We start from the raw sequence: 111979 nt of genomic DNA on the forward strand, positions 1-111979 counted from the left end.
TTGAAGCGTTTATTGCTTTAGCTAACGCGGTGATCATTGTGCGTCGGCTCATCAAGCAGGCCTGGAGCACCTACCGCTGGGAGACCCGTCCTGACCGCCGGCCATGACCCCTATCCGCGCGATCTCTTAATGCACGGCTTTAACTAAACTCGATGTGTTCATCTGTCCGCAATCGGAAGGACTACCCATGGGCGAAAAAGGCTCATACACCTCCCGCCGGGTCAGGAGCGCACTGCAGAAGGCGACCTCCGGCGAGCGGTCCATCCACCCGGCGCTGGTACCCGGCATCAGCGTCGATGACACCCGGAGAACATTCCCCACCACGAAACTCGTCTTCGCCGCGGCACTCGTGTTCTCCGTCGCGGTCTTCATCTGGGCACTGGTGTCCCCGGAGGGGATCAACGACGTCGGTGTCACCCTGCAGACCTGGGTGTCGACCAATTTCGGCTGGTTCTTCACCACTCTGATCGTGGTGATCATGCTGTTCATGATCGTGATCGGGTTCGGGCCGACCGGACAGATCCGGCTCGGTGCCGACGACAGCCAACCCGACTACTCCACCACCTCGTGGATCTCGATGCTCTTCGCCGCCGGCTTGGGCATCGGACTGATCTTCTACGGCCCGATGGAACCGTTGATCCACTTCCTCACCCCGCCCCCCAGCCAGCGCCGCGGAGGCCGAGAGCGTCGACCTGATCCTGCACGCCCTGTCCCAGGCAATTCTCCACCAGGCGTCCATGTCCTGGGGCGTCTATGCCCTGGTGGGCGGGGCCATCGCCTACGCGGCCTACCGCCGGGGCCGCCTGCCGCTGATCTCATCGCTCTTCGAGCCCGTCTTCCCCGGGGGCAACAACCGGGTGCTCGGCAAGATCATCGACATCTTCGCCGTGCTGGTCACCCTCTTCGGCACCGCCACCTCACTGGGCATCGGTGCCCTGCAGATCCAGACCGGCACTTCCATCGTCACCGGGCGGGACCTCAGCGGCGACACCTTCCTGATCGTGGCCATCACGGTGCTGACGATCATCTTCATCATCTCTGCGGTCACCGGTGTGAAGAAGGGCATCCGGATGCTCTCGAACGCCAACATGATCCTGGTGATCGCACTGAGCGTGTTCGCCCTGGTGGCCGGCCCGACGGTCTTCCTGCTCGACCTGATGCCCACCACCGTGCTGACCTTCTTCGCCGGCCTGCCGGACATGTTTACGGTCTACCCCAGCGAGGGAGCGACCGAGCAGAAGTTCCTGCAGACCTGGACCACCATGCTGTGGGCCTGGTGGATCTCCTGGTCCCCCTTCGTCGGCATGTTCATCGCCAAGATCTCCCGCGGGCGGACCCTGCGCCAGTTCGTCACCGTGGTGGTCCTGGTGCCCTCCGGGATCTCCATAGTCTGGTACATCATCTTCGGTGGCTCCGCCATCTGGCAGCGGATGACCGGCCAGGGCCTCGAGATCATCGGGTCCGGCGAGAACGTGATGTTCGATCTCATGGCCAACCTGCCCTTCAGCGGCATCACCTCCATCGTGGTCCTGATCGCCATCGTGATCTTCTTCATCACCGCGGCGGACTCCGCCACCAACGTGATGGGCTCGATGTCACAGTCCGGCCGGACGGTGCCCTCGAAGCCGGTCACCATCATCTGGGGTGCCGCCCTGGGTCTGGTCGCCATGTCCCTGTTGCTCGCCGGCGGCGAGAACGCCCTGTCGGGCCTGCAGTCCATCATGGTCACCACCGCCCTGCCGTTCGCCATCGTCCTGGTCGGCGTGATGATCTGCTGGGCGATCGACCTGAAGAACGATCCCCTGATGATCCGGCGCTCCTATGCGCAGCAGGCGATCCGCAAGGGCGTGGTCCGGGGCATCGACCGTCATGGTGACGACTTCATCTTCGGTGTCACCCAGGCTTCCGGTGTGGAGGGCGCCGGCGCCGAGTTCGAGAGCGACGACCCGGCTTATACCGAGTGGTTCACCGGCGCCCTGCCCGAGGACGACGGGGAGCCCGAGACCGTCGTCAAGCGGAAGCCGCTGTAGCTCCGCCCACGCTCACCGGGCGTGGATCGGCCCGCGGGTCATCGTCAGGGGCAGGTTGGAGCCGCCCTGCCGGGCGGAGATGATCTCCGCCAACACGGACACCGCGGTCTCCACGGGGCTCCCGGCCCCCAGGTCCAGCCCGAGGGGCGCCCGTAACCGGCCGAGCTCCGGTTCGCTGACCCCCCGTTCCCGCAGCCGCTCCCGACGTTCCTCACTCGTGCGCCGCGAACCCATCGCCCCGATGAACTGGGCCGGCAACCGCAACGCGTCCGCCAGCAACGGATCATCGAATTTCGGGTCGTGCGTCATGGCGCAGAGCACGGTGCGGTGATCCACCGTCAGCTCAGTCAGGTACCGGTCCGGCGGGCGCACCACGATCTCATCCGCGGCCGGGAAGCGCTCCCGGGTGGCGAACGTCGCCCGGGCGTCACACACGGTGACGCGGTACCCCACCGTCTTGGCCAGGCGGCACAGGGCGGCAGCGAACGCATTGGACCCGAAGATCACCAGGTGATCCGGCCCCGCGAAACTCCGGACGAAATACCCGCCCACCATCCCGGATCTCCCCTGCCGCAGCAGCTCCCGCGCCGCCGTCTCCACCGGCGCCCCCGGGGAATCATCCGCCACCACCAGGTGGCGCTCCCCCAGCTGCGGCCCGTCCAGCGCGGTGACGCAGGCGACGGGCGAGCCTTTCCGCACCAGTTCCGCCAGGTCCCGGAAGAAACCGAGATCCTGCGGCGCGACCCGCTCCAGGTGCACCCGGATCGAACCACCACAGGTCAGGCCGACCGCGAAGGCCGTGGCGTCGCTGTAGCCGTAGTCCTGGTTCACGGGCTCCCCCGTGGCGGCCACCTCCTCCGCCCGCGCGAGCACATCCGCTTCGATGCAGCCGCCGGAGAGGCTGCCGATCACCCGGCCGTCATCGAGCACGGCCATCTGGGTGCCGGCCGGGCGCGGTGCGCTCGCTGACGTCGCCACCACGGTGGCCAGGACGAAGCCGCGGTCCTCGGACAGTACCGCCGACATCGCCGGCCAGAGGTCATCCTGCTGGGTCATGCTGTGCTCCTGTCTCCTGCCACCACTGCAGATCAGCCGGGGTGTCGACGTCGCGACCGGTGGCCAGGTGGCCGACGTCAACCAGGTCGATCAGCTCCAGATGCTCCCGTAACCAACCCCGGGCGCCAGCGTCCCCCGCCGCGGTGGCGGCCGCCTCTTCCGCCATCCGGAGGGGGAAGATGACCGGATGCCCCCGCACCAGCTTTCCGGTGGCGTCCGGGTAGCCGGCGGCGGTGACCCGGTGCGGCGACGCCTTCCGCCGGAGCTGGTCGACGACTCCGGCGTCCACATCCGGTTGGTCCACCAGAGTCACCATCACCAGTCCTTCCGGATATGCAGCGGCAGCGTCGATCCCCACCCGGAAGGAGGACGCCATGCCGGTCTCCCAGGCGGGGTTGACCACGAGCTGGTGGCGGCCGGCCCCCAGGGCCTGCCGCACCCGCACGGCGTCGGCACCCGCCACCACCACCACCTCGGCGCAGCCGCCGCACCACAGGGCGTCGACCATCCGGACCACCTGGGGTTCACCCTCGCGGAACGGCACCAGTGCCTTCGCTCCCCTGCCGAGCCGGCGGCCGCCTCCCGCGGCGAGCAGCACGCCGACCGTGGTTTCCCCGTCCAAGGTCTAGAGGAATTTCTCGGGGGTGGCGGGCAGGTCGCGGACCCGGATCCCGGTGGCGTGGTAGGCGGCGTTGACGATGGCCGCGGAGGTACCGACGATGCCGATCTCACCGATCCCCCGTGAGCCCATGGGGGTCGCCCGTTCGTCCACGTCATCGAGCCACTCCACCTGCAGGTCCCCGACGTCGGCGTGGGTGGCCACGTGGTAGGTGGCCAGATCCTGGGTGACGAAGTGGCCGTAACGGGGGTCCCGGACCGCTTCCTCGGTAAGCGCGGCGGACAGGCCCATGGTGAGTCCACCGAGGAACTGCGAGCGGGCGGTGACCGGGTTGATCACCCGGCCGACCGAGTAGACGCCCAGCATCCGCGGCACGCGGATCTCACCGGTCAGGCGGTGGATCCGGGCCTCGGCGAACACGGCGCCGAAGGAATGCATCGCCAGATTCGCCAGGTCCGGGTACTCCTTCGAGGTCGAGGTGGTCTCGGCCCCCGGTTCCGGGTGCTCACCGTGCTCCTCCCGGAACTGCTGTGCGGTCTGGACGATGGCCGTGCCCCAGGAGCCGGTCCCCGACGACCCACCGGCCACGGTCGCCTTCGGCAGGTCCGTGTCACCGATGGCCAGGTCCACCGCGGTGACCGGGACCTCCAGGGCGTCTGCCGCGATCTGCAGCAATGCGGTCCGGGAGCCGGTGCCGATGTCCACGGCGCCGATGGCGACGGCGTAGCGGTCCTCCCCTAGCGCGCTGACCCGGGCGGCGTTGCCCGGGAAGAAGTTCGCGGGATAGGTCGCCGACGCGATGCCGGTGCCCACCCACCAGTCGCCGTCGAGGGTGGACCGTGGCGCCGCTGGGCGGTCCGCCCAGCCGAAGAGTTCTGCGCCGCGGTGGAGACAATCCACCAGGCGGCGGTTGCTGAAGGGTTTGCCGGTGTCCGGGTCCACCTCCGGTTCATTGCGCACCCGCAGCTCGACGGGATCGATCCCGGTCGCCACCGCCAGGTCATCCATCGCGACCTCGAGGGCGTAGGTTCCGGGCATCTCGCCGGGGGCCCGGAGCCAGGAGGGAATGGCGACGTCGAGTTCCGCCACGTGGTGACTGGTGCGCCGGTTCCGGCCGGCGTACATCATTCTGGCGGGGACGGCGGCGTGTTCGACGAACTCCTTGACCGTCGAGGACTGCACCGTGACTTCATGGTCGAGCGCGGTGATGCGGCCGTCGGATTCGGCGCCGAGGCGGATGCGGGACCTGGTCTCGGTGCGGTAGCCGGTCAGCGAGTACACCTGCTGCCGGGTGACCGCGAGTTTCACCGGCCGCCCCTCGGCCCAGCGCGCCGCCAACGCCACCGCCATCTCCGGCGGGTGCGGCACGCCCTTGCTGCCGAAACCGCCGCCGACGTACGGGGCCCGGACGCGTACCCGGTCCTGCCCGATCCCCAGCATCGGGGCCAGGGCCTTGGCGACGTTGTGCACGCCCTGCGTCGAGTTCCACATCGTCAGGGCGCCGTCCCGCCACACCGCCGTGGCGGCGTGCGGTTCCATGGCGTTGTTCTGTTCATGGGGGGTGGAATAGAGGTGGTCCGTGGTCACCGGCGCGCTGGCGAGAGCGGCATCCACGTCGCCGTCGTCGGTCTCGGGTGCGGAGCCGACGGCCTGCTCCGTGGGCACGTAGGTGGGCACCTCCTCCAGGTTGACCGCCGCCGGTTCCACCTGCTGCTCAACGTGGACCAGCCGGGCCCCTTCGCGCGCGGCCTCCGGGGTCTCGGCCAGGACCAGGGCCACGATCTGTCCCCGGTAGCTGATCCGGTCATCCTGCAGCACGGCCAGTTCGCGGTTGTCGGTGTCGGCCAGTCGCGGGGCGGTGACGTGGTCGAGCACAGCGACCACACCCGGGTGCTCGAGCGCGGACGCGGCGTCGACCTGCAGCACCCGGCCCTTCGCCGTCGTCGAGGTCACCAGCCAGCAGTGCAGCGGCGCCTGATCGAGCTCGTGGTCGTTCTCGACGGCGTAGGTCGCGCGTCCGGTGACCTTCTCACGGCCGTCGACGCGTTCCAGGGCGGTGCCCATTGAGGTGGCGGAGACTGGTGTGGCGGTCATCGCAGGTCCTCCTGGTTCAACTGGTTCAGGGCGGTGATGGTCGCCCCTCGCAGTAGCGGGCGCTTGTATTCGGTGTCGGGGCTGAAGCTGGCGTCCCGCAGTTCCTTGTCCACCGCCGCGGCGACGGTCTCTTCCGTGAGCCGCTCCCCCCGCAGCGCCTGTTCCGCCCGGCTGGCCCGCCAGGGTTTGTGCGCCACCCCGCCCCACGCGAGGGCGACGTCGGTGACCACCCCCTCATCGACGGTGACGCCGGCCGCGACGGAGACCAGGGCGAAGGCGAAGGACGCGCGGTCGCGGGTCTTGACGTAGGTGGAGTGTCGGGCCAGCTCCGTCGCCGGCAGTTCGATGGCGGTGATCAGCTCCCCGTGGGCCAGCGTGGTCTCCACCTCCGGGGTGCTGCCGGGCAGGGTGTGCAGCTCTGACATCGGCACCCGCCGCTCCCCGTCCGGGCCGAGCACCACGACGGTGGCGTCCAGGGCGGTGAGCGCGACGGCGAGGTCCGAGGGGTGGGTGGCTACGCAGGCGCCACTGGCCCCGAGCACGGCGTTGTGGTGGGAGTAGCCGCCGATCGCCGAGCAGCCGCTGCCCGGTTCCCGCTTGTTGCACGGGGTGGTCACATCCTGGAAGTACACGCACCGGGTGCGCTGCAGCAGGTTGCCACCGGTGGTGGCCATGTTGCGGATCTGAGCGCTGGCACCGGCCAGCAGTGCCCGGCTCACGCCCGGCCAGCCGTTGCGCAGCGCGGGGTGCGCAGCCAGATCACTGTTGCGGACATTGGTTCCGATCCGGAGTCCCGCCTCCGTCTCCTCTACCGCGTCAAGGGGCAGTTTCCCGATGTCCACCAGTCGTTGCGGGGTGCTGACCCCGAGCTTGAGGTGGTCCACCAGGTTGGTGCCACCACCCAGGAAGCGGGCGGTGGCGTCGCCGCTGACGGTGGCCACTGCCGCCGCCGGAGTGGCCGGAATTTCATAGGTCAGCTGTCTCATCGCCCGGTCACCTCCTTCACCGCATCGAGAATGCCCACGTAGGCGCCACAGCGGCACAGGTTTCCGCTCAACCGCTCGCGGATCTCCGCGTCACTGAGCTCGGTCTCGGCGCCGAGGTCTTCCGTGACGTGGCTGGGGTGGCCGTCTTCCGCCTCCGCCAGCATCCCGACCACGGAGCACACCTGGCCCGGGGTGCAGTAGCCGCACTGGAAACCGTCGTGGGTGATGAACGCCTGTTGGACCGGGTGGAGGTCCCCGTCGCCGAGTCCGGCTGCGGTGACAATCTCGGCGCCGTCGTGGGCCACCGCCAACGCCAGGCAGCTCAACTGGCGGCGACCGTCCAGGAGCACGGTGCACGAACCGCACTGGCCGTGGTCGCACCCCTTCTTGGGCGAGGTGTTGCCGATGCGTTCCCGCAGGGCGTCGAGCAGGGTGGTGCGCGTGTCAACGGTCACTTCGTGCTCGGCGCCGTCGACTCTGATGGTGATGGAACGTTCCATGATCCCTCCCGGGGCTGACGGGGTAGGTCTGCTGGGTGATGTGACAGCCCAGCATAACCACCTGCCCGGAACCGCGCCATGAATCTTCCCGGAATGCAGAAGATCCCGGACCTTCCGGTCCGGGATCTTCTGTTTCTGAAGAAGTTGGTAGCGGGGGCAGGATTCGAACCTACGACCTCTGGGTTATGAGCCCAGCGAGCTACCGAGCTGCTCCACCCCGCGTCGGGTGTTTCTTCATTCACCTCGCCGTTCCCTGGAGTTCAACTCCCTGTCCCGGCGACATGAAGAAACTATACCGACCCTTGCGAACTAAGCCAAATCCTCAGCTCAGCGGCTGATTCACTGCCCCTCGACGGACTGGAAGTCCTCGACTGCCGCGTCCAGCTCATCGAGCGCCCGACCATACTCCTCGTGGCTGCCGTCGCGGGCCGCCTCGAGGTCCGCCAGGGCGTCGTTGATGCGCTGGACCGCCTCGCCGGCGCTACCACTGCCGCCGGCGGGAGCGCTCGGCCCCTCCGCCGCCTCGTCCTCGGCAGCTGCCTCATCGCCTCCGGCCGCACCGTTGGTCTCCGGGTCAGTGGCGCCCTCCGGCGCCTCCTCCAGGTCCTGGGCGGCACGCGGGTCGATGCCCACCTGAGCCAGTGCCTCGGAGATGGTCGGGGCGTAGCCGACCTGACCCTTGTAGGAGACGAGCACGCGCAGCAGCTTGGGGAAGGCCGATTCCTGGTCCTTGCGCTGCGAGTAGATCGGTTCGACGTAGAGCACCTCGCCACCGCCGACCGGCAGGGTCAGCAGGTTTCCGTTGTGCAGGTCGTTGGTGCCTTCCCAGAGCGTGCGGTCGCGGGCGATCTGGTCGGAGGACATCATGACATCCTGCGCCTGACGCGGGCCCTGGGTCTGGGTGTTGGTCGGCAGGACCCGGACAGTGATCTGGCCGTAGTTGTCCGGATCCGACGTGACTGTCATGTGGGCGGCCAGGAACTGCCGCTGCAGACCACGGAAGGGGGTGATCAGCTGGTAGGTGGCGTCGTTCTCCGGCGTCGCCGGATCATCGGCCACGATGTAGTACGGCGGCTGAGCCAGCGCCTGATCGCCCTCGGGGGCGGTCGGGTCATCCGGGACGGACCAGAACGCGTCGTTGGTGAAGAACACACCCGGATCGTCGACGTGGTACTCGGTCATCAGTTCACGCTGGACCTTGAACAGGTCCTCCGGGTAGCGCAGGTGCTCGCGCAGTTCAGACGGAATCTCCGATTCCGGGGTCACGGTTTCCGGGAAGATGCCCTCCCAGGCGTTGAGGACCGGGTCCTCGGTGTCGAACTCGTAGAGCTCGACGGAACCATCGTAGGCGTCGACGGTCGCCTTCACCGAGTTGCGGATGTAGGAGACCTCGTCGGAGATCAGGCTCTGCGTGCCATCCGGGTTGAGGGTGTCCTGGGTCGCCTCCGTCAACGACGTGCGCTCCGAGTAGGGCAGGCTGTCCAGGGTGGTGTAACCGTCCACGATCCACTTGACGCGGCCGTCGATGACGGCCGGGTAGGTCTTGGAGTCCGTGGTCAACCAGGGGGCGACCTTCTCGACGCGCTCCCGCGGATCACGGTCGTAGAGGATCTTCGAGTTCTCGCCGACCCGGTCCGACAGGATCAGGTTCATCTCCTGGTACTTCAGGGCATAGGCCGCCCGGTTGAAGATGTTGCCGAGGTCCACCCCGCCGTCACCGCTGTAGGTGTAGGTGGAGGTCTCCGTGTCGTATTCGACCGGTCCGGTGCCGTTGTCGCCGACGACGGCGTAATCGGCGCCGTCGTCCGCCGAGGCGATGACCGGGCCGTAGTAGATCCGCGGCTGGTCCACGGCCAGGCCGACGTCCTCGGCGGCTGCCCGCAGCTCGTCGTTGTTCATGGTCGACAGGTCAGAGACCGTGTAGTCCGGGTAGCCGCCACGGGTGGACCCGACGTCGCGGGCGACCTCATCCACCCGGTTGGCGGGCGCCGCGACAATGCCGTTGCCGTGGGTGTAGACGGTGTGGCGGTTGATCCAGTTCTGCTGGTTCTGCTGCAGGGCGTTCGGATCAATCTCGCGGGCGGCGATGACGAAGTCACGGACCTCGCCGTCCACCTCGTAGCGGTCCATCGCGAGGGTGTCCGGGAAGCCGTAGAAGTTGCGCAGCTGCTGCTGCTGGGTGAAGGTCGGCGAGAGGATCTCCGGATCCAGCAAGCGGATATTGGACACCGTCGCCTCGTCACCGGCCACCTCGTCATCGGAGGCGCCTTCGGCGCCCCAGTTCTCAATGTAGGTGACGTCCTCATCCGTCAAGCCGTAGGCGTAACGCGTGGACTCGATGTTGCGCGCGATGTACTCGGCCTCCATCGACGCCCGGTTCGGCGTGACGGAGAAGCGCTCGAGCAGCATCGGCCAGGCGGTGCCGATGACCAGGGCACTGACGATGAGCAGCACGGTGGCCAACGCCGGGATCCGCAGGTCCTTGATGACCACGGCGGCGAAGAAGGACACGGCCACCACGGCGGCGATGACCATCAGGATGATCTTGGCGGGCAGGACCGCGTTGATGTCGGTGTAGGAGGCACCCGTGAAGGTGTCGTTGCGGCTCTGCAGCAGGTCATAGCGCTCCAGCCAGTAACTGGCCACCCGCAGCAGCATCCACAGGCCGGCCGTCACGGCCAGCTGGATGCGCGCGGAGCGGGAGATGGAGCCACGCAGCCCGGCCGCCTGGTTGCCGATCTTGATGCCGCCGGTCAGGTAGTGGCCGACCAGCCCGATCAGGAAGGCGATGACGAGCAGCGTCGAGAAGGTGTCCACCAGCAGGCGCAGCGCGGGCAGCGTGAAGGCGTAGAAACCGAGGTCCATGCCGAACTGCGGATCCGTCTGTCCGAAGGAATCACCGTTGAGGAACATCAGGACGGTACGCCAGGTGCCCTGGCCCACGAAGCCGGCGAAGATGCCGACCAGCACCGGAAGCCCGATCAGCACGCCCTTGACGCTGCGCTCGATCATGGTGCGGTACTGGTAGATCGGTGAGTTCACGTCTTCCGTGGCGATGTCCTGCGGGCGGTTCCGCCACGTCAGCCACGCCGCGAGCCAGACAATCAGGCCGGCGATGATCGCGAACACGAAGAACAGCACGATCCGCGACACCATCACCTTGGTGAACACACCACGGAAGTCGACCGATCCGAACCATTGCCAGTCCGTGTAGATTCCTACGAAGAGCGGAGCGAGAATCACGATCAAGGCTATGACACCTATGATCCAGCTGATTATCCGCGTTGATCTTCTCATTGCGGGGGAAGGTTGGGAGAGGCCGGTCGCCACTTCAACTCCTTATAAATGGGGACACCGGGGTATTCTCTCCCACCTTACGGTTTAAAACCGCTCCATGACTAATGTGAACCAAGGATTATCAGGAAGGAAACATGTCTACGCCGGATCTCAGCCCCCAGGCCCTCAACAAGGCGATGCTTGAAGCAGTGGAGTTCATTCACGCTGAGGGGTGGGACGCCTCCCCCACTCTTTTTGCCCTCGTCCCCTCTTCACTGCTGGCCGATCAGCTGACGGACGCGGAAGATTCCCCGCTGACGCTGGTGGTCCAGGACAATCTGCCCCAGAACCTGGAGGCCGGCTCCGAGGCGCTGGCGGACTATGTCTCCCGCCTGGCCTGGCCGGCGGAGATCGCCGGCGTGGTACTGGCCCAGGAGATCACCTTCCGCGACACCACCGGTGACGCCCAGCCACAGCCGGCCCGGCTCTTTTCCGGGGTGCTGCGTTCCGAGGCGGAACTCACTCTGCTGCAGATCCGCCCCACGGACGAGGAACTCGCCGAACGCGGCCCCTTCGCCGAGGATGAGATCGAACTGCGCGGTGGCCCGACCGTGGCGCCCGGCGTGATCGCCGCCCTGCGCTACGGACTGGAGCAGGACCCCGCCGAATTCGACGTCGATTAGACTGACCGTTGTTCCCCTCGTCCCCTCACCGCCGACCCCAGGAGATCGCCACCGTGCACAGCGCCCGCCACCACCTGTCCCGCCTCGCGGCCACCGCGGCGGCAGCAACGATGCTGGGGCTGGGCCTGGTCGCCTGCGGCGGAGACGAGGAACCCACTCCGCCGCCCACGACGTCGGCAAGCTCCCCGGCTCCCAGCGAGACGCCGACGTCTCCGGAGCCGGAGGAACAGTCGGAGACCTCCTCCGCGACCACGACCACGGCGGAGACCTCCGAGGAGAAGACCGACCCTGCCGTGGCAGAGGTGGCCGAGGAGTTCGCTTCGCTGGCCCCGGCCTCGCTCTTCGAGCAGTTCGAGACCTGTGACCCCAGCGGACTCGAGGGTTCCTGGCAGTGCTCGGGCGCGGAAATCGGCCAGTTCCAGTTCTTCTCCGGCTCCGCGAAGGCCGCCTCCACCACCCAGCTGCTCACTGAGCTGCGCAGCTCCCGGGTTGTGGAGGACACCGGGGACCACGTGGTCGGCTGGTCCACGCTGGGCACCACAGCCGTGGTCACTGTCGTGGACAATGAGCGCGGCCTGGTGCTCCAGCAGATGATCAGCTCCGACCGGAAGGATCCGGAGGAGCTGATCTACGAGCTCGGGCTCGCGGTGCCGCCGGAGACCACGACCAGTAAGACCACGACCAGTAAGACCACCCCGGCCGAGGACGCCTAGCCGCAGGTGCGGTAGTCTCCGCCTTCTGCGTAGGCCGCCATCTGGTCGATGGCGTCACTCAGGGTGTCCACCGCCAGAATCGTCATCTCCCCGTGGTCCCGGCTGGTGGCCTCCGCGCAGTTGGCGCTGGGGGCCAGGAACACCTCCGCGTCAATCTCCCGGGCGGCCCGCACCTTGTGCACGATGCCGCCGATCGGCCCGACCGTGCCGTCTTCGGCGATGGTTCCCGTGCCGGCGACCACCTTGCCGCCGTTGAGCGCGCCAGGGCTGAGCTTGTCGACGACCGCGAGGGAGAACATCATGCCGGCGCTCGGGCCGCCGATGTCCTCCAGGTTGTAGTTGATCTCCACTCCGTCCGCGGCGTGGGAGGTCATGGTGACCCCCAGAAACGCCATGTCCGGGTCGTCCGGGTGCTCCCCCAGTTCCACGGTGACCGTCTCCGGTTCCCCGTTCCGCTCGACGAGCAGCTCCACGCTGTCGCCCGGCTGCTTGGCCAGCACCTGATCACGTACCTGACCGGGCTTTTCCACGACCGCGCCGTCGACCTCCCGGATGACGTCGCCGGCTTCGACAGTGCCCTGGGCGGCGGCGTCGTCAAGCACTCCGGCGACCTCGACCTGCACCGGCCGGCCCAGGTAGTTCATGGCCGCGACGGTGGCCGAGGCCTCGGAGCTGGTGAAGGCGATCTCGTTGAGTTCCTGCACCTCCTCCGGTGACTTGTCCTGCGGGAAGACCTGCTCCAACGGGACCAGGGTATCGTCCGTGGTCAGCCAGCGCCCCAGCACCTGCGGCAGCGTCATTCCGGAGCGCACCGACACGGTGGTCATGTTCAGATTTCCCGAGACCTCGTCGGTCTCCGCCCCCTCGACCTCCACGACCGGCTCCCCGTCGACCTCAGTGAGGGTGTTGAAGGTGGGGCCGGGGCCTTCCGCCGCATAGGGCACCGTCAGGGAAATATCCGTGAAGGGGATCTTGTCCACGGTGACCAATCCGGTGAGCAGGACGACGGGGATGGCCCCCAGCACGAGGGTTCGGGTTTGGCGTGACACGCAGATCAGGTTACCTGTGTTCGCTGACAGCGTTAGCAATCCCGTGGCTTTGGACGGGGACACCCCGGTAGATTGGAGGACATGAACTCCAACGGATTCGGCTTTACCTTCGGCAACAATGACGACGATGACGACGACCGTCGGCGTCGCGATAACCAGAACCCGTTCGGGGGATTTGGGTTTGACGGCTCCGGCGGGCTGGGCGACATGCTCAGCCAGTTCGGCCAGATGCTCTCCGGCATGGGCTCCTCAATGAACTCCCCCGACGCCGCGGGCCCCGTCAATTACGCCCTGGCCGAGCGCATCGCCCGGCAGCAGATCGGCAAGGTGGCCCCGGTACGCGAACAGGACACGAAGGCGGTCGACGATTCCGTCCGCCTGGCCGAGCTCTGGCTCAATGACGCGACAATCCTGCCCACCTCCGGCGGCAAGGTCGAGGCCTGGAACGCGGAAACCTATCTGACCGAGACTCTGCCGATGTGGAAGCGGCTCGTCAGCCCCGTCGCGGAGCACATGAACGAGGCTCAGCTGGAATCGCTGCCGGAGGAGGCCCGCGAGATGATGGGGCCGATGCTGCAGATGATGAACCAGATGTCCGGCATGAACTTCGGCATGCAGCTGGGCAACGCCCTGGGCGACCTCGCTTCCCAGTCCCTGACCGGCTCCGATTTCGGTCTCCCCGTCGCTCCGGCCGGCACCACCGCGGTGCTGCCCAAGGAGGTCGGCCGCATCGCCGGCGACCTCAACATCGGCTCCCAGGACGTGCTGGTCTACATCTGCGCCCGTGAGGCCGCCCGGCAGCGACTGTTCCAGCACGTGCCGTGGCTGGTGGAGCGCCTGGTCTCCTCCGTCGAGGAGTACGCCGCCGGGTTGGTCATCGACACCTCCCACATCGAGGAGGCCACCCGGTCGCTCAACCTGGAGTCCGGGGACCCGGCCGCCATCCAGGAGGCGATGTCCCAGCTGCAGAACATGGACCTGTCCCCGAAGATCAGCTCCCGCAACGCACGTGCCGTCGCGCGCCTGGAGACCCTGCTGGCCCTGGTCGAGGGCTGGGTGGAGTTCGTGGTGACCCGCGCCATGGGCGAACGGATCCCCTCCACCAACGCCCTCAATGAGGCGTGGCGACGCCGCCGAGCCACCGGCGGCTCCGCTGAACAGGCCTTCGCCAAGGTCGTCGGCATCGAGTTCGCCGCCCCCAAGGTCGCCGAGGCCATGGAACTGTGGCGCCGCGTGGACCAGGCCGTGGGTCAGGAGCGCCGTGACGCTGTCTGGGATCACCCGGACTTCCTCCCCTCCGCGCCTGACCTGGATAAGCCGGCCGAATTCATCGACGGGCTGCTCGCCGAGGGCGACGCCGACGGTTTCGACCCGATCGCGGAGATCAACCGGCTGGAGCAGATGCTCGCTGAACAGGGCAAGGACTCGGAGCCCAAGGACACCGAGGACAACAAGAACCAGCAGGAAGAAGACGGCGACAACGACGACGGGGACCAGAAGGACGGAAACTAGCTGAAACGCTGGTAGGCCTCCAGATAGCCCTTCGCCCGCTCGGCCTGGGGCACCCGGTCCGCCCACTCCCAGAACTCGGCGGAGTGACCGTCGCGGATGAAGGTGTGGGTCAGCTCGTGGACGATCACCGAGTCCAGGACGTAGTCGGGCACCCCCTGTAGCCGGTCGGAGATCCGGATGTCTCCGGTGGCCGTTGTGCACGACCCCCAGCGGGTGCTCTGGTTGCTCACAAACCGGATGGAACCGATCCGGGCGTTCCCGGCCAGCACCTGCCGGTTCAGCTGCTGCGCCCGGGCAAGCAGCTGTTCGTCGGAGGTACGGGTGCTGGTGGTCTTGGCCTTCAGCTTGGCCAGGATCTCAGCCACCGCCCTGTCCTCCTCCGCGGCCGACATCCGCGCCGGGATTCTCACCTGCACCTTCTCCCCCACCAGCCGCGCCTGCACCGTACGGGTGCGGCGGGCGGACCGGATGACTTCAACTTCGGGGGAGGATCGCATGACAGCACAGTCTAGCTGTGGTGCAATGGCTCCCGGGGACGATCATCGGGGGTGGGAAAGTGGATCAGGTCATGCTCGCGTCGGCGGCACACATCTTTCTCCGGGATGCCACCACGGTGCAGTTCGGGCTGGACGCCACGCGGGCGGGAGCCGTGGAGACCGAGCATGCCCCGGCCCTGGTCGCGGCGCTGCTGGCCGCCCGGTCCCCCATCGCCGAAACCGATCTGCTCTCCCGCTTGAGCCGCATCGGCTTCAGTACCGCCGCGGCGGGCAGCTTGTTCGCTGATCTGCGCAACTACCGCATCCTGGTGCCTGCCCCGGGTGGGGCGGTGATCATCCTGGGCCGTTCCCGTCTGGCCCGGGCCACCGCGGAAATCCTCCGGGCCGCCGGTCAGGTGGTGCGCGCTCCCCTGCTGGGTGAATCCGAGTACGCCTACCTCGCCGCCACGGATATCGACGTCCCCGTGCTCGTCATCGACCGGCTGGCGCATTCCCGGCTGATGGCTCCCCTGCTGGCCAGGCTGGCGGGATCCTGGGCGCCGGCCTCGATCATCGACGGCCGCGGCGTGATCGGCCCCCTGCGTATCGACGGCTCCGGCCCCTGCCCCATGTGTGTGGACCTGCACCGGGCCACCCGGGATCCGCAGTGGTACCGCACCGTCAGTCAGCTTCCGGGCGGACCGACGAGCCCGGATCCCCTGACCGTCGCGGCCACGGCCGCCCGGCTGGCTGCGGTGGCCCAACAGCTGCTCGGGCGGGACCTCGCCCCGCCCGGCGCACCACTGGAGCAGCTGACGCCGGGCATGATGCTGAAGGTCGATCCGCGGGGCGCCGGGGCACCGCCGACGACGTTGCGTCCGCACCCGCGCTGTCCGGTGTGCTGGTACTACTGAGAGCTCAGTGGAACCCCGCGATGGCCTGCAGGAGTCCGGAACCGTACTTCTTGGCCTTGACCGGACCGATCCCGGAGATGTCCAGCAACTCCTCCTCGGTTTCCGGCATGGCTTCGGCAACGGCCATGAGGGTGGCGTCGGAGAAGACGATGTAGGCCGGCACCTGCATCTCCTTCGCCACCTCACTGCGCCAGGCCCGCAGACCGTCGAAGACCCCGTCATCGGCGTCGGAGGGACAGTCTGAGCATCTGCCCAGGACCTTCTCGGAAGGGTCCTCGAGGGGGCGGCCGCACACCCGGCAGCGTTTGGGGCGGACGGTACGCGGCGGCACCTTCGCCAGGTCCGGCTCCGGTACCACGCCATCCAGGAACCGGGTCCGTTTGCGGGTTCTGCGCCCGCCCTCCTGCCTGGCCAGGGACCAGGAGCAGAACAGGTGCTCCCGGGCGCGCGTGATCCCGACGTAGAACAGCCGGCGTTCCTCCTCGATCTGGTGGTCGCCCGCCTTGATGGCGTGGTTGATCGGCAGCATGTTCTCCACCAGCCCGACCAGGAACACCGCATCCCATTCCAGGCCCTTCGCCGCGTGGAGACTGGCCAGCGTCACCCCCTCCACCGTCGGGGGGTGCTTGGCCTCGGCACGCTCGCGCAGCTGGCGCAGCAGCAGGTTCAGGTCCAGATCCGGGGTCGCCCGGCCGAGCTCCTCCACGAGCTCCACCAGCGCGTTGAGGGACTGCCAGCGTTCGCGGGCCCGAGCGCCCTGGGGCTCGGTCGGGGTCAGTCCCATTGGGGCCAGCACGGCGCGGACCAGGCGGTGCAACCCGGTGCCCACGGCGTCCTCGGGCAGATCCTGGCGCTGGGACACCCGCACCAGTTCGCTGATCGCCTGGCGCACCTCGGCGCGGTAGAAGAAGCCTTCTCCACCGCGGACCTGGTAGGTCACGCCGGCGTCTGCCAGCGCCTGTTCAAAGGCCGCGGATTGGGCGTTGATGCGGTAGAGCACCGCGATCTCGGAGGCCGGCACCCCCTGGTTGAGCAGGGTGAGGATCTGACCGGCGACCTCCCGGGCCTCGGTGGGCTCATCGTCATAGGCGTGGAACTGCGGTTGCGGGCCGGCCGGGCGCATGCCCTGCAGCTCCAGTCGGGAACCGGCCATCCGTCCGGCGGCCTGCCCGATCACGGTGTTGGCGAGGTCCGTGATCTGCGGGGTGGAACGGTAATCGCGCTGCAGCTTGACGACGGTCGCCTCCGGGTACCGCCGGGAGAATCCGAGCAGCTGGTCGGGGCTCGCGCCGGTGAAGGAGTAGATGGTCTGGTTGGCGTCGCCCACGACGGTGAGGTCATCGCGGTCGCCGAGCCAGGCGTCGAGGACCCGCTGCTGCAGGGGGGTGACGTCCTGGTACTCGTCGACCACGAAGGTGCGGTACTGCTGCCGGAACTCCTCCGCCACCGCGGGTGAGTTCTCCAGGGCACCGACGGTGTGGGTGAGCAGGTCGTCGAAGTCGAGCAGCATTCCCTCCTCGGAGGACTTCGCCCGTTCATAGCGGCGGTAGACCTCGGCGACCTTCTCCGGGGCCACCGGCGGGGTGCGGTCGGTGCCGGCGATCCGCTCGGGGTACTGGTCCGCGGAGATCATCGAGGCCTTCGCCCATTCGATCTCACTGAGCAGGTCCCGGATGTTCTCCGTCTCGCTGGCCACCCCGACGGAGCGGGCGGCCCGGCCGATCAGGGGGAACTTATTGTCCAGCAGCCGCCAGGGCAGGTCTCCGGCCACCTTGGGCCAGAAGTAGCTGAGCTGGCGGCGGGCGGCCGCGTGGAAGGTGCGGGCCTGTACCCCACCGATCCCCATCAGTCCCAGCCGGTGGCGCATCTCCCCGGCGGCCCGGGACGTGAAGGTGACGGCCAGCACCCGGTTGGGGTTGACGAATCCCTGCTCGATCAGATGGGCGATGCGGTAGGTGATGGTGCGGGTTTTACCGGTTCCCGCGCCGGCGAGAATGCACACCGGGCCGCGTGGCGCGGTGGCGGCGACACGCTGATCGGCGTCCAGGTCCTCGAGGTTGAGCATGGGGTCCTTTCTAGTGGTTGGCGAGCCAGTCGGAGATCATCTGGTGGGCGATGGAACCGCTGCGGGGCAGAGTCACCTCCCCGATGGTGTGGGCGTCCACCCACCGGGTCTCCGCCAGCTCACCGTCCGTTTCGGCGGTGGCGTCGATGTCGTCGGTGAAGGCGTGGAAGCCGATCATCAGGGAACCGCTCGGCGGCCAGGGTTGGCTGCCCCAGTACGTGATGTCGTGGACGCGGCGGCCGGTCTCCTCCAGCACCTCGCGGGCGAAGGCCTGCTCCAGGGTCTCACCGGGATCGACGTAGCCGGCGATGAGCGAGAAGAAGCCACGGCTCCGGAAAGCGTTGCGGCCCAACAGAATCTGGTTCCGCCCGGCCAGTTCGACGATGCCGATCACCGCCGGGTCGATGCGGGGGAAGATGGGTGAGTGCCGCTCACCATGCCCGATGATCCCGTCCTCGTCGAAGGTCAGGGGGCTGCCGTCGGAGGGGTCGAAGCGGAAGTTGTCGCGGTGGCGCAGCAGGGCGACCACGCGGGCGAGCTTCGGCTCGGTGAGAAACTCCAGGCCCGCGGCCACCTCGCCGCCGACGTCGCTGGCCTGCCGGTCCACGTACTCCTCCGGCACCCGCACCGCCCAGCTCTGCCCGTCGATCCGCACCGCCTCCCCGCCGTGGGGCCGCTGTCCCAGGTAGGGCCGGCCGTCCTTGACCACGAACCGGTCCCTCGGGTCGATGCACAGATAGTTGTTCACGGTTGTTCTCCTGTCACGTGGCGGACATACAGCAGTCGGTCACCGGGCTCGACGCTCTCCGCTTCCGGGGAGTCGATCCGGTAGAGCTCCCCGGAGCGCACCACACCGAGCACGATATCGGCCAGGTGCCGCGGGTTGGCGCCCACCTCATCCTCGCCCACCTGGCGCTCGGCGACGGAAAAACCCTCATCCGGGGACAGCAGGTCCTCCATCATCTCCACCACGGTGGGGGTGACGGTCGCCAGGCCCAGCAGGCGCCCGGCGGTCTCCGAGGAGATCACCACCGAATCCGCCCCGGACTGTTCCAACAGGTGCTGGTTCTCGGATTCGCGCACGCTCGCCACGATCATCGCCGAGGGCGCCAGTTCCCGGACCGAGAGGGTGACCAGCACAGCGGTATCGTCCAGGTTCGGGGCGACGACCACCGCCCGGGCCCGGTTGACGCCGGCGATCCGCAGGACGTCCGCCTTCGTCGCCGTGCCCTGGACGGTGACCAGGCCCTGGCTCTCGGCCAGTTTCAGGGCCTGCCGGTCCTCATCGATGACCACGATATTGGCCGGTGAGACTCCGTCTGCGAGCAGGGCGGCAACCGCCGAGCGGCCCTTGGTGCCGTAGCCGACGACGATGGTGTGGTTGCGCACTCGTTTCCTCCAGCGTTGAATCTGCCAGGATCGCCGTGATTCCTCGGTCAGCACCGCGAGGGTGGTGCCGACCAGCAGGATCACGAAGGCGATGCGGATGGGTGTGACGATGATCAGGTTGATGAGCCGAGCGGACTGCGTGACCGGGGTGATGTCGCCGTAACCGGTGGTCGACAGCGACACCGCCGAGTAGTACAGGGCGTCGATGAAGGTCAGGTCCTCCGAATAGCCCTCCCGGTCCACGTAGACGATCACCGCGACGAACAGCAGCAGGATCAAGGCGTAGCCCAGCCGCCGGAGAATCAGCCACCAGGGACCGACCGGCCGGGAACCAGGCATGTTGATGACCCCGAGCAAGGCATGGTGGGGCAGTTCGTCGAGTTCCCCGTCATTGCGGAACCGCTCCCGGATTCGCGAACGCATCGTCTTCGTCTCCTTGTCCACCGGTTCCGGCGATCCGCCCTAACTCTAGCGCTCCAATTCTAGTTCTCCTGCTCAAGCAGTTCCGCCAGTGCTACCCGATCCGGGATGACGGCAGGTTCGAAGGTGTGGTTGTGCCCGACGTAGTGGAAGGCCGCCCGTACCGGTCCGCTCTCCGGCATCAGTTCAGTCCAGGCCAGCCGGTAGACCGCGAGCTGGATGATCGCCGCGCGCATCTCCGACCCGCTCGGCGGCTGCCCGGTCTTCCAGTCCACGATCAGCCATCCATCGTCTTCGCGGAAGACGGCGTCCATCCGGCCCCGGACCACCCGCCTGCCGATGGAGACCTCGAAGGGCTGCTCGACGAACTCCGGGGTCCGGTCAGCCCACCGGCTGGCCAGGAACTGCTCCTTCAGGTGCACCAGCTCCCGGCTGGAGACCTCGTCCTCCCCCAACCCCGGCAACTGGTCCTCGTCCAACAGCGAGGTGGCGCCGAAGCGGTCCTCCAGCCACTGGTGGAAGGCGGTGCCCCGCTTGGCGTACGTGTTGGGTTTGAAGGGCACGGGCCGACGCAGGCGCCGGGCGAACTGCTCCGGGTTGTTCTGCAGCGCGACCAGGTCCGTGGCCGTGAGTTCCGGGGTCAACGGCACCTCGATCACCTCCGCCGAGAGCGCCTCCTGTTCCTCGATCAGGGCGGTGACCTCCCGTTCCCACAGGTCGAACAGCCCGTTGTCGGCGGAGTGGGCGGGAAGGTCGGCCTGTGCGGCACGGACCAGCTCCGCCCCGGCGAGGGTCTCCGGGTGGGCCGAAAGGTGCGGGAAGAGGCCCTCCGGCGGTGGCGGAAGCTCGGGTAGCTCGGCCTCGTCCGCAGTCTCGGAACCGTACCAGGTGCCCACGGCACCGGGAGCGGCCTGCCTGAGGACCTCGAGGTTCGCGTAGGGCTGGCACTCGGTGCCGTTGTCGTTCAGATGGGAGGCACTGACCAGCAGGGCGTGCTCCGTCCGGGTCACAGCCACGTAGAACAGCCGGGTGTTCTCCTCGTCCTGTGCGGCACGGATGTCCTTCTTGTAGTCCTCGCAGGCTGCCTCGAATTCCTTCCGGTCGTCGACAGCGGTGTCCAGTGCCGGGGCATCCTCGGCGTCGCCGCGCACTCCGGAGGGCAGCTCCGGGATGTTCGACAGGAAGGTCCGCGGCCGGGACTGGTAGGTGCGGTCATCGGCGTGCAGCACCGCCACCACGTTCCACTCCAGCCCCTTGGCCTTGTGGGCGGTGAGGATCTGCACCCGGTCGCTGCGCACGATCACCTCCCCGGGTTCCAGGCCGCCGTCGGTTTCCTTCGCCTGCTCGAAGTAGCCGAGCAGACCACGCAGCGTCGCCCCGGGAATGGCGGCGAACCCGGCCACCTCCTCAGCGAGACGGTCCAGGTGAGCCGCCCCCACGGCGCCGTCGGCGCCCGGGTTCTGACGGGCGAGCACCTCTGTGCGTACCCCGATGACGTCCTCGATATCGGAAAACAGGTCCGGCAGGGAGTGCGAGAGACTGTGGGTGCGCAGGTGGCGCAGTTCTGCGGCCAAGAGCCGTAGCCGCTGATAACCCGTCTCGCTGTAACGTTCCGGCTCCCCCAGGTCCGCGACCGCATCCGCGAGTCCCACGACCTCCTCCGGCGCGGCTGGCAGGGTGTCGGCGATGATCTGCTCGAGCCGTTCCAGCGGATCATCCGCCAGGATCGTCTGGTTGCGGTTACCGGTGGCCCGGGCCGCAAGGTTCGCCGCGCGCCCGGCCAGCGCGAGGAGGTCGGAAACCCCGAGACCGACGTGCGGGCCGGCCAGGATCCGGAGGGCCGCCGTGGTGTCCTGGGGCTTGACCAGCATGGTCGCCACTGCGATCACATCGGCCACTTCCGGTACATACAGCAGCCCGGACAACCCGACAATTTCATTGGGGATGCCGAGCTCGTCCAACTCCTCGGCGATGAGCGCGGAGTGGCGGTTCTTACGGACCAGCACCGCGCCGGTGAACTCCTCCCCCTTGTCCCGGCGGGCGTGAAAGTGCCCCGCCAGCCACCGGGCGGCCTCCATCCGCTCGGAGACGGCGGTGTCATGGAACGCCAGTTTCACCTCGCCGGTGTCGGCGCCCGGTCGGGCGGTCAACGGTTGGACGGTGCGGCCCGGGTGGTGCGCGGGCCCCAGCACCTCCCGGGAGACGGCGTTGGCCAGGTCCAGCACCTCCGGCGGATTCCGCCAGGAGGTGGTCAGTTCCCGCTTCGGCGCGGGCTGGCCGTCCACCAGCGGGAAGTCGGCGATGAAATTCTCCAGGTTCGCGGCCGTGGCCCCGCGCCACCCGTAGATCGACTGCATCGGGTCGCCGACGGCCGTCACGGTCAGTCCCTCGTCCCGGGTGCCGTAAAGGCTGCGCAGGAGCACTCGCTGGGAGTGGCTGGTGTCCTGGTACTCATCCAGCATGACCACCCGGAAGCGGCGGCGCTGCGAGGCTCCGACCTGCGGGAAACCTTCCGCGAGCTGGGCCGCCAGGGCCATCTGCTCGCCGAAGGTGATGACGTTGCGTGCCTTCAGCTCCTGTTTCAGCTCCGCGATCAGCGGGAGATACTCCAGCCGGGCACGTTGGGTGCCCAGGTAGCCCGCCATCTTGGCGGTCAATTCGCTGCGCTGCTTGGGCCCCTTGGGCAGGGACTCGAAGTTGTCGATGAAGGCGCCGGTCTCCTCGGTCAGGTCCGCCGCGGAGACCATGTGGTTGTCCAGTTCACCCGACAGCTCGAGGACATTGGAGATCACGGTGCTCAGGGCGTGGTCCGTGTCCAGCTCGCCGGTGTAGTCGCGGACGATCTCCGCGGCGATCTGGTGCAGCTCTGTCTGGCTGATCAACCGGGCCGAAGGCTCGACCTGGGCGAGCAGGCCGTACTCCCCGATCAGCCGTCCGGCGTAGGAGTCATAGGTGGATACCGTCGGGGTGATGGTTTCCAGTGCCTCGGCCAGTTGGCCGCTGGGGTCCAGCTCGCCCACCTTCGGGGTGCCGGCGAAGATCTCCAGTTGCCGCCGGATCTTCTGGTTCAGCTGTTGAGCTGCCTTGCGGGTGAAGGTGAGTCCGAGGATCTGGTCCGGGGTGGCGTAACCGTTGGCCACCAGCCACACCACCCGCGAGGCCATGGTGGTGGTCTTGCCGGCACCGGCACCGGCCACCACCAACAGGGGCCCCGGCGCGGCGCCGATCACGGCGGCCTGCTGCTCGGTGGGACCGAACTTCTCCCCCAGGGATTTCGAGAGCAGTTGTGGGGAAATCCTAGACATCGGTGGTCATTCTCCCTTCCGGCTGAACCGGGCAGATAGAGGTCAGGGGGCAGTGGGAACAGGCCGGGTTGATGCGCGCGCGCAGACTCGGGCCGCGGAGTTCGGCGGCGAGTGCCGGCAGGGACTGCGCCAGTTCCTCGAGCTCCTCCGCGGTCTTGGGGGCCTGCTGTCGTTCGGTGGCTTTGCCGTAGGTGATCTTGGCGGGAAAGACCAGCAGCGCCCCGCCGACGCGTTCCGGCTCCTGCTCCGGCTCAGGCGCGGTGACCCGGCCGGCGTTCAGGGCACCCCGGCTCAGGGCCAGCTGGTACACGGCCAGCTGGGCATGGTCGTCCATGTTCTTCTGCGTGGGCACGGACTTGCCCGTCTTCAGGTCCACGATGTGCAGTTCGCCGGCTCCGTCGCGCTCCAACCGGTCCATCCGCCCCCGGATCTTGACCTCCGGGGTGATCGGCACATCCACCTCAACCTCCACACCCACCTGCTCGAAGGTCGGCGCCCGGGAACCCAGCCACCTCGCGGTCTGCCCGATCAGCTGGCGCCAATTCTGCAATTCCGCCTCGCGCTGCCAGGCGGGGACCCGGATGAGGTTCTCATAGGCGTGGTCGAGCAACTCGGTGGCCCGTTCCTGGTTCGCCCCACGGGCCAGTGCCTCCGCGAAGGCGTGGACCAGGGTGCCTTTGAGCATCTGGATGGGGGTCTCCTCTTCTTCCTCCACCCGGGCGAGTACCGCGTTGAGCGGGCAGTTGGCCAGCGCCTCCACCCGCGAGGGTGAGAGACTGACCTGGGGGCGGTCGTCGAGCAGCTGCCGTTCGGAGACCTCCGTGGTGCTCCACCAGTCGGCCGGTTGGGCCCCGGGCACCCCCGCGGCCGCCAGCCGGGCCAGCTGTCGGGCGGCCTGTGCCTTGAAGTCCGCCCGTACCTCCGGCGAGTTGACGTAGCGGCGCAGTTCCGCGATCAGGGAGGGGGTGGACAGCACCCGCACGGTCGGCGCGATCTCATCGCCGTCGGTCGCCTCGGAGCCGAAGCTCATCTGCTGCACGGTGGCGCCGTCGAGTTCCGACAGAAAGCGCGAAGGCTCCAGTTCCTCATCGGTGTCGGTGGATTCCACCGCGGTGACCAGCAGCTTGTCGACGGCGCGGTGAGCCGCCATATGGAACAGCCGGCGCTCTTCCTTGAGCTTCGGGGCCGAGCGGGACACCAGGGTGCCCGGCGGAATGCCCTGATCGGCCAGGTCGATCAATTCCTCCTGGCCGAACAGGGTGCCGGTCTCCCCCAACGAAGGCCAGGTGCCCTCCTGCACCCCGGCCACCACGACGTGGCTCCATTCGGCGCCGTCGGTGCCGTGCGCGGTCAACAGGGTGACCGCATCCGGTTCCACCCCCCGGCGCTCACGCACGCCCGTGGGCAGCTCCTGTTCCGCGATGTGCCGGATGAAGGAGTCGATCCCGGCGGTGGGCCGGCGCTCGGCGTAGTCGCCCGCGGCGTCGAACAGCGTCATCATCGCGTCCAAGTCCCGGTCGGCCTGGGAGCCTGCCGCGCCACCCCGCAGGCTGGCCGCCATGAGGCGGTCCGCCAGGCCGGTGGTTTCCCAGAGGGCCCAGAGCACCTCCTCCACGCTGGCGTGGGCCTCCCGGGCCCGGTGTCCGGCGGCCAGGACATCGCGGATCCGCTCCAGGATGTCGAGCTCACGTTCCGTCAGTGTCTCGGTGAGCTCCTCCCGGTGGAACGGTCGTGCGGGATGGATCAGCTCACGCAGCACGTCGGTGGCACGGCGTTCGAAGTCCAGGCGGCGCAACCCGCGCAGCAGTCGGCGCAACGTCACCGGGTCTGCACCACCCATCGGCCCGAGCAGCAGTTCCTCCAGTTCCGAGGGCGACAGCTCCTCGGACAGGGCACGGACCCCGAGGATCATGCCCGCGACGATGGACTGCTCGGCCAGCACCACGTCGGTGGGATTCAGGTGCACCGGCACCCCGGCGTTGAGCAGGGCCCGCCGGACCGGAGCGATCATGCCGGTGGAGCGCACCACTACCGCAATGTCATTCCAGGGCACGCCATCGAGCAGGTGGGCGCGGCGGATCCGGTCGGCGATCAACGCGTACTGACTGGTGGTGGTGTCTGCCTTGATGACCCGGCGCTGTGGTTTCCGGAAGGACTCGCGCAACCGGATCTCATGGTTCACCGGGTACTTGAGGAGAAACTCCGGGGAGGCGCCGCGGAAGTGGAAGACGGCCTGCTCCGGATCACCGGCGATCACCGTCAGCTTCGTCTGCGGCATGAGCACCTGCAGTAGTTCGGCGGACTTCGGGTCCAGATGCTGGGCGTCATCGATGATGAGGGCATCCAGCTCCAGTTCCGGGGGGTTGACCCGGATCGCATCCAGTGCTGCGGTGACCAGTTCCGAGGCGCTGTAGGCCTGCGTGCCGGCCAGGGCCGTGGTCTGTTCGTACTCCCGCAGGAAATCTCCCGCGGCCGACCAGATGGGGCGGTCATAGCGGCGGCCCCACTCATCCAGGTCATCCGGTCCCAGGCCGCGTTCCACCGAACGCAGGAGGAAATCGCGGAGCTGCCGGGCGAAGCCGACGAGCCGCAGGGCCGGCCGGTGCTCGGCCGGCCAACTACCCCGCCCGGTTTCGGCGTGACCCTCCAGCAACTCCCGGATCACCGAATCCTGTTCCGCGCCGGTGATCAGCCGGGCGGGACGTGACTGCCGCAGCAGCGCAAAGGCCAACGAGTGCACCGAACGAACAAGAGTGCCGCTGGAGACGTAGGAGCCGGCGAGCTGCTCCACCAGCTCCCGGCGCAGCCGCGCGCCGGATTCCTTCGCCGGTGCGATGACCATGATGCGGGCGGGATCGGTGCCGCTCCGGATCAGTTCCACGACGGTGTCGAGCAGGAGACTGGAGACCCCGGAGCCGGCCGGCCCCGTCACCCGCCAGGTGCCGGTGGGGTCCGCCAGCAACTGCGCGGCCGGTTCCCCCCACTGCCGAGACTGCCGCTCCGTGTCACCGCTAACCAGCTTTACCTGCATTTTAGGGGGCGGAGCGAATCTCTCTGCGGGCGCGAAATCTGTCATGGTTCTACATTGTGGCAGACACCCTGGACATCAACGTCTCCGCGACCCGTTCCAGATCAGCCGCCATGGTCGGTATGGCGTCCTCATGGAACTGGTGGACCAGCACGCGGTAGCACAGGGCGCGCAGCAGCAGCTGGTCCAGGCCCGGCAGATGGTCGAAGCGGTCCAGCACACCGGTGTCGACCGCACCCGCCAGCAGACCATCGACCATGACCAGGGCTGCGGTGTACCCGTGTGGATGTGCGACGGCCACCAGATCCGTGACGGCCGGGGCCTGGTATCCGGAGAACAGCAACGTGGCCAGCAGGTCCGCGTGGCAGACCTGCTCCGCGGCGGCCAGCGGCTCCATCTGCGCGGTCAGCCTGGCCGCCAGTTCATTACCGCAGTCATTGCCGGAACGCGACGCGCGATCGGCCTTGGTGAAGGGGTCCTCGCCACCCTCGCGGGCGAAAGCGGGGATGTCGAGGGCGCTCAGGGCGTCGTCGAGCCGGAGGGCGGCGTGCACGGCTTCATCCACCCGGCGCGCGGGTTGGCCGTCGATGTGGTTTGAGGCCCGCCAGCCGGAGACCACGTAGCGGCCGTCGGTGGCACGGATCGGGCGGGCCACCCGCAGACCGGGGACCCGCAGCTTCTCCCGGGTCTTGGCGGACCAGGCGGCGGCGTCGGCGGACAGGGCCCGGGAGAACACCACCGTGCCCACCCGCCAACCGTGGTCCCAGGCGAGTCCGGCCGGTTCCGGGGTGCCTGGTTCGACATGGAAACCGGACTGGACGAAGTCGGGCAACTGTGGGTTTTCAGTCATGGCATCAGATTAGGGTATGGCCACGGGTTGTAGATGCAGGTTTGGCCGTCGATCCGGTAGACCTCGTTCGGATCCGTCTCCGCGAGGGCGTCGTTGTTCAGGCTCAGGGTCTGCTGCATCATGATCGGGGCGAGTTCCCCCTCGCCGCCGCACGGCTCATGCGCGTAGTAGCCGAGGCCGTGGCCGACCTCGTGGTTGATGAGGTACTGCCGGTAGGAGCCCAGGTCCCCCTCGAAGGGGGCGGCGCCCCGGACCCAGCGGGACTCATTGATGATCACACGCTCCCCGGCCGAGGTGTAACAGCTGGTCTCCATGGCCAGGTCATTGCCGCAGATCTCGTGGGTGGTGCCCACGGAAGTCAGTTGGATGCGCATCGTCGGGTCCTGGTCCGGGGCCACATGCTCGAACCGGAACCGGGGGTCCGCGGTCCAGCCCATCGGGTGGGAGAGCGTGGCGTCGATCATGGCGGACAGGGCGTCGTCACCGCCCATGCTGGCGGTGTCCACCCCCTCCTCGACCTCAATGACGTAGCGGATGACCTGCTCCGTTCCTTCTCCTGCCACCATTCCCGGGGTGCCGACGGTGCGGTAGGTGCCCGCACCCTGCTCGGCGAAGGGGGCCCCGGGTGGCAGCTCGGTGAAGGGAACCTCGACCGGTTCAGTGTCGGCGGGGTCCGGGCCCGCCATGGGCTGGGAGGTTTCCGTCTCCGCCGGGGTCGGTTCCGCGGCGCCGGTATCCGTTTCCGAGGCCGGGGAGGTGAACACGTCCACCAGTACCCAGACCGTGATGATGGCCAGCACCGGGATCGCGTATGCCCGCCACCCCCACTGTCGGGCGTAGCGGACCCACAAAGGTTCCTCGCTCATGTTCGGGTGATACTCAGGTGTTCCGGTCAGGCGCCGGCGAAGCCGACGGTGCGGGCGGTGGAGGTGCCGATCTCCAGGTGGGCGATCTCAGCCGGGTTGATGAAGAACTTCGCTCCCTTGGCGTCCTGCAGCTCGAGGACCTTTTCACTGGCGACGGCCTCACGCACCTTGGCGACGACGGCCTCCTGGGTCTCATCACTGTTGATGACCAGCTCGCGCGGCGAGTGGGAGAATCCGATCTTGATGTCCACGTGGGTTCCTCTTCCTATGGGTTGGTTACGGGGTGTGACCCCATCATAGTAGTGAGCGGTTACTATCGAAGTTGTGTCTGCTCAAAGCTCTGGTCCCACATTCGCTGAGCTGGGTGTCGCGGTGGAGATCACCGAGGCGCTCGCCGCCGCCGGTATCACCCGGACCTTCGCCATCCAGGAGCTCACGCTCCCCATCGCCCTGGACGGTGTGGACCTGATCGGACAGGCCCGCACCGGGATGGGCAAGACCCTGGGCTTCGGGGTGCCGCTGCTGGATCGGGTGTTCGACGCCGCGGACGTCGCCGAACTCGACGGCACCCCCCGCGCGCTGGTGGTCACCCCGACCCGGGAACTGGCGGTCCAGGTCGCCGAGGATCTGGCGGCCGCGGCCAAGCGGCTGCCCGTGCGGATCACCACCATTTACGGCGGCACGCCGTACGAGGATCAGATCAAGGCGCTGGAGTCCGGGACCGACGTGGTCGTCGGCACTCCGGGGCGGCTGATCGACCTGCACAACCGTGGCGTGCTCTCCCTGGACAAGGTGGCCATCCTGGTCCTCGATGAGGCGGACGAGATGCTGGACCTGGGCTTCCTGCCCGATATCGAGAAGCTCATGAAGGCGCTCACCCACCAGCACCAGACGATGTTGTTCTCCGCCACGATGCCCGGGCCGATCCTGACCCTCGCACGCAGCTTCCTGACCCGGCCGGTGCACATCCGGGCGGAGTCGGCCGATTCGGGCGCGACGCACGCCACCACCCGGCAGGTGGTCTTCCAGGCGCACCGCATGGACAAGTCCGCCATCACCGCCCGCATCCTGCAGGCGGCTGGCCGGGGCCGGACCATCATCTTCGCCCGCACCAAGCGCACCGCCGCCGACGTCGCCGATGACCTGGCCGGACGCGGCTTCGCGGTGGGCGCGGTCCACGGCGACATGGGCCAGCCCGCCCGGGAGTGTTCCCTGCAGGCCTTCCGGGAGGGGACGGTGGAGATCCTGGTCGCCACCGACGTCGCCGCCCGCGGCATTGACGTGGATGATGTCACCCACGTGATCAACTACCAGACCCCGGATGACCCGATGACCTACGTCCACCGCATCGGGCGCACGGGACGGGCCGGGCACACCGGCACCGCCGTGACGCTGGTGGGTTATGACGAGCTGCTGAAGTGGCAGGCGATCGACGCCGAGCTCGCCCTCGGGCAACCGGAACCACCACAGTGGTTCTCCACCTCCCCGGAGCTCTACGAGGCGCTCGCCATTCCGGACGGTGCGCAGGAGACCGTGGGCAAGCCCCGCAAGGTAGCCGGTAAGCCCCTGCCTTCCCGGTCCCCCCGGCCGCAGAGGAAACGTCGGTGAGTCGACCGCTGCGACGCACCCGCCGTGATCTGCTCGTCACGGGGGTGCTTGCCGCGCTCGCCGTGGCGGCGGTGACCGGAGTGGCGGTCACGGCCCCGACCAATGGGTCTCAACTACACCCCGCCACCTCCTCTGTGGCGACGGATCCGTTGGCGGCGCCGCCCACCGCGTTGACCGAGGCATTCACCCTGTCCGACGCGGAACTGCCGGGTCAGCACCGGCCACTGACGGTGGCCGGGCTGCTCATCACCACCGACGGCTTCACCGTCAGGGCCCATGATCCGGCCGGGGACGAGGCCTGGCGCTATGAGCGCGATCGGGAGATCTGCGCCGTGGGTACCGCCTGGCACCAGGTGACGATCGCCTACCGTGGCCCCGCGGGCTGCGGGGATGTGGTGGCCATCGACGCCCAGACCGGCCAGTACGATTCCACCCGCAGCGCCATCGCGGGGGAACAGGTGGTGCCGGTCGAATCCAATGACCGCTTCGGGATCCTCAGCCCGGAGCGGGTGGAGCTGTGGCGTTCAGACCTGGTGCGCACGGTCGAGTACGGCGCGGTGGAGGCGAAACAGGAACCGGCCAGCCAACCGAATGAGGACTGCACGCTGACCTCCGCGTTGACCCGCACAGAGTCGTTGGTCACCACCGAAGCCTGCCCGGACGGCACCTGGCTGCGCTTCCAGGCCACCACCCCGGAGGATTCCCGCACCCCGGAGTTGCTCGGCGAGATCGCTGTCGCGGACGAGAGCCGGCTGGTCGCGATCGGGCAGGAGGCCGCTGCGGTCTACTCTCCGGGGCCCGAACCACAGCTGCTGTCCTATGACCCGGACGGCACCCTGCTCGAAAGCCGTGACGTGGCCCCGGCCGCTGAGCCCTCCGGCCTCGACGCCCCGGCCACCGCGGACCTGCCGCACCACATGAGCTGGTTCGACGGGGAACGGCTCTATCTCCTCGGCCCCACCCGACTGCAGGTCAGCCAGGTCTTCGAGGATGCGATCGGCACCGGCGTGGCTGTGGGAGAGTCCTTCCTCTATCCCACCGCGGACGGCATCGCCGTGGCGGATCCGGACACGGGTGAGACGCACACGACCCTCCCCGTGACCCGTGGAACCGGCGCGGTGTCGCTGTCACTGGCGGGAGGGACGATCGTCGAGAAGCGGGGCGCTCAGGTGGTCGGACTGGTTCAGGCGCCGTAGCGGGCGGCCGCCCATTCCGCCGACCGCTGGTTGAATATCATCAGCAGCGCCAGAACCGCGGAGACGATGGTGGCGATAGCAAGCAGCCACGCACCGCCCTGGATCATCATGATGGCGATGGGCAGCAGCAGCATCTGCAGGATCGTCACCGGACCACGGCCCCAACGCCGTCCCGCGAGAATGGAGATCGCACCAGCCAGCACGGTGCCGAAGATCAGGATGAAAAAGACCGCGGTGCCGATGCCCACGAAATTCATGTTCTCCTGGGTGGTGACCACGGACTGATCCTCCACGCCCATGAGGTTACGCACGATCAGCAGAATGGCGTAGCCGATGCCCACTGCCGACTGGATGATCGCGATGATGCTGGCCCAGCGCATGGCGGCGGGCAGAAGCGGACTCTGGGGGATTTGGTTGCTGCTCACAACATCCCATCCTAACCGCTGCGCCAAGTTAACTTCCCTCAGGAAGCAGATTTGACGGCCAACACACTGTCACCCTCATCACATGGCCGGCGTCCCTGCAGGTCAGCAGCATCCAAGTTTGCGATGACCAAGGTGTCAAGGGGAATATTCCGCACCTCAGGAGGATTTAATTCTGTGATAGTAGGCACAATGTGACGTGTACCCCTAGCGAACTTCCTGAATACGTGTCATTATCTTCAGGTAGCAGAAACGACCAGCGCATGACCTGGTCGCGAACTCTGAAACACCAGAGAGTTAACGCCACGTGAACCGAGGTCCGGCCCACCAGGTGCCGCCCAGATCACTGACGTTCATGCACTTTCACCCCACAGCCAACACACGGCTGACTTTGGTGTGTCGACTCACGCTGTAGACGAAGGAGATGTTTTTATCATGGATTGGCGCGACGAAGCTGTTTGCCGTAGCGAAGACCCCGAGCTGTTCTTTCCGGTCGGCAACTCCGGCCCCGCCCTGGCCCAGATCGCCAAGGCCAAGGTCGTCTGCAACCGTTGCCCGGTGACCTCCACCTGCCTGAAGTGGGCCCTCGAATCCGGCCAGGACGCAGGCGTCTGGGGCGGCATGAGCGAGGATGAGCGCCGCGCCCTGAAGCGCCGCAAGAACCGCGGTCGGGGCCGCGCCCGCGTCACCGCCTGACCCCCTCCTGATTTCCCTCCCCGGAATCCCAGGCACTACAGTTGAATCACGTATTTAACTGTCCGCAACCAAGGAGACACCATGAGCAAGCGTGGCCGTAAGCGCAAGGACCGCCGCAAGAAGAAGGCAAACCACGGTGCCCGTCCGAACGCCTAGGTCTTCCTAGGTCAACGGGAGTCCGTACCGAAAGAGCCACCCAGCTGAGCTGGGTGGCTCTTTCGGCGTCTCCGCCGGAAGATCAACCCCGCCGCTCCACACGGATCGACAAGGTGATTTGCTCCCGGAGGGTCGGCGGCGCCTCCTGCTGTGTGCAGCACTTGCGCACCAGGGCGCGGATCTGCTCCTCCGCCAGCAGTCGGCCGTAGCACTCCGGGCAATCAGAGATGTGGGTGCGCAGCTCCGCACATTCGGCGGCGGTCAGCTCGTCGTCGAGTAGCGCGAACAGCGACTGGTACTTTTCACCGCACCCGCAGGTACAGGGTTCGTAGTTGTAGGTCATCGACGGTTCACCTTTTCGGCCTTATCCTTGTCAGAATTTTCCTTGCTGTCAGGGTGGTCCAATCCGATTCCCTGCTCATGTGCTACTTCCTTCAACATGGAACGCAGCTGTTTTCTTCCCCGGTGCAGCCGGGACATCACGGTGCCCAGCGGTGTCCCCATGATCTCGGCGATCTCCTTGTAGGCCAGCCCCTCCACATCGGCGTAGTAGACCACCATGCGGTAGTCCTCGCTGAGCTCGTTCATCGCGTCCGCGATCTTCCGGTTGGGCATCCGTTCCAGGGCCTGCACCTCGGCCGACTGCAGACCGGTCGAGTCGTGGGAGGAGGTGGTGTAGAGCTGCCGGTCCGTCACATCATCGGCGGAGGTCTGCGTGGGCCGCCGCTGCTTCTTCCGGTAGGAGTTGATGTATGTGTTGGTCATGATCCGGTACAGCCAGGCCTTCAGATTGGTCCCGGGTTTGAAGCTGCCGAAGGCCTGATAGGCCTTGACATAGGTTTCCTGTACCAGGTCCTCAGCGTCGGCGGGGTTGCGCGTCATGCGCAACGCACCACCGTAGAGCTGGTCGATCAGCGGCATCGCATCTTCCTCGAAGCGCTTCGTGAGATCATCTTCAGCCATTACGGCTCCAACCCTTTCTTCGGTGCCAGTCTCCTCATTGTAGGAGCACTGTTCGGTGATGGGACAATAGCCGCATGGCGAAGGCACCCACGAAGGCGGTTCAGGCGCTCCTTGACGTGCACGTCCCCCACCGGCTCGAGAAGTTCGATTCCGGCCGGGACCATTTCGGCGCGCACGCCGCCGCCGCGCTCGGGGTGGCCCCGGAGCTGATCCTCAAGACCCTGATCGTGGACACCGGCACCGGCCTGGCCGTCTGCTGCGTGCCGGTGAGCGGCCAGCTGGACCTGAAGGCCGCGGCAAAGGCGCTCGGTGTCCGCAAGGTGACGCTGGCCGATCCCGCTAAGGCGGAGAAGAGCACCGGATACGTCACCGGTGGAATCTCGCCGCTGGGCCAGAAGACGCCGCTGCCCACGCTTCTCGACGCCGCGGTGGAGCAGGTCCCGCTGGTCTATGTCTCCGGTGGGCGCCGCGGCCTGGACATCGAGCTCGCGCCGCAGGACCTGGCACAGGTTACAGCAGCTCGGTTTGTCCCCCTGGGGCGATGAGCCCGGCGTGGTCGTTGCGGACGTTACCCACCTCCCCCGCCACTTCCCGGGTGACAAAACGGTCCCGGAGTTCCGGCGGGGTGGGTTGCAGGAGGGATTCGGTGGTGTCCCCGGCCAGCCAGGGGCCGATCTCGTCGCGGGTGAGGAACCGCGGCATGCGGTCGTGCAGCCAGGCGATCGGTTCGGCGGAGTCGGTGGTGATCATCGCGGTGGAGAGCTGGTCCAGCCCCGTGGACCACAACCCGGCGGCCCACATCAGCTCGGTGTCGTCCCCACCGAGGGAGACGAAGTTCGGTTTCTTCTCGTGCCACTCGTAGTAGCCGTTCATCGGAATCAGACAGCGGCCGTGCCGGTAGGCATCGCGGAAGCTCGGTTTGGTGGCCACCGTCTCCGCGCGGGCATTGAACAGCGGCGGTCCGGAATCATCCTTCTTCCAGTGCGGGAACAGCCCCCAGCGGGCGGGCTCAAGGAGGGCCTCCGCCCCGTCGCTGCGCACCACCGGCACCACCTGGGTGGGTGCCAGGTTATAGCGCGGGCCCGGGGTGCCCTGCGGGGCGTGGACCGGCAGGTCACCGCCGAAGAGTTGCCCGGCGGCGTCGATAAGCGCCTCCGCGGTGGTGAATAGGACGAATCGACCGCACATGCCATCTAGTATGGCATGTGTGAATAACCCTGTGTCATCCTCCGCTCCTGCCTGGGCCGCACCGCGGGCCCGGGGTCCGATCAACTGGCGTCAGTCCGTGCCCGGTTCGAAGTCCATCACGAACCGGGCCTTCATCCTCGCCGCGATCGCCGATTATCCCTCCAGTGTCCATGGCGCGCTGCGCAGCCGGGACACCGATCTGATGGCCGATGCGCTGCGTTCGCTCGGTGTGACCATCACGGAGGTCGAGGACGGCCATCTGCGCATCGAACCCCGCCCCTTCCACGGCGGTCCGATCGACTGCGGTCTCGCCGGCACCATCATGCGGTTCGTCCCGCCGATCGCCACCCTGGCGCGCGGCACCGTCCTCTTCGACGGTGACCCGCAGGCCCGGCAGCGCCCGATGTCGACGATTCTCGACGCGCTGCGCACCCTCGGCGCCTCCATCGAGGGCGACCGGCTGCCCTTCACCGTCTACGGCCAGGGTGCCCCGGAGGGCGGAACCGTCGAGATCGACGCCTCCGGCTCCTCCCAGTTCGTCTCCGGTCTGCTGCTGGCCGGAGTCCGCTTCCGGCGGGGGCTGACGGTCCGGCACACCGGAGCGACCCTGCCCAGCCTGCCCCACATCGAGATGACCGTCGCGATGCTGCGTCAGGCGGGTGTCAAGGTCGATGCCGAGCAGAACGAGTGGCGGGTCTACCCCGGCGCGGTCCACGGCCGCCGCTGGACCATCGAACCCGACCTGTCGAACGCCACGCCCTTCCTGGCCGCCGCAGCGGTCACCGGCGGATGCGTGCGCATCCCGGACTGGCCGGTGAACACCACGCAGCCCGGTGACGTCATCCGGACCATCCTGGAGCAGATGGGGTGCTCGGTGGAGCTGGTCAGCACCGGTGCCGGCTATGACCTGGAGGTCACCGGTCCGGCCGCTCCGCTGCGCGGGATTCAGTTGGACATGTCCGACATCGGCGAGCTGACGCCGACGGTCGCGGCCCTGGCCGCCCTGGCCGGGTCCGACTCCTGGTTGACCGGCATCGCCCACCTGCGCGGCCACGAGACCGACCGGCTCAAGGCCCTGACCACGGAAATCAACCGGCTGGGCGGCGACTGCGAGGAGCTGCCTGACGGCCTGCACATCAAGCCGGCGACGCTGCACGGCGGACTGTGGCACTCCTACGCCGACCACCGCATGGCCACCGCCGGAGCCATCCTCGGCCTGGTGGTGGACGACGTTCAGGTGGAGGACATCCAGACCACCGCCAAGACCCTGCCCGGGTTCGAGGACATGTGGGAGGCGATGGTTTCCGACAATGGCTAGATCCTGGGATGAATCCGACATCCGAGTCCGCCCCGGCAAGGGCAGCCGCCCCCGCACCAAGGACCGCCCCGCGCACAACGACGCCGAGTTCGGCATGGTCGTGACCAAGGATCGCGGCCGCTGGGGAGTGGTGCTCGACGGCCGCGAGGACCCGGTGGTCACGATGCGCGCCCGCGAGCTCGGCCGCACCGCCATCGAGGTCGGTGACCGGGTGGGCGTCGTGGGCGACACCTCCGGGAGACCGGGCACGCTGGCACGCATCGTGAAGCTGGCGGATCGCACCTCCGTTCTCCGGCGCACCGCCGATGACACGGACCCCTATGAACGGATCGTGGTCGCCAACGCGGAGCAGCTGCTGATCGTCTCGGCCGTGGCCGATCCCCCGCCACGCTCCGGTTTCGTGGAGCGCTCGCTGATCGCCGCCTTCGTGGGGAACCTGCGCCCGGTGATCATCCTGACCAAGTCGGATCTGGCTGACCCGGCCGAGTTCGCCGCCGAGTTCGCCGACCTGGACGTGCCTGTGCTGGTCTGCGGTATCGACGACCCTGTCGGGCCGGTCCGCGACCTGGTCAGCGGTCACGTCTCCGCCTTGATCGGACACTCCGGAGTGGGTAAGTCCACGCTGGTCAACCGCCTGGTGCCCGAAGCTAACCGGGAGACGGGTGAGGTGTCCGGCGTAGGCAAGGGCCGACACACCTCCACGCAGTCGGTGGCCCTGCGGGTGCCGGACGGTTGGATCATCGACACCCCCGGTATCCGTTCCTTCGGGCTGGCCCACGTGGACGCCGACGCCGTGGTCGGCGTATTCGACGACCTGGCCCGGGCCGCCGAGGACTGCCCACGGGGTTGTACGCACCTGGGCCCGCCCGCTGACCCCGAGTGCGCCCTGGATGAACTGACCGGAGCCAGCGCCCGGCGGGCGGCCGCGGTGCGCAAGCTCCTAGTGGCATTGCGCCGCAACGAGGACTGGGAGTAATGCCGGAGAGGGTCAGCAAGGTCCCCCTGAACCGCCTGGCCGTGGTCGCCGCTCTCATCGGCGTGCTGACCGGACTCTTCGTCGCCGCCCTGAACTGGGCGGTGATCTGGGTGGAACGGCTGATCTACGGCGTGGACCACCTCGACAACATCGATCCCACCGCCCATGTCAGCCCGGTCCGGCTGGCGGTGACCCTGCTGGTGCTGGGATTGGTCACCTCCTGGGCGTGGTACCTGGTGCATCGCCTGGAACGCCGGGAGGTGTCCGTGGTCGGTGCCATGCGCGGTGAGAAGATGCCGATCGCGGGGACCGTCGCTTCATCCTTTCTACAGGTGACGACGGTCGCGGCTGGGGCGCCGGTGGGCCAGGAGAACGCCCCGCGCCTGGCCGGTAGCCTGGTGGCCGAACGCTTCAGTCGTTGGCTGGACCTGGACCGGGAGGCCAAGCAGGTACTGGTCGCCGCGGCGGCGGGCGGCGCCCTGGGGGCGAGTTTCCATCTTCCGCTGGCTGGCACGTTGTTCGCCCTGGAGATCCTGCTGGCGAAGATGTCGCCCCGCAACGTGGTGATCACGATGGTGACCACCGTGGCGGCGGTGGCCACCACCGGACTGTTCGTCGAGGTGCCCGCGGTCTTCGCCACGGTGCCGTTGACGGAGGGCCCCCTGATGTTGCTGGCTGCGGTACTGGTCGGCATCGTCGCGGGACTGGCCGGGCACTGGTTCAGCCAGTTGGCCAACCGGGCCGCCCGCTCTTCCCCGAGCGGACGTACGCTGCTCTGGCAGATGCCCCTGGGTTTCGGGGTGATCGCCCTGATCGCCTACCTGGTGCCGGGGGCGGTGGCCAATGCCCGCTGGGCCTCTGACACGCTGCTGGATGAGGGCATGGCGTTGCCGGCGCTGCTGCTGATCGGACTGCTGCGCCTTCTGGTCTTCCTCATCGCGTTCCGCGTGGGCACCGTCGGTGGCACGCTGATCCCGGCCTTCGCTCTCGGGGCGATGGTGGGCGGCGTCGTCGGGCACCTCCTGGAACCGGTACTCGGGGTGCCCGTGGCCGCCTGCGCCCTGCTCGGGGCGGCCGCCTTCCTGTCCACCACGATGGCCGCTCCCCTCTTCGGGCTCATCGCCGCGGTGGAGTTCACCGACATGGAGCCCCAGGGCTATCTGCCGGCCTTCCTCGCGGTGGCCTCCGCGGTGCTCACGGTCCGGGTGTGGGCCGTGCTCAGCGACCGCGAACAACGCACCTTCCCCGTCACCTACGCCAGCTGGACCGGAGAACTGCGCTAGAGTGTCCTGCTGCGAGTAACCTGAGACACATGGACGGTTTCGCAGCGGTCGATTTCGGCTTCGCCCGCGAGGTGCTCCAGCGCGGCATCGCGGTGCTCTATCTCGTGGCATTCGCCTCCACCCTGAATCAGTTCCGCCCCCTCCTCGGTGAGCGCGGTCTCCTGCCCGCGCCCCGGCTGCTGGCGGGAGCTCGGCGGCTCCGGCCGACGCTGTTCCGCCGGGTTGCGTACACCGACGGCCGGCTCGCGGCGTTGTGCTGGGCCGGCATCACCGTATCGGCGCTGCTCGCCGTGGGGGTGCCACAGCTCGGACCGCCGTGGCTACCGATGCTGTGCTTCCTCGCACTGTGGTTCGGCTACATGTCGATCACCAGTCTCGGACGGGTGTTCTACGGCTTCGGCTGGGAGATGCTGCTGCTCGAGCTCGGTTTTCTCGCGGCGTTTCTCGGATCCGGCTCACAACCCCCGCCCACCGTGGTGATCGTGCTGTTCTGGTGGCTGCTGTTCCGCCTCGAATTCGGCGCCGGCATGATCAAACTGCGGGGTGGACACGAGTGGCGCGACCTCACTGCCCTCATGTATCACCACGAGACTCAGCCGATGCCCGGTCCGTTCAGCCGGCAGGCACATCTCCTGCCCCGCTGGTTCCACAAGGGGGAGGTACTGGGCAACCACTTCGCGCAGCTCGTGGTGCCCTGGTTCCTCTTCGTACCGATCCTGGGGCTCTGGGTGCCCGGTCCGGTTCCGGGGCTCATCGGCACCGTCGCCGCAGCGGTCGTGATCGTGACACAACTCTGGCTCGTGGTGACCGGAAACTTCGCCTGGCTGAACTGGGCAACCATCGTGCTCGCCTTCTCCGCCGTCTCGGTGACCGGGAGCGGCGTCCCGGCAGCAGACGGAATGCCGGTCTACTGGATCCTCATCACCAGCGCCGTGGCACTGGTCTACGTGTGGCTCAGCTGGCCAGCGCTGCACAACCTGTTCTTCGCCAAGCAGCAGGTGATGAACGGGGCATTCAACCGGTTCCAGCTCGCGAACGCCTACGGCGCGTTCGGCAGCGTCACCAAGGAGCGCATCGAATACGTCATCGAGGGCACGCTCGACGAGGATCCGGGGACGGCTGACTGGCACGAGTACGGCTTCAAGGGAAAACCCGGCGACGTGCACCGCATCCCCCGGCAGTTCGCGCCCTACCACCTGCGGCTCGACTGGTGCCTGTGGTTCCTGCCGCTCGGCGGCCCGATCGAAGGCTGGTTCACGGTGTTCCTGGCCCGACTGCTCAGCGCGGATGAGCCGCTATTACGCCTGCTGCGGCGTGACCCGTTCGCGGGACAGCGGCCGAACTGGGTCCGGGTGGTGTCCTACCGGTACCGCTTCGCCACCCGTGAACAGCACCGGGCCGACGGCGCGGTCTGGGTCCGCGACCGGCGCCATGTTCTCATCAGACCATTGAGCCGCCGGGACTTCGCTGACTAGGCCAGCGTGCGCTGCGGGGTGCGGCCGGAGAAGTGTTGCACGGCCTGGAGCACGGTGGGGCGCAGCTTCTTCAGCAGCTTCAGACCGGTGCGCAGACCAGCACGGTTTCCGGCGTCATCCTTGCCCACATGCAGCTGGTTCTCCACCTCGGGGTACTTGGTGAATGCGGCGTTGGAGCGCACTTCCGGCGCATTGTCCCGGTCAGCGGCCAGGTACTTGTTGGGCAGGGTCAACTTCAGCAGGGTCTTCTGGACCTTGAGCAGCTGTGCCGGGAAGGAGTCCGTGTTATAGGGCAGGTCGTACTCCTTGCAGAGCGCCTCGACCTTCGTCCCGATCTCGGAGAGCCGGTTCGACGGCATGTCCGGGAAGATGTGGTGCTCAACCTGGTTGTTCAGGTTTCCGGAGAGGATGGTCAGGATCTTGCCGCCACGGAAGTTCGCCGACCCCAGCATCTGCCGCAGGTACCACTCGTCGTGGGTCTCGTTCTTGTACTGCTCCTTGGTGAAGGTCTCCGCCTCATCCGGGAAGTGACCGCAGAAGATCACGGCGTAGGCCCACACCGAGCGGATCACGTTGGCGGTCGCGTTGGCGGTCAACGTGTGCCGGAAGTTCTTTCCCGACAGCGCCGGGAAGAGCACGTAGTCACGCAACCCCTGAGTGCCCGCCTTGCGCACGGTCTCCCAGAACTTCGGGGAGATGTCCTTCCAGGTGGCACGCCCAGCGGCGAGCTTGCCCAGCTCGACGTCGTAGAAGCCCACGGCCCACTCGAACAGGGACGCCAGGGTGACGTTGACGATCGGCTGGAAGGCGTGCATCGTCTTCCACTTACGGTCGCGGGTCACGCGCAGGATGCCGTATCCCACGTCATCATCCATGCCCAGAATATTGGTGTACTTGTGGTGGGTGAAGTTGTGGGTGTGCATCCACTGGGAACTCGGGCACACGTTGTCCCACTCCCAGGTCGTGGAGTGTATTTCGGGGTCGTTCATCCAGTCCCACTGGCCGTGCATGACGTTGTGGCCGATCTCGAGGTTCTCGAGGATCTTGGACAGGCTCAGCAGTGCCACCCCGGCGAACCAGAACGGTTTCTTGTGGGACATCAGCAGGGACGCCCGGCCCGCGGCCTCCATATAACGCTGGGTGCGGATCAGTCCCTTGATGTAACGGACGTCCTTCTCCCCCAGATCGGCCTCGTACTCCGCCTTGATGGCGTCGAGTCGGGCGCCGATCTCACGGATGTCCTCGTCACTGAGGTGGCTGTATGCCTGAATATTGTCGATCGCCATCGCTGGCCTCCTTTAACTACAGGTGTATTAGATATCGATGACCACGTCGCCGGCGGCGACGCAGACGCAGGTGCGGATCCGTGATCCCGGTTCCCGGGTTTCTCCGCTGCGCAGATCGTGGACATGGCCGTCGCTGAGCTGGCGCACGCAGGTCTGGCAGATGCCCATCCGGCAACCGAAAGGCATCTGGACGCCGATGGATTCACCGGCCTCCAGGATCGTGGTGGCGCCGTCCGCCTCCACCTCGCCGCGGGTGCCGAAGGTGATCTTGCCGCCCTTGGCCGCCGAGGCACGGTCCAGCGTGAACCGCTCCGTGCGGATCTCCATGCCGTTGGCCTGCGCCCATTCCTCAAGCTCGTCGAGCATGAGGGCCGGACCACAGGCGTAGACCACCCGCTCCGCGAAATCCGGGACCAGCTCCTCGATCTCCCTGGGGCCGACGCGTCCGGACTCCGAGGTGTAATTGACCATGGCACCGAAACTGTCCAGCACGTCACCGAAGACCAGATCGTCCCGCTTGCGGACCGAGTGGAGGACTTTGACGTCGCTCTCCAGGTTCCGGTCCTGCATCGTGCGCAGCATGCTGACCACCGGGGTGATGCCGGAGCCCGCGGTGACAAACAGCAGCTTCTCGGGAATCGGGTTGGTCAGGTGGAAGTCACCGGCGGGGGCGGCCAGCCGCACGTTGATTCCCGCTTTCGCGCTGCCGAGCAGGTGGTTGGACAACTTACCGCGTTCCACAGCCCGGATCGAGATGGCGAACAACCCATCTTCGGTGTCCGGGGTGTTGGTCAGCGAATAGCTGCGCCAGGTGTACCGGCCGTCCACCCGCAGACCAATGCCGATGTACTGGCCGGCCCGGAACTCCACCGGCACTCCCCAGCCGGGTCGGATCACCAGGTGGATGACGTCATCGGGGTAGCGTTCAACCGACTCGATCTTGCCGCGCAGTTCCCGGGTCGACCACAGCGGGTTGATCAACTGGGTGTAATCATCGGGCAGCAACGGCGTGGTGAAGCGACGGAGCACGTCACGTGCCCGCCCCAACCCATCCCGGGTAGTTTGCGCCATTCTCGACCGCTTTCTCTGAGACAAACTAGCTTACGTTGGCGTAGCCTACGGCAACGTAGGTTAGTTGTCCATTTCAGTTTTCACCCTTCTCCCACGAATTTCCACTGACCTGCGACAAGCTCTTTTCAGAAGGGTGGTGGGTCATCCTCCCACCGCTTTTCACCGGGTTCGGCGCGGTCGTTTTCTCCATCCCCTCTATCGGTTCCGCCCCGGGCCGTGTTGCAGGGACCTTCCCCGGTACGACGCTGGAGCTGCTCACCTGCCCGGTCCCGGGCGGCGTCCTCCCGGACCTTCTGACGCTTGGCCTCCGCCCGCGCCCGCTTGCGGCGCTGCCCCCGCCGTTTCCCGACCTTCTGCACCCACCGGGCGCCGGCCGGGGAGATCGGCCCCTCCGGAACCGTGGAGACGACGGTGCCGTCGAGGAAGATGAACGTCGCCTCTGCGGTCTCGGGATCCAGCTCGTAGGTGAATCTGCCATCGGTCTTCATGTTGTGGTGGTGCTGGCAGAGCATCATGCAGTTGGTGGCGGACGTCGCACCACCCTTGTCATATTCCAGGCAGTGCTCCACCTGACAGCGGGTGGCAGGCACCTTGCATCCTGGAAACCGGCACACTCCATCACGGCCCACCAGGTAGGCACGCAGCCCCGGGGAGGCCTGATAGGACTTCGACTCCGCCTTGCGGTACTTGCTCAGATCGCGCACATGGGTGACCTGCTCCCGAATACACTCCGCCACCCGAGAATCCACCCACCCGACGCCTTCCACCCACATCGGGGAACCGGGAATGTCCGCCGCCTGATAGACATTGAGGACGATCTTCACCTCGGCCCTGCCCCGCAGCAGGTCCAACAGGGCATCGGCACGGTTCACCCCCTTCTCCTCTGCCCGCCTACGGATCAGCTGTTCAACCTCCTGGATGATCTCCGCAGAATAGCGGGCGTTGATTTCGCCCGAACCATCTTCATGGATGCGGGTGTTGGCCTCCGGATTATCCCGGCTTGATTTCTGCTGGGTGGCGATCTCCTCGTCCAGTTCATCCAGGATGGCCTTGATCTTGGCACCGATGGCATGGGCGGTGGGCAGCTCCTGATGTCGGCGGGACGGAGTCAGATACTCCGCCAGCAGCTCGTCAATCTCCGGGAACAGCTCCTCATCGGCCTTCAGCAGGGCCTGGTTGATCATCCGCAGCCGGTAGATGTCCAGATGGTGCAGCTGGAGCTGCACCGCCCGCAAACGGGGCAGGTGCCGCAGGTTCGCCACCGCATCCAGGGTGGACTCCGCCCAGTATTCTGTGCAGCCGACATCCGCGGCGATCCGGGCCAGGGAGAGATCGGCGTCATCATCGTCATCGAGTTGGATTCCATCCCAGAACTCGAAGGTCAGCCGATTGATCCGGTTGCCGTGGACGGCCGTATCCCGACCGGGGTCATTCACCGTGTAGAACGGCCCCTGCTCCGCTTCCATCATCACACCCCCTCGCTCATGCGTTCGATAATGACACTAGGACACGCCCCGGACATGCCCCCGGAGCCAGCACCCCACGAGCCACACCAGCACCACGATTCTCCCCCGGAGTCGGGTGCCCGATCAGCGTAGAAGTTCCCGGCGCTCCGCACCAAGAACATTGCCCTGATCAGCAGGAACAATAAAAAAACCGCTTCTCCCAACTAATCGGGAGAGGCGGCCCATCGTGCGGGGACGAAAAGCGCCGAAGACCTAGAGCAACTCCACCAGGAACGGCAGCTCTGTCGGGTCGTACCAGGCCATCAGATTATCCAGGGCATCGCCCACGGTCAGCTCGGCGTCCGGGTCCCCCAGGTCGGACTCGTCAACCACTGCGGTGGCGGCCTTCGTGGCCTCCTCAGATTCTTCGAGGTCCACGTGCAGGGCGGCGATATCGCTGAGCTGGATCTGCGCCGGGCTGAGCTTGACCACTGACTCGCCGTTTTCCGGCTGCAGCTCCACCTGTTCCGCCGGCAGGTCAGCCGTCACCACCACGCGGCGGTGCGGAAACTTTTCCTCGTCGCCGATGGCCAGCAGCCGCAGGGAGGCCTCTGCGGCATCCTGGAACGCCGCGTGCTCGATCTCCTCCTCGTCACCGGCGGTGTAGAACTCCACCAGCGCGGGGGTCATTGCGAACCCCCATCCGGAGCGGGCGGTCAACACCGAGTTCTCGTTGAGTTCCGTGAGCATTCCGAAAGTCGCTGGGACATAAACGCGCATACGGGTCAGAATTCTCCCTCGATGTCGAACAGGTTCTGGATCTCCACGATGGCCCGGTCAAACTGCTGGTAGTACACGCCCACCAGCCCGTTCTCCACTGCGGCCCGGACATTGAGGATGCTGTCATCGATGAGCACGCAGTCATTCATCGGCAGTTCCAGCGAGTCAGCGGCGATGCGGAAGGCCTCCGTAGTCGGCTTCTCCACCCCGATCTCCCCGGACAGCAGGACCGCGTCCACGACGCCCCGGAACTCCCACTCCCGGATCGGCTCCGCCGTCGGGCCGCCCTCATCATTGGACAGGATGGCGGTGCCCACCCCGTTCTTGCGGGCGGCGGCGAAAAGGTTACGCCAGCGCCGCTGGTCCTCCTCGGTACCGTCCAGCACCCCGAAATAGTCGACGATCAGTCCACGCACTTTAACTCCTTCTTGCGCCGCGTTGTTGTGTCACAATGATACCTAAGCCCACCATTGGTCTGCCCTGTCGAGATTGCAGGGAGCCACCATGTTGATTCCACTTCCCGGTCACACGCACCTGAAGGTGCTGCGCCCGGTGAAACCTGAGAACGCCCGTGAAACGAAATCTGAGGTGCTGCCCATTGACCGACGTACAGCCACCGGTCTGACCGTACTCGCCCTGGAAACCGCCTTCGGCATGCGGCCCGCCCGCACGCTGGCCAAGCAGCGGTTTGAACCGGCTGTACGTTCCTATCTTGCCGCATACCTGCGGCGCCGCCCCGACCGTGGCCCGGTACGGCTCGACTCGCTGCATCTGCGTGCCGACGCCGCCGGGGTGGAGGTCTTCGGCTCCTGCACGGTGGCGGGTGCGCCCCGCGGTTTCACCGCGCGGCTGGTGAACCCGGAGCGGCTGCGCTGGCGGATGCGGCTGCTCCGGATCCTGTCCTAGGCCTCGACCGGCTCATCCTTCGGGGCGAACTGCTTGCGCAGCAGGAAGAGCTGGCGCACGGTTTCTTCCTTGATGCCGTCCTTCATGGCGTTGAACATGTCGCCGCCCTCCTTCTGGTACTCCACCAACGGGTCGCGCTGCGCCATGGCACGCAGGCCGATGCCCTCCTTGAGATAGTCCATCTCGTAGAGGTGCTCGCGCCACTTGGTGTCGATGACCGGCAGGATGACCTGCCGTTCGATGTTGCGCATCTGGGACGAGCCACCGATGGCGGAGACATTCTCCTCCAGGGTGTCGTACTCGGAGTGCGCGTCCTTGAGCAGCGCAGTGCGCAGATCCTCGGCGGACAGCTCTCCCGCGGGGCCGTACTCCGTGCCTTCAACCAGGGATTCCCAGGAGAATGACGGACCGTAGAGGGCCTCCAGGGCGTTCCACAGCTCATCCAGGTCCCAGTCCTCCACATAACCGGTGGCGGTCGCGCCGTCGACATAGGCGGAGATGGTCTCATCGATCATCTTCTGGATGTGCTCCCCGATGTCCCGGGACTCGAGGATCTCGCGTCGCTCCGCGTAGATGACCTTGCGCTGTTCGTTGAGGACCTCGTCGTACTTCAGGACGTTCTTGCGCATCTCGAAGTTCTGGTTCTCCACCTGCGCCTGGGCCCCCTTGATGGAGTTGGTGACCATCTTCGCCTCGATGGGGACGTCGTCCGGGACGTTGAGACGGTTCATCATGTTCTCCATGGACTGTCCCACGAAGCGAACCATCAGGTCATCGCGCATGGAGAGGTAGAAGCGCGTGGCGCCCGGGTCACCTTGTCGTCCGGAACGGCCCCGCAGCTGGTTGTCGATGCGGCGGGATTCATGGCGCTCCGTGCCCAGCACGTACAGACCACCGGCCTCCCGGACCGTCTCCGCCCGTTCCGCGGTGCGCTCCTTGACCTTCGGCAGCTCCTCGTCCCAGGCCGCCTGGTAGGCCTCCTCATCCTCGAAGGGATCCAGGCCGCGCTCCCGCAGTTTGATGTCCAGCAGGATGTCCGGGTTACCGCCCAGCACGATATCCGTGCCGCGGCCGGCCATGTTGGTGGCCACGGTGACGTTGCCCGGTAGCCCGGCCTGGGCGATGATCTGCGCCTCCTGCTCGTGGTACTTCGCGTTGAGCACGTTGTGCTTGATCCCGCGGGACTGCAGCAGCTTCGACAGGTACTCGGAGCGCTCCACGGAGGTCGTACCCACCAGCACCGGCTGACCGATCTCCACCCGCTCGGCGATGTCCGCGACCACCGCGGCGAATTTCGCCTCCTGGGTCTTGTACACGCGGTCGGTGAGGTCCTCACGCTGGTTCGGCCGGTTGGTCGGGATCGGCACGACGTCGAGACCGTAGATGGAGTTCAGCTCCGCGGCCTCGGTTTCGGCGGTACCGGTCATGCCGGAGATCTTGTCGTAGAGGCGGAAGTAGTTCTGCAGGGTGATCGTGGCCAGGGTCTGGTTCTCATTCTTGATCTCCACCCCCTCCTTGGCCTCGATGGCCTGGTGCATGCCCTCGTTGTAGCGGCGCCCGGCCAGCACTCGGCCGGTGAAGCCGTCCACGATCATGACCTCGCCGTTACGGACGATGTAGTCCTTGTCACGCTCGAAGAGTTCCTTGGCCTTGAGAGCGTTGTTGAGGTAGCTGACCAGCTGGGAGTTCTCCGGGGCGTAGAGGTTGTCGATGCCGAGCTGGTCCTCGACGTACTCCACCCCCTTCTCCAGCACACCGACGGTGCGCTTGCGGATGTCCACCTCGTAGTGGATGTCCTTGGTCATACGCGGAGCCAGCTGGGAGAAGACATTGAAGAACTTGGAGGAACCGTCCACGGGGCCAGAGATGATGAGCGGGGTACGTGCCTCATCGATCAGGATCGAGTCCACCTCATCCACGATGGCGAAGTGGTGGCCCCGCTGGACCAGGTCCCGCAGGTTGCGGGCCATGTTGTCGCGCAGGTAGTCGAAGCCGAGCTCATTGTTGGTGCCGTAGGTGATGTCGGCGGCGTAGGCCTTCTTGCGCTGCGCCGGACGCATCTCAGAGAGAATGACGCCAACCTCCAGCCCCAGGAAGCGGTGCACCCGGCCCATCATCTCGGCGTCACGTTTGGCCAGGTAGTCGTTGACCGTGACGATGTGGACGCCCTTGCCGGACAGGGCATTGAGGTAGGCTGGCAGCACGGAGGTGAGGGTCTTGCCCTCACCGGTGCGCATCTCGGCGACGTTACCGAAGTGCAGTGCGGTAGCGCCCATGATCTGCACGGGGTAGTGCTTCTGACCGAGCACGCGCCAGGAGGCCTCCCGGGCGGTGGCGAAGACCTCGAGCAGGAGAGCGTCCTCGGACTCCCCGTCCGCCAGGCGCTTCTTGAACTCATCGGTCTTGGCCTTGAGTTCATCATCGCTCAGCGCTTCATACTCACCCTCGAGCGCGATGACGTCGTCGGCGATTGTGCGCAGACGCTTGACGGTACGGCCTTCACCGGCCCGGAGGAGCTTGGACAGTCCAAACACGTGCAGTGGTCCTTAATCTGTATCCGACATCTTCTACCGAACAAAAGCAATACTCCGGCACATTCTACGCACCCACCCCGAAACACAACAGAACCGCTCCCCGTGGGAAGCGGTTCAATGGCCGGAGTTCATCCGGTGGTTACCTCTACTTCTCCTCAGCCAGAGAGATCAGGCCGTAGTCGAAGGCGTGGCGGCGGTAGACCACGGAGGGACGGCTGGTCTCCTCGTCGATGAAGAGGTAGAAGTCGTGTCCCACCAGCTCCATCTCGGACAGGGCGTCATCGACGCTCATCGGCTGCGCCGGGTGCTCCTTGGAGCGCACGATCTGGCCGGGCACCACGTCCTCGACCTTGTCGGCGTAGGGGTCGGCCGGCTCCTCCTGCCGGGCCTGCGTGGCTTCCTGGACCAGCTCCGCCGCCTGCTCACCGGTCCCCTTGGGGGCGCGGTGGCCGGAGCGGGAGATGCTGCGGCGGGCCTTGACCTTGCGCAGGGAGCGCTCCAGCTTGGCCACGGCGGTTTCGAGGGCGGCGTAGAAGCTGTCCTCCTTGGCCTCGGCACGGGCGATGTGTCCCTTGCCGGTGGCGGTGATCTGGAGCCGGTCACTGGCGTCCGCACGGCGCGGGTTCGGCTCGTGCTGCAGCTCCACGTGGAAGAAGGTCAGGGTCGGATCGAGTCGCTCGATCTTCGCCAGCTTCGTGTTGACCCGTTCCGCAAAGTGCTCCGGGACCTCGACGTTGCGTCCGGTGATGGACACCTGGGTATCCGGGCTCAGGACATTGTTCTCAGCAGGTGTGGTCACTTGCTTCTACCTCCGTGTCGACGGGATCTTGTACCATCATTGTACATCTGGTCATAACCAAGCTGTCGCTGAGAGCTCCTTAATCATGCGGCCGCAAAAGTGAGGGCAGCAACAATTTTGGCCCGGGCGGACAACAGTACCTCGGCCGACGCTGCGAGCGTGGCCCCGGTGGTCACCACGTCGTCGATGAGCAGCAGTGGTCCCACGGGGGTGGCGGCAAGCTCCACCCGTCCCGCCAGGTTGGCTCGGCGTTGCCGGGAGGACAACCCCACGGAGTCCACCACGCTGCCGTGCCGCAGCACCGGGGCGGTGGGCAGTCCGGTCGCCCGCGAGAGATCCGTCACATGATCGCCCCCGCGCAGCCGGGCGCTGCGGGGCCGGGTGGGCGCGGGGACGAGGGTCACGGTCTCCGGAAGCTCGCCCCGGGCCTGCAGCGTGTCGACGCCCGCCCGCAGCACCGCCCCGAGAACCCGGCGCACCGCCAGATTTCCCCGTTCCTTCATGGCGACGATCACGCCGGCCCGGCGGTCATCGTAGGGCCCCAGGGCGAAGACCGGCACATGCGTGTCGACGACCGTGGTCACGCGCTCGGGCGGGCGTCGGAACGCTTCCCGACAGTCACCGCACAACACGTTCCCCGCTGCCCCGCAACCGGCGCAACGACGCGGCAGCAGCAGATCCATCAGTGTGCGATGACCGGGGAGGAACGCATGGACTCCAGGCCCGGCACCTCACGCCAGAAGACGGCTTCCCCATCGTTGACGGGCAGCTGCAAAGTGGCCCGGGCGTCGGTGAGGTAGACGGTGTTGGGGGACGCCGCGATGGAGACCACCGGGGCCGTGATGTTTCCGGAGGGCATCGAGGACACTGCGGAGCCGTCCTTCTCCACCCGCCAGACCGGGGCCTCCGGAGTGGAGGTCCCCACCAGGATGGCGCCGTCGGGATGCCAGTCCAGGGAGAGGGCCGTACCGGCCAGCTGCGGGGCGACCTCCTGGACGTTGGTGATGCGTCGTTCATCGGTGCCCGGCCGATTGACCACGGCGGTGTAGACGCGGCCGTCGATGATCATCGCGATGCGGGCGCCGTTCGGGGACAGCCGCAGCACGGAGATCTCCCCGTCGATGCCGGCCAGTTCGCTCGAGTTGACCTCGGTCTGGGCGAATTCACCGGTGGTGGTGGAACGGACCGCCCGGATCACGCGGTCCCCGCCGACCACCACCCAGACGGCGGAATGGTCGAACTCGAAGGTCGGCCGGGTCAACGTGGAGCCCCGGAGAACCTCCCGCAGCGGTTCGTCGACCCCGCCCATCCAGAGCGTGGAGTCATCGCCTTCCCGACGCACGATCGCCGCCGTGCGCTGCGTCGTGATGTCGGCCGACTCGATATCGCGGATCTGGCCGATCTCCCCTTCCACCGGGTTGGCCTCGTTGCCGCTGACACGGAGCAGCGCACCGTCGTTGAGGGCGTAGAGCGGAGCGATGATCCCGTCGTCCGCCCGCGGGTTGAACTCGGCGAAGTCGTCGGTGTCCAGGGTCTCGAAGCCCTCGGCGATCGGCCCGCCGTCCACCTCCACGCGGTAGGGCCCCGGGATGTTGGCCATCGCGAGCGTCCACACCAGCTGGGCGGCGAAGCGCTGCCGCTCGGTGGTGTCCAACGCCGCCAGTCCGGAGAAGCGGTAGACCCCGTCCTGGACCCCGTTGAAGGTGGCTTCGGCGGGCAGCTGGAAGGTCACGGCCGGGGCGACGCCGGCGCTGGGACCTTCCATCATCAGGGAGATCAGCGCTGCGTCGAGCGACTCCTGCCCGGAGAAGACCCAGCGGCGGTCGCCCACCAGGACCTGTCCACCGGGGTCGAAGTAGTACAGATCCTGGGGCTGGTACTGGTTGCGCAGCTCGGTGCGCTCCAGGACCACGCCTTCGGGCAGCGAGGAGATCCGCCACTCCCCATCCACCTGCTCCATCCGGATCTCGGCCATGTAGCGGCCGCTCTCCACCCGGTAGGCTCCGCCGTCGAGCAGTTCGCCGATCACGTTGCCCTGCACGGAGAACACCCGCTCCGAGTCGGTGGACTCCGGCTGGGTGACCAGGTCGATCCGGTCCACGATCAACGTGGCGGCCTGCGGATCCCACAGTTGATTGGCGTCACCGGTGAGGAATTGGCGCGCGGCCGAGTAGTCCATGGTCGGCCGGGCGGAGGCGGTGAAGAAGTCCCGCAGGAGCAGATCCGGCTCCGCTCCCGGTTCCGGCTGGATATCGGCCGCCTCCTCCTCGATCGGGGTGAAGGAACGCAGGGCCTGCGGCTCAGTGTCAGTGGGCAACGACGTACAGCCGACCAGCAGCCCGCCCGCCACCAACAGGCCGATGACTCCTCTAATCCTCCGCATACGGTGCCTCCAATGCCAGTGGTGGCTGAGTGTAACGTCTGCCCGGCTCCCGCGGCAGGGTCAGCCGGAACTGCGAGCCCACCCCGTAATTGCCGATGGCGTCGAGCTCGCCGCCGTGGAGGAGGACGTCCTCCCGTGCGATCGCCAGGCCCAGGCCGGTGCCGCCGGAGTGGCGGACCCGGGAGGCGTCGGCCCGCCAGAACCGGTTGAACACCAGTTCCTCCTGGCCGGGCTTGAGGCCCACGCCGTGATCGGTGACCGTGATGGACACCGCCTCCTCATTCGCCCCCAGTGCCACCTCCACCGGATTGCCCTCGGAATGGTCGATGGCGTTGGCGATCAGGTTGCGCAGCACCCGCTCGATGCGGCGGGAATCCCCGGTGATGTGGACCGGCTCCCCCGGCACGTTGAAGGTGACCGGAACCTCCAGCTTCTCGGCGAGATGCTGCGTCTGCTGCCAGGCGGAGGTGATGCAGGTGCGCACGTCCAGCCGGGTCTCGGAGAGGTCCGCCACCCCGGCGTCGTGCCGGGAGATCTCCAGCAGGTCCGCCAGCAGGGTCTCGAAGCGGTCCAGCTCACGCGTCATCAGCTCGGTCGCGCGCCTGGTGTGCGGCTCAAAGTTCTCGGCGTCCGCCGCAATCATGTCCGCCGCCATCCGCACGGTGGTCAGGGGCGTGCGCAGCTCATGCGAGACGTCCGAGGTGAACTGGCGTTGCAGGTTGCCGTACTCCTCCAACTGGTGGATCTGCCGGGAGAGCGATTCCGCCATGGCATTGAAGCTCATGGCCAGCCGCGCCATCTCGTCCTCGCCGTCCACCACCATGCGTTCCCGCAGATGACCGGCAGCCAGCCGTTGGGCGATCCGGCTGGCCGAACGCACCGGGGCGGTGACCTGCTGGGCCATCAGCCAGGCGATGCCGACCAGCAGCACCACCACCACGACTCCGGCGGCGGAGAGCAGGCCGCGCATCAGCGCCATGGTGGCCTCGTCCGACTCCATGGACAGCACCAGGTAGACCTGGAGGCCGGGGATGTCGGCGTCGGTGGGCGTGCCGATGACCAGCGCATTATAGGTGGTACCGTCCGCCCGGTTGACCGTGGCGAACTGATAGGACACCTGCCCTTGGCCCACGAAGTGGGAGAGCCGTTCCGGGATCTGGTAGCCCTCAGGCGCGGTGGTGGTCGCCCCGTCGTTGCCCACCACCTGCAGGACGGGTTCATAGGCCGCTGAAGAATCCCCACCGCTGGACAGGTTCGTCAATGCGGCGCGCGCCGCATTGATCCGGACCTGGGTGGAACTCGACGCCCCGGTAGCGTCCACCTGCTGTTCCACCGCCACGCGGGCACGCTCGATCTCAGCGTCGGCGATGTCCAGTTTGGAATCGACGAGCCGCTGGGCGACCAGGCTGATCATCGTCATGGCGAGGATCATCATGACCACCGCGGCGGCGACGAAGATGGAACCGATCACGCGCATCTGCAGTGAGGTCCGCCACTTTTCAGCGATGCGCTGCTGGAACCGGGAAAGGCGTTCGAAGATGGGCAAGTTCCTTTAAATCGGGCAGAACCTTAGTGGCTCTGCAGTCCGGTTTTGTAGCCTACCCCGCGCACGGTCAGAACGATCTGCGGGTTTTCCGGGTCCCGCTCAATCTTGGCGCGCAGTCGCTGCACATGGACGTTGACCAGGCGGGTGTCTGAGGCGTGGCGGTAGCCCCAGACCTTCTCCAGCAGTTCCTCGCGGCTGAACACCTGACGCGGCTTGCGGGCCAATTCCAGCAGCAGGTCGAACTCCAGCGGCGTCAGCGGGATCTCCTCACCGTCACGCTTGACCGTGTGCTCCGGGACGTCGATGGTCAGGTCCCCGCACTCGATGATCTCCGAGGGCGCGGCGTCGGTGCGGCGCAGCCGGGCGCGGATCCGGGCCACCAGCTCCTTCGGTTTGAAGGGCTTGGTGATGTAGTCGTCGGCGCCGGACTCCAGGCCCAGCACCACGTCCACGGTGTCGGTCTTGGCGGTGAGCATCACGATCGGCACGGTGGACTCCTGCCGGATGATGCGGCAGATGTCCACGCCGTTCATCCCGGGCAGCATCAGGTCCAGCAGGATGAGCTCCGGCTGTTCGCGCTGCGCGGCCTCCACCGCCTCATTGCCGTCCATGACGGCTACCGGCTCAAATCCCTCGGCCTCCAGCACGATGGTGAGCATCTCGGAGATCGCGGGATCATCATCAACGACGAGAATCTTGGCAGTCATGGTTTTCCTAGCTGTTCAGGGCAGAGTGATGTGTTCGAGAATATCGGCAACGTCGCTGGTTATCAGCCAATGACCCGCCCAGTTTTCCGCGGCGAGTCGGCGGTAGGCGGCATAGGTGCGCTGCTGCAGGCCGCTGTCGCGCTCATAACGGTCCCGCTCGCGGGAATTGTCGGCCGCCGCCCGGGTGATGGCGCGTTCCGACGCCGTGTCCGGCGGGGTGTCCAGCAGCACCTGGAGGTCCGGCTTCGGCAGGCCGAGTCGGCCGAACTCCAGGTCATAGATCCAGTCGATGATCGATTCCTCACCGGTGCGGGCGAAGGAGTACGCCGCATTGGACGCGACGTAACGGTCCAGGATCAACAGATCCGGGGAATCGACGAAGCGGTTCAGCGTCTCCAACGCACCGTGCCGGTCCAGGGCGAACAGGGTGGCCATGGCATAGGCGGAGTCCGTCAGGTCCCCCATCCGGCCGTACAGTGCGTCGGCGGCCAGCTGGGCGTGGAGGGATTCCCCGTAGCGCGGGAAGACCAGTGCCTTGGCAGAGGTCTTCTTCTGGAGCGCGCGGACGAGGGTGTTCTTACCCGCGCCGTCGATTCCTTCGACCGTGATGATCATCAGTAGCGGTAGTGCTCCGGCTTGAAGGGGCCGGCGACATCGACACCGATGTACTCCGCCTGCTCCTTGGACAGCTCGGTGAGCTCGCCGCCGAGCGCCTCCACGTGGACGCGGGCGACCTTCTCGTCGAGGTGCTTCGGCAGCCGGTAGACCTCGTTGTCGTATTCCTCGTTCTTGGTGAACAGCTCGATCTGGGCGATCGTCTGGTCGGCGAAGGAGTTGGACATCACGAAGCTGGGGTGGCCGGTGGCGTTGCCCAGGTTCAGCAGACGGCCCTCGGAGAGCACGATGATGGAACGGCCGTTGGACAGGGTGAATTCGTCCACCTGCGGCTTGATGTTGACGCGGGTGACATCGTCGCGGTGCAGCAGCGAATGCATGTCGATCTCGTTGTCAAAGTGGCCGATGTTGCCCAGCACGGCGTGGTCCTTCATCATCAGCATCTGCTCGTAGGTGATGATGCCCAGGTTGCCGGTGGCGGTGATGACGATGTCCGCCTCACCGATGCCGTTTTCCACGGTGACCACGTCGAAGCCGTCCATCAGCGCCTGCAGGGCGTTGATCGGGTCGATCTCGGTGACCTTGACGATGGCCCCCTGCCCCTTGAGGGCTTCCGCCACGCCCTTACCCACGTCACCGTAGCCGCAGATCAGGGCCTTCTTGCCGCCGATGAGCATGTCGGTGCCGCGGTTGATGCCGTCGATGACGGAGTGGCGGGTGCCGTACTTGTTGTCGAACTTGGACTTGGTCACGGCGTCGTTGACGTTCATGGCCGGGAAGGGCAGGACGCCCTCCTTGGCGAAGTGGTAGAGGCGGTGGACACCGGTGGTGGTCTCCTCCGTGACTCCCTGGACGGATTCCGCGATACGGGACCACTTCTGGTTGTCCTCGTCGAGGGTCGTACGCAGCATGTTCATGAAGGCGATGAACTCGTCCGGGTCGTTTTCCTCGCTCGGCGGGACGACCCCGGCCTGCTCGTACTCGCGGCCCTTGATCACGGCCATGGTGGCGTCACCGCCATCATCCAGGATCATGTTGGGCTCGACGCCCTCGCCCCAGCTGAAGACCTGCTTCAGGCACCACCAGTACTCATCCAGTGTCTCACCCTTCCAGGCGAACACCGGCACGCCCTGCGGATCGTCCGGCGTGCCCTCCTTGCCCACGACGATGGCGGCAGCCGCGGGGTCCTCAGTGGAGAAGATGTTGCAGGAGGCCCAACGAACTTCAGCACCGAGGGCGGTGAGGGTCTCGATGAGCACCGCGGTCTGGGTGGTCATGTGGATCGAGCCGGCGATACGGGCGCCGGCCAGCGGCTGCTCTTCGGCGTACTCGCGGCGCAGCTCCATCAGGCCCGGCATCTCGTGCTCGGCGAGGCGGATCTGGTGGCGACCGGCCTCAGCGAGGCTGAGGTCGGCAACCTTGAAATCGGTGACCGTGGTCATGTGGTGTGACAACTCCTGTCGTTTAACGATCTGTAATAACCACAACCACTGTACCGAGGTCCGTGGACACTGCACCGGACCCCGACTCTATTTCGGAAATATAACGAGATGACTCAGCTCAGTGCCTCGAGATAAACCTCGAGATCTTCGTCGGTGTCCGCATTCTCCAGGAGCTCGGTGGCGACCTCGGAGAGCTGGTCGGTGCCGGAGCCGATCAGGCCACGCACAAAGGGATAGGCATCGGCCACGTCCCCGGCGGAGAAGGGGGCTCCGGCCCAGATCGCCGCGATGGTGGCGGCCGCCAGCCCGTTGAGCCGCTCGTCCTCGGTGGCGGCCTCCTGACGTGCCAGGAGACAGGCGTCCTCGACACCCTCGATCACGCCGTCGTCATCGAGGGCCGCCAGCTCGTCGAGAAAGTCGACGTTGACATCCTCGGCGAAAATCGCGATGTCCCATGCTCCCATTTCTTCTCCTCAATAGTTTTCCGATAATTCGGTGGATGAACCTGTTTCGCTATCGCATAACGCAATAGTCTGCTATGTTATCGAGTTGTTACCTGCTATCGGTACCACGAAAGGGTCAAGAGATTGCAGTCTGAGACTCGACGAGTACTCGTTTTCATGGGCGTCGGCCTGCTGGCCGCCGCGGCAATCGGCTTCGGCGTGTGGCGCGCCAGCACGCCGACGACCCTTTCGACTACTGATACTGCCATGACGGACACCGCAACTTCCACCGTGTCCGCGTCCACCTCAGAGCCGCTGCCCAGTCCGGTTACGGAGGAGACCACGGAGGAACAGTCCGCGGTGGCCGCCCCGATCCCGACCGATGATCCCTATCTGGCGCCGCACGCCCATATCCCGGGTCCGGAGGCCGCCGCCTCCCCCACCCGCATCATCCGGCCGTCGAACCCTTTCGAGACGGAGACGGTGAACCAGCCGACCGCCCCGACGGGCCCCGGCATCGAAACCATGATGTCCACCACGGAACCGGTGGAGCCGACCGAATCCCCGGAGTCCACTACGTCCAGCGGATCCACCGTCACGTCCGAGCCGGCGCCGTCCACGGAGCCGAGTGAACCGACCGAGGAATCCCCGGAGACTTCCCTGCCCAGCGTTCCCCCGGCAGTCTCCACCGCGCCCCCGAGCCAGAGCCTCCAGAGCCCTGAGCCTTCCGCAACCGTCGGCGTCACCCCTGAGACGCAGCCGAGTGTGGACAGTGAGCCGGCGCAGACTCCGGAACCGCAACCCCAGGAGCAGATCCAGGAGCAGGGCACGCCAGAAAGCCCGTGGAGCTCCTGGAAGCTGCCCTGGCTGAGCTGATCGCCGACTAGCCCCGCGCCAGGAAGAGCTCTCCCCCACCCCGGACGGTGACCGCCGGGTCACTGGCCGGGATCCAGACGGCCTCCCCCGGCCCCAGCTCCAGCTCCCCGAACTGCAGCGTGCCGCGGGTGCACAGCGCCACGGCCGGGCCGTCGTGTTCGATCTCGTAGTCCTCCGTGGGTGAGACGCGGGTCAGCCGGAACTCGTTGGCCGGGACCGGGTACTCGCCGGCCACCTGTGCCACCACCGGGTCCGCCAGCGAGTTGAAGTCGAGTACGCGCACCAGTTCGGGCACGTCCACGTACTTGGAGGTCAGCCCGCCCCGGAGCACATTGTCCGAGTTGGCCATCACCTCCACCCCCAGGCCCCGGATATAAGCGTGCAACTGCCCGGCGTCCAGGTAGATCGCCTCGCCGGGCTCCAGCTGGATGTGGTTCAGCAGCAGCGCACCCAACACGCCGACATCCCCCGGATAGCGCTCATTGAGGTAGACGACGTTGCGCAGGGTTCGACCGATCCAGTCCTCGCGTCCCCGCAGGGGCGTGGCGGCGGCGACAATCGCGTCGATCAGCTCCCGGCGGACCTTACCGGGGATGGTGATCCAGGTGGTGAACAGTGCCCGCAGATTCGCCTCCTCCGCGTCCACCCGATCATCCAGCATCGTCAGGTAACGGTCGAGGGCCTCGCACTCCAGGGCCGCGAAGAGCTCGCGGGTCTGTTCCAGCGGGCGGAAGCCGGCCATCGCGGTGAAGTCGGTCAGCGCCACGATCAGCTCCGGCTTCGGGTTGACGTCCTTGTAGTCGCGGTGCGGCGCAGTGAGCGCGATCCCCTCCGCGTCCTCCCGGGCGTAGCCCTCCCGGGCCTGCGCCGCCGACGGGTGCGCCTGCAGGGACAGGGGCTCATCGGCGGCCAGCAGCTTGAGCAGGAAAGGCAGGGACTGGCCGTGCTCGCGCAGCACCCGCTCCCCCAGGGCGGCCGTGGGGTCCGCAGCGATGATCTCGGTCAGCGGCGTCCCGGCCACTTCCGACGGGGCCGCCGGATGCGCGCCGAACCAGAGCTCGGCCTCCGGACGCTCGCTGGGACTCGGGGTACCGCGCAGCTCGGCCAGCATCGTCCGAGATCCCCAGGGATAGGCCCGGACCTTGCCGTTGAGCAGCTGCATCTAGTATTCCTCCGGGTCAGTCGAATAGGTCGTCGCGGCAAAACCGCGCGTGATCAGGACCAGCGCCTCCGCAATGGGTCCCGGCGGTTCCTCGCTGCAGTTCTGCACCGAGGCTCCCGGAACTCCCTGCAGGTCAGCGGCCCAGACAACAGCCTTTAAGGGTAGCATTCCACCGGGCCCGTCCAGGAACGGGTCATGGAACAGGTCCTGCTCCGGATCCTGGTCAGCCAATACCCCGGGCAGTTCCTCCACGTCAGCCACTGCCGAGGGCAGTCCCTTCAGCGTCCAGACCGTGGCCACCACCTCCGCTACCGCGCGATTGCCGGTGTGGACGATGCGGGCACCTTCGACATGCCCCCGCAGCCCCCGCCCGGGATTGACGGCGATGTCCCGCTCGGGCGAGAGGGACGCCAACTCAGCGTCGATGGCCTCCGCGATGGAATGCAGCCGCTGGACCACCAGTCCCGGTTCCTCCTCCAGCAGATCCAGCACCACCGACAACGCGATGATGGTCCGGGCGGGCGAGAACCCCAGCGTGGTCGGCAGCACCGGCAGCACGACGGTGTCGCCCGGGGCATCCTCAGCCACCGGCCCCTCCGTGCCCGCGAGCACGGTAACCGCCCCGCGTGACGACGCCGTGGTCAGCGCGTGGTGCGCGGCCGCACTGTTGCGCTCCCCCACCACCACCAGGATGTCGAGTGCCCCGAAGTAGCTCGGGAGGGAATCGGTGACCACGACCGGCTGCCGGAGCGGACACCGCAGTGTGTTCACCGCCCGGGCGGCGGCCCGGGACACCTGGTCAGTGGCCACGACCACCACCGAGCGCGGTCTCATGCCGTGGAGCCGGTCCAGTCGGCCCGATTCCACCACTCCGGCGACGGACCGTGCCTGCGCGCCTTCGTGGGCGACATCGAAGAAACGGTACTTTTCCCCGTCAGCGGCGGCGTACCCCGGATAGCTGCTCTGAGTCATGTCTCCCAGGATAATGATCAGGCGCGGATAATCTGGAGAATCTCATTCGCGAGTTCCTCCACTTCCTCCTGAGTGGGCGCTTCCACGTTCAGCCGCAGCAGCGGCTCGGTGTTGGAGGGCCGGATGTTGAACCAGGCGGGGGTGCCTTTCAGCTCCACGGTCACGCCGTCCACGCGGTCGAGCGTTTCGGTCCGGGAATCGAACGCCGCGATCACGGCCTCGGTGCGGTCGGCCTGGTCTGCGACGGTTGAATTCAGCTCACCGGAGGCTTCATAGCGGTGGTAGCCCGCCATCAACTCCGAGAGTGTCCCCTCCTGGGACCCCAGGGCAGCCAGGACGTGCAGGGCGGCCAGCATGCCGGAATCTGCGTTGAAGAACTCCGAGAAGTAGTAGTGGGCGGAGTGCTCACCGCCGAAGACGGCGCCGGTACGCGCCATCTCCGCCTTGATGAAGGAGTGGCCCACACGCGTCCGCACGGCCTTGCCGCCGTGCTCGGCCACCAGTTCCGGAACCACCTTGGAGGTGATCAGGTTGTGGATGACCGTGGCGCCCGGGTGCTCCTCGAGGTAGCGCTCCGCCACGAGGGCACAGATCGCCGAGGGGCTGACGGGATCCCCGTTCTCGTCCACGACAAAGCAACGGTCGGCGTCGCCGTCGAAGGCCAGGCCGATGTCCGCGCCAGTGCGGCAGACGAATTCCTGGAGGTCCACCAGGTTCTTCGGCTCCAAGGGGTTGGCCTCATGGTTGGGGAAGGTGCCGTCCAGTTCGAAGTAGAGCGGTTCGACCTCCAGCGGCAGATCCTTGAACACCTCGGGCACCGTCAGTCCCGCCATACCGTTGGCCGCGTCCACGGCCACCTTCAGCGGACGGATCTCCCTCAGATCCACCAGTTCACGCAGGTAGGAGCCGTAGTCCGCCAGCACATCCTTACGGGAGACCACCCCGGGGGCGCCGTCGTACTCAGGCAGCTCGCCGGCCACCAGGTCGTCGATGATCAGCTGCAGGCCGGAGTCCTGGCCCACCGGGCGGGCTCCCGCGCGGCACAGCTTGATGCCGTTGTACTTGGCGGGATTGTGACTGGCGGTGAACATTGCGCCGGCGCAGTCCCGCCGTCCAGAGGCGTAGTAGAGCTCATCGGTGGAGGTCAGACCGAGCATGACCACGTTGAGTCCCTGCGCAGTGACGCCATCGGCGAAGGCCGAGGCAAGCTCCGGAGAGGAGGCCCGCATGTCGTGGCCGACGGCCACCGCGGTCTCCCCCTCCATCCGCAGCAGGCGGGCGAAGGAGGCACCGACCTCGCGGATGAAATCGGCGTCGATCTCCTCGCCGACGACACCGCGGATATCGTAGGCCTTGATCACGGACGTGACGGATTCCCGGCTTCTGCCAGTGGACATGCGCTTCTCCAATTTCCGGTCAGGGGTGGAAGTACTGAGCGGAAAGCTTACCTGTCATGGTTCGGATCATCCGCGTCGTGGACCAGATGCAGGTGGCCGCGTCGCGCCTCCTTCGCCTCGGCGACCCGCTGCGGCCGGTAGACGGGGTGACTGCCCTCGGGATCCTCCGGGGCGGTGAACTCCTGCTGGGGGTCGAGCAGGCCACTGGCGTTGCGGCCGGCCTCCCGCACCGCGTTGGCCAGGGCCGTCAGATCATCGTCGTCCTCGTCCTCGATCTGGTCGACGCGCAGCATCTCCCACCCCAGCGGCGCGGTGATGCGCTCGGCGTGATTGGCGCACAGATCCCAGCTGTGTGGTTCCGCAGCAGGCGCCAGGGGGCCCACTACCGCGGTGGACTCCGCGTAGGCGTAGGTCAGCGTTGCTACGGCAGGCTTGCCGCAGCCGGGACGGGAACAACGACGGTATTGACTCACGCCCTAAAGTCTAGACCTGTAGTTGAGATTTGCCACCTTCGGCGTGCCCTGACGCCATCTCCGCCCCGGCGAACTAGGGTTTCCAGACATGCACACCAGGACCTTCCGGAATCGCCACGGGCGAGGATTACGTGGGACGATGCTGCCGCCAGCCACCCCCCGGTCCCGCAGCCGCCGCCAGCGTTTCGACATCGCCGTCCTGGAGGCCTACGCCCCCATCCAGCAGGTGTTCGCCGACCAGCTTGAGGGCCTCGACGTCGCCGTGGACACCATTCCCCGCATGCGGCTGCGCGCGGACATGAGCGTGATGCCCGATGAGATCATCGCTGACGGGCCGGTACCGTTGGGACGGGTGATCCCCGCGGCCGTCGACCCTTCGGGCAACCCCACCCGCGCCCGAATCGTGGTCTTCCGGATGCCGGTGGAACAGCGTGCGGCATCTGTCCTCGAGCGCCAGGACCTGCTCTCCACGATCCTGACGGCCCTGGTGGCCAACTACCTCAACCTGGACCCCAGTGACGTGGACCCCCGGTTCAGCTGGTGAATTTTCGGTGACGGGCAGAAGAGTTCTGCGCGGGCTGCAGTGCTGTGGGATGCGGCACCGCATTCCCCACCAACCCAGGACCAGGCAGAAAGAGCAGACTCTCGTCTGCTCCCCAGAAAGAAAACACAGGCCGGCCGAAGCCTGCCAATTAACCCATCTGCTTCTTCAGCCGGCGACGCTCCCGGTCCGAGAGTCCGCCCCAGATGCCGAATCGCTCATCATGTTCGAGAGCGTACTCAAGGCATTCATCTCTGACGGCGCACGCCTGGCAGATCCGCTTGGCTTCACGGGTGGACCCGCCTTTCTCGGGAAAGAAGGCCTCAGGGTCAGTCTGTGCACACAGCGCCTGGTCCTGCCACTCCTGCTCCACCGCGCCGAATAGTTCGTCGATGGTCAAGCCAGCCGCGGTTCCGCCACGGAGAACGGCGTTTTTAGCCACGTCTTCCACGCCATAGTCCTTCCTCCGTAGTAGTCAATATCCTTTGCTGATGTGATTACACACCGAACACAAAATGTCGTCAACCTAGATTAGGGCACCTTGGGTTGGAAACGCCATTTCCGCAGGTCGTGAATCCCGTGAGTCAAAAATATAACAATTCACAGCCCACAGGGGAGGATTACGGGGGTACTACATGTAGGGGCAGGGAATATTGAGGAGCACCAGGCTGGCAGAACGCGGCGTGTCGCTACCCCTCACTCCACACTTTCCCTGCTAAGAGCGGAATTAACCGTTCCTGAACACAGGCTGACTTAGGCGTCGGAGGAGAACCGGATGCCGGTGTCCGGCACCACCACCCCCGGCCAGACGCGCATGCCGGCACGAAGCTCACAGCGGGCCCCGATCTGCGCGCCTTCCCCGATCACGCAATCCGAGATCCGGGCATTCGCCCCGATCCGCGCGCCCGAGGCGATGATCGAGTTCTCCACCACCGCACCCGGCTCAATGTTGACCCCGTCGAAGACCACGGTGTTGTCCAACCGGGAGCCCGCGCCGATCTGCGTGCCCCGCCCGACGGCCGTGCCACCGAGCAGCAGCACCCCACCGGCCACGCCAGCGGTCTCATCCACGTAGGACTCCCCCGTCTTCCCGGCCAGCATGGGCGAGGAGACCACGCCGCGCACCAGGTCAGCGGAACCCCGCACGAAATCATCCGGGCGCCCCATGTCCCGCCAGTAGGACACGTCGACGTAGCTGTAGACGCGACGGCCGTCCTCCAGCATCTTCGGGAAGGTCTCCCGCTCCACGGACACGTTGCGGCCGGCCGGAATGTCCTCCTCGATCACGCTGCGGCGGAAGACGTAGCAACCGGCGTTGATCTGGTCGGTCGGCGGATCCTCGGTCTTTTCCAGGAACTCCAGCACGCGGCCGTCCGGTCCGGTGGGCACGCAGCCGAAGGCGCTCGGATCCGAGACCCGCACCAGGTGCATGGTCAGGTCCGCGTCGTGTTCCGCGTGGGTGTCCAGGATGCTGTTCAGGTCGGCGTCGGCGAGCACATCGCCGTTGAACACCATCACCGTGTCATTGCGCAGCTTGTCCAGCACGTTGCGGATGCCGCCGCCGGTGCCCAGCGCCTCCTCCTCGAAGACGTACTCGATGTCCAGCCCCAGATCCGCGCCGTCACCGAAGTACTCGGAGAAGACCTCTGCACGGAAGGAGGTGGACAACACAACGTGGGTGATGCCGGCGGCCTGGATCCGGGCCAACAGGTGCTGGAGGAACGGAAAACCGGCGGTCGGCAGCATCGGCTTCGGGGTGTTGACGGTCAGCGGGCGCAGGCGGGTGCCCTTGCCCCCGACCAGGATCACGGCAGAGGTGTCTGCGGGATTCGGCATGGAGCTGTTCTACTTTCTATCCGTTACGGAGACGTGCATTGGCCACGGCGATCAGGGAGCGCAGTTTCAGACCCGTCCAGATTGCCACACGCAATGGTGACTTCAGTGGTCCGGTGAGCCGGTCCGCCTGGAACCGGTACGCGCTTTCGTGGTGTGCCGGCAGCATCGTCTCCGGGTGTTCCCCGGCGGCGTGGCCCTTGGCGTGGGTGATCTGGGCTCCGGGGGAAAAGACGTTCTGGTACCCGGCGCGGCCGAAGCGGTCCCCCAGATCCACGTCCTCCATGTACATGAAGTAGCGCTCGTCGAAGCCGCCGACCTGTTCAAAGGCGTCCCAGCGCAGCAGCAGGCAGGAACCGGACAGCCAACCGGCGGGCCGCTCACTGCTCATGTCGGAGTCCGCCCGGTAGGCGCGCGACCACGGGTTGTCCGCCCAGATCCCGCCGAGCAGGGCGTGTCCGATGCCGTTGGACAGCGTCGGGACGGCGCGGGCGGAGGGGTAGGCCGAGCCGTCGGCCTCCCGGATGAAGGGCCCGACGGCGGCGGCGCGCGGCCAGCGCTGCGCGGCGTCGATAAGCAGGTCGAGGGAGCCGGGGTCGAAGACGACGTCCGGGTTGGAGACCACGAAGTACTCGTCGTTGATCTCGCCCGCTTGACGACGCCCCGCCAGGTGCCGCGCGACGGCATTGATCGCGCTGCCGTAGCCGATGTTGCCGCCGGTGTCGAAGAGTTCGACGCCCGGCCCGACCGCGGCCTCCGGGGCACCGTCGGTGGAGCCGTTGTCGGCCATGACGACGTGGGTGGGCAGCGTGGTGGCGCCCGGCACGGAATCCAGGAAGGCCTTCAGGTAGGGCCCTGGGGAATAGGTCACGGTGATGACCGCGATGGGTGCCAGCTCAGTACTCACAAGGATCAGAGCTTAGCCGCCACCGCCCGGGAGAGGGCGCTGCGCCACTCCGGGAGCTCATAGTCGGAGGCCAACACGGACCATTCGGGGCGTCGGGCGGCGGTCGGGTACTCGGCAGACGTCACCGGGCGGATGCGTTCCGGGTCTGCGCCGATCTCGGTGAAGACCGCCCGTGCCAGCCCGAACCAGGTGGTCTGGCCCGCCCCGACGGCGTGCCGGATCCCGCCCGAGCGCTCCCGGGCCGCCTGCCAGACCGCGCGGGCGAGGTCCACGGCGTAGGTGGGACAGCCGTGCTGATCATCCACCACGGTCAGTTCAGGGTGGGTCTGCTCCAGGCGCAGCATGGTGGACACGAAATCCCTGTGCCCCGGCAGGGTGTTGCCGGAGTAGACCCAGGCGGTGCGCAGCACGGTGGCGTCGAGGTCCCGCAGGCGGTGTTCCCCGGCCAGCTTGGTCCGGCCGTAGACGGTGTCCGGGGCGGTCGCGTCCTGCGGGGTCAGTGGGCGGTGCGGGGCGTCCGGGCCGAAGACGTAGTCGGTGGACAGGTGCACCAGGTGCGCCCCCTCCCCCGCGCAGCGCTGCGCCAGGTACCCCGGAGCCAGCTCATTGACCGCGGTTGCGGCGTCCACGTCATCCTCCGCCGCGTCCACCGCCGTGTAAGCGGCGGTGTTGATGAGCACATCACAGCCGTTCAGGGCCGGATGCCGCGACACGGCGGCGGCGTCCGTCACGTCCAGATCCGCGCGCGCGAGCCAGGTCACCTGCACATCCTCCGGAACAGTGGCACGCATTGCAGCCGCCAGCTGACCACCGGATCCCGTTAGGACGGCCTTCATGGAATACACTCCTTGCAGTAAGTTTTACGCCCCCACCGTAACCCTCCGGAGACAGACCCTGTGAACGACAAGTACCGTCCCGTGCGCGATATCCAGCCGGCGCCGGACCTGGGCACCCAGGTCCGCCAGGCCGGCCCGAAGTCCGTCAAGGCTGTCCTCGCAGTCGTCTCCGTCCTCGTCCTCATCCTGTCCGCCATCGGCTACTTCTCCGTCGGCCGGCTGGGCAGCGAGGTCGCCAGCGCCGGCAACCTCACCCTCGGCAGCCCTGGCAGCGAAACGGACGGCGCGGTGGACATCCTGCTGGTCGGCTCCGATTCGCGTACCGACGCCCAGGGCAACCCGCTCAGCGAAGAGGAATCGGCGATGCTCTACGCCGGCGACGAGGATGAGGCGGAGAACACCGACACGATCATGTTGATCCGCGTTCCCAATGACGGTTCCTCCGCCACCGCCGTGTCCATCCCGCGCGACACCTACATCCACGACGGCGACTACGGCAACCTCAAGATCAACGGCGTCTACGGTGCGCACAAGATGAACGCCGAACAGGAGCTGATGGACTCCGGCCTGGAGAACGAGAAGCAGATCGAGGAACGCTCCAAGGAGGCCGGCCGCGAGGGGCTGATCGAGGCGGTGGCGGAACTGACCGGCATCGACGTCGACCATTACGCCGAGGTGGGTTTGCTCGGCTTCGTGCTGCTCACCGACGCCGTGGGCGGCGTGGACGTGTGCCTCAACGAGGCCGTGGATGAACCGCTCTCCGGGGCGAAGTTCCCCGCGGGCAGGCAGACCGTCGACGGCGCCGAGGCCCTGTCCTTCGTGCGCCAGCGCCACGGTCTCCCCCGCGGCGACCTGGACCGGATCGTCCGCCAGCAGGCATTCATGGCCTCCATGGTCAACGAAGTGCTCAAGGCCGGCACCCTGACCAGCCCCAGCAAGCTCTCCGGCATGGCCCAGGCTGTGGAGCGCTCCGTGGTCATCGACGAGGGCTGGGACGTGATGAGCTTCGCCACCCAGCTGCAGAACCTGGCCGGCGGCAACGTCACCTTCACCACCATCCCGGTGACCTCCATCAACGGCGTCGGCGACTACGGCGAGTCCGTGGTCACCATCGACCCGGCGGAGGTGCACGACTTCATCGACGATCTGCTCAATGCACCGGCGCCGGAGGAGGAAACAGCTCCGGAGGAAGAGGAGCAGCCTGCGGAGGAGGCCCCGGAGGTGCCGGACGTGAACGTGCTCGTGCTCAACGCCGGCACCACCTCGGGCCTGGCCGGCGGCGTGGGCTCCCACCTGGAGCAGAACGGCTGGACCATTGACAGCGTGTCCAACGCCCAGCCCGGCATCTACTGGGAGAGCCAGGTGGTGGCCGCGGATCCGGCAGATCCCGCCGCGCAGCAGCTGGCCGAGGCCCTCGGTGGGCTGCCGGTGATGGCGAACCCGAACCTGGAGCCCGGCACCGTCGTGGTGGTCACCCACGACGACTACGCCGGCCCCATGGACCAGGAAGCCGTGCAGCAGGAGACCGAGGCGCCGACCACCATCGGGCAGCCCGGTGCCGACTTCGGAGAGGCCGAGGTGGCGCCGGAGATCGACGCCGGTGGCGACGGGCCGCGGTGTGTGAATTAAAGTCTGGTTGATCTGGAGAACCGCCCTTTGGGGCGGTTCTTTTTTAGCGGTTGCACCGCCCAACTGTTCAGATGGATTGATGCTTGCGCCGGAGAAAATCCCGTTCCCTGAGCCACCACATGTCTATCGTCCACACCAGGGGTCTTCCGACCCGATGGAACGATGGAGTTCACCGACGCAGCACTCGAAGATTTAGAGACACTGGCGGACGAAGATTCTGAGGCCTACGACTATATGGTGGCCAACCTTGAGCGCTACGCCCGAGACGCGGCGGATCGTCGGCTGGAACCGGGTCTCAATGCGCCAATCGGGCGGCGGGTGGCCAGGAAGTTCGGGACCACGCTGCCCTGGGCCGGCGAAGTCACGGACGCTCAATCACCTGCCTGCCGGAAGCCCGGAAGGATCGGACGACTACGCAATACCGGCTGTACTTCACGGATATCAGCAGCGGTCCGGGAGATCCGGCCCATATGATGCTGGCCAGTTCCTACGCTGAGAAGCGGGTACATCTCAAAGACGTCAACGCAGCTCAGGACCTGGGTATCGCCGCAGCGCCGCATCGTGGGATCACCTGGTGGAGCAATGATCCGGGTTGTCATTGAATCGGCTGGGTGCACTTTGCACAAATACCGCGCTTTCGAGCTGTGCGTCGGGGTCAGACCGTTCATGCCGAGTCACCGCTGCCTCGGAGTCACCGTACTAATTTGAGTCAAGTCGGGTTAGACAGAATTCTGGTACGCCAGGTCGAAAACCGGCCCTGCTTCCACACGCGCCAACGAAAGAGATGACACCCGAAGATTCACAGGAGCTACGGCACGACTTCGAAATACCTGCGCAAATATGCGCGAAGCCCAGGATCTACCGCATAGATGAATGTCCCTTTGATACCTCTCGTAAGGAGAACCGAATAGATATTGGTGATGAAGGTGAACAACATCTCGTCTGTGGTGACGCGTCCGCCCATCTTGTTGTCACTCTTACCCTTGGTATCAAAGTAGTTGGAGCGATCGATAAAGAGTCCCCGGTCTGGGGTGTACTGCAGGTCTCTACCAATGATGACCCCCGCGTAATTGAGGTCATAGCCCTGAATCGTATGAATTGAACCAATTTCTTTGGTCGCATTCTTGGAGATAACCCAGTCCGTGACCTTAGTGTTCCACTGTCTCCGCAAACCTGGGCCTAGATCAATATCGATCGCTTCTTTGTCCTTCTTGCTCTTCCACTCCCATGCGAACCCGGCGAGCAATCGGGAAAGCCCGTGTTTTTCTTCACGAGCATCAATCAACTCAACGAGTCTTCCCGGCGATTCGACTAATCCGATTTCATACCCCTCAAACCTCAAAGACTCCTCGGGAGGAAAAGCAGAAAGAACCTTTGAGATGTAATCGATGTAGTCCTGGCCCCCTAAACTACGCATCTGAGTGTGTAGCCGATACTTTCTACCTTCGGGAGCCTCATCAATGAGCTTCCGGAATTCCTCTGTGGCGAAATCTCCCGGTCTGATGGTCTGATCCAGATCGAGCATGAGGAGAACGTAGCGAGACTTCGCCCGCAGCCAATCAACCTGGGTCGCCTTGGGGTTCTCTCCCGAGAACAATCGCTCATTCGTGTCCTTGTAACGTTTGGTCAGCACTGGCACGGCTTGAGACGAATACTGACTAAGACGATGCGCCTCATCGACCACGAGCACATCAAAAGTTTCTTGGGTGTCGGCAACCTCGAAGGCGGATAACACCATGAATTTGTCGAGCCCCGGTGTACGGGCGAACACCTTCTTGATCGATGACCGGAGAGCTTGCTGGGGAACAACGATTCCAATCTTCAGATCTTTGAAACGCTCCCGTGTCCCGGAAAGAAAGAACTCCGAGAACATCGTGTCGCCGTCCAAGTCTTCACCATCTCGGAACTGAGATATGTCTCGAAGGAGCTTTATGAGGTAAATGGCCACCACAGTCTTCCCCGTTCCGGGGTCCCCCTGAACAAAGATCAGGTTCCCCCGCCCCATATCCTCGATTAAGTCCTCCGCCAACCCCTCCATGATGTCCATGACAGCAATAGCTTGATCATCGTTTAGCGCCTTGAACGGAGAGAGCTTGAAGAGTTCGGAGTTGATGATTTCGGGGATCGAGCGCTGAAAGAGTCCCTCTTTTCGCAGCTCCTCGAAGATCTCACTGAACACCTCCCGGTACCGGTCGCGTTCATAGTAATCAGCATCGACGACGCCGTCGTTACGATTCAAGACTTCATGGGACCCGTCGCCTGCTGCAAGCTTGATGAGCTGGGATTCCAGATCCAGACACACCGATTTGTTGAAAGTCTCATCGAGTACCACACGCACTGTTCGCAACTGCTGCTTTTCCGGGGACTCCAGATGCTGCCGCATGCGCTTCACGAAGCTGAGCGTCTCACCAAAATAGATGCTGCCCGGCGTCTTAGCCCCTCGCGAGGGCCGGTTTATCACGTAAACAACCGGCCAGTTCGATAGCCGCCGTGCCACTGCGGTCCGATGGCCAGTCCCTGTTCCCATAGACTCTGCATCGAACTCGAATTGCTGGATCTCATAGCCGGTCATATTTAGTCGACTCTCCATATGATTTATCAACAGGGTATTTGCGGTCAGTTATCGCCAACTTTTCCCGGACGATCTCATCAGGATCGAGGTCCAGTTTTGCTGCGAGAAAGTACGCGTATGTCAGTACATCAGCCAATTCAAACTTGACTGCGTCAGACTCATCGGGAGTTTCGGACCACTGGAAGCACTCGAGAAGCTCAGCCGCTTCAATACTGATGCTCTTCGCCAGGTTCGATGGAGTGTGAAACTGGCCCCAATTCCTTTGCTCTGCAAATTTCAATAGCTCGTCCAGCACCGGTTTGCTCATAATGCCGAGGATATAGCGGGGTCCTCGCGAAGATTCACCGCAGTCCCTCGGGAATTGTTACCGGCAGCAGAGAAAAGCCCCCTCTGCGCCAGTACAAAGACCCAGTTAATCAGGGGAACGATGCCCTCCATCTGTTCATTCTGATAGTTAAGGACTTCTCCCCGGACCTCGCCAGGATGAAGCCTCACCCGCCCGCGCCCCCCTACGAGATCCCGGTTGCCGAGAAACCCAGCCCTCTTCGGATTCCGCCGTCAAGCCGCATCTCAGGATTTTCCTTACCCTGGACTGCATGGAACTTCTTCGTCACCTGCTGGACTCGGATCCCGCCGCTCCCCGACTCACCGTCTACAACGAGAACACCGGCGCCCGCCTGGACTTCTCCGCGCAGACCCTGGACAACTGGGCGGCCAAGGTCGGCAACATGCTGCTGGAGGAACTCGACCTCGACGAGGACTCGACCATCACCCTGGACCTCCCCGTCAGCTGGCAGGCCGCGGCCATCGTCCTGGGTGCGCTGGCCGCGGGCGTCGACACGCGTTTCGGGGATGCGGATGCCGACGCCGTGTTCACCGCCCCCGAGCGCACCGGGCAGCACGACGGCGAAGGCGACCTCGTCCTGGTCACCGATGATCCCTTCGGCCGCGGCGTGGTCGAGACCGGCGGGGACCTGCCGCGCGGGGCCATCGACTTCGGGCCCACCGTCCGCTTCTACGGCGACCAGTTCTTCCAGCCCACCAGAGGCCTGCCGGAGATCGTCGGTGACTCCGATATCGTCCCCGGCACCCGGGTGCTGGGCACCGGTTGGTCCGACTGGGCTGGCTTTTCCCGGCAGGTGCTGGAACCACTGGCCGTCGGCGGTTCCACGGTGATCGTGGCGGGCATGACGGGCGCGGAACGCCTGGACCAGATCGCCGCAGCGGAGAAGGCCACGCAGCGACTCTGACGACCGCTTGTCAGGCATCGTGGCACGGCGGGAAGTCCCGCTCTAGGCTGAGCAGCAGGCAGACAGATGATCTGCCTCACACTCAATGAATTCCCCGATGAGAGGGTTCCGCCATGGTCAGCGATTCCACGATCCAGCACACCGCCAGCGACGACGGCACCGAGATCGGATACACGGTCCGGGGTGAGGGGCCACCACTCGTGATCACCCACGGTAGCGTCAGCACCATCCCCCAGTGGGAGCCCGTCATCGAGGAACTGTCGAAGACCTTCACCTGCTACATCTATGACCGCCGCGGCCGCGGCTTCAGCGCTGACAGCCAGCACTACTCCATGGACAAGGAGGTCGCGGACCTGCAGGCCGTGCTCGAGGTCGCGGGGCCCGGCGCGCTGCAGCTGGCGCACTCCTACGGAGCACTGATCGCGCTGCATCATGCGTTGAAGCACGGTGTGGACACCCGCCTGATCCTCTTCGAACCGCCGCTGAACCTGGAGCGGCTCGTGGCCGGCGAGGCGCTGGAGACCTACCGCGAGGCAATTGCCGCCGGTGACAATGACCGCGCCATGCGGGTGGCACTGGAGAACATGGTGGATGTGCCTGCGGAAGCGGTTAAGGAGATTTCGCAGAGCCCGCTCTGGCCCCAGTTGGTCGAGCTGGCGCCCACCTGGACCCGCGAGTTTGAGGTGATCGACGGCCTCGGATTCGACCACAGCCGTTTCGCCGATCTACCCGCGGAGAAGGTCCATCTGCTCGTCGGTTCGCAGACCACCCCGATGCTGGCCGCAGCCACCAGAAAGCTCAAGGAACTGCTCCCAGCCGCCGGGGTGACGGATATGGAGGGGCTGGACCACTTCAGCCACGCCACCGCGCCCACGGAGTTGGCGGCGCACGTGGTGGACGCAGCACAGAAGTAGCGCGATCCTCTGGGGGTAGGGTCTTCCACCCTTTCGGGGTGGACCTGCACGCCCCTTCGCGCTCAGTCATTATTACGTTTACTATCAGGATTCTCTTCTGTCTTCGAATTCTGAAAGGTACGCCATGACCGCACCCGGCGATCACAACGACAATCCCTACGAACCCGGTGAGAACCAGTACGCGACCGGACAGCAGTCGGGCCAGTACTACCCGGGCAACGAGCAGTTCGCGGCCTTCAACACCCAGGCCGTGGGGAACTCGGGCAAGGGCTTCTTCGGGGCGCTCTTCGACATCAACTTCGACAATTTCATCGCCCTGAAGTTCGCCAAGTTCATCTATGTCCTGGCGATCGCGTTTTCCGTGGTTCTGGTTCTCGCCCTCTGGGTCTTCCCGATGTTTGCCGCCCTGGCCAACGGCTCCTTCGGCGTCTTCTTTCTGGCCCTGCTGCTCGGCTGGATCCCGGTGAGCCTGATTGCATTGTTCCAGCTCATCGGCATCCGGCTCTTCCTGGAGTTCGTCGTGGCCACGATGAAGACCTCCGAAAACACCTCGAAGCTGGTCAACCGCTGATCACCAGTTACAGCAGCACCCACGCCAGTGTGATCGACACAATCGCCCCCACCAGGTAGTTCAACCAGAGGAACACCCGCCAGGCACGGTTGACGTCCTCGCAGGTGCCGTCGGTGATGTTCCAGAACCGCAGGGTGTTGGCCACGTACCCCAGGGCAGCAATGCCCACGATCCACGCCGGGGACGGCAGGGCGAACAGGAGCAGCGTCGCACCCAGGTATGCCGACGCCGCCAGCCGGGTGGTCAGCCGCGCGCCGAAGGCCGTGGCGATGGAGCTCAGCCCACCTTCCCGATCCGCCTTGACGTCCTGCACGGCGCCGAGCGCATGGCTGGCCATCCCCCAGAGGAAGAAGGCCCCGACGGCGAACCAGAAATAGCCGTTGACCCCGCCACCCAGGATCGACGCCCCGATGATCGCGGGCGTGGTGAAGTGCGCCGAGGAAGTGGCCGAGTCCAGGACCGGCCGTTCCTTGAAACGCAGGTACGGCGCGGAGTAGGCCACCAGGGCGAAGGCCGAAACGCTCAACCACACCGCGGAAGTCCAGGTGCCCGCCGCGTAGAGCACGATCAGGAAGGGCACGGTGGTGAGCACGGAGGCCCACAACAGCGGAGCATGCATTTCCCGGGGCAGGACGGCGCCCTCGATGCCGCCCTTGCGGGGATTGAGGATGTCGGACTCGTAGTCGAAGACGTCGTTGATGCCGTAGAGCGCGATGTTGTAGGGAATGAGGAAGAAGAACACCCCCACCCAGAACAACCAGTCCAGTCCCCCACCGGACAGCAGGTAGGCCAGGCCGAAGGGGAAGGCGGTATTGACCCAGCTGACCGGGCGGGAGGCGGAGATCACTCCGCGGAGGATTCTCATGGTTCGGTCTGCTTCCTGCCCGGCCACAAGGCCGGAACGATCAGGGCGACGAAGATGGGATAGAAGAAGTCCTCGACCGGAACCAGGCCGACCTGCAGCCCCAGGCGCTGGGCGTCGCCGTAACCGACCAGTTCGCCCCAGATCATCAGGTTGTCGAAGATGGCGGTGAGCACGAGCAGCACGGCCCCGACGATCGCGGTCACCTGCAGTTGACGTGGCGCACTGTGGCGCCGGACCGCCCAGATGACCGCCGCCAGGATCAGGAACGGCAGGCTGAGAAGCAGGTAGGTCATGGCTGCTGCTCCTTCCGCTCGGCGGCCGCAGCCAGCAGCAGGCGTGCCGCGGAGGTGAGGTTGATGGTCAGATAGGTCAGGAAGAACAGGAAGACCGGTTCCTCGACCGGCATCTCCGGGGCGAGGATCACCCCGGTCATGTACTGGGAGCCACCCCGGAAGAAGGAGCCACTGGCGATGCCGAGGGCGTCCCACACCAGGAACGCCACCACCACGCTCCCGCTCAGGATGGCGGCACGGCGGGCGTCGAGGAAGAACGCGAGCTTCCAGCGCCAGTCGCACAGCACCATGCAGATCAGCACCACGATCAGGATGCTCAGGTAGGCGACAGACATCATCACCGCTCACCTCCCGGTTCCGGCAGTGGGCCAGGGCTGGTGTCCCCGTGCAGCCGCTTGATCACGTTCTCCGCGGAGATCAGGCACATGGGCACACCGACGCCCGGCACGGTGGTGGCACCGGCGTAGTAGAGGCCGTCGACCTTGGCGGAGGCGTTGCGCCCGCGCAGGAAGGCGGACTGACGCAGGGAATGTCCCGGCCCGATGGAACCACCCCGCCAGGCGTTGAAGCGTTCGGCGAAGTCGGCCGGCCCCACGGTCTTGCGCACCACGATGCGCTCGGCCAGGTCCGGCACACCCACCCACTCGGCGATCTGGGAGATGGCCGCGTCGGCGATCGCCTCCACCGCCGGGGCGGCGTCCCCGCGGTAGACGTCGCCGTGCCCCAGCTGTTCGGACGCCGGCACGGGGACGAGGATGAAGAGGTTCTCATGACCTTCCGGCGCTACGCCCGGGTCCGTGGCCGAGGGCATGGAGATGTAGATCGACCGGGAGGCGTCCAGGGGACGCTCGGGGTGGGGACCGTCGAAGACCACCTCGAAATCGGTGGACCAGTCACGGCTGAACAGCAGGTTGTGGTGGCTCAGCTGCGGCAGCTTGCCCTTCACCCCAGCCATCACCAGGACGGTGCCCAGGCCGGGATCCCGCGAGGCGAAGTACTTCTCGGGGTAGGTGCGCAGGCCGGCGGGGAGCAGATGGTTCTCGGTGTGGTGCAGGTCTGCCCCGGAGACCACGATGTCCGCTGAGATCTCGCTGACGGTTCCGGAAGGCTCCCGCACCCGCACGCCGGTGGCGCGTGCCTTGCGCCCGGACCGGGCCGTCGTCACCGCGGTGACCTCGGTGTCCAACCGGAACTTCACGCCGCGTTCCGCGGCCAGGCGGTGGACGGCCGCGATCACGGCGTTGAAGCCGCCGAGCGGATAGCGCACGCCCTGCACCAGGTCGGTGTGACTCATCAGGTGGTACATGGCGGGAGTGTCGTCCGGCCGGGAGGACAGGAACACCGCCGGATAGGTCAGTATCTGCTGCAGCCGGTGATCTTTAAAACGGGAACCGACATACTTGTCCAGTGGGGTGCTCAGCAGCTTCACCAGTTTGCCCAGCCGCTGCCGGATGTCGCGGTGCAGCAGTGGGCCGGGGGTGGAAAAGGTGGTGTAGAGGAAACGCTCCAGGGCTACCCGGTAGGTGTCGCCGGCGCTGTCCAGGTATTCCCGCAGCCGCTCCCCCGCCCCGGGTTCGAGGGACTCGAAGAAGGCGGCCGCGGCGTCCGCCCCGCTGGGGACGTCCAGCGGGGCCTCGCCCTCCGGGAACAGCCGGTAGGCCGGGGTGAGGTCCACCAGATCGAGCTGCTCCTCCGTGCTGGTGCCCAACAGCCGGAAGAAGTGGTCGAAGGCGTCCGGCATCAGGTACCAGGAGGGGCCGGTGTCCCACCGGAAGCCGTCGTGGTCATCCAGGACGAGGTCGCCTGCCCGCCCGCCGATCACCTCCGTGCGTTCCACGACGGTGACGTCGACGCCCTCGTCGGCCAGCAGGGCCGCGGTGGCCAGGCCGGCGACTCCGGCGCCGATGACCACGGCTGTGCGCGGCGCGGTCTTACTCATGATCTACTTCCCTTTCCTGTGGTGCATCACTGCTCCGGCCAGTATGCGCAGCTTCGTGCGGCGCGGCACACTCACCCGGCGATAGGCCAGCTCGGCCGCGGGTAGTTCGGCGATCCGGTCGGTCAGCTCGGTGAACAGTGCCGTGGCCGCCAGCACCCCGGCGCGCGCGGAGCCCGGCAGCAGTGGGATGACCTCCCGGGCGTCGGCGAGGTCGGTGCGGATGTCTGCGATGAGTTCCGCCTTGTCCCCGTCCGTGAGGCAGTTTTCGGCGAGACCCGGGAAGTAGGAACGTCCCAGGGTGTCGCGGTCCTCGCCAAGGTCGCGGAGGAAGTTGATCTTCTGGAACGCAGCCCCCAGGGAGCGCGCCCCGTTCTCCATCCGGGCGCGCTCCTCCTGCGTGACGGGGTGGTCGATCAGGAAGGCGGAAAGGCACAGCAGCCCGATCACCTCGGCGGAGCCGTGGACATAGGCGTCGAAGCTGCGGGGGTCGTGGGTGGACTGGGTCAGGTCGCGGCGCATGGAGGCGAAGAACGCGCGGATGTGCCCGGGGTCGAAACCGCAGCGCCGCGCGCTGCCCGCGTAGGCGTGCAGCACCGGGTCGACGTGGAAGCGCTGCTGCGGGGCGGCGAGCACGGCTTTTTCATATCCGTCGAGGGCCGCGGCGGTTTCAGCGGGGGTGCATCCGGCGGCGGCCGCGGTGCCGTCGACGATCTCGTCGGCGATGCGCACCATGGCGTAGAGGTTGCGGATGTCTGTGCGCACGCGTTTGTCCAGCAGGCGGGTGGCCAGGGAGAAGCTCGTCGAATAGGTCGCGATGACCTCGTGGGCGGCATGGACGGCCATGCGGTCGTAGCGGGCGAGGAAGTGCCCGGATTCCGGTTCAGGCATGCGCCTGCAGCCTCCCCTCGATGTCGTCGGTGATGTCGTGCAGGCCCGCGCGGATGCAGGCGGTCAGCTCCGTGGCCTCGATGAGTCGGCGGGCCTCGGTCAGCTGCGCCGTCCCTTCTGCCACGACGTCGCTGATGACCCGCTCCAGCTGCGATTCCCGGCCCAGGCGGGTGGTCACCAGGGTGGCCCGGCCATGGATGACGTCCCCCGCGGCCTGTTTGCCGGTGTCGGCGCTGTGGCCGATGGCTCCGGCGATGTCGTCGGCCGCCTGGTAGGCGTGGCCGAGCGCGTGGGCGATCGGTGTCATCGGTTCCGGGTCCCTCCCGGCGGCGAGCGCGCCGAGCTTGAGCGGGGTGGCGAAGCTGTATTCGCTGGTCTTGAGGCGGTTGCTCAGCCGCACCCGGTCCAGGTCGGTCTCCCCCGCCGCCGCATGGGCGATGTCTAGGGTTTCGCCGATGATCGTCTCCTGGGCCGCGGCGGTCAGCAGCCGCATGCTCCGGCGCACCAGGGGGTCCTCCAGGTCCGAGTCCACCAGCAGCCGCAGGGCACCGGTGATGCCGAGGTCACCGGCGACGATCGCCACTGACGTGCCCAGATGGGCGTCGGCGAACTCTTCCCGCACGGCGGCGTGGACGGTGGGCAGACCGCGGCGGAGGTCGTCGCGGTCGATGATGTCATCGTGGATGAGGAAGGCTCCGTGCAGCAGGTCCACGCAGGCACCGAAGACGGTGGCGGCGTGCAACCTGCTTCCGCTGACCTCACCGGAGGAGACATGCACCAGGCGGGAGCGCAGGTGCTTGCCGCCCAGGGCCGCGGTGGCCACGCCCTCGTGGGTCAGGGTCAGCAGGCGCGAGCCGACGTCTGCGGAGGAACGGCCGCGGTGCAGGAATTGTGCGAGCACCTCCAGCGAGGCGTCGACACGACGGTCGAGGTCGGTGGTCATCGTCCCAGCACCTCCCGGAGTCGTTCTCCCAGTAGTCCGCGACTGGCCAGGCGACGGTGCGGTGGGTGCTCCCGCCAGCCGCGCAGCACCGTGTGCAGGCCGCGGTGGAAACGCACCGCCACCTGGCGGGCGCCGTAGAGCGGGCGCGGGTCCGTGAGCACCGCCAGGTCCCGCTGCAGCCACACCGTTTCCTCGGGGCGCACGGCAAAGGAGATCTGCATGTCCTCGTGGGCGTAGGTGTCCGCGGAGTCCACCGTGCCGCGGATCTCCCGCCACCAGTCCGCCCTGATGGAGTAGTTCGTGCCGAAGAGCGGGCAGTGGCCGAGAGCGGAGCCGACCGAGCGGCGGTAGGCCCCCAGGTAGAGGGCCGCCGCGAGATCCCCGGCCCGGCCCGGCAGCTCAAATCGGGCGGTGCCGGTCACGCCCACCACCCGACGCCCCAGTGACGCCTCTGCCGCGTCCCAGGCGGCGTGCGTGCGGGCGATGAAGTCCGGGGGCAGGTCGACGTCGGCGTCGGTGCGCAGCAGGACGTCGCCGGTGGCCGCGTCGAAGCCCGTGCGCGTCGCCCATGTGATGCCCCGGCGTGGTTCCGTGAGCACCCTCGCCCCGTGGGCGCGGGCGACATCGGCGGAGTCGTCGGTGGAGCCGTTGTCCACGACGATGACCTCGTCGGGCGGCAGCTCCTGCGCGTTGAGCGAGGTCAGGCACCGGCGCAGCAGGACGGCATCATCGAGGCAGGGGATGACGACGCTGATTCGGCGGGGGTGGGCAGGGTGCAGCACGTGATGTCCTCAGGGGTGGGAAACCGGAAAAAGGTGGCTGCGGCCGCGTAGATTAAGAGCACATACCGGCCGCCGGGAATTAACCCGACCATTTCCTTCGAATTTCGAATGATACTTGCACCAGTGTAAAGGTTGCACTCCCTGCCGCGCACCTTTTCCGGGATTTTTCTGCTGGATCCCCTCCCCGGCAGCGCGAGCTGTCGGGACAGACTCCCACCCGCTGGAGCTGACGGCCCATGGCCTCGACGATTGATGTCCCTGGTCCCCCCCGCTGGGAGACCAGGACTTCGCTCTACCACCGTGTGCTGCCACGAGCTACGCTGAGACCATGGATGCCGCCGCAGGCGAATCAACCCGGCGCGTACCGACGCGCCTCGGCCACCTCTTCGTCCGGACCATCGACCAGACTGCAGGCGGCCAGACTGCGGTACTGATGCCTTCGATGTTCGTCGACACGCACACTTTCGACCCGCTGATCCCCTACTTGACCGAAGCACGGCGCCTTGTGCTCATCGATGGGCCCGGTCTAGGTGGGAGCGACCCGCTGAGGCGCTTGACCTCAATCACTGAGGTCGTTGACGCAGTACGCGACGCATTCCTTGCCCTTGAGATCGACGAGCCGGTCGATTTCGTCGGTAATGCCTTCGGTGGCCATATCGGCTATAAACTCGCACGCGATCCAGGCCTGCTGCGCAGTCTTGTCGCCGTGAGTGCTCCGCCGGAACCGAATCCGCGCCACATCATCCGCCAGACGAAGTCATTGCTTCCCCTCATGGCGTTGCTCGGCCGCAAGCCGATTCTTCAGCCCCTCAGCGCGAAGATGCTCACCCCGGAGTCCGCGCAGAACCCCGAAATCTGGGAGATCTTCCGTACTGGATTCTTGGCTCCCACTCGGCGTAGCATGGCGAATGCAACCCGGTCCTTCGTTTTGCCTCGACCTGACGTGCGCGGTGAACTCAGCGATATTTGTGTGCCCACCCTGCTTGTCGCCTCCGATCAGCGCGGTGAATGGCCCCGCACTCTGCACAAGCGGCGGGATCCCTGATCCCGGAGACGAAAGTCGCCGTCATTTCCGGGGCGAGCACGCTTGTCCCGCTCGAACAGCCGGCGGAACTCGCCCGCCTCGTTCTCGAACATTGGGCACAGGCGGAAGGCAGACCGGAGACCTGACCAGGGAAGCATCGCTGCAGATCAGGATCATCAGGGTTCCATCAATTGCCCCATCTTCACCTGAATAACTCTTTCCCGGTGATGACGAAGCAATCTGAAATTGGGGAGTATCCCCATCTGCTCAGTGACGCCATGGTCCCGCCGCTGGGCCGCGGGGAGGGGTAACCGGACCGGGGTGAACGGGACGTCAATTAGCAGCCGCGGGTGGTTGCCGGCTGGTAGTTTTAACAACCATGGCAACGGTCACATTTGATCAGGTCACCATCCGCTACCCGGGTGCCGAGCGACCAACCGTCCACGAACTGGATCTGGAGATCGCCGACGGCGAGTTCCTGGTGCTCGTCGGCCCCTCCGGCTGCGGCAAGTCGACCACCCTGCGGGCACTGGCGGGGCTGGAGGACGTGGAGTCCGGGCAGATCCGCATCGGAGGTACGGACGTGACCGGGCAGGAGCCGGCGGACCGGGATATCGCCATGGTCTTCCAGAACTACGCGCTCTACCCCCACATGTCCGTGGCCAAGAACATGGGTTTCGCCCTGAAGCTGGCCAAGCTGCCCAAGCAGGAGATCGACGCCAAGGTCCGCGAGGCCGCCGACCTCCTCGGACTGACCGAGTACCTGGACCGCAAGCCGAAGGACCTGTCCGGTGGTCAGCGCCAGCGCGTGGCCATGGGCCGCGCCCTGGTGCGCAACCCGCAGGTGTTCCTGATGGATGAGCCGTTGTCCAACCTCGATGCCAAGCTGCGCGTGCAGACCCGCGCGGAGGTCGCCGCCCTGCAGCGTCGCCTGGGCACCACCACCATGTACGTGACCCACGACCAGGTGGAGGCCATGACCATGGGGGATCGTGTGGCAGTGCTCAAGGACGGCCTGCTGCAACAGGTCGCCGCGCCGCGCGAACTCTACGACCACCCCGTCAACGAGTTCGTCGCCGGTTTCATCGGCTCTCCGGCCATGAACCTCTTCCCCACCGACGGCATGACCCTCGGGGTCCGCCCGGAGCACATGCTGGTGCTGGATGGCGACGCCCCGGCGGGCTACCGCGAGGTCAGCGGCCCAGTGGAACTGGTCGAGGAGCTGGGCTCGGAGAGCTACGTCTACATCGACTGGGAGGGGCACCACCTGGTGGCGCGCCTCGGTGGACACGGCGTGCCCCGACCGGGCGATACGGTGCGCTTCGCCTATGCCCCGGCCACCGCCCACCGCTTTGACCCGGCCACCGGGCAGCGGGTGGGAGAGGCGCGGGTGCGCTAGCTAGAGTTCCTCCCCCGGCGGCGTCCCGCCACCGGGTCCGCCGCTCATGCCGGACGCTTCCTGCTGGGTGGCGTCCCCGGCGTAGTCACTGCCGGGATCCCGGTAGATGGTGTGGACGTGGCCCCAGCCCGCGGTGACCACACCGTCCACGTCCGCGCCGGCGGAACCCTGCTGGTTGGCGAACTCGATGTAGGCCTTCGGTCCGCTGATCTGGAAGTAAATGCCGTCCCCGGTGCTGGTGTCGTAGGTGGTGGCTCCGGACCAGTTGACGTAGGTGTCATCCAGGGTGGCCTCGATCTGGCTGAGTTCATGCTGGCTGGTCTCCTCATCGCCCAGCGCCGCCCAGTGGGAGATCAGCTCGAGCAGCAACTGCTTCTGCCCATCATTCAGGTCGGAGCCCTTGAGGCCGGTGCCGGTCGGGAAATCGCAGGTGTCACCCGGCGCGCACACCATGTTCTGCACCTCACCGCCCTGGTAGAGCTGTTCCTGCTGCTCCCCACTCAGGCTGTCATAGAAGGCGAAGGCGGACTCGTACATCCGTTCCAGGGGTTTGACGGTCGTGCCGTTCTCATCGGTGTACTCGGCCGGCTGAACGCCGAAGTGGGTCGGCGCGAAAATGATCGCGTCTGCGTCCAGGGTGGCGTTGAGGCCGATGTGGTGGCCACCGAACTGGAGACCCCAGGTACCGGTGTCCGTGGGATCGCCGTAGAAGGCGAGGTAGTACTGCCCCAGGGAGTCCTCGCTGGAGCTGCTGTTCTCGTTGAGGTACTCGTCCCCGCCCATGATCCCGGTGACCATCTCGTAGGAGTCCTCGTTGAGGAGTGTCTCCAGGACCTTCATCGCCGCCGCCCGCTGCTGCTCACTGAGGTCGTTGAGGTTGATACCGGCGCGTTCGACGAAGGTGACCGGGAAGTTGGACCAGGTGGTGGTGCGGTTCTCATCGTCATAGGCGTAACTGACCTGTTCCTGCTGCTCCTCACTCAGGGTACCCAGGAACTCCTGCGCGGCCGTGGCCGTGGCGGCGACGGTGTCCCCGGTGGTCGCGGCGTCGGCAGTGGCCGATGCCGCGGTCATGGCGGCCACCTGGGCGCCGACGGTCGTGTCGGTTCCGGCAGAGCAGCCGGCCAGGAGGAGACTTCCCGCGGCGGCTCCCGTGACGAGCCAGAGTTGTGCAGTGTGGCGAAGGATTGTCCGCGGCTTCCGCGCGTTCTGCTTTCTCATGGGTTTCACGTTAAGAAGCGGTCCTCGCAGTAGACCGCGAAGTACCTGGGAAGAGCCCCTGAGTACCCGGGAAGTTTCCGGTGAGCGTCAGGAGCTGCGACCATCGGTGACACCCCTCCCCCGGGGGTGATTTAAGGCATTTCCAATCTTGAGAGTGGTCTGAGTCATTAGATTGAAGACATCTGTTGTCAAGAAAGGTGACGCGCATGTCCTTCCTCTCCCGCAAGACCGGCGTAACCCTCGCCGCCACCACTGTGTTCGCCGCCGTCGCCCTGGCCGGCTGTTCCTCCGACTCCGAAGGCAACGGCGGTGGCGGTGACGCCCCGGCCGTCGACAACGCCGACGGCCGGGGCCCCATCACGTTCGCCATGGGCAAGAACGACACCGACAAGCTCACTCCCGTGATCGACCGCTGGAACGAGGAGAACCCCGACGAGGAGGTCACCCTCCACGAACTCGCCGGCGAAGCCGACGCCCAGCGCGAGTCCCTGGTCCAGTCCCTGCAGGCCGGCAACGCCGACTATGACGTCATGGCCCTGGATGTCATCTGGACCGCCGACTTCGCCGCCAACCAGTGGCTCGCCCCGCTGGAGGACGAGCTGGAGGTGGAGACCGATGGCCTGCTGGAGGCCACCGTGGAGTCCGCCACCTATAACGACACCCTCTACGCCCTGCCGCAGAACACCAACGGTCAGCTGCTCTTCCGCAACACCGAGATCATCCCGGAGGAGCCGGAGAACTGGTCCGCCCTGGTGGATTCCTGCACCCAGGCGGAGGAAGCCAACGTGGACTGCCTGACCACCCAGCTCAGCCAGTACGAGGGACTGGCCGTGAACACCATCGGCTTCATCGAGGGCTGGGGCGGCGAGGTCATGGACGACGACGGCAACGTCACCGTCGACAGTGACGAGGCCAAGGCCGGCATCCAGGCCATGGTGGACGGCTTCGAGGACGGCACCATCGCCCAGGCCTCACTGGGAGCCACCGAGGAGGAGACCAACCTGGCCTTCACCGAGGGGGACACCGCCTACGCCATCAACTGGCCGTACATGTACACCAACGCCGAGGCCGAGGGTTCGGCCGTGGCCGGCAACGTCGAAGTCCAGCCGCTGGTCGGCGAGGACGGCGTGGGGGTGTCCACCCTGGGCGGCTACAACAACGGCATCAACATCAACTCCGAGAACAAGGCCACCGCACGCGACTTCATCGAGTTCGTCATCAACGAGGAAAACCAGATGTCCTTCGCGGAGGCGTCCTTCCCGCCGGTGCTCTCGTCCATCTACGACGACGAGTCCCTGGTCGAGCAGTTCCCCTACCTGCCGGCCCTGAAGGAGTCCCTGGAGAACGCGGCCCCGCGCCCCGTCTCCCCCTTCTACCCGGCGATCTCCAAGGCCATCCAGGACAACGCCTACGCCGCCCTGAACGGTGACGTGGACGTGGATCAGGCCACCGCAGACATGAAGGCCGCCATTGAAGGGGCCTCGGCGGGATAACCACCCACGCGCCGTGAATGAGCGGGCCACACCTGGAGCTGGTGTGGCCCGCTTTTATCGTGTTGAGCCCCCCCACGACACGGCCATGCACTGTCAGCCAAGCCCTGCGCACCACATGCCTAACCATGTGATCAAGGGCACCGGAAGATTAATGGACCACCCACATCACTTAAAAGGAAGATTCATGAGCGCTCCCCTGGATTACCTCGTCATCGGCGCCGGATCAGCCGGCAATGTCATCGCCCGCCGCCTGGTCGACGCCGGTCACCGCGTGGCCATCCTCGAAGCCGGCGGTCAGGACACCAACCCCATCATCCCGGACGTGGCCGCCGCAGGCGCCCTCTGGCACGGACCGGAGGACTGGGACTACTTCACCACCGAGCAGGAGGGCTGCAACGGGCGTCGCCTCCACCTGCCCCGGGGCAAGGTCATGGGCGGTTCCCACGCGCTGAACGCCGCCATCTGGGTGCGGGGTGCGCAGCAGGACTATGACACCTGGAACTACCTGGGCTGCCCCGGCTGGGGCTGGCAGGATGTCCTGCCAGTGTTCAAAGCCATCGAGAGCTACGACGGAGACCCCTCCGGAGACCGCGGCGTGGACGGCCCGCTCGACGTGGTGAAGAACTTCCCCAGCAATCCGATCCAGGACTCCATCATTGACGGCGCCATGGAGATGGGCATCGAACTCAATGAGGACTACAACTCCGGGGACCTCGACGGGGTGTCCAAGATGCAGCTGACCGTCCGCGACGGCAAGCGCTTCAACACCTGGCAGGCCTACCTCAAGCCCGTGATGGACCACCCGAACCTGGAGATCCACACCGACGCCCACGTGCTGAAGCTCCTGATGGAGGACGGCACCGTGACCGGCGTCGAATTCCGCCAGGGCGATGAGATCAAGACCCTGCACGCCACGGAAACCATCCTCACCGCCGGGGCCATCGGTTCCCCGGAGGTCCTGCTGCGCTCCGGGATCGGCCCGGCACAGGAGCTTCGCGACGCCGGGGTGGACGCCGTGCTGGACCTGCCGGGCGTCGGCAAGAACCTGCATGACCACCTGCTGTCCCCGGTGATCATCACGACCCACGCCAGGCCCGTCCCCGAGCCGGAGGTGGGTGCGGCGGAGACCCATCTGTTCTGGAAGAGCAGGCCGGATCTGGCGGTGCCGGACACCCAGCCGATCCACTTCTCCATCCCGATGTACTTCCTGGATTCCATGTCTGGGCCGGAGAACGGCTTCTCCCTGGTCGCCGGCATCGTCCGGCCCCTCAGCCGCGGTTCCATCACCCTGAGCGGCCCCAACCCCGGGGACCCGGTCAACATTGACCTGGGTGCATTGCGGGACCGGGCGGACGTCGATGCGCTGGTTGCCTCGGTGCGGCAGTGCCGCGAGCTGGGAAGAACCGAGGCGATCGCCGAATGGGGACCGGAGGAGGTCTACCCCGGCCCGGAGGTCTCCGATTCTGATGCGGACCTGGAACAGTACGTCCGGGAGACCGCAGTGACCTATCACCACCAGGTGGGCACGTGCAAGATGGGGCTGGACGAGATGGCGGTGGTTGATCCCCGCACCTTCCGGGTCCAGGGGCTCGGGGGTCTGCGCGTCGCGGACGCCTCGATCATGCCGCTGATCACCACCGGCAACACCAACGCCCCGACCATCATGATCGCCGAGCGCGCCGCTGCACACCTGCTCGGCGAGGATGTCCTCAATACTGCCGACGAGGTGGTGGCCGGAGTGTGAGTTCCGGCGCGGCGGGGTGTTTCGGATGCAACTATCTTCGACGGTATGACACACGCCACTGAGGCTCCCCTCACCGAACTCTCCTTCACCGTCTTCGGCTTCATCTCCCGTCCCACCGCGGAGGTCTACGAGGCCGTGGCAGATCCCGGGCAACTGTCCAGGTACTTCTCCACCGGTGGCGCCATCGGCCGCCTCGAGACCGGTGCTGAAGTCACGTGGGACTTCGCGGACTTCCCCGGTGCGTTTCCGGTGCAGGTCCTCGAAGCGGTCCCCCACCGGAAGATCAGCATCTCCTGGCCGGTCGCCGACGAGGGTGTAACTACCACGGTCACTTTCGAATTCGAGCCCGTGGACGACGACGTCCGCACCAAGGTCACCATCACCGAGGGCAGCTGGCAGCCCACCGAGACCGGTGCGCGGGACGCCTTCGGTAACTCCATGGGCTGGACCGGCATGCTGGCTGCGCTGAAGGCCTGGCTGGAGTACGGCATCAACCTCCGCGAGGGCTTCTACCGGTAACCGGCCCCGGCCGCTACACCCGAATTCGCGCAAGTTCGCTCCGGCACTCTCACAGTGGTTCTATGATCCAAGTAACATCGTGAAGTCTCTCCCACGAGCAAGGAGCACCTGAGCCATGTCCCGACTGAGGCAGGCGAGATCCGCCCTCTGGCTGATCGCCCCGGCCATGATCGTGCTGGCGGTGGTGATCGGCTATCCCATCATCCGCGCGATCTGGTTGTCCTTTCAGGCCGACAAGGGCCTGGACCCCACCACCGGGTTGTTCACGGACGGCGGCTTCGCCGGTTTCGAGAACTACCTCTACTGGCTGACGCAGCGCTGCATGGGCGCTGACGGCACCGTCAGCACCTGCCCGCCGGGTACCCTGGCCACCGACTTCTGGCCGGCGGTACGCATCACCCTGCTCTTCACCGTGGTCACCGTGGTCCTGGAGACCGTGCTGGGCACCGCGATGGCTCTGATCATGAACAAGGAGTTCCGCGGCCGGGCCCTGGTGCGTGCCGCGGTCCTGATCCCCTGGGCCATTCCCACCGCCGTCACCGCGAAGCTCTGGCAGTTCATCTTCGCCCCGCGCGGCATCGTCAATGAGCTCTTCGGCCTGGACATCAGCTGGACCACGGATCCCTGGGCGGCGCGCTTCGCCGTGATTCTGGCGGACGTCTGGAAGACCACCCCGTTCATGGCCCTGCTGATCCTGGCGGGTCTGCAGATGATCCCCAAGGAAACCTACGAGGCCGCCCGGGTGGACGGGGCATCACGCTGGCAGCAGTTCACCAGGATCACTCTCCCGCTGGTGAAACCGGCGTTGATGGTGGCGGTGCTCTTCCGCACGCTGGACGCCCTGCGCATGTACGACCTGCCGGTCATCATGATCTCCAGCTCCTCCAACTCGCCCACCGCGGTGATCTCCCAGCTGGTGGTGGAAGACATGCGGCAGAACAACTTCAACTCCGCCTCGGCGTTGTCCACCTTGATCTTCCTGCTGATCTTCGCCGTCGCGTTCATCATGATCCGCTTCCTCGGGGCGGACGTCTCCGGCCAACGCGGTGTCAAAAAGCGCAGGGTCGCCGGGGAACGGAAGAGCCGGAAGGAAGTCAAGCAGGAGGTCACGGCGTCATGAGCAAGAAGCTGCAGAATCAGATCCTGAACTACGCGGGCGTGGTGTTCATCCTGTTCTGGGGGCTGGCGCCGTTCTACTGGATGGTGGTCACCGCACTGCGGGACTCGGCCCACACCTTCGACACCACCCCGTGGCCCACCCACATCACGCTGGACAACTTCTACGATGCGCTGGCCACGGACAAGGGCAACAACTTCCTCGCCGCGATCGGCAACTCCATGCTCATCAGTCTGACGACGACCGCCCTCGCAGTCGTCGTCGGCGTGTTCACCGCCTATGCCCTGGCGCGCCTGAGCTTCCCCGGCAAGGGACTGGTCACCGGAATCATCCTGGCGGCCTCGATGTTCCCCGGCATCGCCCTGGTCACTCCCCTGTTCCAGCTCTTCGGTGACATCGGCTGGATCGGCACCTACCAGGCGTTGATCATCCCGAACATCTCGTTCGCCCTGCCGTTGACCATCTACACGCTGGTGTCCTTCTTCCGGCAGCTGCCCTGGGAGCTGGAGGAGGCCGCCCGCGTGGACGGCGCCTCCCGCGGGCAGGCCTTCCGCCTCGTCCTCCTCCCGCTGGCCGCACCCGCACTGTTCACCACCGCCATCCTGGCGTTCGTGGCCACCTGGAACGAGTTCATGCTGGCCAACCAGCTGTCGACCACCGCGACCGAACCCGTCACCGTCGCCATCGCGCGTTTCTCCGGACCGAGCGCCTTCGAATACCCCTACGCTGCGGTGATGGCGGCCGGTGCACTGGTGACCGTGCCACTCATCATCATGGTGCTGATCTTCCAGCGCCGCATCGTCTCGGGGCTGACCGCGGGTGGCGTCAAGGCGTGATGCGGACAGGTCGGGTGACGGGCAGGTAGCGGCTACCGGCAGATTGTCCCCTCCCGCCCCTGATATCCGGGCGATTTCCGCTACCTGCCCGACACCCGGCATCTAGACCCCTCGCGGTTCCGCCCCTAGAGTGGTGACCATGAGTAGCGTAGAACCCCAGGATCCCTCCCCTCACAGACGCAGGAAACTGCAGATGGACTCCTTTACCGGATTCCTGGGATTCTTCGCCGTGCTCTCCGTCATTCAGGCGGTCATCAATGTGGTCCAGCCCGAACCGAAGGTGTGGCCCGCGGTCCTCGCCCTGATTCTCGTGATCGCCACGGTGGTCACCTGGCGGGCCGGGCGCCGCTAGTCTTCCCCCCTACGTCCTACTTGGGGGCCTCCACTCTGGATTCCTCCTCAGCGGAGCCGTCGTTTTCCCGGGCCTGCGCCGCCGCTTCCTCGCGTTGCCTGCGGGCGAAGTGCACCCAGAACTCGGCATTGTCCACACGTGCCCGGATCGGGTCGAACACCGGGTCCAGGCCGGCCTTCTTCTGGAGGTCGTAGTCACGCAGAGTGCGCAGCACCACCGGCAGCAGGAGCAGATTCACCGCCAGGTTGATCCAGGTGATGATCGCGTAGGCGAAATCGCCGATCGCCCAGATATTCTCCGCTGAATTCACCGAACCGTAGAAGATGAACAACAGCATGGCCCCCGTGCAGGCCCACATCCACGGCCCCTTCGCAGTATCGCGGAGGTAAGCGAGGTTGGTCTGGACGATGTAGATGTAGCTGACCAGGGTGGTGAAGGCGAAGAAGAACAGGGCCACCGCGATGAACGCCGGGCCAAAGCCGCTGATCACCGAGTCGATCGCGGACTGCGTGAACTGCGTGCCCTCCTCGACACCGGGCAGGTGCCGGACGACGCAGCCGCCGGCCCCGTCGGAGACGTTGTAGGAGGAGGTGATCAGCAGCATCACACCGGTGGCCATCGCGATGAGGATCGAGGCCAGGGCGGAGAACGCCTGCACCAGACCCTGCTTGACCGGGTGGCTGACCGCCGAGCTGGCCGCACCGAACACGGACTCACCGAAGCCGACTCCGGTGGAGTGCATCGCGCGGCGCACACCCCAGGCCACTGCGGTGCCCACCATGCCACCGAAGAGGGCGTCGTACCCGAAGGCGACGCCGAAGACCATGCGGGTGACATCCCAGATGGCGGTGTAGTTCAGGGCCAGGACGTAGACGGCGAAGCCGATGTAGAACACGCCCAGCACCGGAACGATCAGCTGGCAGACCTTGACGATCCGGTCGGTGCCGCCCACCGCGATCACGGCGAGCGCGACCACCAGCACCAGTGCGGTGATCCAGGCGGGGATCTGGAAGGCGCCCTCCACACCGGCCGCCAGTGCGTTGGCCTGCATTCCGGGGATGAACACCACATAGGCGACGATGAACACCACCGCGACGACCATGCCGATCCAGCGCTTCTTCAGCCCGTGCTCGATATAGAACGGGGCGCCGCCGCGGTACTCACCCTCGATCTTGCGCTTGTACACCTGCCCGAGCACGGTCTCGGAGAAGGCGGTGCCGGTGGCCAGCAGAGTGCTCACGAACATCCAGAGCAGTGCGCCGGGGCCACCCGAGAAAACAGCGACGGCCACGCCGGCGATGTTTCCCACGCCCACGCGGCCGGCCAGAGTCAGCATCAGCGTCTGGAAAGGCGAGGTGCCGCTCGCGTATCCCACCTATTCTCAAAAATGCCCTTGATCATGTCCGGGAAGCGCCGGAACACCACTCCCTTGGTGGCGACAGTGATCAGCACCCCCATCGCCAGGGCCACATAGGCCAGCGGCGCCCACAAGGCGTTTGAAAGTCCTACGAATATGTCCATCGAACTGTTCCCATCGTGTCTGAGGCAATACCGGGGATTCGGATGTGTCGTCCATCACTTTTGCGATCAGCATAAGTGATTGTCATACAATCTAAAAGCGTCTTGCGAAAATTGTCTGACAAACAGCTGCGGGGTCGGAGCCCCCGGACAACCGGTCCTGCCTGGCTCCCACGGCGGTGAGCTGCAGGACAAGGGTCAGTAGCCGCGGGTGTAGGAGCGCACCGCCAACGCGAGAGAAAACTGGACGCTCCCCTCCCCCAGATCGACCTGGAGGAGCTTTTCGATGCGGTCGATGCGCGCATAGAGGGCCGTGCGGGACAGGTGCAGCTTGGTCGCGGCCGCACTGCGGGAACCGGGGTGTTCGAGCACCACCCGGAGGGTCCCGAACAGGTCGGTGCCGTGCGCGGCGTCGAAACGCAGCAGCGGATCCAGGGTGCGGGCCACGAAACCCTGCACCCGGACGTCGTCGCGCAGCTCATTGAGCAGTTCGTCGATGGGGGTCTCAGCCAGGGGGATCACGCGGAATGTCGCCGGGCCGAAACTGACTCCGCCCAGTTCACGCAGCTGCCGCAGGGCCATCGCCAGTTCCACCGCACCGCCGCAGGGCCGGGAAACCGCCGCCACCAGCCGGCCCCCGAAGGTACGCAGCAGCTGCTCCCCGACCATCCGGACCACGTCCCCCTCGGAACGTGCCGGCCCCAGCGAGAGGGCGCAGGTCACCCGTCGCGGGTCGCCGGGGGCGAGGCTGAGCAGCAGGTCCACCCCTGTGAGCCGGGGACGCAGGGCGTCGCGGACCTCACGCAGGTCCAGTACCGCAGTTTCATGTAGCAGCTCGCAGCCGAGCAGCACCCTGTCGCGCGTGCGGAAACCGGAGACCTCGAGGACCTCCTCGGCGCCCTCCATCGTGTTGAAGCGGGTTCCCACCAGTCGCTGGACGGCATTGCGCTCGATCAGCTCCGCCCAGGCGTGCGGGTTCGGCGAACTGAGCCGCTCCACGGCCAGGGTCATCGCGGTGTGGCGCAGGATGTGGTGGGCGATGCGCTCATTGTCCGCCTGACCGCGGTAGAAGAGCCGGCCCAGGGCGGTCCCCCGGGCCTGGATGTCGATGACCGTCCAGGACACCGCATCGACGTCCGGGTCCGCCACCTGCTGCGGGTTCACCGCAGCCGCCCCCGATCGGAGCTCGCCGGCCCAGGTGCGCGACTTGTCCCGCCAACCGGCGAGCAGCTGCGAGGGCAGGTGGTGCCCCTCGGCGTAACAGACCACGGCGTGGGCGGGATCCTCCAGCACCACCGGGGCCTGGAGGAGCCGCCCGGCCTGGATGACGATCTGCTCGGTGGGGGCACCGTTGTAGAGCAGGACCGACATCGTCTCCACCACGGAATTCATCATGGTGATCTCCTCGACCTGGCGCTGCAGGATCTTCAGGTGCACGGCCTCCGTGACCGCCAGAAAACGTATCTCGCGGTGGGCGATCAGCAACGGCAGGTTCCGTGCGCGGCACTCGGACACCACCTCCTCGGGCACCTCCTCCCAGGTCAGGCCGAGTTCAATGAGCAGCGCCGCCGCTCCGGCCGCGGCAAAGGACGCCACCTGTTCCCGGCGCTGTGGCGCAGTGGCGCCCCAGCCGGAGCCGGTGGTCAGCAACAGCTCGCCGCCGCGCAGCAGCTGCCCCACCCGACGTGATTCCGCCACGTGCGCCCAACGGATCCCGCGGTCCAGACTGGTGTGTCCGACCACCAGCTCGGTGCCGGCGTCCAGCAATTCCGGCAGACCGAGCACGTCCCGCAGCTTCAGTCCGGTCTGCACCACACCATCAGGATCCGGCCCGGCCGGCAGTGTCTGGGTCATGTTCCCCTCCTTGCGCGGCCGCGGGTTGACAGAGTGTCCGGCCGAGCCCGCAGATTGTCACACAATGTGCCTTCCCCCACGGAAGTTTAGCTGTAACCATGGTCACAGGCGAAGGATTTCGTGAGTTCACGCCGTATCCAGAACAAGTGAATCCTCCGCGCCGCCAAACACACACTGTCAACTTCGCCGCCCCGCACGAGGCCGCACCGCTTGATCCCCACTAGGAGTGAGACTGCATGTCGACGACCACCCAGCAGACCAACAACGCCACCGAGACCGCCGGAGAACGCACCACGCTGCCGACGGTCCCGCACATCATCAACGGCACCAAGCTCACCGCGAGCAAGCGCACCGGCCACGTCTACAACCCCGCGACCGGCCGGGTCACCGCCCAGCTGCCCTACGCCGACAAGGCCACGATCACCGAGGCCGTCGACGCCGCCGAGCAGGCCCTGCCGGCCTGGCGCGCAATGGGCATGGCCAAGCGTGCCGCGGTGATGTTCCGCCTGCAGCAGATCATCAGCTCCCGAAAACAGGAGCTAGCCGCCCTGATCACGGCCGAGCACGGCAAGGTACTCGATGACGCCGCCGGTGAGATCACCCGCGGGCTGGAAAACGTCGAATTCTGCGCCGGCGTGGTCCACCACATGAAGGGCGAGTTCCTGGAGCAGGCCGCCACCGGTGTCGACGTCAAGCAGCTGCGCCAGCCCGTCGGCGTGGTCGCCTGCATCACCCCCTTCAACTTCCCGGCCATGGTGCCGCTGTGGATGATCACCACCGCGATCGTCGCGGGCAACACCGTCCTCCTGAAGCCCAGCGAGAAGGACCCGTCCGCGGTCAACTGGATCGTCGAGGCCTTCCACGAGGCCGGCCTGCCGAAGGGTGTGCTGAACGTGGTCCACGGTGACAAGGAGGCCGTCGACGCCGTGCTCGAGGAGCCGCGCGTCAAGGCCGTCAGCTTCGTCGGCTCCACCCCGATCGCCCGCTCGATCTACACCAACGCCGCGGCCGCCGGTAAGCGCGTCCAGGCTCTCGGCGGGGCGAAGAACCACATGGTGGTCATGCCGGACGCAGATCTCGACGCCGCCGCCGACGCCGCCGTGTCCGCCGGTTTCGGCTCCGCCGGCGAGCGCTGCATGGCGATCTCCGTGGTTGTCGCCGTCGGCGAGATCGCCGATGAGCTGGTGGACAAGGTCAAGGAGCGGATGCAGCCCCTCAAGGTCGGTGACGGCACCAACCCCAGGACCGAGATGGGTCCGCTGGTCACTGAAGCCGCCCGCGACCGCGTGGTGAAGTTCGTCGCGGAAGCCGAGGAGCACGGCGCCAAGATCGTCGTGGACGGCCGCGACTACGACGTGCCGCAGGACGGCTTCTTCACCGGCCCGAGCCTGATCGACCACGTCACCCCCGGCATGCCGGTCTACGACGAGGAGATCTTCGGGCCCGTCCTGGCCGTGGCCCGCGTGGACAGCTACGACGCCGCCGTGCAGCTAATCAACGACAACGCTTTCGGCAACGGCACCGCCATCTTCACCCGCGACGGCCGCGCCGCCCGTCAGTTCGAGTTCGAGATCGAGGTCGGCATGGTCGGCGTCAACGTCCCGATCCCGGTCCCGATCGGCGCCTTCTCCTTCGGCGGCTGGAAGGACTCCCTGTTCGGCGACACCCACATGTACGGGCCTGAGTCCTTCAACTTCTACACCCGCCGCAAGGTGGTCACCTCCCGCTGGCCGCAGCCCGACGAGTCCCAGATCGAACTCGGCTTCCCCACCAACTAACCCCTGAAGGAGCTGCACCATGTCGAACTTCACCGCCGCCGACGGCCGCCACATCGCCGCCGCCGACCGCGCCCACGTCTTCCACTCCTGGTCGGCCCAGGACAACATCGCTCCGCTGCCGGTCTCCCACGGGGAGGGGGCGACCTTCTACGACTACGACGGCAACCCCTACCTGGACTTCTCCTCCCAGCTGGTCAACCTCAACCTGGGCCACCAGCACCCGCGGCTGGTCAAGTCCATCCAGGACCAGGCCGCGAAGCTGGCCACCATCCAGCCCTCCTTCGCCAATGACGTCCGCTCGGAACTGGCCCGGCTGATCACCGACGCCGCGCCCGGCGATCTGAGCCACGTCTTCTTCACGAACGGCGGAGCCGACGCCAACGAGCACGCCGTGCGCATGGCCCGGCTGCACACCGGCCGCAGGAAGATCATGTCCGCCTACCGCTCCTACCATGGTGCGACCGCCACCGCGATCAGCCTGACCGGTGACCCGCGCCGCTGGCAGAACGAGCCCAGCGACTCCTCGGTGGTCCATTTCCTCGGCCCCTACGCCTACCGGTCCCCCTTCTGGTCCGAGACCCCGGAGCAGGAGGCCGAGCGGGCCCTGGAGCACCTGGAGAACCAGATCGTGCTCGAGGGTGCCGGCACCATCGCGGCCATCATCATGGAGACCGTGGTGGGCACCAACGGCATCCTCGTCCCGCCGCCCGGCTACCTGGCGGGCGTGCGCGAGCTCTGCGACAAGTACGGCATTCTCTACATCGCCGACGAGGTCATGGCCGGTTTCGGCCGCACCGGCACGATCTTCGCCGTCGAGCACTTCGAGGTCGCCCCGGATCTGATCACCTTCGCCAAGGGAGTCAACTCCGGCTACGTCCCACTCGGCGGCGTGGTGATCAGCTCCAGCATCGTCGACACCTTCCGCACCCGTCCCTACCCCGGCGGGCTGACCTACTCCGGACATCCGCTGGCGTGCGCGGCAGGCGTGGAGACCTTCAAGGTCTTCGAGGACGAGCAGATCCTGGAACGCACCCGGGACCTGGGCCAGCGCGTCGTCCGGCCCCGCCTCGAAGCCATGGCACAGAAGCACGCCTGCGTGGGCGACGTCCGCGGACTGGGGCTGTTCTGGGCCATCGAGCTGGTCAAGGACAAGACCACCCGGGAGCCGCTGGTCCCCTTCAACCCCTCGCCCGAGGACAACCAGCCGATGGTGGGCTTCACCGCCGCCTGCAAGAAGGCCGGTCTGTGGCCCTTCACCCACTTCAACCGCGTGCACGTGGCTCCCCCGCTGGTGATCAGCGAGGAAGACCTGATCCGCGGCCTGGACATCATCGACGCCGCCCTGGACGACCTGGACCGCTACGTCGCCCAGCCCGCCACCCTGGAGACGGTGAGCGTGGGCGCCTGACCCGGCCCGTTCGGTGAAACCCCGGAGTGGAAGAGATTCCCCTCCGGGGTTTTGCCGGGTAGTCGCTGCTCCCGGACCCCGTGGGAAGGACCGCGGAGCCCACCAGGCGCCAAGAGGTCTCCTCCCCCCTCAGCCGGATCTTCGCGGACCGAGCGGCTGCCGAACCTAAAACATCCCGTATATATGAGGACATAAAAAAACTGGTCCCGGAGTCAGACTCCGGGACCAGTGCCGCCAGCTGGCTCAGCGCACGTAATCAGCGCCCGTGACATCCACCGTGGCTCCGGTCAGGTGACGGGCCCTCCCGGAAGCCAGGAAGGCGATCACCTCGGCGACCTCCTCCGGCGGAGTCACCTCCTGCAACGGCAGGTGATCCAGCTCGGACTTGTCCACCTGCCCGGCGGCCAACCCGGTGTCCACCCAGCCCGGTGCCACCGAATAGGCCAGCACCCCGTCCCGACCGAATCCCCGGGCGATGCCCTTCATCAGGTTCTGCAGGCCTGCCTTGGCCACGCCATAAGCCAGGTGCTCGGCGTCATCGCCACGGTGGGCCGAACGGCTGGTCACCGAGATGATGCTGCCACCACCGGCCTCCCGGAAAGCCTCGATGGCCCGGCGCGAGAGCCTGGCCGGGGCATCCAGGTTGAGCGCCAGGTTCGCCGACCAGCCGTCCTCCCATGCCTCCAGAGGGTGGACCGGCGAGGCGATCCAGGCACCGGCGTTGTTGACCAGGACGTGGACGGCACCGAGCTTTTCCTCGGTCTCGCCCCACAACTTCTCCACGGCGGCCGTGTCCGAGAGGTCGGCGCCGATCACCGTGATCCGCTCACCCAGTTCGGCGGCCAGTTCCTCAGCCGGGCCGACGCTGCGGTTGTAGTGGACGGCCACGGTCGCGCCGTCGCGGTGCAGGGCCCGGGTGATGTGCTCCCCGATGCCCGTGGCCCCGCCGGTGACCAGGATCTTCACGTTCTCCAATGGTTGGCTCATGGTCAGCTGACCTCCTGTGCTCCGGTGATTTCAATGGCTGCCCCGCTGATGAAGGTGGCCTGCGGGCCGGCCAGGAAGGTGACCAGGGCAGCGACGTCCTCGGGGCGCCCCAGCCTACCCACCGGGATGTCGGTGGCCAGGTCCGCTTCGCTGCGACCGGACTCGTCGAGCTTTCGCTGCACCATCGGGGTGAGGATCTCGCCGGGACAGACCGAGTTGGCCCGGATGCCCTGGTGGCCGTGGTCCTTGGCCAGGCTGCGGGTGAACGCGACCACCGCGGCCTTGGAGGCGTTGTAGGCGGCGTGTCCGCTGGCCGGACTCAACCCCCACTGGGAGGCGACGTTGATGATCGCCCCGCCGCCGGACTCCGCCAGACGTGGCAGGAGCTGCGCGCACATCTGGACGGTGGCGTCAACGTTGACCTGGAAGCTGAGTCGCCAGTCCGCGGCGCTCAGCTCGGTGGCGGTCCCGCGCCGCATCACGCCGGCACAGTTGACCAGCACATGGACGGCCGGTTCCCGCTCGAGGATCGTGGCGGTGGTCCGGCGCAACTCCTCCGGATCCGCGAGATCCACGGTCACGGGGACCAGACCTTCCGCTTCCGTCGGGATCTGGCGGTCCAGGGCGTAGACCCGGTGGCCACTGGCCTGCAGCTGGCCCGCGATGGCCCGGCCGATGCCGCCGGCGGCCCCGGTGACCACGGCCACCTTGTGTGCAGTGGATTCTGGCATGGTGCTCCTAGTCCATGGTGAACACGAGGTCGTGCCATTCCTTGTGCGCGGTGGGCTCGATCTCGCTGATCACGTGCTTGATGTTGGTGTACTCATCGAGCGAGTACTGCGACATGTCCTTGCCGAAGCCGGAGGCCTTGTAGCCGCCGTGGGGCATCTCGGAGATGATCGGGATGTGGTCGTTGATCCACACGCATCCGGCCTGGATCTCGCGGGAGGCACGCTGCGCGCGGTAGACGTTGGTGGTCCACGCTGAGGCCGCCAGGCCGAAAGGCGTGTCGTTGGCCAGCTTCAGGGCCTCATCGTCGGTGTCGAAGGGCAGGGCCACCAGCACCGGGCCGAAGACCTCCTGTTGGACGATCTCGGAGTCCTGGGCGGCACCGGTGATCAGGGTCGGGGCGTAGTAGGCGCCTGCCTCCGGCGAGTCATCGGGGATCTTCCCGCCGGTGACCACGGTGGCCCCGGCCTCACGGGCGCGGTCCACTATGCCGATGACGTTCTCGCGGTGGGCCTGGGAGATCAGTGAACCCAGGTCCGTGTCGGTCTGATCGACCGGACCGATGGTGACCTGCTCCATCAGTTCCTTGACCCGCCCGGTGAACTCCTCGAACTTTGAGCTGTGGACGTAGGCGCGGGTCGCGGCGGTGCAGTCCTGGCCGGCGTTGATGAGGTTGCCGGCCACGGCACCCCGGGCGGCGGCCTCGATGTCGGCGTCGTCGAAGACCACGAAGGGGGCCTTACCGCCCAGCTCCAGGTGCACCTTCTTCACGGTGCCGGCGGCCGCCGCGCCGATCTGCTTGCCCACCCGGGTCGAACCGGTGAAGGAGACCATGTCCACCTCGGAGTGCGTGATGATCGCGTTGCCCACATCCGCGCCCTCGCCGGTGACCACGTTGAACACGCCGTCGGGAAGCCCCGCCTCGGTGGCGGTCTCCGCGAAGATCAGCGAGGTCAGCGGGGTCAGCTCGGAGGGCTTGAACACGATGGTGTTGCCGGCTGCGATCGCGGGCAGCACCTTCCAGGCGGCCATCTGCAGCGGGTAGTTCCACGGCGCGATCGAACCGACCACGCCGATCGGCTCGCGGCGGATGCTGGAGGTGTGCTCCGGTGAGTACTCCGCCTGCGCCTTGCCCTCCAGGTTGCGGGCCGCAGCGGCGAAGAAGGACACGTTGTCCACCACGCCGGGGATGTCGAAGCCGGTGGCCAGCTTGACGGCCTTGCCGCCGTTGGTGCTCTCCAGGGAGGCCAACTCCGCCTGACGGGCGTCCAGGATCGCGGACCAGCGCTGCATGATCTCGCTGCGCTCCCCCGGTGAGGTTCCGGCCCAGCCCGGGAAGGCGTCCCGGGCGGCGCGGACGGCGTCCTCGACGTCCTCGACGTTGGCGTAGTAGCCGGTGGCCACGTCCTCGCCGGTGGCGGGATTGATGATGTGGTGCAGCTCCTCACTGCCGCCGGTGCGTCGCTCGCCGTTGATGTACTGCAGTTGGGTGTCCATTAATTCTCAGGTCCTTTCAGGAAGAAGTTCAGCAGACATTCCAGATGTCGCCGAGCCGGAAGCCCTCCGGGAAGGGGTCGTCACTTTCCAGGACGAGCTGCTGGAAACTGGTGATGAAGGCCCGGCCACTGATTGCGGGGGTCACCGTGGGAATCGTCCCGTGCTGGGAGACCTCCACGATCTCGCCGGTGAAACGCCCACCGGTGATGCTTTCCGCCACGTAGGGCTGCCCCTCGCCGATCTCGCCACGGGCGTGCATCGCGGCCAGGCGTGCCGACGTCCCCGTCCCGCACGGCGAACGGTCGATGATGCCGTCCCAGGTGGTGGGGTCGTCCAGGCGGACCGGACCGGTGGGCATGACCGTGGCGTGCGTGGCGCTCACCCCGGTGCTCAACGGGGCCCCGTGGATCATGCCCAGGGAGATCCCGCTGATGTCCGGGTTGTCGGGGTGCTGGACCGGAAACTGCTCCGTGGCCGCAGCCCGCAGCACGGTGCCGGCCTGCAGTAGCTGGCGGGTTGTCTCGGGCGCCAGGGTGACCCCCAGTTCCTCGGCCGTGGTCTGCACGTAGAACTGCCCGCCGAACACGATGTCGGCCTTGACCTTGCCGTACTCGGGGAGGTCAAAGACGTGGTCCAGCTCCACCACGTAGGCCGGCACATTGCGCAGAGTTATATTGACCACGCGCCCGGCACTGATGGTGGCGGCCACCTCCACCAGGCCGACGGCGGTGTCCACGCGGATGACGGCCTCGGGTGCAGTCACGTCGATCGCGCCCGTCTCCACCACGGCCGTCACAGCACACATGAGGTTGGAGCCGGACATCGGCCGGAACCCGCCCTGTTCCATGACGATCAGACCGAAGTGGCTGTCCGGGTTGACCGGTGGGAGCACGACTGGTGAGCACATGGCCGGAAAGCCCCGGGGCTCCTCCAGCACCAGACGGCGTAGCCAGTCCAGGTTCTCCCGGGCGAACTTGAGCTTGTCCGCCATCGTCTCCCCGCGGATGCGCATTCCCAGTCCGAAGATCACCCGGCCGACCATTCCGGCGGAATGGACGTCCACGGCCTGAAACATCTTGCGAGTCGACATGTCTGATCCTTCGGGTTTTCGGTGTTGGTGGCGGCGTTAGTTGGCGTTAGTTGGCGCCGACCAACTCGGCCTCGGCGGCGACCTCCACTCCGGCGGCATTGAGCAGCTCGACGAACTCGCGGCGCACCTCGTCGCTGAGCGGCTCGACGGGCAGGCGGGCCGGCCCGGCCGGGACACCCACCAGTTCCACACCGGTCTTGATGGCCGAGGCGTAGTTGTGGGACTCCAGGAAGGAACAGATCGGGTGGATCTTCTGCCACAGCTCACGCGCCCGGGCGAGGTCACCCTTGACGGCGAGGGTCTCGTAGAGCTCTGCGCAGAGGGCGGGGATGACGCTGGCGGCACCCCAGACTCCACCCTGGGCACCCAGTGCCAGGGCGTCGAACGTCAGGGTGTCGAAGCCGTTCAGGGCCTGGATGTCCGCGCCGCGGTGCAGCAGGATCTCGGCGAACTTCGGGGCGTCGCCGCCGGTGTCCTTGAAGCAGGTGACGTTGGTCCGCTGGGCCAGCTCGGTGAACTGGTCCGCGGTGAGCTCCACGCCGGTGGCATCCGGCAGGTTGTAGTACATGATCGGGATGTCCACGGCCTCGGAGACTGCGGCGTAGTGGTGGACCAGCTCTTCGAAGGGCTGCGCGCCGTAGAAGGGCGGGACGATCATCACGGCGTCGGCACCGGACTCCTTGGCGTGACGGGTCAGCTCGATGGTTTCCGCGGTGGACAGTGCACCCGTGCCGGCCATGACCGGGACACGGCCCGCGGCGGCCTCGACGTAGGCGGCGTTGACCTGCTTGCGCTCCTCAACGCTCATGGTGGTGAATTCGCCGGTGGAACCGCCCGGCACCAGGCCGTGGATGCCGTTGCCGACGATGTGGTCCACCTGCTTCTGGATACCCGGCAGATCCACCTCGCCCTCGGCGGTGAAGGGGGTGACGACGGCGGCGAGGATTCCGGTGAAGGTACGAGTGGTCATGGTGTGCTCCTTATGAGGGGTGTGGTGTGGAAATTGAGGTTGGTCCGGGTTAACGGCTGCGATTTCAGACCGCAGTGGAGAGTCGACGCCCGGCGCGGCTGAAGCGGTTGGGGTCGAGCACCGCCATCTCCTGTGCGCTCAGCCGCGGGGTGCGGCCGGCGATCAGGTCGGCGATGAGCTTTCCGGTGAAGGGGCCGAGGGTCAGGCCCAGCATTCCGTGGCCCCCGGCCACCCAGGCGTTTTCCTGGGAGGCCAGACGTCCCACCGTGGGCATGCCGTCGGCGGTCATCGGCCGCAGGCCCGCCCAGGGGGTTCGTTCGCCGGGCTCGTTGACGTCCCAGTCCCGCAGGTTCTCGTGGGCCGCACGGCGGATCGCCTCGACGCGGGCCGGGTTGACCTTGAGGCTGCGGGCACCGAACTCCATGGTTCCGGCCAGGCGGACGAAGCCGTCCAGCGGAGTGACTGCCACCCGGGCGTCTTCCAGGGTCAGAGAGGTACGCAGCTTGACCGGCGCGGGCGCATAGTCCAGGCTGTACCCCTTGCCGGAGTGGATCGGAACCTCCTGGCCCAGCTTGCGGGTGAGATCCCGGACGGCGACGCCGGCCGCCAGCACCACCTGGTCGGTGTTGAGGGCCTCGCCGGTGTCCAGCACCACAGCCGTGACCCGGCCGTTGCGGTGAATCAGATCGTCAACGGCGGTGTCTTCCAGAATCGTTCCGCCACGGGCGGTGATCGCGTCCGCCAGCGCCCGGGTCAGGGAGTCCGGGTCGAGCTGGCGGTCATTGCTGTACTTGACGCCGAACTTGATGCGGTCCGACAGGGCCGGCTCGGCCTCGAGGACCTCGTCGCCGCGCAGGATCTGGCCGTGGTGGCCGAAACGCTCGTAGATGCGCAGCTGCACACAGTGCTCCTTGAGGCGCTCCTCGGTCTCGAAGGCCAGCAGCACGCCGCGCTCGTGCATCTCGTAGTCGAGGCCGTCGGCCTTGTAGCCGTCGAGCAGATCGCAGGCGTCCTCCGCCATCCGCAGGTTCAGCTCGAGACCGGCGTTGTAGTCGCTCAGGTTGCAGTGCCGCGCCATGGAGAACATGAAACGCAGGTAGCTGGGAGCCAGGGAGGGGGTGACGTACAGCGGGCTGTCCGGCTTGAGCATCCAGCGCAGTCCCTGCAGCAGCACGCCCGGTGCCGGAACGGGTCCGCTCTCGCCGAGCGCGATCTTCGCGGCATTGCCGTGGGATGCCGCGGCCCCCACCTTGGCGGAATCGATGACAGTGACTTCACAGCCTTCCTTGACCAGCTCGTAGGCACTGGTCAGACCGATGATGCCACCGCCGACAACAACAACTTTCATGGGAGTCTCCTCGCGTAGGTTCCGAGTGCAACCCCGGCTTCTCCCACTGGAGACAGCCCGGATTGTATGACAATCGGTTAATGCGAAAACCACCCATGGACCACGGGGTCGTCAACGGATTCCGGCAGAAAATCACCGCCGCCACACCACCATGATCGTGACCTGCATCAATGGAGGTATGAATCACACCAGAAAAGCGAGAGTGTTACACCCCACACCTACCCCCGGGGTGTCCGAACCCTACTCCCCCGCCTCATCGAGGATCTCCAGGAACTCCTCGGCGCTGCCGACGACATGCATGCGCAGGTTCTCAAGGATCTCCTCACGGTCACCGCGTCTGATCACCTCGACGAGCAGTTCGTGCAGGGCGTAGGCGCGCTCGTCGTCGTGCCGGTGGTGCTGTTCGACGGCGAGCACAAGCGTCATCTCCGCCTCCATGACGGGCCAGAGCTTCGTCATGAAGGAGTTTCCGGAGGCCTCCCAGATGCCACGGTGGAAGGCCATGTGCGCCTCGTGCCGCTCCAGCGGGCTGGGATTACGCATGCGTTCGCGGTAGGTGTCCAGCACGTCATCGAGCAGGCTCAGCCGTTGACCGGTGGGATCAGCCAGGACGGCGTCGATCGCCGCCATGTCATTGACCACGCGGATCTCAGCCAGTTCCATGACGCGGTCATCCACGATCTCGCTGACGCGGTAGCCGCGGTAGGCCTCCTGCGTCAGGTAACCGTCGCGGGCCAGCTGATTCAACGCCTCACGCACCGTGGGTCGACTCATGCCGAGCCGCTTGGTCACCTCGGCCTCGACAATGCGGGCGCCCAGCGGAAGTTCACCCAGCACGATCCGGCCCTTGAGGTCATCGATGACGCGCTGGCGCCGTTCCGTGTTGGCCGACCCACCGGGCGTCGCACGCAGCAATGCAGTCTCCTTGCGTACCATCTCCGGCACCTCCATCCGTATCCTGCAACTTTCGCTCATCTTTCCACAACGGAAGTCCTCGACACCCCAGAAACAACCGTGTTAGCGTGGCGTCACAGAAATTGTCAGACAAAATTCAGCGATTGGAGTTCATCATGCGTGTTGTCGTCGTCGGAGCAACCGGAACCATCGGCAAGGCCACTGTCGAGGCCTTCGAGAAGCAGGGCGATGAGGTCATCGCCGCCTCCCGCTCCAGCTCCCCCAGCATCGACATGACCGACCCCGCCTCCGTCGACGCGTTCTTCGATGAGGTCGGCGAAGTCGACGCGGTCGTCGCCACGCTAGGTGCGGCGCCCTTTGTCAGCCTGCCGGAGGCCAGCACCGAGGACTTCCGTTCGGGCTTCGAGAACAAGCTGCTCGGCCAGATCAACCTCGTGCTGCGCGGCCTGCCACACCTGCGGGACAACGGATCCTTCACCCTGATCACCGGCATCCTCACCCAGCACCCGGTGAAGAAGTCCGTGGTGGCCACCTCGGTCAACGGCGGCGTGGAAGCCTTCGTCACCGGCGCCGCCACCGACCTGCCGCGCGGCATCCGCATCAACGTCGTCAGCCCCACCGTCATCGAGGAGTCCCTCGAAGGCTACGGTCCCTCCTTCCCCGGTTTCGAGCCTGCGCCGGCGGCCCGCGCCGGCAACGCCTTTGTCCGCTCCGCCCACGGCGCTGAGTCCGGCCAGGTGTTCCGGGTCTGGTAGCTGGCGGGACAGCCCCGGGAGGTGTCAGCCGGTGGCCTCGGCCAGGGCCACGATGATGCCTGACGGCCCACGGAGATAACAGAGCCGGTACACCGACTCATAATCCGCGACCTCCCCGATCAGCTCAGCACCGTGGGTGCGCAGCCGCGCAATCGTGGCGTCGATATCGTCCACGGCGAACATGATGCGGTGCAGCCCCAGCGTGTTGGCCGGTGGGCGAGCCGGTTCAACGGGAAGCGCGGCAGGAGCGTGGTACTTCGTCAGTTCCAACCTGCCGTGGCCGTCAGGGACTCGCATCATCGCGATCTCGCTGCGAACGCCCTCGAGCCCGACAGTGAGATCCGCCCAGCTTCCCTCGATCGGCATGCGGTCTTCCAGCTCCATCCCCAGCTCAGCGAAAAAGGAGATGGCGTTGTCCAGGTCCTCGACGACAACAGCGACATTATCCATGCGTTGGATTGCCATATCCGTGAGTCTACGCAGTGTGTTCCCGTTCACATAGACTCTTCGCATGGCGATCATCTACAACACCGCAACCACCCTCAACGGTTTCATCGCCGACGAGGACAACTCCCTGCAATGGCTTTTCGACGTCGCCGGCAACGAGGACGCCGAGTCCGACTTCGGCGACTTCCTGTCCACCATCGCCGCCATCGTGATGGGTTCGACCACCTACGAGTGGCTGCTCCGCGAGATGGATCTGCTCAACTCCCCCGAACAGTGGACCCAGGCCTACGGCGACCGCCCCACGTGGGTGTTCTCTTCACGGAGTCTGGCAGTGCCAGAAGGCGCGAACATCCGGGTGATCAACAGCCCGGTGGAAAACGCCCTGCCGATGATCCGGAGCTCCGCACAGGGGGATGGGGGCACCGGACACATCTGGATCGTCGGTGGCGGCGACCTGGCCGGTCAGTTCCTGGACGTCGGCGCGCTGGACCGGATCGTGCTGACGATGGCCCCGGTCTTTCTGCCCGCGGGTGCCCCGACCTTCCCCCGCCGACTGGAGAGCGCCCGACTGGAGTTGGCAGGCATGCGGGAGCTGGGGAGGTTCGTGGAGTTCACGTTTGACGTGACCGGCACGCCCAGTGGTGAAGATTGCTATGGTTGCGGCTGTGACACGGGGTGCCGTCCCATTCCCGGGATGGCTGAGAACACACCCGTCGAACCTGATCCAGTTAACACTGGCGAAGGGACTGTCCATACCTAATCGTGTCTGATCCGGTGGGGTTCCTTCGCCACGATCCCGAAGGACCCCCTTGATGACTGAAGTCTCTCCCGCCCCGCAACTTTCCGAGCAGGTCGTACTGGTCACCGGTGCTGCCCGCGGACTGGGCCGTCGCATCGCCGAGGCCTTTCTCCGTGAGGGTGCACGCGTGGTGGTCAACTACCACGCCAGTGCCACGGCAGCTGAAGAGTTGGCTGCTGGCTATCCCGGTCGTGCGATTGCTCTGCGGGCTGATGTCCGTGACCGCGCCCAGGTTGATGAACTCTTCAGCAAGGCGGCGGGCACCTTCGATGCTCCGGTGTCCACCGTGGTCAACAGTGCACTGGTGGACTTCTCCTTCGACGGCGACGCCCGACCGAAAGCCGAGGAGATCTCCTTCCAGCGCTTCAGTGGCCAATTCGAGGGAGCGGTCGGCAGCGCTTTGAACGTGGTGCAGGCCGCGTCGGCGGATTTCGAGCGTGCCGGGAACGGCCGGGTGATCAACATCGGCACCAACCTTTTCCAGCATCCGGTGGTCCCCTACCACGACTACACCGCTGCCAAAGCCGCATTGTTGTCCCTGACCCGCACCCTGGCGATGGATCTGGGCAAGCGCGGAATCACCGTCAACATGGTCAGCGGGGGGCTGCTGCGCACCACCGATGCCAGCGCCGCTACCCCGCAGGAGGTCTTCGACGCCATCGCCGCGGGTACCCCGCTGGGTTCGGTGACCACTCCGGAAGAGCTGGCCGACGCCGTGCTCTTCTTCGCCTCCCCCTGGGCACGCGCCATCACCGGGCAGAACCTGGTCGTCGACGGTGGACTGGTGTTGAACTGATGCACCTGAACCTCTTCGCTTTCGCCGCCGGCCACCACACCGGCGCATGGCGGACGCCTCATTCCAGTGTGGATCAACTGGGCGATATCACCTATTGGGAGGAACTCGCCCGCACCGCGGAGCGGGGGCTTTTCGACGCCGTCTTCCTCGCCGACGGCCAGTCGACCGGGATCGGTGGGATAGGCACCGGCCCCGGCTGGTTCCTCGAACCTGTCACCACACTGACAGCCTTGGCCCGGGCCACCCGACACATCGGGCTGGTCACCACGGTTTCCAGCACCTTCTGGCACCCTTTTCACGCCGCCCGGCTCATTGGCAGCCTCGACCACATCTCGGGCGGTCGGGCAGGCATCAACGTCGTCACCTCAATGACCGATGCGGAAGCCCAGAACCACAACATGACTGAACTTCCCAGGCACTCCGAGCGCTATGCAAAGGCTGCGGAATTCATTGAACTGCTGCAGAAACTATGGGATTCCTGGCCGGCAGAGGCAGTCATCGCCGACCGGGGCGGGGTGTACACCGACGAATCACAGCTCAAGACCATCGACCACCGGGGCCGCTGGTTCGAGGTAGCCGGGCCGCTCAACCTTCCGCAGCCACCGCAGGGTCGGCCAGTGCTCTTCCAAGCGGGCGCATCTGAACCTGGACGGGATCTGGCCGCGCGCCACGCCGAGGGGATCTACGCTGTGGCCTGGGACCTGGCGATGGCCAGAGAGTACCGGTTGGACATCCGTTCCCGGGCCGCGGCGCTCGGGCGTGATCCGGATCAGATCACGGTCATGCCTGGGCTGGTCACCTACATTGGCGGCACCATGGCTGAGGCAAAGGAGAAACAGCGAGAACTCAACCGGTACCTGCCGGTCGCGGATTCACTGCGGCAGCTGTCGTTCTTCATCGGCCAGGACACCTCCGGGTGGGCCCTGGATGAACCGGTGCCGGAACTGCCGCCGCTGGCAGAATTCACCGGGCCGAAGGGCCGCTATGCCACGGTCCTGCGGATCATCGAGAGCACCCGCCCGACCGTGCGGGAACTGCTCGGGCTGCTCGCCGCCGGGGGCGGGCACGCCACCTTCGTGGGTACCCCGGAAATGATCGCCGATGAGATGGAACGGTGGGTGGATGGCGGCGGTGCCGACGGTTTCAACCTGATGCCCCCGATCCTTCCCGGTGGGATCGAGGACTTCGTGGATCTCGTAGTTCCGGAGTTGCAGCGGCGCGGCCGCTTCCGGAAAAGCTATGGGGGAACTACCCTGCGCTCGCACCTCGCTCCACCGCATCACCAGTTGTAGCCGAGGAATTTCCCGTCCAGGTGATCATGACGCGGCCACCATCGGTCGACATCCAGCCGAAAGTTGATCGCCGAGATAGCCCCGTCATCGAATTTCTCGTGGGTCAGGGGCCCTGCGGTCGAGTCCGTCCACCTGGATGGCCTCCAGCGGGCGGTAGATCGTGGAGTCCTTCAGTAACTCCACACAGAAGTCCGGGCAGGCTGGGCCGGCAGTGATTCCCGGACCCGCTCATCAATCTCTAGCCCGGTGCAGATTTTGTCGGCTGCCTCCGCCGGCGCGGGGGAGCTGCCCAGCAGCGCGGCGGTGGTTCACACCAACGGGGCGTCGACAAGTTCAGCGGGTTTCTCTTTCGGGTGCGTCGGACATTGACCGGCTTGCCTGCCTTCTGGTTGCCCAGGATGGGTTCGATGTTTCCGTCCGTTGCGATATACCGTGCTCCGCACCCGATTTCAGGGCCCCGGGCGGTTTCACCGCGGATGAAAACGCCTCCGGTCCACAGTAAGGACGGGCCGGAGACGTGGGAAGCAATCTGCTGGCTTAAGCCGCCGGCGACTGCCCCGCGTCCGACTGGTCGCTGACCCGGAACAGGTGCTCGTTCACGAACTCGCCGACGCCCCAGCGGGCCAGCTCCCGGCCGTAACCGGAGCGGCCCACTCCACCGAAGGGTAGGCCGGCCGCGGTCACCCCGTGCTCGTTGACGAAGGTCATGCCGTCCTGGAGCCGTCGGGCCACCTGGTGGGCCTGCTCCAGGTCGGTGCCCCACACGGAGCTGGACAGTCCGTACTCGGAGTCGTTGGCGATCTCCACGGCCTCGTCGATGTCCTTGGCCTTGTACACGATGGCCACGGGGCCGAAGATCTCGTTGCAGCCCACATCAGCCGAACGATCGACGTCGGTCAGCAGGGTCGCCTCCATGTAGGCGCCCTCGCGGTCGATCTTCTTGCCACCTACCCGAATGGTCGCATCGCCGTTCTTCTCGGCGTCGGCAAGCCGCTCGACGATCTCGTCGCGGGCACCGACCGAGGACAACGGACCCATGTCGGCGTCCTTGTCGTCATAGGGGCCGACCTTGATTCCGGCGATGCGTTCCTCCAGGAACTTGACGGTGCGGTCGTAGAAATCCTCCTGCACGATCAACCGCTTCGGCGCGTTACAGGCCTGGCCGGTGTTGTACATCCGGATCTTGACGAACTGCTCCAGCACCCAGTCCAGGTTCTTGTCATCCAGGACCAGGAACGGATCATTTCCGCCCAGCTCCAGCAGGGACTTCTTGTAGTTCTCGCCTGCCGTCTTGGCCACGGCGGCGCCGGCCTTCTCCGAACCCGTGAGGGACACTCCCTTGATGCGGGGATCTGCCACGAAGTCATCCATCTGTGAGCCGGAGGCGTAGACGTTGATGAACACGTCCTCCGGCAGGCCCGCCTCCTCGAGCAGGTCCTGGCAGGCCTGGGAGCTCAGTGGGCAGATCGAGGCGTGCTTGAGCACCAGGGTGTTACCCAGCAGCAGGTTCGGTGCCGCCCAGCGGGCGACCTGGTAGTAGGGGAAGTTCCAGGGCATGATGCCCAGCAGCGGCCCCAGTGGATCCTTGCGGACATACGTGCGCTGTGCGCCCTGGGCCGCCAGCTGTTCCTCCGCGAGTAGCTCATGAGCGTGCTCGGCGTACCAGCGGTAGATATCGGCGACAATGCCCAGCTCCATCTTCGCCCAATGGGTCAGTTTGCCCATCTCGCGGCCGATATGATCAGCGAGCTCGTCCACCTTTTCCTCATAGAGGTCCGCGGTGCGGTGCAGAACTGCGGCGCGTTCCTCGGTGGTGGTCCGGGACCAGCTGTTAAAAGCCGCCGTGGAGCGGTCGAGAATGTCCTCACGATCGGCGTCAGTGATGCGGTTAAAGGTGTCTTCTGATTGTCCGGTACTCGGGTTCTCCAATGCGAATGTGCTCATGGCCCCTGTCTACGCATCAATGTCCGATCCATCAAGGATGGGCGTCCGTCAGTGCCGGTACGGCAACTAACCCCGCAACTTCCGCCACAGCACCCGGAGCACTGAGTGCGGCAGGGCGACACATTCCCGCAGGAACATCTTCAACCAGGACTGCGCCGGGGTCCGGGCCCCCACCACTTTCACCGGGATGCCCAGGTGCCAGGCCCAGATCCTGGTGCGCAGCACATGGAAATCGCTGGTGACCACCGTCCACTCCCGCGTGTCCGGCAGCAGGGCGTGGGCGTTCTCCAGATTCTCATTGGTGCTGGTGGCGTCCGGTTCCACGAGCACTTTCGCAGCGTCGGCGCCATGGGTGACCAACCAGTGGTGCATGGCCTCCGCCTCGCCGGCGCCGCTCACGACGGCGGCATCGGCGGCGTCGATCAGCGGGAGGGCATGCCGCAGCCGGGCGGCGAGGACGCGACTGGGGCGGTCACCGTGCACCTTCGCGCCGAGAACCAGGACCGGGTTCACTGCCCCATCAGACGTTCGCGCAGGGCCTGGTCCTTCTTCTCCACCTCGGCGGCCATGGTCTCCTGGTAGGAGACCATGCGCTCCTGCAGTTCCGGAATGCCGGCGGAGAGGATACGCACCGCCAGCAGACCGGCGTTCTCCGCGCCGCCGATGGAGACGGTGGCCACCGGCACCCCGCCGGGCATCTGGACGATGGACAGCAGGGAGTCCAGGCCATCCAGGTCCTTCAGCGCCCGCGGGACGCCGATCACCGGCAGCGGGGTGGCCGCGGCGACCATGCCGGGCAGGTGTGCGGCTCCGCCAGCGCAGGCGATGATGGCCTTGAGCCCCTTCCCGTGCGCGGACTTGGCGTAGGAGAGCATCTTCTCCGGGGTGCGGTGCGCGGAGACCACGCCGACCTCGAAGGGGACGCCGAAATCGGCGAGCACCTCGGCGGCGGGTTCGACGGTGGGCCAGTCCGAGTCAGAGCCCATGATCAGGCCGACGAGAGGTTCCATTGGAGTGCTCCTTCACGGTGTACAACGCAGCGTTTTCGCGGCGGCCACGAGTGCCGCCGACCACCTGCTCATTGTGCCAGAGCCACCTGCTCAATCATCGTCCACCTGCCGCCGATAGCCCTGCGGGGTCATGCCCAGAACACGGCGGAAGTCCGCGTTCAGGTGGGAGTGGTCGGCATACCCCAGTTCCGCGGCCACCTCCGCGATTCCGGTGGCCGGATTCTCGCGCAGGCGGTGCAGCGCCTCCTGCAGGCGGTAGCGCCGGATCACCGCCGCCGGCGGCAGACCGATATACCGCTGGGCCAGTCGCTGGATGCTGCGCACGGACAGATGCAGTCGTTCCGCCGCCTGTTCCACCCGTTGGATGCTGCGGTCGGTGGCGATCAGCTCCTCCAGCCGGTTGGCCGATCGGGCGTTCTCGTCCGGTGGGGTGAGACACCGCTGCGCCCAGCCCTGAAAACTCCGGACGGCTGCCGCGGTGTCCCCGCGCTCCATCGCGGTGCTCACGGCCTCCGTCAATTCGGGCAGTTCCAGTGGTGTCTCACTATCCCGCAGCCGGGCCGCGGATTCCTGCAGGGCCCCCAGCCCGGCTGGCCGCAACAGGGCCCCGAACGCCCATCCCCTGCCCCGCAGTTCCCGGAAACTCACCCGGGTGGCCGGGCCGTGCAGGGTGGCACCGGCAGGCTCCACCACCAGGTTCGCCGCGGGAAACGGCAGGATCTCCTGCCGGGAGACCATGCCGCCGGGAAGCTGCCAGCGCGGGATCCAGAACCAGCGGATCAGCTCCCGCAGTTCCGCCGGCACCGGTTCGCGGTGAAACTCCGGCAGCCGTCCGGGGTACAGGATGCCGTGCTGATCCTCCGTGGCTGCCACGGCCGGGTTCCCTTCTGTCGCAAATCTTCAAGCCCCAGGATAGACCCGCGGGTTATTTTCAGGGCATGACCATGGACAACACGCCCCGTACCGGAGTCACCGGAAAATACACCACCGACGGCATCCCCCACGGTTCGACCAGTCTCACTCCCTTCCTCGCGGTGGAGGGTGCGGCCGACGCCATCGAGTTCTACCGCCGGGTCTTCAACGCCCGCGTGGTCGACAAGACCGAGATGGGCGGGGTGATCGTCCACGCCGAACTCGCCCTCGGCCACGGCCACTTCCAGCTGGGCGAGGTCAATCCGGAATACGGCCTGGTCGGCCAGTCCGACACCGATGACGCCTGCTTCTCCCTCGCCTACTACTGCCCGGATGTCGACGCCGTGGTCAAGCGCGCCGAGGACAACGGCGCCACCGTCCGGGAACCGGTCAGTGAATTCGTCTCCGGCGACCGCTTCGCCTCCATCCGGGATCCCTTCGGGATCCGGTGGTCGGTCATGTCACGGGTGGAGGACATCTCCGAGGAGGAAAGCGCCCGGCGCGTCGCCGAGTGGGCCTCCCGGAAGGGGAAGTGACGCTGCTTAAAGCAGCGGCCGCAGCACCGCCTGCGCCCAGGCCCCCAACGTGGTGGGTGTGGTGGTGGCCAGCCCCCGTGGGTTCTCCGGGGCGAACCCGAGCTGCCCGCGGGACATGCCCAGCATCGCCGCTACCTGAACTGAGCTCATTCCCGCCTCGCGGAGACCGGCCGCCACCGTCTCCTCCGGGAGCTGCGTGGCTCTGATGTCGCGTCCCAGCACCCCGCTCAGGATCTCGGCAACCTCTGTGAAGGAGAGGTCAGCGGGACCGTGCACGCCGAGGGTGTGGCGTCCGATCCAGTGGGGTGCCAGCAAGCGGACCGCCGCGACGTCCCCGATATCCCGCGGCGAGACCCACGGCATGCGGTGGTCGACCGGGAGGGTGGAACCGAGCTGACCCGCCCGCACCGCATCCAGGTCCAGCAGGAGGTTGGTGAAGAAGTAGCCGCAGCGTAAGTGGGTGACGTCAGCGCCGGTGGCGTCCAGCAGTTCCTCGGTGCGCCCGAGACCGTCGATGTCGCCGAAGCCGGTGCGTGCCTCGGCCCCCACACTAGACTGGAAGACCACGCGCGGAATCCCGTTCTCGCGCACGGCGGCAGCCGCCGATTCGCCCATGCGGAGGTGCCCGGCCACCGGGTCCTCATCCGAGGTCGGCGGGTTGACCCAGTACAGCGCGGTGACACCCGCGGTCGCCCGCACCACCGCCTCCGTGTCCCCCTGATCCAGTTCGTGGATGTCAACAGTGAGCGCGGAGCTCGGGGGCGAGTCTCGCGGCGTCGCGGAGCAGCAGCGTGGGGCGCTCGCCAGCCTGGACCAGCAGGCGGGTGACGCGGGAACCGACGTTGCCGGTGGGCGTGGTCACGGCGATGCGGGGCATACCCTCATCATCTCCCAAGCGGGAGCGGAAGGGAATACCCGGCGGGGGTCAGCTCAGTTCCACTGGGCGTGCACGAGATAGTGCGCCGCGGCGCGGGCGTCGGCGCGGACCTGCTCGGCGTCGGAACCGGTCATGTTCACGTGGCCGATCTTGCGGCCGGGCCGGTGGTCCTTGCCGTAGAGGTGGATCTTGGCGTTCGGGTAGCGCTTCCAGACCTCCGCCATCCGCTGGGCCATCGGCTCCTCGGGATCGACCTCCGCGCCGAGCGTGTTGGCCATGACGGTGTACTCGGCCTTGGTCGCGGTGGAACCCAGCGGGTAGTCCAGCACAGCGCGCAGGTGCTGCTCAAACTGGTCGGTGACACAGCCGTCCTGGGTCCAGTGACCGGTGTTGTGCGGGCGCATGGCCAGCTCGTTCACCGAGATCTCGCCAGCGGCGTCCTCGAAGAGTTCCACCGCCAGCACGCCGGTCACGCCGAGTTCGCTGGCGACGCGCTCCGCCATCTCGCGGGTCTTCTTCTCCAGGGCAGGATCCAGGCCCGGCGCGGGGGCGGTGGCTTCGGCACAGACACCGTTTCGCTGCACCGATTCCACCACCGGCCAGGCGGCGGTCTCGCCGGAGGGGGTGCGGGCGACCATGGCGGAGAGCTCCCGGGCAAGGTTGACCTTCTGCTCGGCCATCAGCGGGGTACCGTTGGCCAGCAGCTGCGTGACCAGCTCCGACAGTTCCCCGCGGGACTCCGGCATCCAGACGCCCTTACCGTCGTAGCCGCCGCGGCGGGCCTTGAGGCAGACCGCGCCGTCGACACGGTCCCAGAAAGCCTCGGCGTCCGCCACCGATTCGACCGGGGCGAACGGGGGCACCGGCGCCCCGAGTTCACTGAGCTTCTCGCGCATGACCAGCTTGTCCTGGGCGTGCACCAGGGCGGACGGCTGCGGCTGCACGTTCACACCCTCATCGATCAGGGTCTGCAGGTGCTCATTGGGCACGTGCTCGTGGTCGAAGGTCACGGCGTCCGCACCTTCGATCGCCACGCGGAGGTCCCCCAGGTCGGTGTAGTCGCCCAGCACCACATCGGCCGCGACCTGTGCGGCCGAGGCGTCATGGGCGCCGGCGAGCAGGCGCACGGACTGGCCGAGCTCGATCGCGGCGGTCTGCATCATTCGGGCCAGCTGGCCGTCGCCGATGACGGCGACGACGGGCATTCCGGGGGCGTGGGCGGCGGGGTTTCCGGTTGCGTCAGTCACGGCCCCAATAGTAGCGAGGCCGGTGGTTGCTGAGCGGCCCAGGGTGCGGTGGTGAGACCTGGTTGGTCGAATACGGCGCACCCGGCGTCCCGCGCGCCGCAACCCGCACCAGCCCGAGGAGGGGCCAACCCCCGTGACCGACGCAGCCGGAAGCTCAGTACAGCCTCGGCGGCAAACCCTCGTTGATGGCAGCCACCGCCTTCTTGGCCTTGGGGATGTCCCGGAAGAAGAGCGGGCGCTGGTAACCGGCGATCGCCAGGGAGATGCGGTTGCGCCGGCGACTGGCACCCTGAATCTGTCGCAGTGGGATGGAGTCCACCCGGGCACCGAATCGCCCGGCGCGCAGCATCACCCGGCGGTCGGTGACCACGAAGCGGCGGCGCCGGGCCCGGATCACCGGGAGCACGAACCGCCAGACGGCCAGGGCCAGCCAGATGATCACCACGGCGTTGCGCAGTTCCATGGGCACGCTCTCGATCACCTCGGGCCGGTCGAGGTAGCCGATGCCCATCCAGAACAGGCCGGTGATCAGGATCAGCTCGAGCAGGGGGAAGGTGAGGCTGGACAGCGAAGAGGTCAGATCGACCTTGACCTGCTCGCCGCGTTCCAGCCTGAATCCCGCCATACCCCGAGGTTACTGCAGGAGGTCAGGCCAGACGAAGATGAGTCACGTCCCCGGCGGACAGGTCCTGGTCCGCACCCGCCGCATCGCGGACGCGCAGGCGGCCGTCGTCAAGTACGTCGGTGACCTGACCGTAAAGGTCGGGTTGGCCGGGCAGTTCGACGCGCACCCGCTGCCCGATGCTGGCGCTGACGGCCCGGTAGTCGCGCATGAGCTCGGGGGCCCCCGTCT

The 111979-nt window shown here is 66.5% G+C and carries 108 protein-coding genes, 1 tRNA gene, 3 pseudogenes and 1 riboswitch (1 of these 113 cut by a window edge); of the genes and pseudogenes, 38 read left to right on the forward strand and 74 right to left on the reverse strand.

Features of this window, described 5'->3' with window-relative positions; translation table 11 throughout:
• Window positions 1–107 (forward strand): annotated as a pseudogene (locus ACQCVD_RS10485) (IS5/IS1182 family transposase); the annotation flags it as partial.
• A 19-nt stretch (window positions 108–126) separates the two neighbouring features.
• Here ACQCVD_RS10485 and ACQCVD_RS10490 read toward each other — a convergent pair.
• Window positions 127–480, reverse strand: coding sequence for a hypothetical protein (locus ACQCVD_RS10490; RefSeq protein WP_426823712.1), 354 nt, complete (start codon window positions 478–480; stop codon window positions 127–129).
• Between ACQCVD_RS10490 and ACQCVD_RS10495 the strand changes: the two are divergent.
• Window positions 383–595 (forward strand): annotated as a pseudogene (locus tag ACQCVD_RS10495) (BCCT family transporter); the annotation flags it as partial. The gene ACQCVD_RS10490 and the pseudogene ACQCVD_RS10495 sit on opposite strands and share 98 nt — an antisense overlap.
• Before the next feature lie 124 nt (window positions 596–719).
• Window positions 720–2030 carry a BCCT family transporter gene (locus ACQCVD_RS10500; RefSeq protein ID WP_426823826.1) on the forward strand — a complete coding sequence of 437 codons (1311 nt, stop codon included), beginning with the start codon at window positions 720–722 and terminating at the stop codon, window positions 2028–2030.
• Between the two features lie 12 nt (window positions 2031–2042).
• Here ACQCVD_RS10500 and ACQCVD_RS10505 read toward each other — a convergent pair whose 3' ends face one another.
• From ACQCVD_RS10505 to ACQCVD_RS10535, 7 genes are all read right to left on the reverse strand, one after another.
• On the reverse strand, window positions 2043–3086 hold the full coding sequence (locus tag ACQCVD_RS10505) for an XdhC family protein (protein ID WP_426823713.1): 1044 nt from the start codon (window positions 3084–3086) through the stop codon (window positions 2043–2045).
• Window positions 3070–3708, reverse strand: a complete 639-nt coding sequence (locus tag ACQCVD_RS10510) for a nucleotidyltransferase family protein (RefSeq protein ID WP_426823714.1) — start codon at window positions 3706–3708, stop codon at window positions 3070–3072. The genes ACQCVD_RS10505 and ACQCVD_RS10510 overlap by 17 nt, the downstream gene beginning before the upstream one ends.
• Window positions 3709–3711: 3 nt before the next feature.
• A complete protein-coding gene (locus ACQCVD_RS10515) occupies window positions 3712–5799 on the reverse strand; it encodes a xanthine dehydrogenase family protein molybdopterin-binding subunit (protein WP_426823715.1) in 2088 nt (695 codons plus the stop codon).
• The gene (locus tag ACQCVD_RS10520; RefSeq protein ID WP_426823716.1) at window positions 5796–6785 is read right to left on the reverse strand and encodes an FAD binding domain-containing protein; all 990 of its coding nucleotides are present in this window, start codon (window positions 6783–6785) and stop codon (window positions 5796–5798) included. The genes ACQCVD_RS10515 and ACQCVD_RS10520 overlap by 4 nt, the downstream gene beginning before the upstream one ends.
• Window positions 6782–7285, reverse strand: coding sequence for a 2Fe-2S iron-sulfur cluster-binding protein (locus tag ACQCVD_RS10525; RefSeq protein ID WP_426823717.1), 504 nt, complete (start codon window positions 7283–7285; stop codon window positions 6782–6784). The genes ACQCVD_RS10520 and ACQCVD_RS10525 overlap by 4 nt, the downstream gene beginning before the upstream one ends.
• A gap of 145 nt (window positions 7286–7430) precedes the next feature.
• A tRNA-Met gene (locus ACQCVD_RS10530) sits at window positions 7431–7507 on the reverse strand.
• Window positions 7508–7624: 117 nt separating this feature from the next.
• Window positions 7625–10615: a UPF0182 family protein gene (locus ACQCVD_RS10535; RefSeq protein WP_426823718.1), complete on the reverse strand. Its 2991-nt coding sequence runs from the start codon at window positions 10613–10615 to the stop codon at window positions 7625–7627.
• Window positions 10616–10716: 101 nt separating this feature from the next.
• Here ACQCVD_RS10535 and ACQCVD_RS10540 point away from each other — a divergent pair, with 101 nt between their 5' ends.
• Entirely contained in the window at window positions 10717–11244 is a 528-nt protein-coding gene (locus ACQCVD_RS10540) for a PPA1309 family protein (RefSeq protein WP_426823719.1), read from the forward strand.
• Window positions 11245–11354: 110 nt separating this feature from the next.
• A complete protein-coding gene (locus ACQCVD_RS10545; protein WP_426823827.1) occupies window positions 11355–11957 on the forward strand; it encodes a hypothetical protein in 603 nt (200 codons plus the stop codon).
• On the opposite strand, the gene ACQCVD_RS10550 is transcribed toward ACQCVD_RS10545, so the two are convergent.
• The gene (locus ACQCVD_RS10550) at window positions 11954–13006 is read right to left on the reverse strand and encodes a YlbL family protein (RefSeq protein WP_426823720.1); all 1053 of its coding nucleotides are present in this window, start codon (window positions 13004–13006) and stop codon (window positions 11954–11956) included. The two genes, ACQCVD_RS10545 and ACQCVD_RS10550, sit on opposite strands and share 4 nt — an antisense overlap.
• An 81-nt stretch (window positions 13007–13087) precedes the next feature.
• Between ACQCVD_RS10550 and ACQCVD_RS10555 the strand changes: the two genes are divergently transcribed.
• Complete coding sequence (locus ACQCVD_RS10555; RefSeq protein ID WP_426823721.1) at window positions 13088–14518, forward strand: zinc-dependent metalloprotease; 1431 nt, start codon at window positions 13088–13090, stop codon at window positions 14516–14518.
• Here ACQCVD_RS10555 and ACQCVD_RS10560 read toward each other — a convergent pair.
• Window positions 14515–15015, reverse strand: coding sequence for a M48 family metallopeptidase (locus ACQCVD_RS10560; protein ID WP_426823722.1), 501 nt, complete (start codon window positions 15013–15015; stop codon window positions 14515–14517). The genes ACQCVD_RS10555 and ACQCVD_RS10560 overlap by 4 nt on opposite strands.
• Window positions 15016–15032: 17 nt before the next feature.
• Here ACQCVD_RS10560 and ACQCVD_RS10565 point away from each other — a divergent pair, with 17 nt between their 5' ends.
• Window positions 15033–15908, forward strand: a complete 876-nt coding sequence (locus ACQCVD_RS10565) for a TOMM precursor leader peptide-binding protein (protein ID WP_426823723.1) — start codon at window positions 15033–15035, stop codon at window positions 15906–15908.
• A gap of 4 nt (window positions 15909–15912) precedes the next feature.
• Here the strand turns inward: ACQCVD_RS10565 and ACQCVD_RS10570 are convergent, their stop codons facing one another.
• The 8 genes from ACQCVD_RS10570 to ACQCVD_RS10605 are packed head-to-tail and all read right to left on the reverse strand — an operon-like array spanning window position 15913 to window position 28082.
• Complete coding sequence (locus tag ACQCVD_RS10570; protein ID WP_426823724.1) at window positions 15913–17973, reverse strand: ATP-dependent DNA helicase UvrD2; 2061 nt, start codon at window positions 17971–17973, stop codon at window positions 15913–15915.
• Between the two features lie 10 nt (window positions 17974–17983).
• Window positions 17984–18721, reverse strand: a complete 738-nt coding sequence (locus ACQCVD_RS10575) for an NAD(+) diphosphatase (protein ID WP_426823725.1) — start codon at window positions 18719–18721, stop codon at window positions 17984–17986.
• A complete protein-coding gene (locus ACQCVD_RS10580) occupies window positions 18718–19785 on the reverse strand; it encodes a potassium channel family protein (protein WP_426823726.1) in 1068 nt (355 codons plus the stop codon). Before ACQCVD_RS10580 ends, ACQCVD_RS10575 begins: the two co-directional genes overlap by 4 nt.
• A gap of 59 nt (window positions 19786–19844) precedes the next feature.
• A complete protein-coding gene (locus ACQCVD_RS10585; RefSeq protein ID WP_426823727.1) occupies window positions 19845–23087 on the reverse strand; it encodes an ATP-dependent helicase in 3243 nt (1080 codons plus the stop codon).
• The gene (locus tag ACQCVD_RS10590; protein WP_426823728.1) at window positions 23080–26163 is read right to left on the reverse strand and encodes a PD-(D/E)XK nuclease family protein; all 3084 of its coding nucleotides are present in this window, start codon (window positions 26161–26163) and stop codon (window positions 23080–23082) included. Before ACQCVD_RS10590 ends, ACQCVD_RS10585 begins: the two co-directional genes overlap by 8 nt.
• A gap of 4 nt (window positions 26164–26167) precedes the next feature.
• Window positions 26168–26965, reverse strand: a complete 798-nt coding sequence (locus ACQCVD_RS10595) for a TIGR02569 family protein (RefSeq protein ID WP_426823729.1) — start codon at window positions 26963–26965, stop codon at window positions 26168–26170.
• Window positions 26962–27831 (reverse strand): DUF3152 domain-containing protein, encoded by an 870-nt coding sequence (locus ACQCVD_RS10600; protein ID WP_426823730.1) that lies wholly within the window; start codon window positions 27829–27831, stop codon window positions 26962–26964. Before ACQCVD_RS10600 ends, ACQCVD_RS10595 begins: the two co-directional genes overlap by 4 nt.
• Before the next feature lie 26 nt (window positions 27832–27857).
• Window positions 27858–28082, reverse strand: coding sequence for a DUF3107 domain-containing protein (locus tag ACQCVD_RS10605; protein ID WP_426823731.1), 225 nt, complete (start codon window positions 28080–28082; stop codon window positions 27858–27860).
• Between the two features lie 73 nt (window positions 28083–28155).
• Between ACQCVD_RS10605 and ACQCVD_RS10610 the strand changes: the two genes are divergently transcribed.
• Together ACQCVD_RS10610 and ACQCVD_RS10615 are read left to right on the forward strand one after the other, a co-directional pair.
• Entirely contained in the window at window positions 28156–29439 is a 1284-nt protein-coding gene (locus ACQCVD_RS10610) for a DEAD/DEAH box helicase (protein WP_426823732.1), read from the forward strand.
• Window positions 29436–30635 carry a hypothetical protein gene (locus tag ACQCVD_RS10615; protein WP_426823733.1) on the forward strand — a complete coding sequence of 400 codons (1200 nt, stop codon included), beginning with the start codon at window positions 29436–29438 and terminating at the stop codon, window positions 30633–30635. Before ACQCVD_RS10610 ends, ACQCVD_RS10615 begins: the two co-directional genes overlap by 4 nt.
• On the opposite strand, the gene ACQCVD_RS10620 is transcribed toward ACQCVD_RS10615, so the two are convergent.
• A complete protein-coding gene (locus ACQCVD_RS10620; RefSeq protein ID WP_426823734.1) occupies window positions 30623–31060 on the reverse strand; it encodes a hypothetical protein in 438 nt (145 codons plus the stop codon). The genes ACQCVD_RS10615 and ACQCVD_RS10620 overlap by 13 nt on opposite strands.
• Window positions 31061–31492: 432 nt before the next feature.
• Between ACQCVD_RS10620 and ACQCVD_RS10625 the strand changes: the two genes are divergently transcribed.
• On the forward strand, window positions 31493–31753 hold the full coding sequence (locus ACQCVD_RS10625) for a WhiB family transcriptional regulator (protein WP_426823735.1): 261 nt from the start codon (window positions 31493–31495) through the stop codon (window positions 31751–31753).
• 81 nt (window positions 31754–31834) lie between these two features.
• A complete protein-coding gene (locus tag ACQCVD_RS10630) occupies window positions 31835–31909 on the forward strand; it encodes a 50S ribosomal protein bL37 (protein ID WP_426823828.1) in 75 nt (24 codons plus the stop codon).
• A gap of 82 nt (window positions 31910–31991) precedes the next feature.
• Here the strand turns inward: ACQCVD_RS10630 and rsrA are convergent, their stop codons facing one another.
• A complete protein-coding gene (gene rsrA / locus ACQCVD_RS10635) occupies window positions 31992–32252 on the reverse strand; it encodes a mycothiol system anti-sigma-R factor (protein ID WP_426823736.1) in 261 nt (86 codons plus the stop codon).
• Entirely contained in the window at window positions 32249–32872 is a 624-nt protein-coding gene (locus tag ACQCVD_RS10640; protein ID WP_426823737.1) for a sigma-70 family RNA polymerase sigma factor, read from the reverse strand. The genes rsrA and ACQCVD_RS10640 overlap by 4 nt, the downstream gene beginning before the upstream one ends.
• A 74-nt stretch (window positions 32873–32946) precedes the next feature.
• Here ACQCVD_RS10640 and ybaK point away from each other — a divergent pair, with 74 nt between their 5' ends.
• Complete coding sequence (ybaK, locus tag ACQCVD_RS10645; RefSeq protein WP_426823738.1) at window positions 32947–33417, forward strand: Cys-tRNA(Pro) deacylase; 471 nt, start codon at window positions 32947–32949, stop codon at window positions 33415–33417.
• On the opposite strand, the gene ACQCVD_RS10650 is transcribed toward ybaK, so the two are convergent.
• Complete coding sequence (locus tag ACQCVD_RS10650; protein ID WP_426823739.1) at window positions 33383–34060, reverse strand: SOS response-associated peptidase; 678 nt, start codon at window positions 34058–34060, stop codon at window positions 33383–33385. The genes ybaK and ACQCVD_RS10650 overlap by 35 nt on opposite strands.
• 10 nt (window positions 34061–34070) lie before the next feature.
• On the opposite strand from ACQCVD_RS10650, the gene aroA reads away from it, so the two are divergent.
• The 4 genes from aroA to ACQCVD_RS10670 are packed head-to-tail and all read left to right on the forward strand — an operon-like array spanning window position 34071 to window position 39112.
• Window positions 34071–35378, forward strand: a complete 1308-nt coding sequence (gene aroA / locus ACQCVD_RS10655; protein WP_426823740.1) for a 3-phosphoshikimate 1-carboxyvinyltransferase — start codon at window positions 34071–34073, stop codon at window positions 35376–35378.
• Window positions 35371–36354 (forward strand): ribosome small subunit-dependent GTPase A, encoded by a 984-nt coding sequence (gene rsgA / locus ACQCVD_RS10660; RefSeq protein ID WP_426823741.1) that lies wholly within the window; start codon window positions 35371–35373, stop codon window positions 36352–36354. The genes aroA and rsgA overlap by 8 nt, the downstream gene beginning before the upstream one ends.
• The gene (locus tag ACQCVD_RS10665; protein WP_426823742.1) at window positions 36354–37637 is read left to right on the forward strand and encodes a chloride channel protein; all 1284 of its coding nucleotides are present in this window, start codon (window positions 36354–36356) and stop codon (window positions 37635–37637) included. Before rsgA ends, ACQCVD_RS10665 begins: the two co-directional genes overlap by 1 nt.
• Window positions 37638–37666: 29 nt before the next feature.
• Window positions 37667–39112 carry a lipase maturation factor family protein gene (locus ACQCVD_RS10670; RefSeq protein WP_426823743.1) on the forward strand — a complete coding sequence of 482 codons (1446 nt, stop codon included), beginning with the start codon at window positions 37667–37669 and terminating at the stop codon, window positions 39110–39112.
• Here ACQCVD_RS10670 and ACQCVD_RS10675 read toward each other — a convergent pair.
• The 5 genes from ACQCVD_RS10675 to ACQCVD_RS10695 all read right to left on the reverse strand — a co-directional run bounded on the left by ACQCVD_RS10675 (window position 39109) and on the right by ACQCVD_RS10695 (window position 44110).
• Window positions 39109–40398 carry a fatty acid desaturase family protein gene (locus ACQCVD_RS10675; RefSeq protein ID WP_426823744.1) on the reverse strand — a complete coding sequence of 430 codons (1290 nt, stop codon included), beginning with the start codon at window positions 40396–40398 and terminating at the stop codon, window positions 39109–39111. The two genes, ACQCVD_RS10670 and ACQCVD_RS10675, sit on opposite strands and share 4 nt — an antisense overlap.
• A gap of 27 nt (window positions 40399–40425) precedes the next feature.
• Window positions 40426–41469: a ferredoxin reductase gene (locus ACQCVD_RS10680; RefSeq protein ID WP_426823745.1), complete on the reverse strand. Its 1044-nt coding sequence runs from the start codon at window positions 41467–41469 to the stop codon at window positions 40426–40428.
• A gap of 125 nt (window positions 41470–41594) precedes the next feature.
• On the reverse strand, window positions 41595–42938 hold the full coding sequence (locus ACQCVD_RS10685; protein WP_426823746.1) for an HNH endonuclease signature motif containing protein: 1344 nt from the start codon (window positions 42936–42938) through the stop codon (window positions 41595–41597).
• 249 nt (window positions 42939–43187) lie between these two features.
• Window positions 43188–43694 (reverse strand): DUF6912 family protein, encoded by a 507-nt coding sequence (locus ACQCVD_RS10690; RefSeq protein WP_426823747.1) that lies wholly within the window; start codon window positions 43692–43694, stop codon window positions 43188–43190.
• A gap of 5 nt (window positions 43695–43699) precedes the next feature.
• Complete coding sequence (locus ACQCVD_RS10695; protein WP_426823748.1) at window positions 43700–44110, reverse strand: HAD family hydrolase; 411 nt, start codon at window positions 44108–44110, stop codon at window positions 43700–43702.
• A gap of 88 nt (window positions 44111–44198) precedes the next feature.
• Here ACQCVD_RS10695 and ACQCVD_RS10700 point away from each other — a divergent pair, with 88 nt between their 5' ends.
• The gene (locus ACQCVD_RS10700) at window positions 44199–44600 is read left to right on the forward strand and encodes a hypothetical protein (RefSeq protein WP_426823749.1); all 402 of its coding nucleotides are present in this window, start codon (window positions 44199–44201) and stop codon (window positions 44598–44600) included.
• Here ACQCVD_RS10700 and secA read toward each other — a convergent pair.
• The 9 genes from secA to ACQCVD_RS10745 form a co-directional block, all read right to left on the reverse strand.
• Window positions 44597–47134: a preprotein translocase subunit SecA gene (gene secA, locus ACQCVD_RS10705; RefSeq protein WP_426823750.1), complete on the reverse strand. Its 2538-nt coding sequence runs from the start codon at window positions 47132–47134 to the stop codon at window positions 44597–44599. The genes ACQCVD_RS10700 and secA overlap by 4 nt on opposite strands.
• 145 nt (window positions 47135–47279) lie before the next feature.
• Window positions 47280–47933 carry a ribosome hibernation-promoting factor, HPF/YfiA family gene (gene hpf, locus ACQCVD_RS10710; RefSeq protein ID WP_426823751.1) on the reverse strand — a complete coding sequence of 218 codons (654 nt, stop codon included), beginning with the start codon at window positions 47931–47933 and terminating at the stop codon, window positions 47280–47282.
• Window positions 47934–48016: 83 nt separating this feature from the next.
• Window positions 48017–48616 carry a ComF family protein gene (locus ACQCVD_RS10715; protein WP_426823752.1) on the reverse strand — a complete coding sequence of 200 codons (600 nt, stop codon included), beginning with the start codon at window positions 48614–48616 and terminating at the stop codon, window positions 48017–48019.
• Window positions 48616–50316, reverse strand: a complete 1701-nt coding sequence (gene lpqB / locus ACQCVD_RS10720) for an MtrAB system accessory lipoprotein LpqB (protein ID WP_426823753.1) — start codon at window positions 50314–50316, stop codon at window positions 48616–48618. The genes ACQCVD_RS10715 and lpqB overlap by 1 nt, the downstream gene beginning before the upstream one ends.
• Window positions 50303–51793, reverse strand: a complete 1491-nt coding sequence (gene mtrB, locus ACQCVD_RS10725) for an MtrAB system histidine kinase MtrB (RefSeq protein WP_426823829.1) — start codon at window positions 51791–51793, stop codon at window positions 50303–50305. The genes lpqB and mtrB overlap by 14 nt, the downstream gene beginning before the upstream one ends.
• Before the next feature lie 92 nt (window positions 51794–51885).
• A complete protein-coding gene (mtrA, locus tag ACQCVD_RS10730) occupies window positions 51886–52569 on the reverse strand; it encodes an MtrAB system response regulator MtrA (RefSeq protein ID WP_426823754.1) in 684 nt (227 codons plus the stop codon).
• A gap of 15 nt (window positions 52570–52584) precedes the next feature.
• Window positions 52585–53184, reverse strand: a complete 600-nt coding sequence (locus tag ACQCVD_RS10735) for a dTMP kinase (RefSeq protein WP_426823755.1) — start codon at window positions 53182–53184, stop codon at window positions 52585–52587.
• The gene (gene ahcY, locus ACQCVD_RS10740) at window positions 53184–54626 is read right to left on the reverse strand and encodes an adenosylhomocysteinase (protein ID WP_426823756.1); all 1443 of its coding nucleotides are present in this window, start codon (window positions 54624–54626) and stop codon (window positions 53184–53186) included. Before ahcY ends, ACQCVD_RS10735 begins: the two co-directional genes overlap by 1 nt.
• 113 nt (window positions 54627–54739) lie before the next feature.
• Window positions 54740–55090 carry a DUF4259 domain-containing protein gene (locus tag ACQCVD_RS10745; RefSeq protein ID WP_426823757.1) on the reverse strand — a complete coding sequence of 117 codons (351 nt, stop codon included), beginning with the start codon at window positions 55088–55090 and terminating at the stop codon, window positions 54740–54742.
• A gap of 123 nt (window positions 55091–55213) precedes the next feature.
• Between ACQCVD_RS10745 and ACQCVD_RS10750 the strand changes: the two genes are divergently transcribed.
• Complete coding sequence (locus ACQCVD_RS10750) at window positions 55214–55945, forward strand: hypothetical protein (RefSeq protein ID WP_426823758.1); 732 nt, start codon at window positions 55214–55216, stop codon at window positions 55943–55945.
• A gap of 7 nt (window positions 55946–55952) precedes the next feature.
• Here ACQCVD_RS10750 and manA read toward each other — a convergent pair whose 3' ends face one another.
• Genes manA through ACQCVD_RS10770 form a run of 4 tightly spaced genes read right to left on the reverse strand, consistent with a single transcriptional unit; the run spans window position 55953 to window position 59949 of the window.
• Window positions 55953–57107: a mannose-6-phosphate isomerase, class I gene (gene manA, locus ACQCVD_RS10755; RefSeq protein WP_426823759.1), complete on the reverse strand. Its 1155-nt coding sequence runs from the start codon at window positions 57105–57107 to the stop codon at window positions 55953–55955.
• Window positions 57108–58079, reverse strand: coding sequence for a hypothetical protein (locus ACQCVD_RS10760; protein ID WP_426823760.1), 972 nt, complete (start codon window positions 58077–58079; stop codon window positions 57108–57110).
• A 17-nt stretch (window positions 58080–58096) separates the two neighbouring features.
• Window positions 58097–59476, reverse strand: coding sequence for a phosphomannomutase/phosphoglucomutase (locus ACQCVD_RS10765; protein WP_426823761.1), 1380 nt, complete (start codon window positions 59474–59476; stop codon window positions 58097–58099).
• A 47-nt stretch (window positions 59477–59523) separates the two neighbouring features.
• The gene (locus ACQCVD_RS10770; protein ID WP_426823762.1) at window positions 59524–59949 is read right to left on the reverse strand and encodes a DUF3499 domain-containing protein; all 426 of its coding nucleotides are present in this window, start codon (window positions 59947–59949) and stop codon (window positions 59524–59526) included.
• A gap of 88 nt (window positions 59950–60037) precedes the next feature.
• Here ACQCVD_RS10770 and ACQCVD_RS10775 point away from each other — a divergent pair, with 88 nt between their 5' ends.
• On the forward strand, window positions 60038–60493 hold the full coding sequence (locus ACQCVD_RS10775) for a metallopeptidase family protein (RefSeq protein WP_426823763.1): 456 nt from the start codon (window positions 60038–60040) through the stop codon (window positions 60491–60493).
• Between the two features lie 148 nt (window positions 60494–60641).
• On the opposite strand, the gene ACQCVD_RS10780 is transcribed toward ACQCVD_RS10775, so the two are convergent.
• The 4 genes from ACQCVD_RS10780 to rfbD form a co-directional block, all read right to left on the reverse strand.
• Window positions 60642–60890 carry a WhiB family transcriptional regulator gene (locus ACQCVD_RS10780; RefSeq protein WP_426823830.1) on the reverse strand — a complete coding sequence of 83 codons (249 nt, stop codon included), beginning with the start codon at window positions 60888–60890 and terminating at the stop codon, window positions 60642–60644.
• A 353-nt stretch (window positions 60891–61243) separates the two neighbouring features.
• Entirely contained in the window at window positions 61244–62326 is a 1083-nt protein-coding gene (locus ACQCVD_RS10785) for a sugar phosphate nucleotidyltransferase (protein ID WP_426823764.1), read from the reverse strand.
• A gap of 16 nt (window positions 62327–62342) precedes the next feature.
• A complete protein-coding gene (locus ACQCVD_RS10790; protein ID WP_426823765.1) occupies window positions 62343–63230 on the reverse strand; it encodes a glycosyltransferase family 2 protein in 888 nt (295 codons plus the stop codon).
• 5 nt (window positions 63231–63235) lie between these two features.
• Window positions 63236–64066, reverse strand: coding sequence for a dTDP-4-dehydrorhamnose reductase (gene rfbD / locus ACQCVD_RS10795; protein ID WP_426823766.1), 831 nt, complete (start codon window positions 64064–64066; stop codon window positions 63236–63238).
• A gap of 60 nt (window positions 64067–64126) precedes the next feature.
• On the opposite strand from rfbD, the gene ACQCVD_RS10800 reads away from it, so the two are divergent.
• Window positions 64127–65695, forward strand: a complete 1569-nt coding sequence (locus tag ACQCVD_RS10800; protein WP_426823767.1) for an LCP family protein — start codon at window positions 64127–64129, stop codon at window positions 65693–65695.
• A gap of 808 nt (window positions 65696–66503) precedes the next feature.
• Here ACQCVD_RS10800 and ACQCVD_RS10805 read toward each other — a convergent pair.
• Together ACQCVD_RS10805 and ACQCVD_RS10810 are read right to left on the reverse strand one after the other, a co-directional pair.
• Window positions 66504–68267, reverse strand: coding sequence for a DNA/RNA helicase domain-containing protein (locus ACQCVD_RS10805; protein WP_426823768.1), 1764 nt, complete (start codon window positions 68265–68267; stop codon window positions 66504–66506).
• A complete protein-coding gene (locus ACQCVD_RS10810; RefSeq protein WP_426823769.1) occupies window positions 68254–68574 on the reverse strand; it encodes a nucleotide pyrophosphohydrolase in 321 nt (106 codons plus the stop codon). Before ACQCVD_RS10810 ends, ACQCVD_RS10805 begins: the two co-directional genes overlap by 14 nt.
• A gap of 289 nt (window positions 68575–68863) precedes the next feature.
• Between ACQCVD_RS10810 and ACQCVD_RS10815 the strand changes: the two genes are divergently transcribed.
• The 3 genes from ACQCVD_RS10815 (at window position 68864) to ACQCVD_RS10825 (ending at window position 71002) form a co-directional block, all read left to right on the forward strand.
• Entirely contained in the window at window positions 68864–69517 is a 654-nt protein-coding gene (locus ACQCVD_RS10815) for a TIGR03089 family protein (RefSeq protein WP_426823770.1), read from the forward strand.
• 113 nt (window positions 69518–69630) lie between these two features.
• Window positions 69631–70431, forward strand: a complete 801-nt coding sequence (locus ACQCVD_RS10820) for an alpha/beta fold hydrolase (protein ID WP_426823771.1) — start codon at window positions 69631–69633, stop codon at window positions 70429–70431.
• Window positions 70432–70555: 124 nt separating this feature from the next.
• Window positions 70556–71002, forward strand: a complete 447-nt coding sequence (locus ACQCVD_RS10825) for a DUF4282 domain-containing protein (RefSeq protein ID WP_426823772.1) — start codon at window positions 70556–70558, stop codon at window positions 71000–71002.
• 7 nt (window positions 71003–71009) lie between these two features.
• On the opposite strand, the gene ACQCVD_RS10830 is transcribed toward ACQCVD_RS10825, so the two are convergent.
• The 7 genes from ACQCVD_RS10830 to ACQCVD_RS10860 are packed head-to-tail and all read right to left on the reverse strand — an operon-like array spanning window position 71010 to window position 76712.
• Window positions 71010–71867: a prenyltransferase gene (locus tag ACQCVD_RS10830; RefSeq protein WP_426823773.1), complete on the reverse strand. Its 858-nt coding sequence runs from the start codon at window positions 71865–71867 to the stop codon at window positions 71010–71012.
• On the reverse strand, window positions 71864–72160 hold the full coding sequence (locus tag ACQCVD_RS10835) for a lycopene cyclase domain-containing protein (RefSeq protein ID WP_426823774.1): 297 nt from the start codon (window positions 72158–72160) through the stop codon (window positions 71864–71866). The genes ACQCVD_RS10830 and ACQCVD_RS10835 overlap by 4 nt, the downstream gene beginning before the upstream one ends.
• A complete protein-coding gene (locus ACQCVD_RS10840) occupies window positions 72157–72498 on the reverse strand; it encodes a lycopene cyclase domain-containing protein (RefSeq protein ID WP_426823775.1) in 342 nt (113 codons plus the stop codon). Before ACQCVD_RS10840 ends, ACQCVD_RS10835 begins: the two co-directional genes overlap by 4 nt.
• Window positions 72498–74099, reverse strand: a complete 1602-nt coding sequence (gene crtI / locus ACQCVD_RS10845) for a phytoene desaturase family protein (protein ID WP_426823776.1) — start codon at window positions 74097–74099, stop codon at window positions 72498–72500. Before crtI ends, ACQCVD_RS10840 begins: the two co-directional genes overlap by 1 nt.
• Window positions 74100–74102: 3 nt before the next feature.
• Window positions 74103–74987 carry a phytoene/squalene synthase family protein gene (locus ACQCVD_RS10850; RefSeq protein ID WP_426823777.1) on the reverse strand — a complete coding sequence of 295 codons (885 nt, stop codon included), beginning with the start codon at window positions 74985–74987 and terminating at the stop codon, window positions 74103–74105.
• A complete protein-coding gene (locus tag ACQCVD_RS10855; RefSeq protein ID WP_426823778.1) occupies window positions 74980–75930 on the reverse strand; it encodes a polyprenyl synthetase family protein in 951 nt (316 codons plus the stop codon). Before ACQCVD_RS10855 ends, ACQCVD_RS10850 begins: the two co-directional genes overlap by 8 nt.
• Window positions 75927–76712, reverse strand: a complete 786-nt coding sequence (locus tag ACQCVD_RS10860) for a glycosyltransferase family 2 protein (RefSeq protein ID WP_426823779.1) — start codon at window positions 76710–76712, stop codon at window positions 75927–75929. Before ACQCVD_RS10860 ends, ACQCVD_RS10855 begins: the two co-directional genes overlap by 4 nt.
• Window positions 76713–77040: 328 nt before the next feature.
• On the opposite strand from ACQCVD_RS10860, the gene ACQCVD_RS10865 reads away from it, so the two are divergent.
• Window positions 77041–77757: an alpha/beta fold hydrolase gene (locus tag ACQCVD_RS10865; RefSeq protein ID WP_426823780.1), complete on the forward strand. Its 717-nt coding sequence runs from the start codon at window positions 77041–77043 to the stop codon at window positions 77755–77757.
• 358 nt (window positions 77758–78115) lie between these two features.
• The gene (locus tag ACQCVD_RS10870) at window positions 78116–79135 is read left to right on the forward strand and encodes an ABC transporter ATP-binding protein (RefSeq protein WP_426823781.1); all 1020 of its coding nucleotides are present in this window, start codon (window positions 78116–78118) and stop codon (window positions 79133–79135) included.
• Here ACQCVD_RS10870 and ACQCVD_RS10875 read toward each other — a convergent pair whose 3' ends face one another.
• Entirely contained in the window at window positions 79136–80356 is a 1221-nt protein-coding gene (locus ACQCVD_RS10875) for a DUF3500 domain-containing protein (protein WP_426823782.1), read from the reverse strand.
• Window positions 80357–80562: 206 nt separating this feature from the next.
• On the opposite strand from ACQCVD_RS10875, the gene ACQCVD_RS10880 reads away from it, so the two are divergent.
• The 6 genes from ACQCVD_RS10880 (at window position 80563) to ACQCVD_RS10905 (ending at window position 86417) form a co-directional block, all read left to right on the forward strand.
• Window positions 80563–81849 carry an ABC transporter substrate-binding protein gene (locus ACQCVD_RS10880; protein ID WP_426823783.1) on the forward strand — a complete coding sequence of 429 codons (1287 nt, stop codon included), beginning with the start codon at window positions 80563–80565 and terminating at the stop codon, window positions 81847–81849.
• A 184-nt stretch (window positions 81850–82033) separates the two neighbouring features.
• Window positions 82034–83593: a GMC family oxidoreductase gene (locus ACQCVD_RS10885; protein ID WP_426823784.1), complete on the forward strand. Its 1560-nt coding sequence runs from the start codon at window positions 82034–82036 to the stop codon at window positions 83591–83593.
• A 45-nt stretch (window positions 83594–83638) separates the two neighbouring features.
• Window positions 83639–84112: an SRPBCC domain-containing protein gene (locus ACQCVD_RS10890; RefSeq protein ID WP_426823785.1), complete on the forward strand. Its 474-nt coding sequence runs from the start codon at window positions 83639–83641 to the stop codon at window positions 84110–84112.
• 115 nt (window positions 84113–84227) lie between these two features.
• On the forward strand, window positions 84228–85232 hold the full coding sequence (locus ACQCVD_RS10895; protein ID WP_426823786.1) for a carbohydrate ABC transporter permease: 1005 nt from the start codon (window positions 84228–84230) through the stop codon (window positions 85230–85232).
• Window positions 85229–86065, forward strand: coding sequence for a carbohydrate ABC transporter permease (locus ACQCVD_RS10900; protein WP_426823787.1), 837 nt, complete (start codon window positions 85229–85231; stop codon window positions 86063–86065). The genes ACQCVD_RS10895 and ACQCVD_RS10900 overlap by 4 nt, the downstream gene beginning before the upstream one ends.
• 139 nt (window positions 86066–86204) lie before the next feature.
• Entirely contained in the window at window positions 86205–86417 is a 213-nt protein-coding gene (locus ACQCVD_RS10905) for a hypothetical protein (RefSeq protein WP_426823788.1), read from the forward strand.
• A gap of 16 nt (window positions 86418–86433) precedes the next feature.
• Here ACQCVD_RS10905 and ACQCVD_RS10910 read toward each other — a convergent pair whose 3' ends face one another.
• Both ACQCVD_RS10910 and ACQCVD_RS10915 read right to left on the reverse strand, forming a co-directional pair.
• A complete protein-coding gene (locus tag ACQCVD_RS10910; protein WP_426823789.1) occupies window positions 86434–87792 on the reverse strand; it encodes an alanine/glycine:cation symporter family protein in 1359 nt (452 codons plus the stop codon).
• A 341-nt stretch (window positions 87793–88133) separates the two neighbouring features.
• Window positions 88134–89789 (reverse strand): PucR family transcriptional regulator, encoded by a 1656-nt coding sequence (locus ACQCVD_RS10915; RefSeq protein WP_426823790.1) that lies wholly within the window; start codon window positions 89787–89789, stop codon window positions 88134–88136.
• Window positions 89790–90025: 236 nt separating this feature from the next.
• Between ACQCVD_RS10915 and ACQCVD_RS10920 the strand changes: the two genes are divergently transcribed.
• Both ACQCVD_RS10920 and ACQCVD_RS10925 read left to right on the forward strand, forming a co-directional pair.
• Window positions 90026–91567: a CoA-acylating methylmalonate-semialdehyde dehydrogenase gene (locus tag ACQCVD_RS10920; protein WP_426823791.1), complete on the forward strand. Its 1542-nt coding sequence runs from the start codon at window positions 90026–90028 to the stop codon at window positions 91565–91567.
• 19 nt (window positions 91568–91586) lie between these two features.
• Window positions 91587–92975: an aspartate aminotransferase family protein gene (locus ACQCVD_RS10925; protein ID WP_426823792.1), complete on the forward strand. Its 1389-nt coding sequence runs from the start codon at window positions 91587–91589 to the stop codon at window positions 92973–92975.
• A 243-nt stretch (window positions 92976–93218) separates the two neighbouring features.
• Here the strand turns inward: ACQCVD_RS10925 and ACQCVD_RS10930 are convergent, their stop codons facing one another.
• From ACQCVD_RS10930 to ACQCVD_RS10960, 7 genes are all read right to left on the reverse strand, one after another.
• Window positions 93219–93962: an SDR family NAD(P)-dependent oxidoreductase gene (locus ACQCVD_RS10930; protein ID WP_426823793.1), complete on the reverse strand. Its 744-nt coding sequence runs from the start codon at window positions 93960–93962 to the stop codon at window positions 93219–93221.
• 2 nt (window positions 93963–93964) lie between these two features.
• Window positions 93965–94693, reverse strand: coding sequence for an SDR family NAD(P)-dependent oxidoreductase (locus ACQCVD_RS10935; protein ID WP_426823794.1), 729 nt, complete (start codon window positions 94691–94693; stop codon window positions 93965–93967).
• Between the two features lie 7 nt (window positions 94694–94700).
• Window positions 94701–96188 (reverse strand): gamma-aminobutyraldehyde dehydrogenase, encoded by a 1488-nt coding sequence (locus ACQCVD_RS10940; protein ID WP_426823795.1) that lies wholly within the window; start codon window positions 96186–96188, stop codon window positions 94701–94703.
• A 28-nt stretch (window positions 96189–96216) separates the two neighbouring features.
• Window positions 96217–97278: a proline racemase family protein gene (locus ACQCVD_RS10945; protein WP_426823796.1), complete on the reverse strand. Its 1062-nt coding sequence runs from the start codon at window positions 97276–97278 to the stop codon at window positions 96217–96219.
• Window positions 97279–97324: 46 nt separating this feature from the next.
• The gene (dapA, locus tag ACQCVD_RS10950; protein WP_426823797.1) at window positions 97325–98248 is read right to left on the reverse strand and encodes a 4-hydroxy-tetrahydrodipicolinate synthase; all 924 of its coding nucleotides are present in this window, start codon (window positions 98246–98248) and stop codon (window positions 97325–97327) included.
• A gap of 64 nt (window positions 98249–98312) precedes the next feature.
• Window positions 98313–99596, reverse strand: coding sequence for an NAD(P)/FAD-dependent oxidoreductase (locus ACQCVD_RS10955; protein WP_426823798.1), 1284 nt, complete (start codon window positions 99594–99596; stop codon window positions 98313–98315).
• Window positions 99597–99836: 240 nt separating this feature from the next.
• Window positions 99837–100571, reverse strand: coding sequence for a GntR family transcriptional regulator (locus tag ACQCVD_RS10960; RefSeq protein ID WP_426823799.1), 735 nt, complete (start codon window positions 100569–100571; stop codon window positions 99837–99839).
• A gap of 95 nt (window positions 100572–100666) precedes the next feature.
• On the opposite strand from ACQCVD_RS10960, the gene ACQCVD_RS10965 reads away from it, so the two are divergent.
• Window positions 100667–101266: a short chain dehydrogenase gene (locus tag ACQCVD_RS10965; RefSeq protein WP_426823800.1), complete on the forward strand. Its 600-nt coding sequence runs from the start codon at window positions 100667–100669 to the stop codon at window positions 101264–101266.
• A 24-nt stretch (window positions 101267–101290) separates the two neighbouring features.
• On the opposite strand, the gene ACQCVD_RS10970 is transcribed toward ACQCVD_RS10965, so the two are convergent.
• Complete coding sequence (locus ACQCVD_RS10970) at window positions 101291–101731, reverse strand: VOC family protein (protein ID WP_426823801.1); 441 nt, start codon at window positions 101729–101731, stop codon at window positions 101291–101293.
• A 46-nt stretch (window positions 101732–101777) separates the two neighbouring features.
• Here ACQCVD_RS10970 and ACQCVD_RS10975 point away from each other — a divergent pair.
• From ACQCVD_RS10975 to ACQCVD_RS10985, 3 genes and pseudogenes are all read left to right on the forward strand, one after another.
• Window positions 101778–102335: pseudogene (locus ACQCVD_RS10975) on the forward strand (dihydrofolate reductase family protein); the annotation flags it as partial.
• Window positions 102336–102374: 39 nt separating this feature from the next.
• Window positions 102375–102477, forward strand: a riboswitch (TPP riboswitch).
• 48 nt (window positions 102478–102525) lie between these two features.
• Window positions 102526–103308, forward strand: a complete 783-nt coding sequence (locus ACQCVD_RS10980; RefSeq protein WP_426823802.1) for a 3-oxoacyl-ACP reductase — start codon at window positions 102526–102528, stop codon at window positions 103306–103308.
• A complete protein-coding gene (locus ACQCVD_RS10985) occupies window positions 103308–104600 on the forward strand; it encodes an LLM class flavin-dependent oxidoreductase (protein WP_426823803.1) in 1293 nt (430 codons plus the stop codon). Before ACQCVD_RS10980 ends, ACQCVD_RS10985 begins: the two co-directional genes overlap by 1 nt.
• Here the strand turns inward: ACQCVD_RS10985 and ACQCVD_RS10990 are convergent.
• The 5 genes from ACQCVD_RS10990 to ACQCVD_RS11010 form a co-directional block, all read right to left on the reverse strand.
• Window positions 104588–104707 carry a hypothetical protein gene (locus ACQCVD_RS10990; RefSeq protein ID WP_426823831.1) on the reverse strand — a complete coding sequence of 40 codons (120 nt, stop codon included), beginning with the start codon at window positions 104705–104707 and terminating at the stop codon, window positions 104588–104590. The two genes, ACQCVD_RS10985 and ACQCVD_RS10990, sit on opposite strands and share 13 nt — an antisense overlap.
• 430 nt (window positions 104708–105137) lie before the next feature.
• Window positions 105138–106544, reverse strand: coding sequence for an NAD-dependent succinate-semialdehyde dehydrogenase (locus tag ACQCVD_RS10995; RefSeq protein ID WP_426823804.1), 1407 nt, complete (start codon window positions 106542–106544; stop codon window positions 105138–105140).
• Window positions 106545–106610: 66 nt separating this feature from the next.
• Window positions 106611–107057 carry a YdcF family protein gene (locus ACQCVD_RS11000; RefSeq protein ID WP_426823805.1) on the reverse strand — a complete coding sequence of 149 codons (447 nt, stop codon included), beginning with the start codon at window positions 107055–107057 and terminating at the stop codon, window positions 106611–106613.
• A complete protein-coding gene (gene purE, locus ACQCVD_RS11005; protein WP_426823806.1) occupies window positions 107054–107554 on the reverse strand; it encodes a 5-(carboxyamino)imidazole ribonucleotide mutase in 501 nt (166 codons plus the stop codon). The genes ACQCVD_RS11000 and purE overlap by 4 nt, the downstream gene beginning before the upstream one ends.
• A 90-nt stretch (window positions 107555–107644) precedes the next feature.
• Window positions 107645–108427 carry a helix-turn-helix domain-containing protein gene (locus ACQCVD_RS11010; protein ID WP_426823807.1) on the reverse strand — a complete coding sequence of 261 codons (783 nt, stop codon included), beginning with the start codon at window positions 108425–108427 and terminating at the stop codon, window positions 107645–107647.
• A 65-nt stretch (window positions 108428–108492) separates the two neighbouring features.
• Here ACQCVD_RS11010 and ACQCVD_RS11015 point away from each other — a divergent pair, with 65 nt between their 5' ends.
• Window positions 108493–109002 carry a VOC family protein gene (locus tag ACQCVD_RS11015; RefSeq protein WP_426823808.1) on the forward strand — a complete coding sequence of 170 codons (510 nt, stop codon included), beginning with the start codon at window positions 108493–108495 and terminating at the stop codon, window positions 109000–109002.
• A 6-nt stretch (window positions 109003–109008) separates the two neighbouring features.
• On the opposite strand, the gene ACQCVD_RS11020 is transcribed toward ACQCVD_RS11015, so the two are convergent.
• From ACQCVD_RS11020 to ACQCVD_RS11040, 5 genes are all read right to left on the reverse strand, one after another.
• The gene (locus tag ACQCVD_RS11020; RefSeq protein ID WP_426823809.1) at window positions 109009–109701 is read right to left on the reverse strand and encodes an NmrA family transcriptional regulator; all 693 of its coding nucleotides are present in this window, start codon (window positions 109699–109701) and stop codon (window positions 109009–109011) included.
• A 37-nt stretch (window positions 109702–109738) separates the two neighbouring features.
• Window positions 109739–109879: a hypothetical protein gene (locus ACQCVD_RS11025; RefSeq protein ID WP_426823810.1), complete on the reverse strand. Its 141-nt coding sequence runs from the start codon at window positions 109877–109879 to the stop codon at window positions 109739–109741.
• A gap of 53 nt (window positions 109880–109932) precedes the next feature.
• On the reverse strand, window positions 109933–111126 hold the full coding sequence (locus ACQCVD_RS11030) for a 5-(carboxyamino)imidazole ribonucleotide synthase (protein WP_426823811.1): 1194 nt from the start codon (window positions 111124–111126) through the stop codon (window positions 109933–109935).
• Between the two features lie 154 nt (window positions 111127–111280).
• A complete protein-coding gene (locus ACQCVD_RS11035; RefSeq protein ID WP_426823812.1) occupies window positions 111281–111751 on the reverse strand; it encodes a PH domain-containing protein in 471 nt (156 codons plus the stop codon).
• A gap of 22 nt (window positions 111752–111773) precedes the next feature.
• Window positions 111774–111979, reverse strand: the 3' portion of a protein-coding gene (locus ACQCVD_RS11040) for a biotin--[acetyl-CoA-carboxylase] ligase (protein WP_426823813.1). Its footprint extends 550 nt past the window's final position; 206 of the gene's 756 nt are visible here — the last part of the coding sequence; the start codon falls outside the window, past its right edge; the stop codon is at window positions 111774–111776.

The sequence above is a fragment of the Corynebacterium halotolerans genome, from assembly GCF_050107895.1.
Lineage (GTDB): Bacteria > Actinomycetota > Actinomycetes > Mycobacteriales > Mycobacteriaceae > Corynebacterium > Corynebacterium halotolerans_B.

What these genes read in the sequence shown, in the direction of transcription:
- ACQCVD_RS10490 (WP_426823712.1), bottom strand. Translation starts at nt 480, where the DNA reads ATGATCACCACGATCAGAGTGGTGAAGAACCAGCCGAAATTGGTCGAC.
- ACQCVD_RS10505 (WP_426823713.1), bottom strand. Translation starts at nt 3,086, where the DNA reads ATGACCCAGCAGGATGACCTCTGGCCGGCGATGTCGGCGGTACTGTCC.
- ACQCVD_RS10515 (WP_426823715.1), bottom strand. Translation starts at nt 5,799, where the DNA reads ATGACCGCCACACCAGTCTCCGCCACCTCAATGGGCACCGCCCTGGAA.
- ACQCVD_RS10520 (WP_426823716.1), bottom strand. Translation starts at nt 6,785, where the DNA reads ATGAGACAGCTGACCTATGAAATTCCGGCCACTCCGGCGGCGGCAGTG.
- ACQCVD_RS10525 (WP_426823717.1), bottom strand. Translation starts at nt 7,285, where the DNA reads ATGGAACGTTCCATCACCATCAGAGTCGACGGCGCCGAGCACGAAGTG.
- ACQCVD_RS10540 (WP_426823719.1), top strand. Translation starts at nt 10,717, where the DNA reads ATGTCTACGCCGGATCTCAGCCCCCAGGCCCTCAACAAGGCGATGCTT.
- ACQCVD_RS10545 (WP_426823827.1), top strand. Translation starts at nt 11,355, where the DNA reads ATGCTGGGGCTGGGCCTGGTCGCCTGCGGCGGAGACGAGGAACCCACT.
- ACQCVD_RS10555 (WP_426823721.1), top strand. Translation starts at nt 13,088, where the DNA reads ATGAACTCCAACGGATTCGGCTTTACCTTCGGCAACAATGACGACGAT.
- ACQCVD_RS10560 (WP_426823722.1), bottom strand. Translation starts at nt 15,015, where the DNA reads ATGCGATCCTCCCCCGAAGTTGAAGTCATCCGGTCCGCCCGCCGCACC.
- ACQCVD_RS10570 (WP_426823724.1), bottom strand. Translation starts at nt 17,973, where the DNA reads ATGCTCAACCTCGAGGACCTGGACGCCGATCAGCGTGTCGCCGCCACC.
- ACQCVD_RS10580 (WP_426823726.1), bottom strand. Translation starts at nt 19,785, where the DNA reads ATGCGTTCGCGAATCCGGGAGCGGTTCCGCAATGACGGGGAACTCGAC.
- ACQCVD_RS10585 (WP_426823727.1), bottom strand. Translation starts at nt 23,087, where the DNA reads ATGTCTAGGATTTCCCCACAACTGCTCTCGAAATCCCTGGGGGAGAAG.
- ACQCVD_RS10590 (WP_426823728.1), bottom strand. Translation starts at nt 26,163, where the DNA reads ATGACAGATTTCGCGCCCGCAGAGAGATTCGCTCCGCCCCCTAAAATG.
- ACQCVD_RS10595 (WP_426823729.1), bottom strand. Translation starts at nt 26,965, where the DNA reads ATGACTGAAAACCCACAGTTGCCCGACTTCGTCCAGTCCGGTTTCCAT.
- ACQCVD_RS10600 (WP_426823730.1), bottom strand. Translation starts at nt 27,831, where the DNA reads ATGAGCGAGGAACCTTTGTGGGTCCGCTACGCCCGACAGTGGGGGTGG.
- ACQCVD_RS10625 (WP_426823735.1), top strand. Translation starts at nt 31,493, where the DNA reads ATGGATTGGCGCGACGAAGCTGTTTGCCGTAGCGAAGACCCCGAGCTG.
- rsrA (WP_426823736.1), bottom strand. Translation starts at nt 32,252, where the DNA reads ATGACCTACAACTACGAACCCTGTACCTGCGGGTGCGGTGAAAAGTAC.
- ACQCVD_RS10640 (WP_426823737.1), bottom strand. Translation starts at nt 32,872, where the DNA reads ATGGCTGAAGATGATCTCACGAAGCGCTTCGAGGAAGATGCGATGCCG.
- ybaK (WP_426823738.1), top strand. Translation starts at nt 32,947, where the DNA reads ATGGCGAAGGCACCCACGAAGGCGGTTCAGGCGCTCCTTGACGTGCAC.
- ACQCVD_RS10650 (WP_426823739.1), bottom strand. Translation starts at nt 34,060, where the DNA reads ATGTGCGGTCGATTCGTCCTATTCACCACCGCGGAGGCGCTTATCGAC.
- aroA (WP_426823740.1), top strand. Translation starts at nt 34,071, where the DNA reads ATGGCATGTGTGAATAACCCTGTGTCATCCTCCGCTCCTGCCTGGGCC.
- rsgA (WP_426823741.1), top strand. Translation starts at nt 35,371, where the DNA reads ATGGCTAGATCCTGGGATGAATCCGACATCCGAGTCCGCCCCGGCAAG.
- ACQCVD_RS10665 (WP_426823742.1), top strand. Translation starts at nt 36,354, where the DNA reads ATGCCGGAGAGGGTCAGCAAGGTCCCCCTGAACCGCCTGGCCGTGGTC.
- ACQCVD_RS10670 (WP_426823743.1), top strand. Translation starts at nt 37,667, where the DNA reads ATGGACGGTTTCGCAGCGGTCGATTTCGGCTTCGCCCGCGAGGTGCTC.
- ACQCVD_RS10675 (WP_426823744.1), bottom strand. Translation starts at nt 40,398, where the DNA reads ATGGCGATCGACAATATTCAGGCATACAGCCACCTCAGTGACGAGGAC.
- ACQCVD_RS10680 (WP_426823745.1), bottom strand. Translation starts at nt 41,469, where the DNA reads ATGGCGCAAACTACCCGGGATGGGTTGGGGCGGGCACGTGACGTGCTC.
- ACQCVD_RS10685 (WP_426823746.1), bottom strand. Translation starts at nt 42,938, where the DNA reads ATGATGGAAGCGGAGCAGGGGCCGTTCTACACGGTGAATGACCCCGGT.
- ACQCVD_RS10690 (WP_426823747.1), bottom strand. Translation starts at nt 43,694, where the DNA reads ATGCGCGTTTATGTCCCAGCGACTTTCGGAATGCTCACGGAACTCAAC.
- ACQCVD_RS10700 (WP_426823749.1), top strand. Translation starts at nt 44,199, where the DNA reads ATGTTGATTCCACTTCCCGGTCACACGCACCTGAAGGTGCTGCGCCCG.
- ACQCVD_RS10715 (WP_426823752.1), bottom strand. Translation starts at nt 48,616, where the DNA reads ATGGATCTGCTGCTGCCGCGTCGTTGCGCCGGTTGCGGGGCAGCGGGG.
- lpqB (WP_426823753.1), bottom strand. Translation starts at nt 50,316, where the DNA reads ATGCGGAGGATTAGAGGAGTCATCGGCCTGTTGGTGGCGGGCGGGCTG.
- mtrB (WP_426823829.1), bottom strand. Translation starts at nt 51,793, where the DNA reads ATGCGCGTGATCGGTTCCATCTTCGTCGCCGCCGCGGTGGTCATGATG.
- mtrA (WP_426823754.1), bottom strand. Translation starts at nt 52,569, where the DNA reads ATGACTGCCAAGATTCTCGTCGTTGATGATGATCCCGCGATCTCCGAG.
- ACQCVD_RS10735 (WP_426823755.1), bottom strand. Translation starts at nt 53,184, where the DNA reads ATGATCATCACGGTCGAAGGAATCGACGGCGCGGGTAAGAACACCCTC.
- ahcY (WP_426823756.1), bottom strand. Translation starts at nt 54,626, where the DNA reads ATGACCACGGTCACCGATTTCAAGGTTGCCGACCTCAGCCTCGCTGAG.
- ACQCVD_RS10745 (WP_426823757.1), bottom strand. Translation starts at nt 55,090, where the DNA reads ATGGGAGCATGGGACATCGCGATTTTCGCCGAGGATGTCAACGTCGAC.
- manA (WP_426823759.1), bottom strand. Translation starts at nt 57,107, where the DNA reads ATGCAGCTGCTCAACGGCAAGGTCCGGGCCTATCCCTGGGGATCTCGG.
- ACQCVD_RS10760 (WP_426823760.1), bottom strand. Translation starts at nt 58,079, where the DNA reads ATGACTCAGAGCAGCTATCCGGGGTACGCCGCCGCTGACGGGGAAAAG.
- ACQCVD_RS10765 (WP_426823761.1), bottom strand. Translation starts at nt 59,476, where the DNA reads ATGTCCACTGGCAGAAGCCGGGAATCCGTCACGTCCGTGATCAAGGCC.
- ACQCVD_RS10775 (WP_426823763.1), top strand. Translation starts at nt 60,038, where the DNA reads ATGCACACCAGGACCTTCCGGAATCGCCACGGGCGAGGATTACGTGGG.
- ACQCVD_RS10785 (WP_426823764.1), bottom strand. Translation starts at nt 62,326, where the DNA reads ATGCCGAATCCCGCAGACACCTCTGCCGTGATCCTGGTCGGGGGCAAG.
- rfbD (WP_426823766.1), bottom strand. Translation starts at nt 64,066, where the DNA reads ATGAAGGCCGTCCTAACGGGATCCGGTGGTCAGCTGGCGGCTGCAATG.
- ACQCVD_RS10805 (WP_426823768.1), bottom strand. Translation starts at nt 68,267, where the DNA reads ATGACCGGCTATGAGATCCAGCAATTCGAGTTCGATGCAGAGTCTATG.
- ACQCVD_RS10810 (WP_426823769.1), bottom strand. Translation starts at nt 68,574, where the DNA reads ATGAGCAAACCGGTGCTGGACGAGCTATTGAAATTTGCAGAGCAAAGG.
- ACQCVD_RS10815 (WP_426823770.1), top strand. Translation starts at nt 68,864, where the DNA reads ATGGAACTTCTTCGTCACCTGCTGGACTCGGATCCCGCCGCTCCCCGA.
- ACQCVD_RS10820 (WP_426823771.1), top strand. Translation starts at nt 69,631, where the DNA reads ATGGTCAGCGATTCCACGATCCAGCACACCGCCAGCGACGACGGCACC.
- ACQCVD_RS10825 (WP_426823772.1), top strand. Translation starts at nt 70,556, where the DNA reads ATGACCGCACCCGGCGATCACAACGACAATCCCTACGAACCCGGTGAG.
- ACQCVD_RS10830 (WP_426823773.1), bottom strand. Translation starts at nt 71,867, where the DNA reads ATGAGAATCCTCCGCGGAGTGATCTCCGCCTCCCGCCCGGTCAGCTGG.
- ACQCVD_RS10835 (WP_426823774.1), bottom strand. Translation starts at nt 72,160, where the DNA reads ATGACCTACCTGCTTCTCAGCCTGCCGTTCCTGATCCTGGCGGCGGTC.
- ACQCVD_RS10840 (WP_426823775.1), bottom strand. Translation starts at nt 72,498, where the DNA reads ATGATGTCTGTCGCCTACCTGAGCATCCTGATCGTGGTGCTGATCTGC.
- crtI (WP_426823776.1), bottom strand. Translation starts at nt 74,099, where the DNA reads ATGAGTAAGACCGCGCCGCGCACAGCCGTGGTCATCGGCGCCGGAGTC.
- ACQCVD_RS10850 (WP_426823777.1), bottom strand. Translation starts at nt 74,987, where the DNA reads ATGCCTGAACCGGAATCCGGGCACTTCCTCGCCCGCTACGACCGCATG.
- ACQCVD_RS10855 (WP_426823778.1), bottom strand. Translation starts at nt 75,930, where the DNA reads ATGACCACCGACCTCGACCGTCGTGTCGACGCCTCGCTGGAGGTGCTC.
- ACQCVD_RS10865 (WP_426823780.1), top strand. Translation starts at nt 77,041, where the DNA reads ATGGATGCCGCCGCAGGCGAATCAACCCGGCGCGTACCGACGCGCCTC.
- ACQCVD_RS10870 (WP_426823781.1), top strand. Translation starts at nt 78,116, where the DNA reads ATGGCAACGGTCACATTTGATCAGGTCACCATCCGCTACCCGGGTGCC.
- ACQCVD_RS10875 (WP_426823782.1), bottom strand. Translation starts at nt 80,356, where the DNA reads ATGAGAAAGCAGAACGCGCGGAAGCCGCGGACAATCCTTCGCCACACT.
- ACQCVD_RS10880 (WP_426823783.1), top strand. Translation starts at nt 80,563, where the DNA reads ATGTCCTTCCTCTCCCGCAAGACCGGCGTAACCCTCGCCGCCACCACT.
- ACQCVD_RS10885 (WP_426823784.1), top strand. Translation starts at nt 82,034, where the DNA reads ATGAGCGCTCCCCTGGATTACCTCGTCATCGGCGCCGGATCAGCCGGC.
- ACQCVD_RS10890 (WP_426823785.1), top strand. Translation starts at nt 83,639, where the DNA reads ATGACACACGCCACTGAGGCTCCCCTCACCGAACTCTCCTTCACCGTC.
- ACQCVD_RS10895 (WP_426823786.1), top strand. Translation starts at nt 84,228, where the DNA reads ATGTCCCGACTGAGGCAGGCGAGATCCGCCCTCTGGCTGATCGCCCCG.
- ACQCVD_RS10900 (WP_426823787.1), top strand. Translation starts at nt 85,229, where the DNA reads ATGAGCAAGAAGCTGCAGAATCAGATCCTGAACTACGCGGGCGTGGTG.
- ACQCVD_RS10905 (WP_426823788.1), top strand. Translation starts at nt 86,205, where the DNA reads ATGAGTAGCGTAGAACCCCAGGATCCCTCCCCTCACAGACGCAGGAAA.
- ACQCVD_RS10915 (WP_426823790.1), bottom strand. Translation starts at nt 89,789, where the DNA reads ATGACCCAGACACTGCCGGCCGGGCCGGATCCTGATGGTGTGGTGCAG.
- ACQCVD_RS10920 (WP_426823791.1), top strand. Translation starts at nt 90,026, where the DNA reads ATGTCGACGACCACCCAGCAGACCAACAACGCCACCGAGACCGCCGGA.
- ACQCVD_RS10925 (WP_426823792.1), top strand. Translation starts at nt 91,587, where the DNA reads ATGTCGAACTTCACCGCCGCCGACGGCCGCCACATCGCCGCCGCCGAC.
- ACQCVD_RS10930 (WP_426823793.1), bottom strand. Translation starts at nt 93,962, where the DNA reads ATGAGCCAACCATTGGAGAACGTGAAGATCCTGGTCACCGGCGGGGCC.
- ACQCVD_RS10935 (WP_426823794.1), bottom strand. Translation starts at nt 94,693, where the DNA reads ATGCCAGAATCCACTGCACACAAGGTGGCCGTGGTCACCGGGGCCGCC.
- ACQCVD_RS10940 (WP_426823795.1), bottom strand. Translation starts at nt 96,188, where the DNA reads ATGGACACCCAACTGCAGTACATCAACGGCGAGCGACGCACCGGCGGC.
- ACQCVD_RS10945 (WP_426823796.1), bottom strand. Translation starts at nt 97,278, where the DNA reads ATGTCGACTCGCAAGATGTTTCAGGCCGTGGACGTCCATTCCGCCGGA.
- dapA (WP_426823797.1), bottom strand. Translation starts at nt 98,248, where the DNA reads ATGACCACTCGTACCTTCACCGGAATCCTCGCCGCCGTCGTCACCCCC.
- ACQCVD_RS10955 (WP_426823798.1), bottom strand. Translation starts at nt 99,596, where the DNA reads ATGAAAGTTGTTGTTGTCGGCGGTGGCATCATCGGTCTGACCAGTGCC.
- ACQCVD_RS10960 (WP_426823799.1), bottom strand. Translation starts at nt 100,571, where the DNA reads ATGAGCGAAAGTTGCAGGATACGGATGGAGGTGCCGGAGATGGTACGC.
- ACQCVD_RS10965 (WP_426823800.1), top strand. Translation starts at nt 100,667, where the DNA reads ATGCGTGTTGTCGTCGTCGGAGCAACCGGAACCATCGGCAAGGCCACT.
- ACQCVD_RS10970 (WP_426823801.1), bottom strand. Translation starts at nt 101,731, where the DNA reads ATGGCAATCCAACGCATGGATAATGTCGCTGTTGTCGTCGAGGACCTG.
- ACQCVD_RS10980 (WP_426823802.1), top strand. Translation starts at nt 102,526, where the DNA reads ATGACTGAAGTCTCTCCCGCCCCGCAACTTTCCGAGCAGGTCGTACTG.
- ACQCVD_RS10985 (WP_426823803.1), top strand. Translation starts at nt 103,308, where the DNA reads ATGCACCTGAACCTCTTCGCTTTCGCCGCCGGCCACCACACCGGCGCA.
- ACQCVD_RS10995 (WP_426823804.1), bottom strand. Translation starts at nt 106,544, where the DNA reads ATGAGCACATTCGCATTGGAGAACCCGAGTACCGGACAATCAGAAGAC.
- purE (WP_426823806.1), bottom strand. Translation starts at nt 107,554, where the DNA reads ATGGAACCTCTCGTCGGCCTGATCATGGGCTCTGACTCGGACTGGCCC.
- ACQCVD_RS11015 (WP_426823808.1), top strand. Translation starts at nt 108,493, where the DNA reads ATGACCATGGACAACACGCCCCGTACCGGAGTCACCGGAAAATACACC.
- ACQCVD_RS11025 (WP_426823810.1), bottom strand. Translation starts at nt 109,879, where the DNA reads ATGCCCCGCATCGCCGTGACCACGCCCACCGGCAACGTCGGTTCCCGC.
- ACQCVD_RS11035 (WP_426823812.1), bottom strand. Translation starts at nt 111,751, where the DNA reads ATGGCGGGATTCAGGCTGGAACGCGGCGAGCAGGTCAAGGTCGATCTG.